Here is a 115,343-nt window from a genome sequence, read left to right as displayed (position 1 = left end):
ATAACGTGCTGGCAGTCCGTATTGACCATAGCCGTTATGCCGATTCACGCTGGTACACCGGTTCCGGAATTTACCGGGATGTGTGGATGATTTCCGCCCCGGATATTCATTTTGCTCAATGGGGAATAGGCTGGCACGCTACTTCGCTGACCGATAAGCAGGCGGTAGTGGCAGTTGATATGGAAGTCGAAAAACATGTGAAGGCTGCTGGTGCATTGGAGGTTTCTGCGGCACTTTATGATGCAGAAGGTGCGTTGGTAGCACAAGGCCGTAAGAAAGTGGCAGATAAAGCTGAGGGTATTGCGAAAGAAACAATATCACTGAAGGTGAAGAAGCCTCGCCGCTGGAATCTGGATGCACCTTATCTGTACACGCTGAAGACAGAGTTGCTTTGTGACGGGAAACGGATAGATGGCAGTTCGACGAATGTAGGTCTCCGTACATTGAAGTTTGATGCCAACAAGGGATTTGCCTTGAACGGAAAGTGGATGAAGGTGAAAGGAGTATGTCTGCATCATGATGCAGGTGTGCTGGGTGCGGTAGTTCCTCCTGAAGTATGGGAGCGTCGTCTGAGAAACCTGAAAGAGATTGGTGTGAATGCCATCCGTATGAGCCATAATCCGCAGGCACCGGTATTGTATGATTTATGTGACCGAATGGGCTTCCTGGTGATGGATGAAGCTTCGGATGAATGGGAATTCCCGAAACGGAAATGGATAAAGGGATGGAATGTCGGTGAACCAAGCTATGACGGAACATTTGATTTCTTTGAGGAATGGATTGAACGCGATGTGACGGATATGGTGCGTCGTGACCGGAATCACCCTTGTATATTCTTGTGGAGCATCGGTAATGAGGTAGACTATCCGAACGATCCTTATTCTCACCCTATTTTGGATGGCACAACCATTAATCAGCCTATGTTCGGTGGATACAAGCCTGATGCCCCGGATGCCATGCGTATCGGTAAGATTGCGAAGCGTCTGGCTGCCTGTGTTCGTGCGGTGGACACTTCACGTCCTGTTACCGGTGCATTGGCCGGAGTGGTGATGTCGAATCAGACAGAGTATCCTGAAGCAGTAGATGTAGTAGGATATAATTATACGGAAAACCGTTATGACGAAGATCATGCTACTTATCCTGACCGTGTGATTTACGGTAGTGAAACCGGTGTGGGAATTGAGGCTTGGCATGCAGTACGCGACAAGGAGTTTATTTTCGGACAGTTCCTCTGGACGGGTACAGACTATTTGGGTGAATCAGGCAGATGGCCTTCCAGAGGTTTGTATACTGGTTTGCTGGACTTTGGCAGCTTCCCTAAACCCCGTGGATACTTCCGTGCTTCGCTTTGGAGTGAAAAACCTGTGACTTATGTTGGTACGTATCCTAAGCACGACTGGGTATCAATGGATGCATGGGATTTGTGGAACTACGAACCGGGTCAGTTGATTCGGGTGGTTTGTTATACCAATGCACCGCAGGCTCGTTTGTTGCTGAACGGAAAAGAAGTGGGTCAGATGAAGCCTTACGATGATAAGAGTGGTATCATTTATTGGGATATTCCTTATCAGGATGGAGAATTGCGTGCAGAAGGTTGTGATGCAACTGGAAAGGTGCTTTCATCTTATGCAATCAAGACCTCAGGACGTCCATACGCCTTGCGGGCTACTGTGGATAAGGAAGTCTTGTCGCCGGATAAGGCTACTGCACATGTGACAATCGAAGTGGTGGATGAACAAGGTACTATCGTAAAATTAGGCGATAACGACGTAACTTGTCAGATTGAAGGTCCGGCACGCTTGTTGGGACTGGAAGGTTCAAATAACGGAGATATGAGTGATTATACAGATAATCACCACCGTGCTTTTCACGGACGTTTGCTGGCTTATATCCAGACTACAGGTGAGAAAGGTGAGATTCGTGTGAAACTGACTTCTCCTCTTTTGAAAGGAACGGAAGTGGTATTGAAGGCTGAGTAATCCTCCTTAAGCAGTACTGCGGTACTTCCTTGAAAGTACTGGAGTACTGCTAGGGAAGTACTACGGTACTGCCTAAGAAGTACTGAAAGCGTGCCGGCAGGCTGTCTGAAAAGCGCCTGCCGGCACGCTTTGTTTTCCGGCATCTGATAAGGTGATAGCCTGTTCGTGTTTCTGGAATAGGTGATGTGGTTTTACAGGGAAGCCGGATAGTTTAAGTTTTCTTCGGTGAGCTGTTCCAGCACCTCATGCAGGAACTTGGCTGCTTCCCATTTGGCCATGGGAAGGTTCATCATCAGATAATTTCCACAGTCTTTTGCACTGGCTCCCGGCACTTCACCTTCATAATCGGCGATGAAGCGGAAAGTTTCTGTCATCAGTGGAGCAATGTCTTTGGATTGCAGGTCACCTTTTACTATCAGGTAGTTTCCGGTCAGGCAACCCATTGGTCCCCAATAGATAATCTTGTCGGCCCATACCGGATGATTGCGCAGGAAAGTAGCTGCCAGGTGTTCAATGGTATGGATGGCTGCAGGACCTAAGGCCGGTTCACGGTTAGGCTCTTTCATACGAATATCGAAGGTAGTGACGATTTCACCTCCAACTTCATCTTTGCGTGACACGAAAATACCGCGTTGCAAACGAATATGGTCTACTGTAAAGCTTGGTATCTTTTTCATAAAGCGATTATAGTTTGTTGGGTAATGCTTTCAGGAAAGTTTCAGTGACGTGGAAAGAACGGTCGGCCATTTCCCCCCAGAAATTCTGGTATTGTTCAAAATGCTTGTCGGCTCCTGGAGTGTCACTAATGATGCGGAAACTGATAAAAGGAACCTGATAGAGGTAGCACACCTGGGCAATGGAAGCCGATTCCATATCTACAGCCAGTCCTTCCGGGAAGTTATGCTTGATTTCGTCCAGTTCGCTGCGGCCGGTAATAAACTTGTCACCTGTACAAATCAGACCTCCGTGGATAGCCGTTTCTGTATCGAGTGAAAGGGCACACTGGAAGAGGGTTTCATTTCCTTGGAAGAAAGTAGGGAGACCCTGAATCTGTCCGTAGGCATTGCCTTCGCCGCACCATACGTCATGGTACACAATCTGCTGGCTGACTACTACGTCCATCACTTTCAGGCAGGTGTCGATTCCTCCGGCTACTCCGGTGCTGATGATGCAGTCGGGCTGGAAGTTGCGGATAAGTTCGACCGTTCCGGCAGCGGCATTCACTTTGCCGATGCCACATTGCATCAGGATGATGGTATTTTGCTTGATGTTTCCTTCAATGTAGGTGAAGGGACCTTCTTTACGTTCAGTCTTGTTCTCGAGTTGATTAGCCAGTTGCTTCTGTTCGGAAGACATGGCCGTAATGATTCCTATTTTCATGCGTTAAAAAAGATTTTCAGTGGCAAATTTACGACTTTTCAGGCAGTATTGTGTTATCTTTGCCTGCCGAAAACATTAATTATGAATAATATGAACTTGTTCAAGAAACTATTACCCGATGTAGTGGTAATCGTGCTTTTTGCCCTTATTTCGTTTGCGTATTTCTATCCTGCGGTAAATGAAGGACGAATTCTGGCTCAGCATGATGCGGTAGCCGGCATCGGTTCTGGACGTGAAATGAGTGAATACCTGGAGAAGACTGGTGAGCGTACGCGCTGGACAAATTCCATTTTTGGAGGAATGCCTACCTACCAGATGTCTCCGAGCTATGATTCTACCGATACGTTAGGCTGGATTCAGCAGGTATATCATCTGTTCCTGCCTACTTACGTGTGGTATGTGTTTGTCATGCTGCTGGGTTTTTACATTCTTTTGCGTGCATTTGATTTTAAAGTGTGGATGTCAGCCTTGGGTGCCATTATCTGGGCGTTCTCGTCTTATTTCTTCATCATCATTGCGGCCGGTCATATCTGGAAGTTTGTAGCACTGGCTTATATTCCTCCTACCATTGCCGGTATGGTGCTGGCTTATCGTGGTAAGCTGTTGGCTGGGGGGATTGTGACGGCCTTGTTTGTGGCCTTGCAGATTGTGGCTAACCATCCGCAGATGAGTTACTATTTCTTGTTTGTCATGCTGTTTATGGCCATTGCGTATGGGGTGATGGCATGGCGGGAAAAGAAGATGCCTCAATTTATCAAAGCCAGTGTGGTACTGGTAATCGCGGGCCTGTTGGGCGTGTGTGTGAACTTGTCAAATTTGTACCATACGTATGAGTATAGTAAGGAGACCATGCGCGGCAAAAGTGAGCTGGTAAAGGAGAACAGTGCAAACCAGACCAATAGCGGATTGGAACGAAGCTACATCACACAGTGGAGCTATGGTATCGGAGAAACTTTCTCGCTGCTGGTTCCGAATGTGAAAGGAGGTGCTTCTGTTCCTTTGGCTCAAAATGAGAAAGCCATGGAGAAGGCCGACCCTAACTATATGGGATTGTATAGTCAGTTGGGACAGTATTGGGGTGAACAGCCGGGTACTTCCGGTCCGGTATATGTAGGTGCTTTTGTCATGTTCCTCTTCATTCTGGGATTGTTTATCGTAAAAGGACCGATGAAGTGGGCATTGGCGGGTGGAACCGTATTCTCCATATTACTTTCCTGGGGACATAACTTTATGGGCCTGACGGATTTCTTTATTGACTATGTGCCCATGTACAGCAAGTTCCGTGCGGTATCTTCTATTTTGGTCATTGCAGAATTTACTATACCGTTGCTGGCCATTATGGCGTTAAAGGAAGTGGTAGAACGTCCGCAGTTGTGGAATGAATCACGTAAGTCTTTCTATATTACTTTTGCTTTGACGGGAGGTCTTTCTTTGCTGTTTGCATTGGCTCCAGGTTTCTTCTTCCCTTCGTATGTGTCTTCTGCCGAAATGAACGCATTGCAGAATGCGATTCCGGCCGATCAGCTGGCTCCGATTTTAATTAACCTGGAAGAGATACGTAAGTCCATCTTTACTTCGGATGCCTGGAGAAGCTTCTTTGTCGTATTGATTGGAGCTGTGTTGTTATGGGGATACTGTGCCGGAAAGCTGAAAGCACAGCTGCTGGTTGGTTTGCTGGCTTTGCTTTGCTTGGTAGATATGTGGACTGTAAACAAACGCTATCTGTATGACGAGCAGTTTGTGGCAAAGGGCACAGAAATGCAGCCTTTCCTGGAACCTTCGGAAACAGACAAGCAGATACTTCAGGACAAGTCGCTGGATTATCGTGTGCTGAATCTGTCGGTCAATACCTTTAATGAGAACAATACAGCTTACTGGCACAAAAGTATTGGAGGGTATCATGCAGCGAAGCTTCGCCGTTATCAGGAAATGATTGATGAGCACATTCAGGGTGAAATTACGGCTCTGTATAAGACTTTACCCTCGGTGGGAGCTGATTTAAGTCAGGTAGGCGATACGTTGACTCCGGTGCTGAATATGCTGAATACACGTTATTTTATCATTCCGTTGCAGCAGGGCAAGACTATTCCGGTGTTTAATCCTCATGCATTAGGCAATGCCTGGTTTGTCAACGAGGTGCAGTATGTGAACAATGCCAATGAAGAAATAGAAGCGTTGCATCAGGTAAATCCGGCCCACGTAGCAGTGGTAGATAAAAAGTTCCAGAACGAAGTGAAAGCTTCTGCAGGTGCAGACAGCTTGAGTACGATTGTATTGACCAGCTATGAACCTAATGCGTTGAAGTATGAGGTAAACTCTCCGAAGGACGGTACGGTAGTCTTTGCTGAGATTTACTATCCGGGATGGCGTTCGTTCATTGATGGAAAAGAGGTATCGCATGGTCGTGCAGATTATATTCTGCGTGCGATGAATGTGCCTGCCGGGAAACATGTGATAGAATTTACTTTCGACCCGAAATCACTCCATGTGACCGAGACTGTTGCTTTCATTGCATTGGGCATATTGGGCCTGGCAATTCTGGCAGCCATTGTATTGGCCATAAAGAAAAGTAAGAAGTAAACAGGCAGAGAAGTTTGTTTGAAGAAATAAAGGCGTTCCAGTGAAGAGGCTCAGGCCACTTAACTGGGACGCTTTTTAGTTTTCAGGGCCCGGATGACAAACCAGGCATGACGCAGCACGGTAGATACTACACCGTAATGCTTGCACATGATGCGGAAACGCTCTTTCAGAGAAGCTTTGTGGTTGCGTGTAGTCATTCCTTCATTCAGGTAGTCGATAAGCACCAGATGAGTGTGGTGAAGTACCTGACTTTTCTTCATGATTCGGATGCACCAGTCAAAGTCTGCTGAAAAACGATAATGAAGGTTGTAGGGCTCTACAAGGTCACGTCGTGCGAAAAAAGCCTGGTGACATACGAGCATGCCTTCCTTGAAGCTTTTCCAGTTCAGGTTTTCTGGAGGAGCCAGGCGGCGCATGTGCAGGAAGTGTCCTTCTTCGTCCACAATGGCTGTGTCACCATACAGCACATCCGGAAGTGTGGGCTCTGTAATGGAGTGCACCATCAACTGGAGAGTATCGTCCTCATGCAGTTCGTCGCCTGCATTCAGGAAGCAGAGGTAATCGCCGGTGGCCAGCTTGATTCCCTTGTTCATGGCATCATACAGTCCTTTATCCGGTTCACTGATTACGGTATGTATATGTTCCTTGTATTGTTCAACGATTTGTAAAGTTCTGTCTTTGGAACCTCCGTCCACGATGATGTATTCCACATTCTTGTAGGTCTGGGTGATGACACTCTGAATAGTGTCTTCCAGTACGGCTCCGGCATTATAAGTAACCGTGATGATGGAAAACTTCGGATGTAAATGATGAATGTTATGCATTTTTTCCGGTGATGTGGTTGTATATTTGAATATATTGGCTGGCTACGGTTGCTTCAGAGTAGGTTGTCACGGCCTTACGGTACGCTTCGGAACTTAATGTTTCGTAGTCTCCTTCTGTCAGTGTCCAGCAAATGCCGTTGGCCAGGTCGTCAGCCGATTTATATTGGGCCACGTAGCCATTGTGCAAATGGTCAATCATTTGCGGAATACCTCCTACATTAAATCCTACACAAGGAATGCCGCAGGCCATTGCTTCGACAATGGTATTCGGCAGGTTATCCTGCAAGGAAGGAGTGACGTAGAGGTCGACGGCATTGTATATATCTACCAGCTCTTTTTCATTGCTCACGTAATTCATGGGATAAATAGGAAAGGGGAAAAGTGATTTGCACTGTTCGGCCTGACTTCCCAGTACTACAACTCCCAGTTGTTTGCTCAACTCAGGTTCTTGCTGGGCCAATAACTTGCAGGCTTCAATCAGGTAGTCTATTCCTTTACGCTTATCTGTAATCTTCATGGACCCGAACAAAAGCAGTTTCTTGTCGGTAGGCAGGTGCAGCTTCTCGCGTGCGAATTTCTTGGCACGTGGCTTGAACAGGTTGGTATTAATTGCATTGGGAATGTTTGTAATGGGGTGTCCTTGCAGCAGGCTGCTTCTGCGTGCCATAGCTTCCAGCCATTGGCTGCAGGCGATAAACGTGATGGGAGCCGTAGTGTAGAGCTTTTGCTTTTTATGGAACGTCTTTTCCGACAAGTCATGATGATGAGGCTTCAGTAGAAGCGGACAGTCATGACATTGTGCGGTATATTTCTCGCATTCCCCGGAATAATGGCAGATGCCGGTGAAAGGCCACATGTCGTGCATGGTCCACACCACTGGCTTTCCGGAAGCAAGAATGCGCTGGATATCTTTCAAGGAAAGCATCCCCTGATTAATCCAATGCAGGTGAATCACATCTGCCTGACGGAATTCTGGTAAGGAGGTAATATCTGTGCCTGTGTTGGCAATATCCACCGCAAAAAGGTTATGCCGTTTGAATCCGTTGGCTGCCCAGATGACAATTCGTTCCCAGGTGAACTGCCAGATTCTGCGCCATGATTTCTTGAGGGCAACCACCGTCACTTGATCGGTTTGCTTGTTACGGACCAGCATCTTAGCTTTTATTCCGTTGTTCTTTAAAGCTTCCATCAGTCGGTTGGCTGCGATGGCAGCTCCTCCGATGCGTTCTGCGGTGTTGATAATCAGTACTCTCATAGCGTATCGTTCAATTTTTCTGCAAAGTTAGGAGTTTTTTGTACTTATGTGCAACAGTCTTTGGGCAATTTCCTTACTGAAAATCTCCAGATTGAATCGTTTTTCTCCCAGCTTTCTGGCATTTTCTCCCATTTCTCTGGCCTTCTCCGGATGGGTGGACAGGTAACGGATGGCTTTTACCCAGCCTTCTACATCTCCATATTCCACGGCGATACCAATTCCTTCTTTGTCTATGTCGATTTCGAAATTGGGGTTCTTAGAGCAAACGACAGGGATTCCTAAAGCATACGCTTCCACTAATGTAGTTAGTCCTACCGTGTAAGGAAAATCCAGACAGCAGATGACGATGGCTTTCTTTCGTGCTACTTTCTTGGCCAGTTCATAAGGAATAACCCCTTCGGTATAGTGAATGCAGATGTTGTCTGTCAGTGTCAGTTTGTCGGCAATCTTTTTGTAGTTGAGGTTACCACATTCTTCTGCAATAAAGACTTCCAGATTCTCATTCGTTTGTGAGAAAGCTTGTAACATGGTTTTCAGGTCACGGTTCTCTTTTCCTGTGGAGATGAAACCTTCACGTGGTTCAGCGGGCAATTCTTTCAATAAGTGGTCGTAAAAAGCTAAATCAGGTCCCCAATGAATGAGTTCCAGCTTGTGCTCCGGGACTTTATGGGTTGCGATGGAGTCTTGAATCAGTTTACGGCTGAAGAGAAACATGTGGTCAATTCCCCGGTAAAAGAAACGGGAAATAGCCTCTTTCAAGCGATTGGGCGATTTACGTAATGCCGTATGATGCCATACGACAATCGGTTTCCGGTATAGCCCTAATGCCCGTAGGAAGATAATCAACTCCAGTCCACGGAAAGATGTACCGTAAAGCACTTCGTATTTCTCTTTGCAGAAAAGTATTTCCTTCGTGGTGTAAAGCATCAGTTTCCATCGGTTTGCATAAGGTTTATACCGATGCATGACAGACTGAATGCCGTGTTTTTCTAATAACGGCAGACCATAAAGAATATGTCCGGGAAACCGGAAATCTTTCCATTCTTCATAACTTTCCCGTGTAAGACGGGTATGGTAGAAGTAAATCTTGAGCTTTGAATTCATTTTATCTCCAAATTAGCGCCATTTGTTGCGTCCTAACCATTTGTTGATACGGTTAATTAATGATTTTCGTATATGCTGGAAGTTGCCATAGCGTAGGTTTAAATAGAGTTCTTCAAAAGAGCGTCCGATTTTTATCCATGGGTGCCCCCATGCCATGATGCGGAACATGCGGTTCTTGTAACCCACATTTTCGATGATATACCGTGGATGTTTCAACGGGAACTCCTGTTCGTAACGCTTCATGGTGAATATACGCCGATACCCTTTGGGCAGTAGGTTATTACTTCCGCCAAAGTGAGTAGAACCGGCTGTGGCTCCCAAATTGTTGATCATGTTTTTGGTGGGGACAATGCTCAAGCCGGAATTGAAGAACATGGCCGCATGGAAAATACTCTCATAATAGGCTTTCCCGCTTTCCCGGTGGTGACGACAAAACTCGATGAATTCCTTCTGGTATTTTCTTTCCTTGATGTATTCTTCCAATTGTTGCAGATTGAACGTATCATCCAGGAAACTATAATGCTCATCCCATTGGTCGATGACACGACGCCAGCTGGCCCATCCCCAAATGGAAAATGCCGTACTGAAGAAATAGTCATAAGGCATGTTTGGGGTAATTTCGTCGTAGTTAATTCCCGAAATCATGCAGATGCGGCTATCGTTTTCATATCGGTCGAGCAGTTCCTTACAGAAAGCAAAAAAGCTGACGGAAGGTACATCATCGTCTTCAAGTACGATGCATTTCTCGACAATAGAAAAAGCCCATTTCTGGGAAAGATATTCAGAAGGGTCACAACCAAAATTCTTTTCCTGGTACCATTGATATACTTCACATTCCCAGTCTATCTCATCTACTACCTTCCGGCAAGCTACAATGCCGGGCATGTCTTTTTCCCCTCTTGCTCCGTCCTGATAAAGAAACAATTTGGAAGGACGTGCTTTTCTGACCTGTTCAAATACGGCAGAAAGAGGCTCAGGCCGGTTGAAGAACAGAATCAATACGGCTACATCAACTTGTGATGGATGGCCGGTATATTGAATCGGAGTGCTGTGTACAGGAATATAATTTTCCATGTTACTATGTAGTTTTAGGAATGAGATTTCGTTTCGTTGTCTTCTGCAAGCGTATTGAATGACAATACTTCAGGATAGTGATCAACTACTTGTGCTTGCTCTTCTTCATTGAAGCGGTGCAGTTTCGGGTAATTGTACCGAAGAAACCCTTCCAGTCCTTGAGGAGCAGCCAGGGTTAATGGACCGAATTTCACCGGTTCCAACTGGTTCAGACTTTCTTCTGTCACATGGTCGGTCTTGGTCATGACATTATTGTAGTAGCGTGTCTTTCGTGTATTGAAAAACGTTTGTGCCCCTGTCAGGAGTCGGAAAATGGTCTTTTTGGGTAAGAGTACGTCGATAAGATAGTTGGCCAGACATCCCATAAATCCCCGGTTGGTCGGGTTTTCTATTTCACAAGGGCGGCAATGCTTCCAAAGCCAGGCTTCTTTTCCAATCAGGCAGCAGTTAAGGAACTTGACCAGCTCATGCTGGACTTTCATCAGCCGGCGATTGTCAGGAATGCGGTCGAAAGGAAAAATATCGACAAAAATACCCTGGTGCATGGGTACATTCTTAAAAAGTCCTTCCACGAAGAGGGTGTGATTCTTCTTAACCTTGGCAAAGTAGTAAGGAGTATGCGGGTCTGTTTCTATCCATGAAAGAAAATAGCGGGAATCCAGTTCCTGAGGAGCAATTTTCAGGAAGCGGTTATAATCCTCCCGTTTCATTCCAATGTCTATGTCGTCATCCCATGGAAGGATGGCTTTGTCATACAGCGCACCAATGGCTGTTCCCCCAATCACGAAAAACGGAATCTGATGCTTCTCGCAGATACGTACGATTTCACCGAGTATCTCGTATAAAGCTTTATGTAGCTGTTCCAACTCTTGCGGGGTATATTTTCTGGAGCATGTATTCATGGAAATCTTTTAATTAAGCAGCATTCACTATCTTTTTGCAAACTTAGTGAATCTCGTTTTTTCAGCCAAGCTTGCATGTTAAAAACTAGGCGAACAGCATATATTTTATTGTTTTAAATCGAAAGTAGAGCAACGGTAGGAGAAGATGAACGGATAAAAAAATCCACGAATCATACCTCGTATTCCTTGTGCTTTTTCCTTTACCGGATAAATTGTCTGGCGGTGTTTCATGCACAGACGGCAAAGCTTCAGCAAGGAAATCACGTCATTCTTTAGCATTAGTGTGGCCATCTGATGTAGCAGCGGGTAGAGTGAGGGGTCGGAATGCTCACGCACAAATGTGTAAAACCGCTTCCAGTTTGGTTTTTGCTGGAGTCTGCGGTAGTTCCTGAATCCATACAGATAAGGCTGGTAAGTCGGCTTTTTTTTGCTTTTGGGAAACAAATCCAGGTTTTGTTTGAGTGCAGCCTCGTTTTCGTGAGAGCGATGCCAGTTAAGCGGTTCGTCTACTTTGACAATGCCCCGATGGTCGTAGAGGTAGGCACTGACGGCAATACTCCAGTCATAGAAAAACTTGTCTACCCAGATTTCTTCTCTTTGAAGGAATTCACGGCGTACAAGCATGGTATGGCCTGCGATACCTGCAAACAATAAAGCTTCTGGCGCATATTGTGAACTGACAATATGAGCCGTTTCCATACGTTCTCCTCGTAAATGGGCGGAAAAACAGAGGTTGTAATCTCCAATAGCCTGCACTTGTTTCTGTATTTTCTCAGGCATCCAGACATCGTCCTGGTCAGAAATAGCTATCAGGTCGGCTGTGGCCCGCATACAGGCGGTCTTGAAGTTAAGATTGAATCCCAGATTATGTGTATTCTCAATGACTTGTATGAAAGGAACTTTGGCCTCATATTCTTGTAAGATGGCCAGGGTTGCATCGGTCGAGCAGTCATCTTGTACAATCAGTTCTTGAATGGGATAAGTCTGTGCCAGAATGGAATCCAGTTGCTGGCGCAGGTATTTTTCTCCATTGTAGGTACACATTACTACGGCTACGGTAGGGGATGTCATTGTTTCGGTCATTTTATGTTAGGATAGTTTCTTTTTAAAGATATAGTTCAGGGCCTCTTTAAAAGTGGCTGAACCACTCAACCACATAACTAAAGGATAAAGAATTCCTGCCAATAAGATTTTTGCAGTAATCAGCAGGTACAGGTTGGTAAGGGAACGTGTCAGGAAATAGACTCCTGCCATGATAATGGCGGCGATGAGACCAAATGAAAACACGTCCTTGATGGCGTGGAAAAGGCTCAGTCTGATTTCACGCCACACAAAGTAGTGCCATGCCAGCAGCCAGCCTACGTTGATGGCAATGTAGACTTTAATCATGCACTGTATGCCGTAAGGATAAAGCAGATACATGACGACGAGTTGGCTGACTCCTTGTGCGATGGTATTCCACATGAACAAGTTGGATTTTCCTTTGCTGATAAGCAAGTTGGTATAGAGGCTGGTTACGGGCAGGAAAGCACCTCCTATGGCCAGCAGTTGCAGGATATTGGCACTGGGAAGCCATTTACTTCCGATAGTCAGTGTAATCATTTCCGGAGCAATAAGTGACAAGCCAAGCATGACCGGAAAAGAAATGAATGCCGTGAAACGAAGCATCTTACGGAAAATGCGGCACTGGCGTTCGCTGTCGTCGGCTACCTGGCGTAATACCGGCAGGGCTACGCTGCTTACCATTCCTGTAATCAGCGAGTGCCCCATCAAATTCCATTTGTTAGCCTGATTGAACTGCCCGACCTCTCGCTCTGAATAATAGCGTCCTAAAATAATGGAAAACAGGTTGTTGTTGATGTGATTGAAAATGTTGGTCAGCAGAAGTTTGCTACTGAAACTGACCATACTTTTCAGCGGTCGGAAATCAAACTGGAGAGTCGGTCGCCAGGGAGAGAAATACAGGTAACACAGATTGATAGCAGATACATATACGATGCTTTGCGTGGCAATACCCCAGTAAGAGTAGCCTAACAAAGCCATTGCTACTCCCGTGCATCCTGATACCACCAGTGCAATGATACTGGATAAAGCTTTCTGCTTCACCATCAGGTTGCGAAATAAGTAAGCACTGTGAGGGATTCCCAGACTGGCAATAAAGAACCCGATAAATGAGTAACGTGCCAGTGGAATCAGTTCGTCGTTACGATAAAAATCCGCAATCAGTGGTGCACATCCGGCCAAGATGAGGTAGAGTGTAAGACTCAGTCCACTACAGAACCAGAACACCGCATTATAATCCTGGTGACTGATTTCCTTTTTGTTGACCAACGCTGCGGTGAAACCGCTTTCTTGTAAAGAACCGGCTATCAGTGAGAAAATGCTCAGCATCCCTACCATTCCGTAATCACTGTCGTTCAGGATACGGGCAGTAATGATGCCGAATGCCAGATTCAGCACCTGCATGGCCCCGTTGTTGATTCCTCCCCAGAGCAATCCTTTGGCCGTTTTTTCTTTTAAAGAGTTTTCGGGCATTCTTGTTTCTTATGGAACAGACGACGCAGACCTCCGTTGTGTATCAACGGAAATCTGCGTGCGTGTGTAAAAATAGAATGAAGGAGAGCAAAGGTTATTTTACCTCGCTTCCTGGTTTTACTTCGTTCAAAGTAGTAGTAACGGACAGTGAACCGTCAAAGTTTTCTGCGCTGAGAATCATACCCTCGCTCACCAGACCGTTCTTGAACTGACGAGGAGCTAAGTTGGCGATAAACAGCACTTGCTTGCCTACCAGGTCTTCCGGTTTGTAATGCTGAGCAATACCACTGACGATGGTACGGTTTTCCAATCCGTCGGCAATCTTGAATTTCAGCAGCTTCTTCATCTTAGGTACGTTTTCGCATTCCAGTACGGTACCTACACGGATGTCGAGTTTCTCAAATTCTTCGAAAGCAATGGTCGGTTTAATCGGATTAGCCTTGTAATTGGCTGCTTCGTTGGCCTTCTTGGTAGCCAGCAATTTATCTACCTGTGCCTGAATGACGTCGTCTTCAATCTTTTCGAACAACAGTTCAGGCTTGTTCAGCTGATGGCCTTCTGCCAGCAAGTCTGTACGTCCCAACTGTTCCCAGTCGAAGCTTTCCATGTTCAGCATCTTGCGCAGTTTTTCAGAACTGAACGGCAGGAACGGTTCAAAAGCAATGGCCAGGTTGGCAACCAACTGCAATGAAATGTTCAGGATGGTAGCCACACGTGCCATGTCGGTCTTAGCCAGTTTCCATGGTTCTGTATCTGCCAGGTATTTGTTTCCGATGCGGGCCAGGTTCATGGCTTCTTTCTGTGCATCGCGGAATTTGAACACGTTCAGCAGTTTTTCTACTTCTTCTTTTACATCAGCAAACTCCTTCAGTGTTTCATGATCGTAGTCGTTCAATTCACCGCAAGCTGGAACCTTCCCATCGAAATATTTGTGAGTCAGTACCAATGCACGGTTTACGAAGTTACCGTATACTGCTACCAGTTCGTTGTTGTTACGAGCCTGGAAATCTTTCCAAGTAAAGTCGTTGTCCTTAGTTTCCGGAGCATTGGCAGTCAGCACGTAGCGCAAAACATCCTGTTTGCCAGGGAAGTCCTGCAGGTACTCGTGCAGCCATACTGCCCAGTTGCGTGAAGTTGAAATCTTGTCACCTTCCAGGTTTAGGAACTCGTTAGAAGGTACGTTGTCTGGAAGGATGTAACTTCCTTCTGCCTTCAACATGGCCGGGAATACGATGCAGTGGAACACGATGTTATCTTTTCCAATGAAATGAATCAGGCGTGTTTCAGGGTCTTTCCACCATTTCTCCCATGAATCGGGCAACAGTTCTTTTGTGTTAGAGATATAGCCGATAGGTGCATCGAACCATACATACAATACTTTTCCTTCTGCACCTTCTACCGGAACCGGAATACCCCAGTCAAGGTCGCGGCTCACGGCACGAGGTTGCAGCCCCATATCCAGCCAACTCTTGCACTGTCCGTATACATTCGGACGCCATTCCTTGTGATCTTCCAGAATCCATTTGCGCAACCAGCCTTCGTGTTTGTCAAGTGGCAAATACCAGTGTTTGGTTTCCTTCATGACAGGCTGGCTTCCGCTGATGGCACTTTTCGGGTTAATCAGTTCTGTAGGAGAAAGTGTACTTCCACATTTCTCGCACTGGTCGCCGTAAGCACCTTCTGCATGGCAGCGAGGGCATTCTCCCGTGATGTAACGGTCAGCTAAGAATGTGTGAGCTTCCTCGTCATAATATTGCATGGAAGTTTTTTCGATGAACTCATGCTTGTCATACAATTTACGGAAAAAGTCAGATGCTAACTGATGGTGAGTGGGTGAAGAGGTACGTCCGTACACATCGAATGAGATACCGAACTCTTTGAAAGAATCCTTGATGAGGGTATGATAACGGTCTACGATATCTTGTGGAGTTACGCCTTCTTTTTTGGCGCGGATAGTGATGGGCACTCCATGCTCATCCGAACCTCCGATAAAGAGCACGTCTTCTTTTTTCAGGCGCAGATAGCGCACGTAAATATCGGCCGGCACATAAACCCCTGCCAGATGGCCGATATGGACCGGACCGTTTGCGTATGGCAGAGCCGATGTAACGGTCGTTCGTTTAAAGTTCTTTTCCATATACGTATATAGTTTATTCTAAGTTGCAACCTTACGATGTGCAAAGATACGATTTATTTGGAAATTATTCTTTTTTGAGGCGTGCGAAGCGAATTTTTCGAGGGTGGTTTGAGATATAATCCGTTTGAGTACTTTTAAATGTAGAATTCAAAGTAAATCTTTGTATGATATTTAGAATAAAACAACTCCTGTCAGTTTGTGAATATTGACAGGAGTTATAAGATAGAGATGTTAAAACGATATTATAAATATATTTCTTCCGTGTAAACTTCTCCAAAACAGTCTGTTACTTCAATCTTTATTTTTTTTGCTGTAATAGAAGGTGTTGCTGAAAAGTAATGATTAGTTCTTGCAGGTTCGTAGTCTGCAACAGCTCTTCTTCCATTTAAATGAGCCAAATAATCAGGATCGTAGGAATAGAATTGTTTCATGTCTCCCATAAATTTCTCATCTTCATACCATCTTATTCGCCAGTTTTTATCCCAGTTCCAGACTTTAGCGACCACAGCATTAGGTCGTTCCATAATACTTCCTTTTGGGTATGTTTTAAATTGCCAGTTACGTTTTTGCCCTGTAGCTTTATAATACCAGGAGATTTTATTTTTGTTTCCTTCAAATACCTGGTATCCGTTAGGTGAACCATCACTACCCGTGTCTCCATTCCACCATGTTCCACAAACAGCCCCTAGATTATGTTCTGTAATACCTGCTCCTAAATCAGTGTTGGAGTTGCGGTGATAATGACCTGAAATAATGGTTGCTTGAAATTTATTCATTACCATTTTTATAAGCTTCTCCCCTCCATCGATGAGTGGATGTTCAGGAGATGGTTTCATGGGAGCGTGCATTGCGATGACTAGTTGCTTATCTTGCTGAAGTACACAGTTAAGCAATAGCTCGAGCCATTTCATCTGATCTTCAAATTCCAATGTCGTCTTATACCGTTTGTTACCAAAGTAATTTATATTATTTAGAATGATATAATACACATCTCCAAGTTGTACTGCATAATATAAAGGGCCGAACTCTGCTTTGTAAATATGAGCAAAATCAGCGTTAGAAGTAATATTCATGTATTTATCAAAATCATGATTTCCTATGACTGGATAAATAGGTATGTTTAATTGTTTTGCGAATTCTTTATAAGACATATTTTGTATATAGACATCCCATGAAATATCTCCTAAGATGATACCTGCAGTCTGAATACCTGAGTATTGAGATAGTGTTTCTTTTATGTCAGGGAGTGTTTCTGAAAAAAAACGTTTGGTATCAGCTTCTGTATCAAGTTGTGTATCGGCCATGGTAATCATGGCAAATCGTTCTGGATCTCCCTGCATTTTTTGTAGGGAGAAATTATACTGTTTCTTGTTTGGATCTATTCGTTGAAAGAATTGTGGAACTCCAGAAGTAAAGTCTGCCACGTATCCTTTAGGCGTTAATAGATATACGAATTCGGCTTTACTATTTAAATCGATAGCATAGTTCCCATTTGAATCTGTGACAGAAAATGAGAAGCCATCAGTGACAATTACTTCTCCTAACGCTTTTCCATCTCCTTTCACTGTTCCTTTGATAATATCTGCTTGTGCAGTAGCACATAGCCAGCAAGCTATTGCGCATAAGATTGTTCTTATTTTCATTTTTCCCACCAAAGTTTTGTATTAATATTATCTTCTCCTCCCTGTCGTTTAATAGCTTCCTGATAATTTGCGGTATTCAGGGCTTGTTCGTCTTCCGGATAGTAAAAACGAGAAGGGACTTCTCCGGGTGCAGATGGATTACGATTGTCAAGAAGTTGATTTTGTACGGGTAACCCTGTGCGTAAGAAATCGAACCATGCTTCATATCCTACCATAAAGAGAGACATCCATTTTTGCTGCATAATTTGTTCCATTGCATTGTCCGAGTTAAATGCAATCCCGGTTTGTTGCAAATAACTTGTTATTGCATCTTTCTTGTTGTAATATTCAAAAGATAATGTGATGCCATCTTCGTAAAGCTGTTTTGCATTTCCTGCAGCATAGCCTTTTATAACTGCTTCAGCTTGTAGAAACTTGACTTCTGAACAATTCATCAATATTGCACTACATCCGTCTGGAGTATCACGATAATAACCTCCTAACATTGAGACATCAGCTTGTGAATAGCCGATGTTAGTTAAGGTAGTAGATGAACATCCAGAAGGAATTCCTGCGTATTCTTTAATTGCCGTATTTGCGCTATTGGTCGTTGGAGAAAACCAAACTGTGACTCTTTCGTCTCCGTATTGTGTCCACATTCGTTCCATTTCATCGCTCATGCGAGTATATTCAAAGTTACCTGCTCGCATATCATAAATAGGACATTTGTTGGGACTTCCGGCAAGAAATGGAAGTAACATGTTGTCATCATTCGTTTCCATTAAAGGTAAAGACATGATAGAATTGATCTCTGCAGGAATATTCAAGTTTGTGTCATCTATGCGATTCGAAATACGAATCAGATAGCGAAGGCGAAGAGAATTGGCAAGTTTTCTCCATTTTAGTCTGTCTCCTCCATATACGATATCGGCCGGGAGCACATCAATATTTTCTTCCAGTAGTTTATCTGCTTGTTTGAGTAAATCAATTATTCCTCCTTCTGCCGTATAGATATCTTTTTGAGTGTCGTATGAAGGGGTTATGTTTTCTGCTCCAAGGGTCGCTTCAAAAAAAGGAACATCGCCCCACATATCAGTAATTTGTGCGATACAAAATGCTTTTAATATATAAGCAATTCCTTTAGAAGACAAGCAATTGTCACGTTCTGATACCCGAATCATTTCTTGGATGCTATTCAAATATAAATAGTATTGATTCCAAATCCCTTCGTTTGTGCCAAATGCATATTGTTCTACTTCGTTGTAATTGGTGCGGGCTATCTGGTGGGCTAGACCTGGACCGTCACTATAGTTAAACTGACTTTGTACGATATTACGCAATAATGGAGTTAGTAATAAGTCGGCTGTGGCGGTGGTAGGATTGTTGGGGTCTGTATTTATGTTGTCAAAATCAGAGGTACATGAGGTTGTACATACTGTAAGGAATACGATAACTCCGGTTTTGAGGGTATATATAAAATGTTTCATGGATTTTTATTTTTAGAATACGACATTTATGTTAAAGCCAAAACTTCTTGTTGAAGGATATGACATCTCTTCTACTCCAGGAGTTGCACTGGCGCCTTCGTAAGTAATTGCTTCCGGATCTACATAATCCTGGTCTTTTGTCCACATGAACAGGTTTCTGGCAACAAATGAGAGTCCTAAATTTTTAATAGGTGTTTTGCTTAGCCATTTACTGGGAAACTGATAGCCAAGTTTTACTTCACGTAACTTTACATAAGTGGCACTGAAGGTAGATTGAGTCTCATGATAGCGTCTGTATAAGTTACGATAGTAATCCCGCGGACTTACTTGAATAGTATTTTTTACATATTCTTCTTTTGTTTCATCCCAAATTACTCCATCTATGACCATATCTTCAGGATTTCTATTTTCTGTTTTATCTAAAACTCCTGATTCCATTCCCATTCCGAAAGTTCTTGATACAAATACTCCACCTTGATGCCAGTCAATCAGAAAATCAAGAGAGAAGTTTTTATAAGTAAATTTATTGTAGAATCCCATGATAAAATCTGGATTATAATTACCAAGTTTGACAAGTGTCGGGTCTGCAATAGGTAAACCGGTTGCATCTACAATAATTTCTCCTTTTTCCGTGCGTTTGAATCCTGTTCCATAAAGATTACCCATAGGTTCTCCTTCTTTGGCAATCGCGTAAACTCGTGCATCTTGGTCTGAATAGATTGCCGCCCATGAGTATACATATTGATCATATTCGTCACTGATTTCTTCAACTTTACTTTTATTCATAGAAAAGTTGATAGAACCATCCCATTGGAAACCTGTTTTGGTTTTGATGGGAGTGTATGATAATGTAGCTTCAAATCCATAATTCCGAATGGCGCCAGCATTTATATAACGTGTATCATAACCGGAGGTTGAAGATATCGGAATTTGTACAATCTGATTTTTATTTAACGTGTTGTAATATGTGAAGTCAATTTCCAGGCGGTTATCAAAAATACGAAAATCTGTTCCAATTTCGTATGAATGCATTCTTTCGGGTTTTAGGTCATTATTCGATAGAGTAGACGGCATAGTGACCCCTGATTGAGAGCCGTAAGGATTGCTATATGAGTAGGTATTCTCTAGACGATATGGCTCCGTGTCACTACCGACCTCTGCGTATCCTCCTCGTAAAGACCAGTAGGTGATAGGCTGAGGTAGTTCGAAAATATCACTAAGCACGGCACTGATAGAAGCGGAGGGGTAGAAATACGAATTGTTCCCGGAACCATCCGACCGTGTAAGAGAACTAGACCAGTCATTACGTGCTGTGATATTTAAGAATAGATAGTCATGATAAGAAAGTTGTCCTGTGAAAAGTATACTATTTATACGTTTTTTAGAGTCCTTCTGAATAACAGATACATTAGATGAGGCATTGCCTAGATTATAAACTCCAGGAATAGAAAGTCCGTTAGCAAAAGCATAGTCATACATATTCTTTTGTATCATTGAATTGGCACCTCCCGTAAGGTCTACTCGCCAAATCTCATTGAATGTTTGATTCCATTGTAAAAGAACATCAGTATTCCATTCGGAGAAGAAGACATTTTCACGTTTATAAGCTCCTGTAGGAAAGTTTTTGGTACTATACGCGCGTTTGCTTTGTCGAAGATCATAAAAAAAGTCGATACCGGAACGAGCTGTTAGTTTCAGGTTTGGTAAGAAATCGTAGCTTAAAGAGATATTTCCGAACATACGGTTTTTGTCGTATCCATTGGTATTTTCATACATGGTGAAAAATGGATTGTCATTCCATCCAGAGTTAAAGTGGAATTGTTTGGTACCTTCATATCCTCTCTGCCAGTAATCACGCAGGCTGTCAATATTTACTTGACGACCAAACCAGGTGAAGGTATACATAGGGTTTTCAGTTCCATATCCCATACTTGGGCGATTACTGCTCGCTGCATTCATGTAGGTCACACTGGTCTTTGCGGAGAATTTATCAGTAAAATGATAGCCAGCATTTATACTTACTGTATTTCTTCGAAGATCCACATTCGGTAAAACTCCTTGACTGTATAGGTTAGTGTAGGAGATTCGGATGTCGCCTTTATCATTGCTGGCACTTAATGCGATGTTGTTGTTGTAGGTAATACCAGTTTCGAAGAAATCTTTTACGTTGTCAGGATGAGCAATAAGTGGAGTTCCTTGAATAGCTGCTCCATTTCGGGCTGCTACATCACCTCCTCTGTAAATTGTTCCATCTGCTCCGATGGAAGGAGAATCAAATTGAGGTACAAGGCTCCCATCAAGCGGACGTCCCCAACTCATGTCTTGGTGATCTTGAGTTCCATGACCGTTATTTCCGTCCCAGTATTCGAATTCACCGTCTAATCCCTGGCTATAACTGTTTTGATATTTGGGTAAACGGGAAACTTGTTCGAAAGTTGTAGTGGAGTTGACCGCTATTTGGAATTTGTTTTTTGTTTTTCCAGATTTTGTGGTAATTAGAACTACTCCATTAGCGGCTCTGGAGCCATATAGAGCTGCGGCATTGGCTCCTTTTAAGACAGAGATACTTTCTATGTCATCTGCATTTAATTCTCCGGCACCATTCCCATAGTCGATTTCTTGGGGGGTTCCTGAAAGATTAGAATAGATATTATTGTTAATGGGTACACCGTCTACTACATATAGTGGCTGGTTATTGTTGGATAGTGAGGATTCACCACGTATGACAACTCGTGTAGATGAACCTGCACCAGAGTTTCCTGATATAATCTGTACACCAGAAACTTTTCCTGCTAGTTTATTAAGAACGTTGGCATCGTTGCCTACATTCATGTTATTACCTTCTACAACTTGCTGGGCATATCCAAGTGATTTTTTCTCTCTTTTAATACCCAATGCTGTTACTACAACTTCATCTAGAGCTTGTACATCTTCATGTAGTACAATTGAGACTGGTTCATTTCCGGTCAGTTTTATCTCTTTGGTATCGTATCCGATGAATGAAACTACCAAAGTACTTTTGGTCGGGTCTGATACATTAATGGTAAAATTTCCATCGATGTCTGTAACTGTCCCATTTGTTGTGTTTTTTTGTAGGATTGTTACCCCAGGTAATCCAAATCCACTGTTATCCAAAACCTTACCGACGACTGTACGGCTGTTCCCTTCTTCTGCAAATGTGGATATGCAACAGATTCCAGCTAGTAGCATACTTGCAATCCTTTTGCTTGTAATTTTACCTTCTTCAAAAAACTTTGTTTCCATTTAGCTTGCTTTAATGTGCTTTTAAATTTTGCAGCAAAGGAATAGAAACAATATTTCATAAATGTAAACTCTATTTTAAGAAGGAATTAAGCAATTATTTCATTTTGGTAAATGTATTTTACATAAATGCATATTCACTAAAAAGCTTTTTATGTTTCTCTTGTGCGGAATATATGGCTTTCGGCTGAGAGCTGTATAGTTCAGGTCTGGAAAACATTTGTTTTCAGGAAAGGATACATAAAAAAGAGACTGAGATTTCTCAGAAAATGTAATATCATCAGAAAGGTGTACCTTAACTTGTTCCGATTCTTATTAATAGATATTTTTAAGACTTAAAAATCAGGCTATAGAAGCGTTGATGAAAAGAAAAATACATATTTTTGTGCTTGAAACTAAAATCCTTAAATAAATAATATGAAAAAAAACTTTCGTTTTATTTGTTCATTGCCTGAACAGCATATGCTTTGCATAAGTTGTATATCTTTTTTGAATGTGGTTGATTTTTGAAATACACACATTTGGTCTTATGAATAGATGGTTTTTTATTTATCTGTGGAGCCTTTTGTTTTTTTCTACAGATTACTTATATGCACAGCATCCGATAAATTTAGTTCCCGCTCCTCTGCTAATAGAGGAAGGAGATGGCTTTTTTCAGGTTACTGAAGAAACTGTCATTTCTGTGGAGAATGAAGCACAAGAGGGAATAGCATCTGATTTTGCTGATTTATTTACTGTTCCGGCTGGATTTACTCCTATGGTAGAAATCGGGGGACAGAATGCAGCGATATCGTTGGTTACTGATAAAGCCTTGAAAAAGGAAGCTTATCGGTTAAAGGTGTCAGAAGATAATATACGGATTTATGCTTCGGACACCAAAGGATTCTTTTATGCTTTCCAGACGTTGAGGTTGTTGTTACCTTCGGATATTGAGGGGCAAACTTTGGCCAATCAAATATGGAAGTTGCCGGTCTTTACTATGACGGATGGACCTCGTTTTGGATATAGAAGTCTGATGTTGGACGTGGCCCGGTGCTTTATTCCCAAAGAAGAAGTGCTGCGTATATTGGACTGTATGGCTCTGTTGAAATTGAACACCCTTCACTTGCATTTGTCGGACGATACGGGCTGGCGATTGGAAATCAAAAAATATCCCCGTTTAACAGAAGTAGGAGCATGGAGAGTGGACAGAGGGCGGTTGCCGTTTTATGCACGTCGTAATCAGGCAGAGGGAGAAAAGACTACGCTGGGAGGTTTCTATACTCAGGACGATATGGAGGAGATTGTGGCTTATGCAGCCGACCGGCAGATTAATGTGATTCCAGAAATTGATGTGCCGGCTCATTCGTGTGCGGCGTTGGCCGCGTATCCCGAACTGGCATGTCCGGTGGTAAAAGAAATGATTACTGTGTTGCCAGGGCTGGGAGGACGTAATCCGGAAATGATTTATTGTGCTGGAAATGAGAAGGTCTTCACTTTTTTACAGGATGTGATTGATGAACTGCTTCAGCTATTTCCTTCTCCTTATATTAATATGGGGGGTGATGAGGCTACAAAAACGTATTGGAAGATATGTCCGTTGTGCCAGAAGCGCATGCAGGAAGAACACTTGAAAGAGGTAGAGGACTTGCAGGGCTATTTCATGGGCAGATTGAACGATTATATACGGAGTAAGGGACGTACGATGATGGGATGGGATGAACTGACCAATAGCAAGTTGCCCGATAAGGCCGTGATTCTTGGCTGGCAAGGATTGGGCAATGCGGCATTGAAAGCGGCAGACCAAGGATTGAACTTTGTGATGACGCCGGCCCGTGTACTTTATTTAATTCGGTATCAAGGTCCCCAGTGGTTTGAACCGCTTACCTACTTTGGGAATAATACCCTGCGTGATGTGTATAATTATGAGCCGGTACAGGCGGACTGGAAACCGGAGTATGAGAAATTGTTGCTAGGAGTACAGGCTTCCATGTGGACGGAGTTCTGTTATAATGCAGACGATGTGATGTATATGCTGTTTCCTCGCCTGGCTGCTTTGGCTGAAGTGGCCTGGTCACAAAAAGAAAAGAAGAACTGGACAGATTTTCAGCAGGGGCTGGATAATTATTTGGCTCATCTGAACAAAAAGGATGTACCTTATGCTTCATCCATGTATAATATTCAGCATACAGTTGTTCCTGAGAAAGGAAAGTTATGTGTGAAGTTAGATTGTGAACGTACAGATGTCGAAATACGATATACCTTAGATGGAAGAGTACCGGATATGTATTCTTCAGTCTATACAATGCCTTTGAAACTGGATGCGGGGACGGTTGTAAAGTGTGCATCGTTCGTAAAAGATATGAGAAAAGGAGAAATTCTGACTCTTCCGCTGTTGAACAATAAAGCGACAGGAAAGCATGTGTTGAGTAAGGCTCCTATGGCTTATTTATTGACAAATGGAGTGCGTGGAAGTTTGCGCCAGTCTGATTTTGAGTGGTGCACGTGGGATAACTTGAATTCTGCTTCATTTACAGTAGACTTACAGCAAACAGAGTCAGTACAGCAAGTTCTGTTGGGATGCTTGACCAATTATGGCATGGCAGTTCATAAACCTAAGAGAGTAATAGTGGAAGTTTCAAAGGATAATCGTACTTTTGTTCAGGTAGGTCAGAAGGAGTTTTCGGAAACGGAAATTTTCAGAGACGGGAACTATGTAGAGGATGTGGAATTTACGTTTAAAGCGCGTAAGGTCCGCTATGTTCGAGTTACTGCTGAAGGATTTGGCTCTTGTCCGGAATCGCATTACATGCGTCCTGGACAACCGGCACGTTATTATTTTGATGAATTACAAATTAGATAATTATATGAACTTTAAATTTGATACAATGAGACATCTGATTCTATGTAGTGTGATGTGGTTGTGTGGGCTGATGATGGCCGTAGGCCAGAATGTACCACAAGTGATTCCTGCCTTGCAGCAGTGGAAATCGGCAAAAGGAAAGCTGGTGCTTCCGGAAACTGGAAAAGTAATCGTTTCTCCGGAGGAAGAAAACGAGCTGAAAGAGGAAGCTGAAATCCTGGCGCAGGACCTGAAGGAAATGTTTGGTTGGGAGTATAGTGTCGTAGTAGGAAAGAAAGAAAAAGGAACTGTTTATCTGACTTTGGGTAAGCCGGACAAAACTTTGGGTGAGGAAGGATACCGGATGAATATTCAGGGTGAGGTTACCATTGAGGCACCTACTTCTAAAGGCGTTTTCTGGGGAACGCGTACGTTGCTCCAGATGATTCATAACCAACCGGAAGGATTGATGAAGGGCCGGGCTACGGACTTTCCTTTGTATCCGAACCGAGGATTCATGATTGATGTAGGCCGTAAGTTTTTTACGATGGATTACTTGCGTGATTATGTCAAGATTCTTTCGTTCTATAAGATGAATGAACTGCAGGTACATTTGAATGATAATGGCTTTGTGGAATTTTTTGACAATGACTGGAACAAGACGTATGCAGCTTTCCGTCTTGAAAGTGAACGTTTCCCGGGGCTGACGGCAAAGGATGGCTCTTATACTAAAGAAGAATTCCGTGATTTTCAGATTATGGCAGCACATTATGGGGTAAATGTGATACCGGAGATTGACGTGCCGGCTCATTCATTGGCTTTCACACATTATAATCCGCGTCTGGCAGCCGATAAGAAAGAGTATGGTATGGACCATTTGGATTTATACAAACCGGAGGTTTACGAATTTGTGGATGCACTGTTTGACGAGTATTTGTCGGGCGAGAATCCGGTGTTTGTAGGGCCGGAAGTTCATATCGGAACAGATGAATACAATCAGAAAGAGGCAGAGCAGTTCCGTCATTTTACAAATCATTATCTTGATTTCGTATCGAAATATGGTAAGACTCCGCGTTTATGGGGAAGCTTGAGCATGATGAAAGGAAATACGCCTGTGGATTTGAAGGGAAAGGTGGTAAGTGCATGGAATCATGGCTGGATGGATGTACAGACTTGTCTGGATGCAGGAGCTAAGGTCGTAAATTTATGCGACGGATTATTGTATATAGTTCCAGCCGTAAATTATTACCATGATTTCCTGGACTATCAGTGGTTGTATGAAAGCTGGATGCCGGAAATGATGCGGAAGGATGACCCGAAGATGACTGTGCGTCATCCCAACTTCCTGGGTGCGATGCTGGCGGTCTGGAACGACCGTGTGGGTAATGGAATCAGCGAACAGGATGTACATCTTCGCACTTTCCCAGGGCTACAAGTAGCGTGTGAAAAGATGTGGAAAGGTGAGAATGCCGATAAAGTGCCTTTTGAACAATTCATGGCGCTTTGTGCGGTTACTCCTGAGGCTCCGGGGGTAAACCTGTTGGCCAAGGTAGACAAACAGACTACGCTGACTGAAACAGGAAAAGAAGTGACTTTGTCAGGTACAGAAGTGGTGGCTACGGAAGTCGATGAAATTGGATATCCCTATGCGGTGGAATTTGAATTGTGTCCGGATGCAACGCCTAATGCTGATGCGATATTATTCAAAGGTCCGCATTCAGAATTCGTGTCCAACTGGCAGAATACCGGTAAGTTTGCTTTCCGTCGCGATGGATATGAGTTTGTGTTCCATGCGTATCGTTTGCCTGCCGGACAATGGACAAAAGTAAGAATTGAAGGAGATGAAAAGGGTACCTCCCTGTTTGTAAATGGACAGCTGCAGGAAAGACTGGAAGGTCGTGTGAAAGAGGTCTTCAATGAAAAGTGGCAGCGAAAAGATAAATTATGGTATCGGGAAACCTTGATTTTCCCCTTGAAACAGCTGGGAGATACCAAAATGGGATTTAAAGGAAAAGTTAGAAATTTAGTATGTATTCCACTTTAATATTGCAAATGCTATGATTAGAATTTATCGTTTTTTGATGGTCTTGGGACTTCTGGTATGGATGGCTCAGAATGTATCTTCGCAAAGCAGATACGATAAAGACAAGCTTTATAATGTATTCCCTGCAAAGGTATCAAATAAGGTACTGGGCTATGATAAGGGTTCGTCTGTGATATTGAAATCCTTGAGTAAGGACGACCAGAAACAGCAGTGGAACATTAACGAGTTATCGGGAAGTTTCCGTTTTGTGAATGTATTCGAAGACAAGGCGCTGAGAGCTGACGTAGACCATAAGGCATTGGCCGTTACAGAGGTGAATGGAAGTGATGAGGCGCAGTTGTGGAGCATACAGGAAACCGCTAACGGGGTGAGACTGGCTCCGGCCAATACTCCATCACTTATGCTGGTATGTCAGAAAGACGGCCGTCTGCAGTTGATGGACAGAAAGAAGGCTGAAACGATGGAAGCTTCTTTGTTCCAGATACGGGTAAGCGCTGTACCTATGCCCGAAGGAGCGGGTATGGCTGCACGCGAAAAAGTGTACTGGGAAGATGAAACTCGCTTTGAAGAAAATAAGGAAGCAGGTCATGCCACGTACATGCCTTATCCTTCAGAGAAAGATATGCTGGCAGACAAGGCTTTCTATGACCGCCCTTGGGAGGAAGTACATAACTCTGCCTATATGCTGCTGAACGGTACATGGGCTTTTCATTGGGTATCAGAACCCTCACAACGTCCGCTAGATTTTTATAAGGAAGATTTCGATGTATCGGGATGGGACCGTATTCCTGTGCCGTCTAACTGGGAAATGCAGGGCTACGACCGTCCGATTTATGCTAATGTAGAATTCCCGCATGCCAACACACCGCCTTATATTCAGGCTCGTAAAGGTTTTAACGATGGCGGAAAGAACTATGGTATCAATCCGGTAGGTTCGTATGTACGTATGTTTAACTTGCCGGAAGGCTGGGATGGAAAACGTACTTTCATTCATTTCGGTGGTATTTACAGTGCAGCTTTTGTGTATCTCAACGGAAAATATGTGGGCTATTCACAAGGAGCAAACAATGTAGCTGAGTTTGATGTGACCAAGTACCTGAAACCGGGCGAAAATCGTCTGGCTGTGCAGGTGTTCCGCTGGTGTGACGGTTCTTATCTGGAATGTCAGGACATGTTCCGCATGAGTGGTATCTTCCGTGATGTGTATTTATATAATGTACCGAAAGTCAGCGTGCGCGACCATTACATTACTTGTCTATTGGATAAGGAGAAGAATTATAGGAGTGGAACCATGAATGTGAAGTTGTCTTTGGATAACCGTGACAAGCTGAAGGGTACCAAGAATTTGCAGGTGCGTCTGTTAGATCCGGAAGGCCGTAAGGTAGCCGAATCGGAAGTGGCTGTGAAATATGCTCCTTCTTCTCCGGTAAGTACGGCTAATGTGTCATTCGATTTGACAGATTTGTCTTTGTGGACTGCTGAAACTCCTACCTTGTATACTGTGCAAGTGATACAGCGTCAGGGAGGAAAAGATGAAATGGCTTTCTCTACGAAGTACGGTTTCCGTGACATAGAGGTGAAAGGCTCATTGCTTTACTTGAATGGCAAACGAGTGTTCTTCAAGGGAACCAACCGTCACGATACGCATCCGGTATATGGTCGTGCGGTGACAACAGAGTCTATGTTGTGGGATGTGCTGACTATGAAACAGAACAATATCAATACGATTCGTACGTCTCATTATCCGAATGCAGCCAAGATGTATGCCATGTTTGACTACTATGGTTTGTACACAATGGATGAGGCTGACCTGGAAGACCATGCCAACCAGTCTATCAGTGACATGCCTTCCTGGATACCTTCATTCGTGGACCGTATTGATCGCATGGTGCTGAGAGACCGCAATCATCCGAGTGTGATTTTCTGGAGCTTGGGTAATGAAGCCGGAGGAGGAGCCAACTTCCGTGATTGTTATGACGCTGCTAAAAAGCTGGATAGCCGTCCGGTACATTATGAAGGTACACGCGATGGTAAGTCGTATGGTGGTAACCGTTTCAGTGATTTCTACTCCAAGATGTATCCGAGCATGGACTGGATGGATGAGCATGTAAGTGCGTTTGAAAAACCACTTTTCGTATGTGAATATGCGCATGCCATGGGAAATGCCATCGGTAACCTGAAAGAATATTGGGAAAGTATTGAAGGTAGTACGGCTACTATCGGTGGAGCTATTTGGGACTGGGTAGACCAGGCTATTTATGAACCGCATGAAATAAAGAAAGGTATTTACCGCCTGCATACAGGATATGACTTCCCTGGCCCGCATCAGGGTAACTTCTGTTCCAACGGTATTGTGCCGGCTACACGTGAGGAATCTCCGAAGCTGAAAGAGGTGAAAGCCATTTATCAGTATGTAGCCTTTAAGTGTGTAGGTACAGATGCTTCTCATAATCTAGTCAATGTGCAGGTACGTAACAAGTATGCGTTCTTGTCATTGAAGGGGTTCGATTTGAAATGGGAAAGCGTGAAGAATGGAGTGATTGTGGGAGCTGACAGCTTGAAACTAGAAAATATCCTTCCGGGGGATTCTGCAGTATTGAATCTGAAACTGTCAGGAGTAAATTTGGCAGATGCCAAGAAGGCTGGTGATGAAGTGATGGTCAATTTGCATGTACGTATGTTAGCACCCGCTGTATGGGCAGAAGCTGGACATGAGGTAGCTGTTTGCCAGTTTGAATTGCAGAAGAGAGCTGATTTGCCGAAATTGACGTTTAAGAAAAAGAAAAATGAATGGACCATTCAGGAAACCGATAAACTGTTGATGCTTTACAACAAGCATCTCCGTGCAGCTTTTGATAAAGCTACCGGACAGATGGTACAGTTGAATATGGCTGGAAAGGAAATCATCAGTCACAATGGCGGCTTTTTGTATGATAATCATCGCTGGATTGAGAATGATTTATTTAAGGACGTGGCTAACGGACTGGATGCAGCTGGTACTTGTGAGGTGAGTGTAGATAAAGGAATCGTACAGGTAAGTACGTCTCGTGGCGGTTCTTTGTGTGCAACCAACATTGTGTACACATTTATGCCGAATGGAGTAATAGACATGGATGTACGTTTCTCTCCTCAGACTGCGAACTTACGTCGCTGTGGATTGGTTTGCCTGCTGGATTCTACTTTGACTCAGGTAGACTATTATGCACATGGTCCTTGGGAAAATTATGTTGACCGCAAGGATGCATGTCCTGTGGGACGTTACACGCTGGATGCAAATGATACCGGCAAGTATGTGAAACCTCAGTCTATGGGTAACCGGGAAGGTTTACGTAGCATGGACTTGAAGGATGCTTCAGGAAAGGGTATTCGTATCCAGACACAAGGTAATGTCTCTTTCTCTGCTTTGCGTTATACAGATGAGGACTTGATGAATACCAAACATACTTGGGAATTGCAACCGCGTCCATACGTGGTACTTCACCTGGATGCCGCTTTGCGTGGAATAGGAAATGCAAGTTGTGGTCCGGAAACCATGCTGAAATACCAGATTCCGCAGAAACCGATGAGCTATAAGCTCCGTATATCTGCGTTGTAAGAATAGAATAACCTAAGTAGACTTATGAATAAATTTTATCCCGTTGCCGGTATGGTTGCTTTATCGGCCGTCACTACAGCCTGTCAGCAGGCCGACAAGCAAGAAAAGAAGCAATACAACATTGTGTACATTATGACCGATGACCATACGGCACAGATGATGAGCTGTTATGATACGCGCTACATGGAAACTCCCAACTTGGATCGCATAGCCAATGAGGGAGTGCGCTTTACGAACAGTTTTGTGGCAAACTCGTTGAGTGGTCCCAGCCGTGCCTGTATGATTACAGGCAAGCATTCTTGTGGCAATAAGTTCTATGATAATACTACTTGTGTATTCGACAGTGCACAGCAAACCTTCCCGAAACTGTTGCAGAAGGCTGGTTATCAGACAGCGATTATCGGAAAGTGGCACCTGGAAAGTCTACCTTCAGGATTTGATTACTGGCAAATTGTGCCGGGACAGGGGGATTACTATAATCCGAACTTCATTACGCAACAGAATGATACCATTCAGAAGCACGGTTACATAACCAACATCATTACCGATGATGCCATCGACTGGATGGAACACAAGCGTGATGACAAGAAGCCGTTCTGCTTGTTCATTCACCACAAGGCTATCCATCGCAACTGGATGGCAGATACTTGTAATCTGGCCTTATATGAAGACAAAACCTTCCCTTTGCCGGATAACTTCTTTGATGACTATAAGGGACGTGAAGCAGCTGCCGCCCAGGAAATGAGTATCGTGAAGGACATGGATATGATTTATGACCTGAAGATGCTTCGCCCGGACAAGAACTCTCGTTTGAAGACATTGTATGAAAGTTTCCTTGGCCGAATGGATACCGCTCAGCGTGCAGCATGGGAGAAGTTCTATGGTCCTATCATCGAAGATTTCTATAAGAAAAATCCTCAAGGAAAGGATTTGGCCAACTGGAAGTTCCAACGTTACATGCGTGACTATATGAAGACGGTGAAGTCGTTGGATGACAATGTGGGTCGCGTATTGGACTATCTGAAGGAAAAAGGATTATTGGAGAATACGCTGGTAGTGTATACTTCTGACCAGGGATTCTATATGGGAGAACATGGTTGGTTCGACAAGCGTTTCATGTATGAAGAATCCATGCGTACTCCGCTGATTATGCGTTTGCCGGATGGGTTCACTCGTCGGGGAGACATTACTGAAATGGTACAGAACATTGACTATGGACCTACCTTCCTGGATTTGGCTGGAGTAGAAATTCCGTCTGATATGCATGGAGTATCTTTGTTGCCGTTGCTGAAAGGTGAGCATCCGAAAGACTGGCGTAAGGCTTTGTACTATCATTTCTATGAATACCCGGCAGAGCACATGGTGAAACGCCATTATGGAGTGCGTACAGACCGTTATAAACTGATTCATTTCTATAATGACATTGATACATGGGAATTGTACGACTTGCAGGCAGACCCGCATGAAATGCACAATCTGTACGGACAGAAGGAGTATGAGGCAGTGGTTGACGAGTTGAAGGCAGAAATGCTGAAACTGCAGGAACAATATGATGACCCCGTACGTTTCTCGCCGGAACGGGATAAGGAATAATTTGTAAGAAGGTAGTTATAAATGAAAAATGTCCGGAAGGCTTTAGTGAGCAGTCCGGACATTTTTTTGTGGTATGCTATAGAAATTTAGCTTCATTCTCAGCAGCTATTTTCTTAATCGCTTGTTGAGAGGCGATGAAGCCGCCTCCGAGTACACGGTTTCCCTCGTAGAACACTGCTGACTGGCCGGGAGTGATAGCAGAAGCTTCTTGCTCAAACCGGACTAATAATTGCCCATTGTCCAGCAGAATTACACGGCAGGGAATTGAGCGGCTGCGATAGCGGATACGTACCGAAAGCTCCTTGCAGTTGAGTAACTCTGCCAGGCTGGCCACGTTATAATCTTCCACTAACATGTAGTAAGTTTTGAGCTGGTCAGCATCCCCTAACATGACCGTATTCTTGGCCGGATTGATTTTCAGCACATACGCCGGTTTGCCCAAAGCAATCTCCAGGCCTTTTCGCTGGCCGATGGTGTAGTAGGCAAACCCCTTGTGCTGTCCCAGTTTCAGGCCTTTGTTGTCCACAAACCATCCCGGACCAATTCTCTCATCAATATCGGGACAATGCTCTTTCAGGAATTCCCTGTAATCTTTTTCGATGAAGCAGATTTCCATGCTTTCTCCTCCGCGTGCTTTGGCTTCAAAACCTTTGGATGCCAGGTAATCGCGTACACTGGCTTTGGTCATTCCTCCTAAGGGAAACATCATGCGTTTCAGAATTTCTTGTGGAAGTTTCCACAGAAAGTACGATTGGTCCTTCAGCGGGTCGTCTCCGGTCAGGATGTAACGATAACCGTTGAGGTCTTTCAGTTGGCAGTAATGCCCTGTAGCAATCCAGGCACAGTTACACTTGTCTGCCCATTCACACAGAATCCGTTCCTTAAATAAAGGGTTGCACATGACACAGGGGTTGGGAGTGCGTCCACGCATATATTCGTCGATGAAATACTGTACGATGACTTGCCGGAACTCCGTACGGACATCGGCCACGTGGTGTTCGATACCTAAACGTGCCGCCAGCTCCTGAGCTTCTATGACTTCATTGGGCTGATCATTTCCGGGAGTGAAATGAGAGGCTACGTCCCAGGTACGCATCGTGACACCTACTACCTCATATCCTTGTTCCTGAAGCATGATGCAGGCAGCCGAACTGTCTATCCCGCCACTCATGCCAACCAGTACCCGTTTTTCTCTTTCTTTCATGTAAACAAGTTTTTATGTTAGAAGAATAATTCCGGCTGACGGCGGGCGCTGAACTTCTCGTGAAGGATGGCAGCAAACGGGGTACTGAACTCGCGGGCTTCGTTCGGGCAGCATTTCACGCAGGCGCAGCATTTGATGCACTTGTGAATATCTGTTTCAATGGAGCTCTGGTCTTCACTGAAATGGATGGCATGTGTGGGGCAGACTTCAATACATTCTCCACAAGCAAAACAACCGTCCGTGCAAGTCGGGCAGGCGGGGGCACCGGGTGTCAGTTGTTTGTAGGGAAAATTTCCTTTTACCGTTAATTCAGTGATGGGGTTTCCAGCTGCCTGCAGTTTTTCCCATTTTTCCAGACTACTTTTTCCAAACTCACGGGCCTGTTGCAAATCATCTGTATCCGGACGTCCGGCAGCAATGGGAAGTTCCGGTGTACTAAAACTATGTTCCCCGATGAACGCACCTGCAGTGAGAGGTACAAAACCGAGTTGTACAGCAGTGTCACGGAGCTCCAGTAAGGCATCCTCGTAATCACGGTTGCCATATACCACGACAAGGATGGCGGGTGAGCCGTTGCCTTTGAGTCGTTGCAGGCGCTGGAGTGCCGTAGCGGCTACACGGCCACCGTATACCGGAACGGCGATGACGCACAGTTCTCCGTTCATCTCGATAGGGGAGGTTTGTTCATCCAGCGTCAGGTCTGTTTCCATTCTTCTTCCCATGCCGATACCTTCTCCGATAGCTCGTGCAATCTTGGCCGAGGTCTGTGTGGGTGAGAAGAATATCAGACGGGTACCATTGAGTTGGGTTGTTGCTGATGTCATAAGCTTATTCTAATAGTTTTTGTAGTAGACAAAAATACAATATATAAACGAAAATCGGGATTCTTCATCGGGGATTCTTCTTTTATTCGTACTTTTGTAGTCATACTTTTAAAGAATTTATGGAAGAACAATTTGACATACGCGATTATAAACCAACCGGAAAAGAGCGTGATTTTGAGAACGCTCTTCGCCCGCTTCAGTTCGAAGATTTCAGCGGACAGGACAAGGTGGTGGATAACCTGCGCATCTTTGTAAAAGCGGCGAGACTTCGTGCAGAAGCGCTTGACCATGTCTTGTTGCATGGCCCTCCCGGATTAGGAAAGACCACACTGAGCAACATTATTGCCAATGAATTAGGGGTGGGATTTAAAGTGACTTCAGGACCGGTGCTCGACAAACCAGGTGATTTGGCCGGAGTACTGACCAGCTTGGAGCCGAATGATGTGCTGTTTATTGATGAGATTCACCGTCTGAGTCCGGTAGTGGAAGAATACCTCTATTCTGCCATGGAAGACTATCGTATCGACATCATGATTGACAAGGGGCCTTCTGCCCGCAGCATACAGATTGACCTGAATCCGTTTACGTTGGTGGGAGCCACTACACGCAGTGGTTTGCTTACAGCCCCGCTTCGTGCCCGCTTTGGCATCAACCTGCACCTGGAGTATTATGATGATTCAGTACTTTCACGCATCATCTTGCGCTCCGCACACATCTTGGATGTGCCGTGTGATGCAGATGCGGCAGGAGAGATAGCTTCCCGTAGCCGTGGTACCCCCCGTATAGCCAATGCCTTGTTGCGACGTGTGCGCGACTTTGCACAGGTGAAAGGTTCGGGAAGAATTGATTTGGAGATTGCCCGTTTTGCATTGGAGGCCCTGAACATTGACCAGTATGGTCTGGATGAGATAGACAACAAGATTCTGTGCACGATTATAGACAAGTTCAAGGGAGGACCTGTGGGACTGACTACCATTGCGACAGCTTTGGGTGAAGACCCTGGTACGCTGGAAGAAGTGTACGAACCCTTCCTGATAAAAGAAGGCTTCCTGAAGCGTACCCCCAGAGGCCGCGAAGTGACAGAACTGGCATATAAACATTTAGGAAAAAGTAAATACAATAGCGAAAGAACGCTGTTTGATTGATAAACATTATGGCCGGAATAAAATCTTTGGCAAAGGATACTGCCATTTATGGACTGAGCAGTATCGTAGGACGTTTTTTGAATTATTTGTTGGTTCCTCTTTACACGGCAGTACTTCCTGCTGCTTCTGGAGGATATGGAGTAGTGTCGAATGTATATGCCTATACGGCACTGATTCTGGTGTTGCTGACCTTTGGTATGGAAACGGGATTTTTCCGTTTTGCCAATAAGTCGGACGAGGATGCGCAAAAGGTATATGCCAATTCTCTGTTATTTGTGGGAGGACTCTCGCTGCTGTTTGTGGTGCTGTGTATGGCTTTTTTGCATCCGCTTTCAGCCTTGTTGGAGTATCCGGACCATCCCGACTATATTGCCATGATGGTGTGTGTGGTGGCCCTCGATTCCTTTCAATGTATACCTTTCGCCTACCTGCGTTATAAGAAACGGCCTGTCAAGTTTGCGGCCATCAAATTGCTGAACATCATAGGAAACATTCTGCTGAATCTTTTCTTTCTGCTGGTTTGTCCGTGGCTCGATGTCTATGCGCACGAAACTGTCAGCTGGTTCTATAACCCCGATTATCTGGTAGGATATATTTTCGTGTCCAACCTGATTATGTCGGCCTTGCAGATGTTCTTCTTCATACCCGAGCTGCGCGGTGTGTCCTACCGTATGGATAAGGTACTGATGAAGCGCATGATCAACTACTCTTTCCCGATTCTGATATTCGGGCTGGTCGGTATCCTCAATCAGACGGTCGACAAGATGATTTATCCCTATCTGTTTGATGACCGTTCGGAGGGACTGGTACAGCTGGGTATTTACAGTGCCACCAGTAAGGTAGCTTTAGTCATGGCCATGTTTACCCAGGCTTTCCGTTATGCCTACGAGCCCTTTGTCTTCGGCAAAAATAAAGATGCTGACAGCAAGAAGATGTATTCTTCTGCCATGAAGTACTTCTTTATCTTTTCTCTTTTGGCATTCTTGGCCGTGATGGGCTACATGGACATCCTGAAGTACATGGTAGCTTCCGACTATTGGGAAGGACTGAGCGTAGTAGCCATCGTGATGCTGGCCGAGATAATCAAAGGTATTTATTTCAACCTTTCTTTCTGGTATAAGCTGACGGATGAAACCTATTGGGGAGCTTACTTCTCTCTTATCGGATGTGTCGTGATTTTAGGCTTGAACATCTGGCTGGTGCCTACTTATGGTTATGTAGCTTCGGCCTGGGCATCTGTAGCCGGATATGGCGTGATTACCCTGTTGTCTTATTTCATCGGACAGAAAAAATACCCTGTGGCTTATCCGTTGAAGCGGATGACTGCCTATCTGATTTTGGCGTTGGTGCTTTATGCCTTGTCACAAGAAACACCTATTGCCAACCTTTGGTTACGTTTAAGTTACCGCACCTTATTAATATTGGTTTTTGTGGCATTTATTATCAAAAAAGATTTACCTTTAAGGAGTCTTCCATTTGTCAACCGTTTCTTTAAATAAGAAATGTGGGGTGGGGCATATAGGCTGAATTGTAATTTATAAATCGGATAAGTATGGAACTAGGGAACAAGAGGAAATTCCTCCTTCGTAAATTCTTCAATGAGTATCTGGACTTGAACCGGAGCAAGGAAGATGAACAGCTGACGGTAGATGCCATCCGCAGTGGGGTAGAGTTTAAAGGGACCAATCTTTGGGTCTTGATTTTTGCTACCTTTATTGCTTCACTGGGACTGAATGTCAATTCTACGGCGGTAATCATCGGTGCCATGTTGATTTCTCCTTTGATGGGACCTATCATGGGAGTGGGACTTTCTATCGGACTGAATGATTTCGAGCTGATGAAGCGTTCACTGAAAAGTTACCTGGTAGCTACGCTGTTCAGTGTGACGACTGCCACGATTTATTTTTCTTTTACTCCGCTGGATGAAGTTCAGTCGGAATTGTTGGCACGTACCTCGCCTACCATTTACGATGTGTTCATAGCCTTAGTGGGTGGTCTGGCTGGCATTGTGGCATTGGCAACGAAGGAAAAGGGAAATGTAATACCGGGTGTGGCCATTGCTACAGCCTTGATGCCGCCGTTGTGTACGGCTGGTTTCGGTATTGCCACGGGGAATCTGCTGTATTTTTTAGGTGCCTTCTATTTGTATTTCATTAACTCCGTTTTTATCAGTCTGGCCACTTACATTGGGGTGCGGGTGATGCACTTCCAGCGCAAGCAGTTTGTAGATAAAGCTCGTGAAAAGTTGGTAAAACGCTATATCATCTGGATAACCATCGGTACGATGTGTCCGGCTGTTTACCTTACTTATAATATTGTGCGGGAAACCTTCTACCAGTCTGCAGCCAATCATTTCATTGCAGAAGAACTGCAGTTCCCTGACTCTCAGATTTTAAGTCGGGAAATTTCCTATGACAAGCGTGAAATAAAGGTTGTGTTTGTCGGAAAGGAAGTCTCAAAAGATCAGATTGCGGCTGCCCAGCATCGTTTGGCGGATTATAATCTGGCAAAAACCAATTTGGTAGTATTTCAAGGAATGGGTGACGGCAGTGCGGTAGACATCAGCAACATTAAGTCGATGGTGATGGAAGATTTCTATCGGAACAGCGAAAAACGCTTGAAGGAGCAGGATGAGGAAATCAATACCCTGCATAAGCAATTGGCTGACTTTTCCGGTTCAGACTGGATGGGTAAGCAGTTAGGGCAGGAGTTAAAAGTCTTGTTCCCCGAAATTAAAACTCTTTCTGTTTCAAAGAGTCTTCGCCTGTCAGTTGACAGTTCCCGGATAGACACCTTGACATACGCCATTATTGATTGTCAGCGGGTGCCTGATTCGAAGAGTCGCGATAAAATCGTGAAATGGCTGAAAGCAAAGACAGGAGATGCTCATTTACAGCTGATTGTGGAGTGATTTAAAACTGTAGTGTACTAAATAAGTTGACACAATTTATTTAGTAACATGCGTAAAAATCGAAAGTTTTCAAAGGCAGAATGCCTGTCTTATCTGGAAGAATATATGTGTTCTTCTCAGAACCACAGTGAATTTGAACGAGAAAAAGGTCTGAAACGCACCACAATTAGCCGCTGGCTTCGTATCTTTGGGCTTGAAGATAAACCAAGTCCCATTATGAGCAAGAAACTAAGTCAGACCGAGCAGGAGCTTCATGACCGTATTCATGAGCTCGAGCGGAAAATCAAGTCCTTGGAAGTAGAGTTGAAGCAGTCCAACATGGCCCGTGACGCCTACGACTACATGATCGACCTTGCGGAAAAGACCTATAACATTCCGGTAAGAAAAAACTCCGGTGCCAAGTAATCCGAGGCCTGTCTCAAGGCGGACGCCGTTACCGCGTGCGTCCGCTTTGCAGATTGCTTGGCATATCAGCACAGGGATACTACAAGCATGACTATGCCTCAAACGAGGCTGACATACTCTCTGCCAGCATTGTATTGTACTGCCTGTACGTCCGCCAGAAGGAATGTCTTCCCAAAGCGGGCTGTCGGGAACTCTACACACTCTGCCGTGAATACTTCAGGGAAAAGTTCACCATAGGACGGGACAGGTTTTACAATGTGCTCCGTTTCAACTCGCTCATGCTCAGGCGGACAAGGTACCGTCCTCGTACCACGGACTCCAGACACGGTTACCGTCTTTACAGGGATCTTGTAAACACTTCTCCCAAGTACACGCCTGCGGGCAATGGCCGGCTTGTGGTGGCGGACATCACCTATATCTATACCAGAGAAGGTTTTGCCTATCTTTCACTGGTGACTGACGCCTACAGCAGATACATAGTCGGATACTGCCTGAGCAGGAGTCTGGATGCAGAGGGACCGCTGAGAGCTATGTACATGGCTCTGGAGACCTACCGTGCCTACGGAATCAGTACGGAGGGCATGATACACCACTCTGACCGTGGCGTGCAGTATGCCTCGAAGCAGTACACGAACCTGCTGCTTTCACAAGGCATCAGAATCAGCATGACCCAGACGGGAGACCCGCTTCACAATGCCCTGGCCGAGAGGATGAACAACACCCTGAAGAACGGGTGGCTCTTCAATGAAGGTGATATGGACTTCAGACAGGCAGAGGAAGCCGTAAGTAAATCCGTAGCGATGTACAACAATGCCAGACCACACAGGGCACTGGGTATGAAGACTCCTATGGAAGTCTTTTCAGGCAGAGGAGGAAACCCTCTTATGGAATATCGGTATAACTGAAAGATGTGCTCGTCGGGGCGGGGACTCCCGCCCCTTGCCGCATGGCGCTCCCCGAGCGATGAGTTTTTAAGGAGTAAATATATCGATATTGATTTTTTGTTGTAGTTTTGCAGAACTGACAACCTTTCTAGGAATATAATGTTTAACCTGTCAACTTTTGTCAGGAATTAATCTTCAAACTGACAACTATTTTCAGTACACTTCAACGCAAGTACATTTTAACTAAAACGCCTAAGCGTTTGATTTAAAACTCTTAGGCGTTTCAATGAAAACGCTTAGGTATTTTAGTTCGAATGCCTAAGCGTTTTTTTAGTTGCTAAAAATTAACTTATTTCACTTTCTGTGTGCAGCGGATGGCAGTGACTTCCTGAGCCTGTGGGTTCGTGGCTTTCCTGGTACAGTAATCGAATTCTGCCGACTTTTCTCCGCTGAAAGAATTCCATTTCAGTTTCAGTTTGACAGTTTCTCCCTGCGTATCGGGCAGTTCATCCAGCTTGAAAGCAACCAGTGCATCTCCCATTTTACCCTCTGTATCACCAAAGGCATTGTGGCGGAATTCTACCTCATAAGAATTGTCCGGATTCTGTGTACTGATCAGGTTGACGAAATGTGATTGTCCGTTACCCCAGCGAGTGGCAAACCGGAGTGTCAGGTATCCATCTTCCGCAATGGTTACCCAGTCATTCAGTATTTCTACTGGGTCGTTTCCATACGTATGATTATTTTCCTCTTCTCCCCAATTAGGAGCCATCGGTTTGGTCAGTATACTGTCTATCCAGTTGATGAATACAGCTTTGTCATACTCCTGAGGAGCTGCGTCAGCCAATTCAATATTGGCCAGTGCTCTTACCTCCTTCTCGCCAAAGGGAGAAGTTGTCATATTTACCGGACGCAAGGTTGTGCTGTCATCCAGTTGCAGATACGGTGTATTGTCTGCACTCTGTTTTACAGTGACAAGTGCATTGGCGTAATAGTGTGAAAGAGAAAGGTTGTTATCGTCATCGTCCAGACATGATTGAATCCCCATAGACAAACACAGAGTTGTCAGGATGAAAAAACCTTTGCGAATGAATGATTGAGCTTTCATAATACATTATTTTTTAAGTTTACTTTCTTCTTGTTGTTTGTACATAAAATGCTTGAAGTGGGTAATTCCTGCATGTAAAATGGTTAAATGGTGTTTCATTTTTTCGCAAAGACATAAAAAAAGCAGTTACGAATTTCGTAACTGCTTTTCGTGGACCAGCCAGGGCTTGAACCTGGGACCTCCAGATTATGAGTCTGTTGCTCTAACCAACTGAGCTACAAGTCCGGTATTCCAAAAGAATTAGTTTGGAAATGCGTTGCAAAAGTAATGGTTTGAGTTGAAATCTGCAATATTTAGCTAGAAAAAAATGATAAAAAAAACTAATGGGACAGATGCTTGCAATATATGTTGTATTTTTGCCGACATTAATAATTAATTATCAGACGTATGTCACACAACACACAAGATTCTCGTTTTAAGGGGTTAACTGATCAAGAAGTTCTTCAAAGTCGTCAAAAATATGGGGTGAATCTGTTGACTCCTCCCAAACGTCCGTCAATCTGGAAACTGTATCTGGAGAAGTTTCAGGACCCGGTTATTAAAGTGCTACTTGTTGCAGCAGCTTTTTCTTTGCTAATTTCAATTATTGAAAGTGAATATGCAGAGACAATCGGTATATTTTTTGCTATTTTTTTGGCTACCGGCATTGGATTCTATTTTGAATATGATGCCAATAAGAAATTTGATTTGTTGAATGCCGTAGGAGAGGAGACTCCGGTAATGGTAATTCGTAATGGTAAAGTACATGAGATTCCTAAAAAAGATATTGTCGTAGGGGATGTGGTGATATTGAATACCGGTGATGAAATTCCGGCAGACGGGGTATTACTGGAAGCAGTGTCATTACAAGTAAATGAATCAAGCCTAACTGGTGAGTTGATGGTGAATAAAACCACGGATGAGGCTCATTTTGATGAAGAAGCTACTTATCCGTCCAATTCCGTAATGCGTGGAACGACAGTAACGGATGGTCACGGAGTGATGTGCGTAGAAAGAGTGGGAGATGCTACCGAAATTGGTAAGGTGGCTCGGCAGGCTACAGAACAAAGCCAGGAACAGACTCCGTTGAATTTACAATTGACTAAATTGGCTAATCTGATAGGAAAGGTTGGTTTTACAATTGCCATATTGACTTTCGTAATCTTTACAGCGAAAGATTTGTATGCGTATTTGAGTGTGACGGCTGTGACCGACTGGCATCAGTGGCTTGAAATAGCACGTATCGTGTTGAAGTATTTTATGATGGCTGTCACCTTGATTGTGGTAGCGGTACCGGAAGGATTGCCTATGAGTGTGACCTTGAGTCTGGCATTGAACATGCGCCGTATGCTGAAAACGAACAATCTGGTTCGTAAGATGCATGCATGCGAAACAATGGGAGCCATTACGGTGATTTGTACAGATAAGACAGGTACACTGACACAGAACCTGATGCAGGTGTATGATGCGCAGTTGGATGAATCTCAGAAGAACCTGATAGCAGAAGGCATAGCGACAAACTCTACCGCTTTCCTGGAAGAGAAAGAAGGAGAAGGTAAGCCGTCCGGAGTAGGAAACCCTACGGAGGTGGCTCTTTTGCTTTGGCTGAATGAACAGGGAGTGGATTACATTTCATTGAGAAATCAGGCAAAGACGGTAAATCAGCTTACTTTTTCTACGGAAAGAAAATACATGGCTACGCTGGTCGAGTCTTCTGTCTTGAACGCACGTGTACTTTATGTGAAGGGGGCTCCTGAGATAGTGATGGGAAAATGTAATCTGGAAGGAAGCCGGATTAAGCAATATAATGAACAGCTTTTGGCTTACCAGAATCAGGCTATGCGTACATTGGGAGTGGCTTATAAGGTGATACCTGAAAATAGCAATACGGATTGTGCGGAACTGGTGAAAGAAGGCGGATTGACATTTATGGGAATTTTCGCTATCAGTGACCCGATTCGTCCGGATGTGCCTGATGCGGTGAAGAAATGTCAGTCGGCTGGTATCCGTGTGAAGATTGTAACGGGAGATACTCCGGGCACAGCAACTGAAATCGCACGACAAATCGGGCTGTGGACATCGGAAGATACGGAACGGAACCGCATTACCGGAGTGGAGTTCGCTGCCTTGAGCGATGAAGAAGCTTTGGAAAGAGTGGTCGATTTGAAGGTGATGAGCCGTGCACGTCCGATGGATAAGCAACGTCTGGTACAGTTGCTTCAGCAAAAAGGTGAAGTAGTAGCAGTGACTGGTGACGGAACAAATGACGCACCGGCATTGAATCATGCACAGGTGGGTTTGTCTATGGGAACAGGTACTTCTGTGGCGAAAGAGGCCAGTGATATTACGTTGTTGGATGACTCCTTCCATAGCATTGCTACTGCAGTGATGTGGGGACGTTCGTTGTATAAGAATATCCAGCGCTTTATTGTGTTCCAGCTGACCATCAATGTAGTAGCTTTGCTGAGCGTGTTGCTGGGTGCCTTTTTAGGTACGGAGCTTCCGCTGACGGTTACTCAAATGCTGTGGGTGAACCTGATTATGGATACATTTGCAGCAATGGCGTTGGCGTCTATTGCACCGAGCATGGATGTAATGAATGAAAAACCTCGCAAGCGTACTGATTTTATCATATCTCCTGCCATGCGGAACAATATATTCGGTGTGGGTGCCGGATTCTTGATTGTACTGATGGGGCTGCTGGCTTTCTTTAAGAACATGCCTGGCGGTATGGATGTGCATCATCTGACTGTCTTCTTTACGATTTTTGTCATGCTGCAGTTCTGGAACCTGTTTAATGCCAGCGTATTTGGTACGAATCATTCTATCTTTAAAGATGCCGGTCATGCGATGGGTATGTTAGGAGTGGCATTGATTATTCTGGTTGGTCAGTTCATTATTGTTACTTTTGGAGGCAAGGTTTTCCGTACAGAGCCTTTGCCTGCATTGGAATGGGCTTATATCATAGCCGGTACTTCTGTGGTACTTTGGATTGGTGAGATTTGGCGAGGAGTTAAACGGATGATGAAAAAATGAACCGGATTAAAAATATTATATTTGATTTAGGCGGTGTGCTCCTTGACTTGGATGTTAACCGTTGTATGGAACGTTTGGAGGAGGTTGGACTGCGTGAAGTGCGTCAGTGGATGACCGGAACGAATGAAAAAGGATTCTTTAAGGAGTATGAGTGCGGCACACTGACTACGGACCAGTTTCGGGATCGTATTTGCAAAGAAGTGGGTCGTGAACTTCCGGGTGAGGAGATAGATCAGATATGGAATGCTATGTTGAAAGATATTCCAGATTATAAGTTCGAATTGTTATTGAAACTTCAAGAGAACTATAAATTGTATTTATTAAGTAATACAAATGATTTGCATTGGGAGCATTGTGCTGATAAGTTCGTTTATAAAGGAATGCAGATGCTTGGTTGCTTTACGCGAGTGTTTCTTTCATATCAGATGCATTTAGCAAAGCCTGATGCTGAAATTTTTCGGACCGTATTGAAAGAGGCAGGGATTAAAGCAGAAGAAACTCTTTTTGTAGATGATTCCAAAGATAATTGTCAGGCAGCTTCTTTATTAGGGATTAAAGTTTTTCACTATGTTCCAGGAGATAATCTGGAAATACAACTTCAAAATTTCATAAGTAAATAAATGGAAATAGTTACAGGTTCTGCAAGTATAAGTCTTCCCCCATGTGTAGCGACGATAGGCTGTTTTGATGGAGTACATAGAGGACATCAATATTTGCTTGAGCAAGTTCATAATATTGCCAAGGCAGAAGGTATCGCTTCTTGTTTGATAACTTTTGCTAATCATCCTCGGCAGGTTTTGGATACCAGTTTTCGTCCTCGGCTGCTCACGTGTCTTTCTCAGAAAATAGAACGTTTTGAACAATCACCGATAGAGTATTGCGTGTTGTTGCCTTTCACAAAGGAGTTGTCGCTGCTATCTGCTCGTGAATTTATGAAGGTTCTGCATGAAGAATATCAAGTGCAGACTCTTTTTGTAGGCTATGATCATCATTTTGGTCATAGTAAGGATGAAGGTTTTCAGGAGTATTGCCAATATGGGAAAGAATTTGGTATGCGAGTGATGCAATCTAAGGCCTTAACGGAAGATGGAGTTTCTGTCAGTTCTACCTTGATTCGTTCTTGCTTGTGTGAGGGAAAGATAGAATTGGCAAATTCTTATCTAGGTTATCATTATTATTTGACCGGAAGGGTGGTTGACGGTCGTAAGGTAGGGCGTACTTTGGGCTTCCCTACAGCCAATATTCAGCCTTTGTGCGCAGATAAACTATTACCTGCATCAGGAGTGTATGCGGTATATGTCTATTTAGGAGGAAAACGGTACGAGGGAATGCTGAACATTGGAAGTTGTCCGACTGTACACGATGGAGACAAGTCAATAACAGTGGAGGTGCATATCCTGGATTTTGAAAAGGATATTTATCAGGAAACCATAAAAGTAGAGTTTATAGACTATATACGTCCTGAAGTAAAATTTGAAAATGTGGAAGAGTTGACGTTGCAATTGCAAAAAGATAAGATTGTTGCAAAAAAACTTTTAGACCAAAAGGAATAAACTATTTGGCAGCATTTGAATTGTCTGTATCTTTGCAGCAAATTAGATATTTGAATTGAATGAAAACATTTGAAGAACTTGGCGTTTCGCAAGAAATACGCAAGGCAATTGAGGAAATGGGATATGAAAATCCCATGCCCGTGCAGGAAGAAGTGATCCCGTATTTGTTGGGAAACGGCAATGATGTAGTGGCTCTGGCACAAACCGGAACCGGAAAAACAGCCGCATTTGGTCTGCCGCTGATTCAGAAGATTGATGTGAAAAATTGTGTGCCGCAGGCATTGGTGCTTTGCCCGACACGTGAACTTTGTCTGCAAATTGCAGGTGACTTGACTGACTACTCTAAGTATATTACAGATTTGAAGATTTTGCCGGTCTATGGCGGGTCTTCCATCGATAGTCAAATCCGTAGTATGAAAAGAGGTGTGCACATTATTGTAGCAACTCCCGGCCGTTTGATTGACTTGATGGAACGTAAAGTAGCCCGTTTGGAAACTGTCCGCGACGTCGTGATGGACGAGGCTGACGAGATGCTGAACATGGGTTTTACGGATAGTATAAATACAATTCTTGAGAATGTCCCGAACGATAGAAATACATTGATGTTTTCCGCAACGATGAGTCCGGAAATTGCTCGTATTGCTAAAACCTATTTGCACGATGCGAAGGAAATTACTATCGGAACGAAGAATGAAGGGAGCAAGAATGTAAATCATGTAGCATATATCGTACATGCGAAGGATAAATATCTGGCTCTGAAGCGTGTGGTTGATTTTTATCCTCAAATTTATGGCATTGTTTTTTGTCGTACACGAAAAGAAACTCAAGAGATTGCTGATAAACTTATACAAGATGGATATAGTGCAGATTCTTTACACGGAGAATTGAGTCAGGCTCAACGTGATTTGGTAATGCAGAAGTTCCGTCAACGCCATTTGCAGCTTCTTGTTGCAACGGATGTGGCAGCCCGTGGGTTGGATGTGGACAGCTTGACTCATGTGATTAATTACGGTTTGCCGGATGATATTGAAAGCTATACGCATCGGAGTGGTCGTACAGGACGTGCCGGAAAAACAGGAATTTCGATTGCCATTATTAATTTGCGCGAAAAGGGTAAAATGCGCGAGATTGAGCGTATTATCAAGAAAAAATTTGAAGTTAGCGAGTTGCCTACCGGAAAGGAAATTTGCGAACAGCAGTTGATAAAGGTTATTGATGATATTGAAAAGGTAAAGGTAAGTGAGGAGGAAATCGAGACTTTCCTTCCAGGAATTTATCGTAAACTTGATTGGCTGAGTAAAGAGGATTTGATTAAACGTGTTGTTTCTTTGGAGTTTAACCGTTTCTTGGATTATTATAAGAATGCACCTGAGATAGAGCAACCTAAGGCTAATGATAAAAAAGCGGAAACGAAAGAATCTCGTAAAGGAGATAAAGAAAAAGTTGGCCGTAAAGCTGAGAAAGGATATACGCGTTTATTCTTGAATTTGGGAAAAACAGATGGATTTTATACGAATCAGATTATAGATTTGGTAAATCGCAACCTGAAAAAAGAACGAATCCAAATTGGTCGTATTGATTTGATGCAGAATTTCTCGTTTTTTGAAGTGATTCAAGAACAAGCTCCTCAGGTGATAAAGGCTTTGAATAAAGTTGTATTGAGCGGGGGACGTAAAGTTTGTGTAGAGATTGCGGGTGAGAATACAGGGAAAAGCGATAAGAGCGGAAAGAAAAAGAAAGTAGCGACTGAAAAGAAAGCAGATAAGCCTTCAAAAGTAGAGAAGGCGAAGAAACCAAGTCGGGAAGAAAGAGGGTATACCAGTCCTCGCGGCCCGAAAAAAAAGGATGACTGGAAACAGTTTTTCCAGCAGGATAATCAACCGCTTCGTGGAGAGGAACCTGATTTCTCAGAAGAAGGTTGGGCTAAACGCAGCAAACGTAAAAAATAAGTAAAAGCGGAAGGGACTCCTTCCGCTTTTACTTATTTGAAAAACTATTTTTATAACAGTCTTTTCATGAAGAGATGGGCAGACAAAAAGTTTTTTGAAGTGGATTATGGGCGTGTAAGCTAGAAAAAGAATGTGATTTATTAGTTTACTCCAACTTTTTTCCTACATTTGCCGTATAAATTCATTAAACAGTTTAATCATTATGGAAAACGAAAACAAAAATCAGCTTCAGATAGAACTAAAAGAAGAAGTGGCACAGGGAACTTATGCGAATCTTGCAATTATTACTCATTCAAGCTCTGAATTTATCCTTGACTTTGTACGTGTGATGCCGGGTTTGCCGAAAGCAGGCGTTCAATCTCGTATTGTAATGACTCCGGAACATGCAAAGCGCCTGATGTTTGCATTGCAGGACAATGTCACTAAGTATGAACAGAATTTTGGTCAGATTCGGATGCCGGAACAACAGGCACAAGGTGGAAAAACTTTCGTCCCGCCGTTGAGCGATTTCAAAGGAGAAGCTTAAAAAAATATAAATAGCGGATTCAAAAGGCTCATTTCCCGTTTTTTTCGGGAAATGAGCTTTTTTCTTTTTAAAAACAGTTTGTCTATTAAAAAGTTATTTGTAATTTTGCAGCCCGAAATGTAGTATTTCGACAAGGATTGTAGAAACAATAAGAAACAAATATATAACAATTAAAAATCAAACAAAATGCCTACTATTCAACAGTTAGTAAGAAAAGGAAGAACGGTTTTGGTTGATAAGAGTAAATCACCGGCATTGGATTCATGTCCTCAGAGACGTGGCGTTTGCGTGCGTGTTTACACTACAACTCCGAAAAAACCGAACTCAGCAATGCGTAAAGTTGCTCGTGTGCGTCTGACAAACTCTAAGGAAGTGAACTCTTACATTCCGGGAGAAGGACATAACTTGCAGGAACACTCAATCGTTTTGGTTCGTGGTGGTCGTGTGAAAGACCTTCCGGGTGTACGTTATCACATCGTTCGTGGTACACTGGATACAGCAGGTGTAGCAGGCCGTACACAGAGACGTTCTAAGTATGGCGCTAAGCGTCCGAAACCAGGACAGGCAGCTCCGGCAGGAAAGGGTAAGAAATAATCCTCGCTGAGTACAATCCTTATTAAGAAAAAACTTTTATAAATTCGTTTTGGTTTGTTGGAAAAGCTTTAAGGTTGAGTAAATGCTTCGGAGGAAGCGTTGAAGTAGACAGAGATGCAGCCCCAAACTAAACATTATTATCAAACAAAATGAGAAAAGCAAAACCAAAAAAACGTGTGATCCTTCCGGATCCAGTATTTAATGATCAGAAGGTTTCTAAGTTCGTAAACCATCTGATGTATGATGGAAAGAAGAATACTTCTTACGAAATCTTCTACAACGCACTGAAAACAGTTGAAACTAAGCTTCCGGGTGAAGAAACTTCAGCATTGGAAGTTTGGAAAAAAGCTCTTGATAACGTAACTCCTCAGTTGGAAGTAAAATCTCGCCGTATTGGTGGTGCTACTTTCCAGGTTCCTACCGAAATTCGTCCGGATCGTAAGGAGTCAATCTCTATGAAGAATCTGATTGCTTTTGCCCGTAAACGTGGTGGAAAGTCAATGGCTGATAAATTGGCTGCAGAAATCCTTGATGCGTATAACGAACAGGGTGGTGCTTTCAAGCGTAAGGAAGATATGCACCGTATGGCTGAAGCTAACCGTGCTTTCGCTCACTTCAGATTTTAATCTAGTTAATAACTTTAAGACGAATTAAAATGGCTAAACATGATTTGCATTTGACCCGTAACATCGGAATCATGGCGCACATCGATGCTGGTAAGACAACTACTTCTGAACGTATCTTGTTTTACACAGGTTTGACTCATAAGATTGGTGAGGTACACGATGGTGCTGCTACCATGGACTGGATGGAACAGGAGCAGGAACGTGGTATTACTATTACTTCAGCTGCTACAACTACTTATTGGAAGTATGCTGGTAACAAGTATAAAATCAACTTGATTGACACTCCGGGACACGTGGACTTTACTGCGGAAGTAGAACGTTCACTCCGTGTATTGGATGGTGCTGTGGCTACTTATTGTGCTGTAGGTGGTGTTGAACCTCAGTCAGAAACAGTATGGCGTCAGGCTGATAAATACAATGTTCCTCGTATCGGTTATGTTAACAAGATGGACCGCTCTGGAGCTGACTTCTTCGAAGTTGTTCGTCAGATGAAGGATGTATTGGGTGCTAATCCATGTCCGGTTGTAATTCCTATCGGTGCAGAAGAATCTTTCAAAGGTGTAGTTGACCTGATTAAGATGAAAGCTATCTTGTGGCACGATGAAACAATGGGTGCTGACTATGATGTAGAAGAAATCCCTGCAAACTTGGTAGACGAAGCTCAGGAATGGAGAGATAAGATGCTCGAAAAAGTAGCTGAGTTTGATGAAGCTTTGATGGAGAAATATTTCGATGATCCTTCTACAATTACAGAGGAAGAAGTAATGCGTGCTTTGCGTGCAGGTACTTTGAAGATGGAAATCGTTCCGATGTTGTGTGGATCTTCATTCAAGAATAAAGGTGTACAGACATTGCTTGATTATGTATGTGCATTCTTGCCTTCTCCGCTGGATACTCCGAACATCGTTGGTACTAACCCGAGCACAGGTGCTGAAGAAGACCGTAAACCGGATGAAGATGAAAAGACTTCAGCTTTGGCATTTAAGATTGCTACTGACCCGTATGTAGGTCGTTTGACTTTCTTCCGTGTGTACTCAGGTAAAGTAGAAGCTGGTTCATATATTTACAACTCTCGTTCAGGAAAGAAGGAACGTGTATCTCGTTTGTTCCAGATGCACTCAAACAAGCAGAATCCTGTGGAAGTAATTAGCGCTGGTGATATTGGTGCTGGTGTAGGTTTCAAGGATATTCGCACTGGTGATACTCTTTGCGATGAAACTGCTCCGATCGTTCTTGAATCAATGGACTTCCCGGAACCGGTTATCGGTATCGCAGTAGAGCCTAAGACTCAGAAAGACCTTGACAAGTTGTCTAACGGTTTGGCTAAGTTGGCTGAAGAAGACCCGACATTTACTGTGAAGACTGATGAACAGACAGGACAGACAGTTATCTCTGGTATGGGTGAGCTTCACTTGGATATCATTATCGACCGTCTGAAACGTGAGTTCAAGGTTGAATGTAATCAGGGTCGTCCTCAGGTTAGCTACAAGGAAGCAATTACTAAGACAGTTGAATTGCGTGAAGTTTACAAGAAACAGTCTGGTGGTCGTGGTAAGTTTGCTGACATCATCGTTTCTGTAGGTCCAGTTGATGAAGACTTCAAACAGGGTGGTCTGCAGTTTATCGATGAAGTGAAGGGTGGTAACGTTCCTAAGGAATTCATTCCTTCAGTTCAGAAAGGTTTCTTGACTGCAATGAAGAACGGTGTATTGGCTGGTTATCCGCTTGATTCTTTGAAGGTCGTTTTGAAGGATGGTTCATTCCACCCGGTTGACTCTGACCAGTTGTCTTTCGAAATCTGTGCTATCCAGGCATACAAGAATGCTTGTGTGAAGGCAGGTCCGGTTCTGATGGAGCCGATCATGAAGCTGGAAGTTGTAACTCCGGAAGAAAACATGGGTGATGTAATCGGTGACTTGAACAGACGTCGTGGTCAGGTAGAAGGTATGGAAACAAGCCGTTCTGGTGCTCGTATCGTAAAAGCAATGGTTCCATTGGCTGAAATGTTCGGTTATGTAACTGCTTTGCGTACTATCACCTCAGGTCGTGCAACTTCTTCAATGACTTACGATCACCACGCTCAGGTTTCTAGCTCAATCGCTAAGACTGTACTGGAAGAAGTTAAAGGTCGCGTAGACTTGGTATAAAAAGAAATAGGATGGAAGTTGATGAGGACTAGCGAATGACTCTTAGTCCTCAAGCTTCCTTCCCAATATAAACAATTAATAATTTAATAAACAAATGAGTCAGAAAATCAGAATTAAACTGAAATCTTACGATCACAACTTGGTAGACAAGTCAGCAGAAAAGATTGTAAGAACTGTGAAGGCTACAGGTGCTATTGTAAGCGGTCCTATTCCATTGCCTACACACAAACGTATTTTTACTGTAAACCGTTCGACTTTCGTTAACAAGAAGTCACGTGAACAGTTTGAATTGTCTTCTTACAAGAGACTGATTGACATCTACAGCTCAACTGCTAAGACAGTAGACGCTTTGATGAAATTGGAATTACCGAGTGGGGTAGAAGTAGAAATTAAAGTTTAATCAATTAAAAATTAACTGAAATGCCAGGATTATTAGGAAAGAAAATCGGAATGACATCCGTTTTCAGTGCTGATGGTAAGAATGTACCATGCACTGTTATCGAAGCTGGTCCTTGTGTAGTTACTCAGATTAAGAGTGTAGAAAAAGATGGCTATGCAGCTGTTCAGGTAGGTTTCCAGGACAAGAAGGAAAAGCACACTACTAAACCGTTGATGGGTCACTTTAAGAAAGCTGGAGTAACTCCAAAGAGACACTTGGCCGAGTTCAAAGATTTCTCAGAAGAATTGAATTTAGGTGACACTATCACTGTAGAATTGTTCAATGACACTGCTTATGTAGATGTAATTGGTACTTCTAAAGGAAAAGGTTTCCAGGGTGTTGTAAAACGTCATGGATTTGGTGGTGTAGGCCAGACTACTCACGGTCAGCACAACCGTGCCCGCAAACCGGGTTCTATCGGTGCTTGTTCTTACCCTGCTAAAGTATTCAAAGGAATGCGTATGGGCGGACAAATGGGTGGTGACAGAGTAACTACTCACAACTTACAGGTATTAAAAGTGATTCCTGAACACAACTTGCTGTTGATTAAAGGTTCTGTTCCGGGTTGCAAAGGTTCAATCGTAATAATTGAGAAATAATGGAAGTTAACGTATTAAATATTAAGGGTGAAGATACCGGCAAAAAGGTTGCTTTGAACGAAGCTATCTTCGGAATCACTCCAAATGATCACGCTATCTATCTGGATGTGAAGCAGTATATGGCTAATCAGCGCCAGGGTACTCACAAGTCTAAGGAAAGAAGCGAAATCAGTGGTTCTACTCGTAAATTAGGTCGTCAGAAAGGTGGCGGCGGTGCACGTCGTGGTGATATCAACTCTCCAGTATTGGTGGGTGGTGCTCGCGTTTTTGGTCCTAAACCTCGCGATTATTGGTTCAAATTGAACAAGAAAGTGAAAGTTTTGGCTCGTAAATCTGCATTGGCATATAAGGCACAGACTAACAACATCGTAGTAGTAGAAGACTTTACTTTTGAAGCTCCTAAGACTAAAGATTTTGTAAATGTTGTGAATAATCTCAAAGTGGCTGGTAAAAAGCTACTTATGGTTTTGCCGGAAGCAAATAAAAACGTATATTTGTCTGCTCGTAACTTAGAGCGTACAAATCTTGCAATTGCTTCTGCGCTGAATACATACTCTGTATTGAACGCAGAAACTCTTGTTGTGACAGAAAGTGCTTTGAAAGCTATCGAGGAAACCTTAGTGAAATAATTAAAGGAGGCTGAAGTAATATGGGAATGATTATTAAACCGTTGGTTACAGAAAAAATGACGGCAATATCTGAAAAGTTCAACCGCTTTGGATTTATTGTTCGTCCTGAAGCTAACAAATTAGAAATTAAGCGTGAAATCGAAGCTATGTATAATGTGACTGTAGTAGACGTAAATACAATTCGCTACGCAGGAAAGAATAAGAGCCGTTATACTAAGTCTGGTCTTATCAATGGACGTACAAATGCTTATAAGAAAGCTATCGTTACATTGAAAGAAGGTGATACTATTGATTTTTATAGCAATATTTAAATAAAAGATGGCAGTACGTAAATTTAAGCCCACAACACCGGGGCAGAGACACAAAATTATTGGTACTTTTGAAGAAATTACTGCATCGGTACCAGAAAAATCTCTTGTATATGGAAAGCGTTCTACTGGTGGTCGTAACCACGTAGGTAAGATGACAATGCGCTATATCGGCGGTGGTCACAAGAGAAAATTCCGTATTATTGATTTCAAGAGAAATAAAGACGGTGTTCCAGCAGTCGTTAAAACAATTGAATATGATCCGAACCGTTCGGCTCGTATCGCTTTGTTGTTTTATGCTGATGGTGAAAAAAGATATATCATTGCTCCTAATGGATTGCAAGTAGGTAGCACTTTGATGTCTGGAGCGAATGCGGCGCCTGAGATTGGTAACGCACTTCCTCTTGAAAACATCCCCGTGGGTACTGTAATTCACAACATTGAATTACGTCCGGGTCAGGGTGCTGCTTTGGTAAGATCGGCTGGTAACTTTGCTCAGTTGACATCTCGTGAAGGTAAATATTGTGTAATCAAATTGCCTTCAGGTGAAGTAAGACAAATCTTGAGTGCTTGTAAAGCTACTATCGGTAGTGTAGGTAACTCAGACCATGCATTGGAATCATCAGGTAAGGCTGGTCGTTCTCGCTGGTTGGGCCGTCGTCCTCACAACCGTGGTGTTGTTATGAACCCTGTTGATCACCCGATGGGTGGTGGTGAAGGACGTCAGTCAGGAGGTCACCCGAGATCACGTACAGGCTTGTATGCTAAGGGCTTGAAGACAAGAGCACCTAAGAAACAGTCTTCTAAGTATATTATTGAAAGAAGAAAGTAATAACAACTGATTAATTGAGTAATTTATGAGTCGTTCATTAAAAAAAGGTCCATATATTAATGTAAAACTGGAAAACAAGGTGCTGGCTATGAATGAAAGCGGCAAGAAATCAGTTGTTAAGACATGGGCTAGAGCTTCAATGATTTCGCCTGATTTCGTAGGGCATACAATTGCAGTTCACAACGGAAACAAATTTATTCCTGTTTACGTTACTGAAAACATGGTTGGTCATAAGTTGGGTGAATTTGCACCAACTCGTACTTTCCGTGGTCATGCAGGTAACAAGAAAAAATAATAACAGGACGCACATTTGAAATAATAAAGTAATAAATAATGGGAGCAAGAAAAAAAATATCGGCTGAAAAGAGAAAAGAAGCCCTTAAAACCATGTATTTTGCAAAATTGCAAAATGTGCCTACTTCTCCGCGTAAAATGCGTCTCGTGGCTGACATGATTCGTGGTATGGAGGTAAATAGAGCACTTGGTGTCTTGAAGTTTTCTTCTAAAGAAGCTTCTGCAAGAGTGGAAAAATTGTTACGCTCTGCTATTGCTAACTGGGAACAGAAAAACGAACGTAAAGCTGAAGACGGCGAATTGTTTGTAACTAAGATTTATGTTGACGGGGGAGCAACCTTGAAAAGAATGAGACCGGCTCCACAGGGTAGAGGTTACAGAATTCGTAAACGTTCAAACCATGTGACTTTGTTCGTTGATTCTAAGAATACTAATGATAAAAATTAAGAGTAGATGGGACAGAAAGTTAATCCGATAAGCAACCGTTTAGGAATTATCAGAGGATGGGATTCTAATTGGTACGGTGGCAAGAATTATGGTGACGCTTTGCTGGAAGACAGCAAAATTCGTAAATATCTGAATGCCAGACTTGCAAAAGCCAGCGTTTCAAGAATCGTTATTGAACGTACTCTGAAATTGGTGACAATTACTGTATGTACTGCTCGTCCGGGTATTATCATTGGTAAAGGTGGTCAGGAAGTTGACAAACTGAAAGAAGAGTTGAAGAAGATCACCGATAAGGATATCCAGATTAATATCTTTGAAGTTAAGAGACCGGAACTTGATGCTGTGATTGTAGCTAACAACATCGCTCGTCAGGTAGAAGGTAAAATTGCTTACCGTCGCGCTATCAAGATGGCTATCGCCAACACAATGCGTATGGGAGCTGAAGGTATCAAAGTGCTGATCTCTGGTCGTTTGAATGGTGCTGAAATGGCTCGTTCAGAAATGTACAAGGAAGGACGTACTCCATTGCATACTTTCCGTGCAGATATCGATTATTGTCATGCTGAAGCTTTGACAAAAGTTGGTTTGCTGGGTATCAAGGTTTGGATTTGCCGTGGAGAAGTGTATGGAAAACGTGAGTTGGCTCCAAACTTCACTCAGAGCAAAGAAAACAACCGTGGAGGAAACGGTAACAATGGTGGAAAGAACTTCCGCAGAAAGAAAAATAACAATCGCTAACGATTTGAATTTTAGGAATTATGTTACAACCGAAAAAAACAAAATTCAGAAGACAGCAGAAAGGTAGCGCTAAAGGTAACGCCCAAAGAGGACATCAGTTGGCTTTTGGTTCTTTTGGCATCAAGTCTCTTCAGACTAAATGGATTACAGGTCGTCAGATAGAGGCAGCTCGTATTGCTGTAACAAGATATATGCAGCGTCAGGGTCAGATTTGGATTCGTATCTTCCCGGACAAACCTATTACTCGTAAGCCAGCCGATGTACGTATGGGTAAAGGTAAAGGTTCTCCAGAAGGTTTCGTAGCACCTGTAACTCCAGGTCGTATTTTGATCGAAGTAGAAGGTGTATCTTTCGATGTAGCAAAAGAAGCTCTGCGTCTTGCTGCACAGAAACTTCCTGTTACAACTAAGTTTATTGTTAGACGTGATTACGACGCAAGTCAAAATGCTTAATTGATATGAAGATTGCAGAAATTAGAGAAATAGCTACCAACGAATTGGCAGAAAGAATTCAGACTGAAGTTGCCAATTACAATCAAATGGTTTTAAATCATTCGATCTCTCCGCTGGAAAATCCTGCACAGATTAAGAAGTTACGCAGAACTATTGCGCGTATGAAAGCAGAATTGCGTCAGAGAGAACTTAACAAATAATAATGGTCCTCATGGAAGCTAGAAATTTAAGAAAAGAAAGAACTGGTGTTGTAGTTAGCAATAAAATGGATAAGACCATTACTGTTGCTGCTAAGTTTAAAGAAAAACACCCTATTTATGGTAAGTTCGTTTCTAAAACGAAAAAATACCATGCTCATGACGAAAAGAATGAATGCCAGATTGGCGATACTGTTCGCATCATGGAAACTCGTCCTTTGAGTAAAACTAAGAGATGGAGATTGATTGAAATTATTGAAAGAGCTAAGTAATTATGATACAAGCAGAATCCAGACTTACAGTATGTGACAACAGTGGTGCGAAAGAAGCTCTTTGTATCCGCGTATTAGGCGGTACAAAGAGACGTTACGCCTCTGTTGGGGATGTTATTGTAGTTTCAATAAAGAGTGTTATCCCCTCAAGTGATATTAAAAAAGGTGCAGTATCTAAGGCCTTGATTGTACGTACAAAGAAAGAAATCCGTCGTGCTGACGGCTCTTACATTCGTTTTGATGACAATGCTTGCGTATTGCTGAATAACGCAGGTGAAATTAGAGGAAGTCGTATTTTTGGCCCGGTTGCGAGAGAATTGCGTAACGCAAACATGAAAGTGGTTTCACTTGCACCTGAAGTACTTTAATTTTGTAAAAGATTTAAGTAATGAGTAAATTACATATTAAAAAAGGCGATACAGTTTACGTAAACTCTGGTGAAGATAAGGGTAAAACTGGCCGCGTATTGAAGGTTCTTGTTAAAGAAGGACGTGCACTGGTAGAAGGTATCAATATGGTATCTAAGAGTACCAAACCTAACGCAAAGAATCCTCAGGGGGGTATTGTGAAGCAGGAAGCTCCTATTCACATCTCTAACCTGAATCCTGTAGACCCGAAAACAGGAAAACCGACTCGTGTGGGTAGAAGAGAAAGTTCTGATGGAAGAACATTTGTTCGTTATGCTAAAAAATCAGGAGAGGAGATTAAATAATGAGTAATACTGCTAGCCTTAAGAAAGAATATGCAGAGCGCATTGCTCCTGCTTTGAAGAATCAATTCCAGTATTCTTCATCAATGCAAATCCCTGTACTTAAGAAGATTGTAATCAATCAAGGCTTGGGTATGGCGGTAGCTGACAAGAAGATTATTGATGTGGCAATCAATGAATTGACTGCTATTACAGGACAGAAAGCTGTGGCTACTGTTTCTCGTAAGGATATCGCTAACTTTAAGTTGCGTAAGAAAATGCCTATCGGTGTGATGGTAACTTTGCGCCGTGAAAGAATGTATGAATTCCTTGAAAAACTGGTTCGCGTTGCATTACCACGTATCCGTGACTTCAAAGGTATTGAAAGCAAATTTGACGGAAGAGGAAACTATACATTGGGTATTCAGGAACAGATTATCTTCCCTGAAATCAACATTGATAGCATCACCAAGATTTTGGGTATGAACATTACTTTTGTAACTTCTGCCCAGACTGACGAAGAAGGTTATGCTTTGTTGAAAGAATTCGGATTACCGTTTAAAAACGCTAAAAAAGATTGATAAGATATGGCAAAAGAATCAATGAAGGCTCGTGAAGTAAGAAGAGCTAAACTTGTTGCTAAATATGCTGAGAAGCGTGCTGCGTTGAAGAAGATTGTAAATTCTGGTGATCCTGTAGAAGCTTTTGAAGCAGCTCAGAAGTTGCAGGCTATCCCTAAGAACGCTAATCCTATTCGTTTACACAATCGTTGTAAACTGACTGGCCGTCCTAAAGGTTATATCCGTCAGTTCGGTATTTCACGTATTCAGTTCCGTGAAATGGCTTCAAACGGTTTGATTCCTGGCGTTAAGAAAGCAAGCTGGTAATTTATTTTTTTATTAAATATTGTCAGGGTAGTCCTGATTAATTTAACAATTAATTTTTATGACAGATCCAATCGCAGATTATCTCACTAGATTGAGAAATGCAATTAGTGCTAAGCACAGAGTGGTGGAAGTACCTGCTTCAAATTTGAAAAAGGAAATTACAAAAATCCTTTTTGATAAAGGTTACATCCTGAACTACAAGTTTGTTGAAGACGGTCCTCAGGGTACTATCAAAGTGGCTCTGAAGTATGATGCAGTTAACAAGGTTAACGCTATCAAGAAACTTGAAAGAGTATCTACTCCAGGTATGCGTAAGTATACTGGATACAAAGACATGCCGAGAGTTATTAATGGATTAGGTATTGCTATTATATCTACTTCCAAAGGTGTTATGACAGACAAAGAAGCTGCTGAACTGAAGATTGGTGGTGAAGTTCTTTGCTATGTATATTAATGTTAGGAGGATAAGCAATGTCAAGAATTGGTAAATTACCCATTAGTATCCCTGCTGGAGTAACAGTTACTCTGAAGGAAAATGTTGTGAACGTAAAAGGACCTAAAGGTGAGTTGAGTCAGTTTGTAAATCCTGCTATCATTGTAGAGGTTGCAGACGGACACGTGGTGTTGAAGGAAAACGAAGAAGCTATGCTTGATAACCTGAAACAGCGTCATGCATTCCATGGTTTGTATCGTGCATTGATTAACAACATGGTTGTAGGTGTTTCTGAAGGTTACAAGAAAGAATTGGAATTAGTCGGTGTAGGTTACCGTGCTTCTAATAACGGTAATATCATTGATTTCGCTTTGGGTTATACTCATAATATCTTTATGCAGTTGCCTCCCGAAATCAAGGTAGAAACTAAATCTGAAAGAAATAAGAACCCTCTTATCATATTGGAATCTTGTGACAAACAGCTGCTTGGTCAGGTTTGTTCAAAAATACGTTCTTTCCGTAAGCCTGAACCTTATAAAGGAAAAGGTATTAAGTTTGTTGGTGAAGAAATTCGTAGAAAGTCTGGTAAGTCAGCTGGCGCTAAATAATTCACATAAAATCGTACAATTATGACAACAAAAATAGAAAGACGTATTAAGATTAAATATAGAGTACGCAATAAGATTTCAGGTACTGCTGAACGTCCGCGTATGAGTGTGTTTAGAAGTAACAAGCAGATTTATGTTCAGGTTATCGACGATTTAAGTGGTAAGACACTGGTTGCTGCTTCATCTTTGGGCATGGAAGCTATGCCTAAGAAAGAACAGGCTGCTAAAGTTGGTGAGCTGATTGCAAAGAAAGCTCAGGAAGCTGGTATTACGACTGTCGTATTCGACCGTAATGGTTACTTGTATCATGGGAGAGTAAAAGAGGTAGCTGATGCTGCTCGTAACGGTGGACTTAAATTTTAATGAATTATGGCAGTTAATAATAGAGTTAAGATCACTAACGATATAGAATTAAAAGATAGATTGGTTGCAATCAACCGCGTTACTAAGGTTACAAAAGGTGGTAGAACTTTTAGTTTTTCTGCAATTGTAGTAGTAGGTAACGAAGATGGTATTATTGGCTGGGGCCTTGGTAAAGCAGGTGAAGTAACAGCTGCAATTGCTAAAGGTGTTGAAGCTGCAAAGAAGAACCTGACTCGTGTTCCTGTATTAAAAGGTACTGTTCCTCACGAACAGTCTGCTAAATTTGGTGGAGCTGAAGTATTTATTAAGCCTGCTTCAACAGGTACAGGAGTGGTAGCAGGTGGTGCTATGCGTGCTGTATTGGAAAGTGTTGGTGTGACAGATGTGTTGGCTAAGTCTAAAGGATCGTCTAACCCTCACAACCTGGTTAAGGCTACTATCTTGGCTTTGAGCGAAATGAGAGATGCTCGCATGGTTGCTCAGAACAGAGGTGTAAGTTTGGATAAAGTATTTAGAGGATAAGGAGGAATCGTATGTCAACTATTAAGATTAAACAAGTAAAGAGTAGAATTGGTGCTCCGGCTGATCAGAAAAGAACTTTGGATGCACTTGGTCTCCGTAAATTGAATCGTGTGGTTGAACACGAAGAGACTCCTTCAATTCTGGGTATGATTGAAAAGGTTAAACACCTGGTAGCAATCGTTAAGTAATATATTGTTAACAATAAAGGATCTTACAATATGAATTTAAATAATTTACGTCCTGCAGAAGGTTCTGTCAAAACTAGAAAAAGAGTTGGTCGTGGTGCTGGTTCAGGTCTAGGCGGTACTTCAACAAGAGGACATAAAGGAGCAAAATCAAGATCTGGCTATTCAAAGAAGATTGGTTTTGAAGGTGGTCAGATGCCGCTTCAACGTCGTGTTCCGAAATTTGGTTTTAAGAATATTAACCGTGTTGAATACAAAGCTATTAATCTTGACACTATTCAGAAATTGGCTGAAGCTAAGAATCTGTCTAAGGTAGGAATTAATGATTTGATTGAAGCTGGTTTCATCTCTTCTAACCAATTAGTGAAAGTTCTTGGTAACGGTAGTTTAACTACTAAGCTTGATGTAGAAGCAAATGCTTTCTCTAAGAGCGCAGTAGCTGCAATCGAAGCCGTTGGTGGTAATGCAGTAAAACTCTGATTCAATGATAAAATCTATTGAAACATTAAAGAATATATGGAATATTGAGGATCTGAGAAAACGGATCCTCATTACTATATTGTTTGTTGCAATTTATCGATTTGGTTCCTATGTCGTATTGCCAGGTATCAATCCTGATATGCTGTCTAAATTGCATGAACAGACGAGTGAAGGTCTTCTTGCCTTGTTGAATATGTTTTCTGGTGGTGCTTTTTCAAATGCTTCTATTTTTGCACTTGGAATTATGCCGTACATCTCTGCATCCATCGTGATTCAGCTGTTGGCTATTGCAGTACCTTATTTCCAGAAATTACAGCGTGAGGGTGAAAGCGGGCGTCGAAAGATTAATCAGTATACTCGTATCCTGACAATCATTATTTTGATTTTCCAAGCTCCATCTTATCTGATCAACTTGAAAATGCAAGCAGGGCCTGCCCTTAATGCTTCATTAGATTGGACTTTCTTTATTATAACTTCGACTATCATTCTGGCAGCAGGTAGTATGTTCGTTCTGTGGCTTGGTGAAAGAATCACTGATAAAGGTATTGGTAATGGTATTTCATTAATCATTATGGTGGGTATCATTGCTCGTCTTCCTCAGTCTTTCTCTGGTGAGTTTGTTTCCAGACTTGCTTCTCCGGGTGCAGGAGGTATCATCATGTTCTTGATTGAACTTGTTTGTTTGCTGGCTGTGATAGCTGCTGCTATTTTGTTGGTTCAGGGTGTGCGTAAGGTACCTGTACAGTATGCAAAACGTATTGTAGGTAATAAACAATATGGTGGTGCAAGACAGTACATTCCTTTGAAGGTGAATGCTGCGAACGTAATGCCTATCATCTTTGCTCAGGCAATTATGTTCATTCCTATCACTATTGTAGGTTTCTCCAATATGGAGGATGCAAGCGGCATCACTCGTGCTTTGATTGACCATACAAGTTTCTGGTACAATTTTGTTTTTGCGGCTTTGATTATACTTTTCACTTATTTCTATACTGCAATTACAATCAATACTAACCAGATGGCAGAAGATATGAAGAGAAATAACGGTTTTATTCCGGGAATAAAGCCGGGTAAGAACACTGCAGAATATTTGGATGTAATTATGTCTCGTATTACACTGCCGGGTTCTATATTCTTGGCTATTATTGCTATTCTGCCTGCTTTTGCCGGTCTTTTCGGGGTTCAAGCTGAATTTGCTCAGTTCTTCGGTGGTACATCTTTGCTGATTCTTGTAGGGGTAGTATTGGATACTCTTCAGCAGGTTGAAAGCCATTTGTTGATGCGTCATTATGACGGACTGTTGAGTTCGGGAAGAATTAAAGGACGTTCCGGTAATGTAGCTGCTTATTAAAAACTACTCGTCTCGAATGATATTTTTAAAGACAGATGATGAAATAGAGTTACTTCGTCAGAGTAATCTCCTTGTCGGGAGAACTCTGGCTGAAGTAGCTAAAATGATACAACCGGGAGTTACTACCAAGCAATTGGATAAGGTTGCAGAAGAATTTATTCGCGATCATGGGGCTATACCTACTTTTAAAGGTTTCCCTAATCCATACGGTTCTCCCTTTCCTGGTACACTATGTACATCGGTTAATGACCAGGTCGTTCATGGGATTCCTAATGATATTCCTTTGAAAGACGGTGATATTGTTTCTGTGGATTGTGGTACTTTCATGAATGGTTTTTGTGGTGATTCAGCTTATACGTTCTGTGTAGGTGAAGTTGATCCTGAAATCGTGAAATTGTTGAAGGTAACTAAAGAATCTCTTTATAAGGGAATTGAAAATGCAGTTCATGGAAAGCGGCTTGGTGATATAGGTTACTCGATTCAAGAATACTGTGAAGCACATTCTTATGGCGTGGTTCGTGAGTTTGTAGGTCATGGTATTGGGAAGGAAATGCATGAAGATCCTCCTGTTCCTAATTATGGTCGGCGTGGCACAGGAACTTTGTTAAAAAAAGGAATGTGTATTGCGATTGAGCCGATGATAACGATGGGCAATCGACAAATTGTGATGGAGGAGGACAGATGGACCATCCGTACAAGAGACCGTAAGTGTGCTGCACATTTTGAACATACGGTAGCTGTGGGAGTAGGAAAGGCTGATATATTATCGTCATTTGAATTTATAGAACAAGTTTTAGGAGATAAAGCAATTTAATATGGCAAAGCAATCCGCAATAGAACAAGATGGAGTTATCGTTGAAGCATTGTCTAATGCAATGTTTCGCGTAGAACTAGAAAACGGACATGAGATTACAGCTCATATTTCTGGTAAAATGAGAATGCATTACATTAAAATATTACCCGGAGATAAGGTAAGGGTCGAGATGTCTCCTTATGACTTATCTAAAGGAAGAATCGTTTTTAGATACAAATAAAAGAAAATATAAGATATGAAAGTAAGAGCATCATTAAAGAAACGTACGCCGGAATGCAAAATCGTTAGACGTAATGGCCGTTTGTATGTTATTAACAAGAAAAATCCTAAGTATAAACAACGTCAAGGATAATTTATTATTTTTGCAAAAAAAATAATTTAGTATATGGCTATAAGAATAGTTGGTGTAGATTTGCCTCAGAATAAAAGAGGTGAGATTGCGTTAACATACGTATATGGTATCGGACGCAGTAGTTCAGCAAAAATTTTGGATAAGGCAGGCGTAGATCGTGACCTGAAAGTAAAGGATTGGACTGATGATCAGGCTGCTAAGATCCGTGAAATCATTGGTGCTGAATACAAGGTTGAAGGTGATCTTCGTTCTGAAATCCAGTTGAACATTAAGCGATTAATGGATATTGGTTGCTACCGTGGTGTTCGTCACCGCTTGGGTCTGCCCGTTAGAGGTCAGAGCACAAAAAACAATGCTCGTACACGTAAGGGAAGAAAGAAAACAGTTGCAAATAAGAAAAAAGCTACTAAATAATTGTTAATATGGCAAAAAAAACAGTCGCAGCTAAAAAAAGAAATGTCAAGGTTGATGCTAATGGACAGTTGCATGTTCATTCTTCATTCAATAACATTATCGTTTCTTTGGCAAACAGCGAAGGCCAGATTATTGCATGGTCTTCTGCAGGTAAGATGGGATTTAGAGGTTCTAAGAAGAACACTCCTTATGCAGCTCAGATGGCTGCCCAGGATTGTGCAAAAGTGGCATACGATCTTGGCCTGAGAAAGGTAAAGGCTTATGTAAAGGGTCCTGGAAACGGACGTGAGTCTGCAATCAGAACTGTACATGGAGCTGGAATTGAAGTTACTGAAATTATTGACGTAACTCCATTGCCTCACAACGGTTGTCGTCCTCCTAAAAGAAGAAGAGTATAATAAAGATAACCTATTTAGATGTAACTTGATTTTGTTAAATAATGGATTGCAATTCCTTTCTGTAATCGCGGCTGCAACAAATTGAGTTCATGAATAACAATTAAATTAAGAAAGAAAATGGCTAGATATACTGGACCAAAAACTAGAATTGCACGTAAATTCGGTGAAGCAATCTTTGGAGCAGATAAAGTTTTGTCTAAGAAAAACTATCCTCCTGGACAACATGGTAACAACCGTCGCAGAAAAACTTCTGAATACGGTGTCATGTTGGCTGAAAAGCAGAAAGCTAAATATACTTACGGTGTGTTGGAGAAACAATTCCGTAACATGTTTGAGAAAGCAGCGGGTATGAACGGTATTACAGGTGAAATCTTGCTGCAGAGCCTTGAATGTCGCTTGGACAACGTAGTGTTCCGTTTGGGTATTGCACCGACTCGTGCTGCTGCTCGTCAGCTTGTAGGTCACAAGCACATTACAGTAGATGGTAAGGTTGTTAACATTCCTTCTTTCTCTGTAAAACCGGGTCAGTTGGTAGGTGTTCGTGAAAAATCTAAGTCTTTGGAAGTTATTGCTAACTCTTTGGCTGGATTTAACCACAGCAAATATCCTTGGTTGGAATGGGATGAAAACTCTAAGATTGGTAAATTGTTGCATGTTCCAGAAAGAGCTGACATTCCTGAAAACATTAAAGAACACTTGATCGTTGAATTGTACTCTAAATAATAATTAATTTCATGGCGATATTAGCATTTCAAAAACCTGATAAAGTATTAATGTTGGAAGCGGATTCCAAATTCGGGAAATTCGAATTCCGTCCGCTTGAACCCGGTTTCGGTATTACCGTAGGTAATGCTTTACGCCGTATTCTTCTTTCTTCGTTGGAAGGTTATGCAATCAACACAATCCGTATTGAGGGTGTGGAACATGAATTTGCTACAATTCCGGGTGTGAAAGAAGATGTCACTAACATTATCTTGAATCTGAAGCAAGTTCGATTCAAGCGAGTAGTTGAGGAATTCGAAAATGAGAAGGTAAGCATTACCGTTGAGAATTCTACTGAATTTAAGGCAGGTGATATTGGTAAGTATTTGACCGGATTTGAAGTGTTAAATCCTGAATTGGTTATTTGCCATTTAGATTCAAAAGCAACTATGCAGATAGACATTACAATCAACAAAGGTCGTGGATATGTTCCGGCTGACGAAAACCGTGAATTCTGCACCGATGTGAATGTAATTCCTATCGATTCTATTTACACTCCGATTCGTAATGTGAAATATGCGGTAGAAAACTATCGTGTAGAACAGAAGACTGACTATGAAAAGTTGGTACTGGAAATTACGACGGACGGTTCCATTCACCCGAAGGAAGCACTGAAAGAAGCTGCAAAAATTTTGATTCACCACTTCATGCTGTTCTCTGATGAAAAGATTACTCTTGAAACATCAGATGCAGAAGGAAATGAAGAATTCGATGAAGAAGTATTGCACATGCGTCAGTTGCTGAAGACCAAATTGGTTGATATGGACTTGTCAGTTCGTGCCTTGAACTGTTTGAAGGCTGCCGATGTAGAAACATTGGGTGACTTGGTTCAGTTCAATAAGACCGACCTGCTGAAGTTCCGTAACTTCGGTAAGAAATCGCTCACTGAGCTTGATGATTTGCTCGAGAGTCTGAATCTTTCGTTTGGAACAGATATTTCTAAGTATAAATTAGACAAAGAATAAACAATGAGACATAATAAAAAATTCAACCATTTAGGTCGTACTGCTTCTCACAGAAATGCAATGCTGTCAAACATGGCATGTTCTTTGATCAAGCACAAAAGAATCACTACGACTGTTGCGAAGGCTAAAGCTTTGAAGAAGTTCGTTGAGCCGCTGATTACTAGATCTAAAGATGACACTACTAACTCACGTCGTGTTGTATTTAGCAATCTTCAGGACAAATATGCTGTAACTGAACTGTTCAAAGAAATCTCTGTAAAAGTTGCTGATCGTCCGGGTGGTTACACTCGTATTATCAAGACTGGTCACCGTTTGGGTGATAACGCTGAAATGTGTTTCATCGAATTGGTTGACTACAACGAGAACATGGCTAAGACAGCTGCCAAGAAAGCTACTCGTACTCGTCGTTCTAAGAAATCAGCTGCAACTGCAGAAGCACCGGCTGCTGAAGCTGCTGCAACTGAAGCTACTACAGAGGAAGCCCCTAAAGCTGAATAATTCTGTAACATGCTATATACTTAAAAGGCTATGCGTTTGCATAGCCTTTTTTTATGCTCTATTGGGGCTGAAAAACATCAAGGTCTTGGAAACATTGTCAATAAAAAAGGCTCGTGAAATCAGATTTAAACCTGCTTCACGAGCCTTTTATGTGATTACCTTGATAATCTTTTGTGAGATTATGCTTCTTGCATTTTGGCTTTGAATGCTAAGGCATACATGCGCATTTGTTTTACCATGGCAAGCAGACCATTACTGCGGGTTGGTGAGAGGTGTTCTTTCAGTCCAATCTTCTCGATGAAGTAAAGGTCAGATTCCAGAATTTCGTCTGGTGTGTGTCCAGATACCACTTGGATAAGTAAAGATATGATACCTTTTACGATTAATGCATCGCTTTCTGCTTGAAATACCACCTTGCCGTCTACCAAATCAGCTTGTAACCAAACGCGGCTCTGACAGCCGTCAATCAGGTTCTGTTCGGTTTTATATTTCGGGTCAAGCGGCTGCTGGTCATTGCCTAAATCAATCAGCAGCTGATATTTGTCCATCCAATCGTCGAAGTCGCTGAATTCTTCGATTACTTCGTCCTGGAGTTCATTGATAGTTTTCATTGCGGTAGTTTTTAATTATTTTTCGTTATAAATTACCCCCATTACCGTTTGTCCTACGGCTTGAAGAGTGGCTTTGTCAATATTCTCTAAGCTGTCGTCCAGTGTGTGCCAGGTCGGGTTAAAGCCAGTGTTGCTTTGCGTATCGTAGTGAATAATATCTACGCAAGGAATCTGGCGGTACTGGTTGACATACACATGGTCGTCGGTAACCTGCCCTCCGTCTTCCTTGATGAAGTAATTGCTGTAACCCAGATGGTCTGCCATTTTCCATATTTTTTTCATGGCATTGTTCGCCGTCTGCTTGGAGAACGCTTCGTAGTAGAATGTGGCATTCTTTCCGCCTACCATATCAAGTAAGATACCAAACCGTGCCTTGTAATCAGGTACATGAGGAATACGGCCCCAGTACTGTGAACCCAAACACCAGGTATCAGGTTTATAGGTACCTTCGTAGAAATCTGGTGTACCGTAATCTTCTGAGTCGAAGAATATCAGATCGATGCCTATTTGTGGTGCCTGTTGCTGAATCTGACGGGCAATTTCGAGCAATACACCTACACCACTGGCGCCGTCGTTAGCTCCATCTATTGGTTTTTGGTAATTAGACTTTTCATCCTGGTCAGCGTATGGACGGCTATCCCAGTGTGCACACAGCATCACCCGCTTTTTATTTTCCGGCTGGTAAGCCCCGATGATGTTACGCGATTTCAGGATGGTACCATTGTAGGCCACCAAATCCGCATGCTGGTTGTACACCTTCGCACCGAATTTCTCCAGTTGTGCGGCCAGGTAATCGCCGCATCTCCGGTGAGCTTCCGTATTAGGAACACGAGGTCCGAATTGCACCTGTGCGGCAATGTAAGCGTATGCACTATCTGCATTGAATGCCGGTGCCTGCACTATAGTCGCTTCAGATTCTTCTATTTGCTGGCTGTTCTTCTGACTGTTTCCGCAAGAGATAAAAGCCCCTCCTGTCATTAAAGCAGTTACTGCCAGCAGATTCTTTATTGAAATCATAATTCACTTGTTTTGATTGTGGTGCAAAGGTAAACTTATTTTTGTACACGCCTTGCAACGGCAATCGGGTTTTAAACTTTATTTGTAGGAGCCATTCTCCTGTACTTGCTGCATGACACGCAAGAAATTACCTCCCCAAATGCGCCGGATGTCTTCCTCGCTGTACCGTTCATGAAGCAACTGACGAGTCAGATTGATCATTTCCGAAGAGTCGTTGCATCCGATAATACCTCCGTCACCGTCAAAGTCACTGCCGATTCCCACATGTTCGATACCCATCACGTTCACCATGTGATTTAGGTGTTCGATGGCATCCAAGATGTGAGCCGGACGCTCCTTACGGAGGAAGCCGCTATACAAGCATACCTGTACCACACCTCCCTTGCGGGCTATGGCACGAAGCTGGTCGTCGGTCAGGTTACGGGGATGGTCACAGAGCGCACGACTGGAAGAATGCGAACAAACCACCGGTTGGCTGCTGATGTCCAGTGTCTCGTAGAATGTCCGTTCCCCACTGTGTGACAAATCCACCATCATTCCCAGGCGGTTCATCTCCTGAATAACCTGCTCCCCAAACGGAGTAACTCCCAAGTTTTCTTCATTGTAGCGTGCAGAACCGCAGATGTCGTTGTTTCCATTGTGGCAGAGCGTCATATACACTACACCCCGTTTCCGGAAATGTGCTACCCGACTTAAATCCTTTCCGATGGCATATCCATTTTCAATGCCTAACATAATGGCCTTCTTTCCTTTCCGTTTCAGACGGTATAAGTCGTTGGGGGAATAAGCGATGTCTACAGCCGTACAGTTCATAGCTACCATCTCCTCAATCTCATTCAGTAGACGGTCTGCCTTGGCCGTTGCAGCCAGCAGCGCTTCATCTGTACGTTCCTTCTGTTCCAGGTAAGCCACCATGATGGTTGCATCCTGCCGTCCCTCCGTCATTTTATGTAGGTCCACTTTAATCTTCGGGTCCCGTGCGTGGAAGCGGATATGCTGGTCGAAGAACATCGGAGTATCACAGTGTGTGTCGAGAATCAGCAGACGCTCGTGCAGCTTCTTGGCTTTCTGGAATGAACCAGCTTCACGAACGAGCCATCCGAACAACGGCATCATGCACTTGTCCTGATTCAGAATGAAACATTCCGGATGCCATTGCACCCCTATAATAGATTTGTATTCTGTGCTTTCTATTGCCTCTATTACTCCATCGGGTGCCGTGGCCGATACACGGAAACCCGGAGCAGCTTCTTTCACGGCCTGATGATGGAAAGAATTTACGGCTACCTCCTTGGTGTTTAAGATACGAGCCAACAGACTGCCTTCTGCTAACTCTACCCTGTGCGATGGGAAACTCCGCTCCAACTCCTGACTGTGTTTAATCGATGGGGTATCCTTCTGTGCATAGATGTCCTGATAGAGTGTGCCTCCTAATGCCGCATTGATGACCTGCATCCCTCGGCAGATACCTAATATCGGAATCTGTCGGTTGGCAGCCAGACGCGTCAGAAGCAGTTCCTGGCGGTCGCGGTACGGATTGATGCTGTGAAGTTCCCGGATAGGATCTTCGTGCAGGAATAACGGATTCAAGTCGCCTCCTCCGGTGAGCAACAGTCCGTCAAGCTGTTCAAGCGTATTGAGCAGCAAGTTTATATCCTCGTAAGGAGGAATGACCACCGGCACCCCTCCGGCCTGAATGATAGACTGATAATACCCCGGAGCCAATGTCAGATTACCGTCGCTGAAGCTCCCGGTAAGTCCGATAAGCGGTGCTTCCTTATGATTGGGGAAGCGGCTGTGAATGCCCTCGTCGAGGGCCTGCATATCGAAAGAAAAATTTGTTTTCATGTGTTCCTTCTTTATTTACCAAGTAAGGCAAATATAGAGAGAACTTGCGAATTATGTGCACAAGAAAAGAAGGAATAAAGTAAATAATTGACAATTGAGATAGAGTCTCATAAAAAAGGGAATACAATATCCTCTGAAAAGAAGCTCGTATTCCCCGTTCGTGTGTATAAGATAACGTTTTATCAGTCGAAATTCTGTATGGTCTCTTTACGGATTTCCTTACCGTGCTGGCTGTACACAATCGTAAATAAAGTTTGGTTGTCAATCTTAGCCGCGTTTATGCAAGGCAAGCTAAGTTTTACACTTTCATACGGTGAAAGCACTTTCACTTGTCCTTCTGCCAGTTTTACTCCATTAACCAGTACGGTCAGGTCTGTTTCTTCAGAGGTGGACAAACCGAAATTCTTCACTTCCAGTTCCAATTGCTTGTCATACGTCATAGGATATGCCGCCGACAAGCATGCCGGATGATAATTGACGTAAGGCAGTCTGGCATATCCGTACAGCAAATCTCCTTTTTTTGTCTTTCCTAGCAGTTTGGGAGCAAATTCATCTTTTCTGATGGTATTGTTTTTACCATCGAATACGATAATCAGGTCCTTGCCCGAAGCGATACGTTTGACAGCCTTGCATCCCTTTCCGTAATTTACGTCCGAGGAGCTTCCGAATCTCAACGATTTCATGTCGAAATCCTTGAAGTCAACCCCTTCCTCTGCTTTTACCAGCACCTTGATTTCCTTGGTCTGGGCGGTAATCGTATCCTCGTTCAGGACAGACAAACGTAATCCTTTGTTCAGAGGGATACATATATTCTTTGAACTGTGCCGGTCATTGGGATGGTCTTCCCATTTGATGGTATCGATAACGGCAAAGTTGGCCTGAATAGGGCGTCCGTATTCATCTTGAAACACTTTCATGCGCTCATACTTAAACCAGTTTTCCTTGTAGCCATCCTTGTGAGCGGCTATTCCCGGAGTATAAGCCTCGCCCTCCTCTGTAATCCAGTGGATACCGTCGATGGAGCGTTGGTAGTAGGCAATTCTTCCCAGCCAGTCGTTGACGATAAGGTGATATTGCAAGCTGTCTTTCCAGATGACCGGGTCCTCAAATTCCCCGTTTACGTCCGGATACACACTTCTGTCGCTTACCTGCTGATAAGGAGAGATACCGTTTTCACTGATCCATACCCCTCCTCCGCGGCATACCATCAGATAAGAACCGTCACTTCTTCTGGCAAAGGTCAGGTTAGACAGCCCCTCAATGATTTTTCTGTTTCTCTTGTCGAAGGTGAAATGACTGTACGTCCACGGCCCATTCAGGCTGTCTGCAATGTAATATCCGTTGATAACGTACACCACGGGACGTCCGTCTTTTAGTATAAATGCTTCTGGATTATGTCCCTTCCCAATTGTGTCGCAGATGGTATAAGGTCCGCTCAAACAGTCACTTGTCGTATGGAATACGGTAGATTTGGGCCATGTCATGTGGCCCTTGGGCGAGTTTTCCGGCCATCCGCAGACAAAGAGATGGTATTTATTGTCCTTGCCTTTAAGAATGTTTCCTCCCCAAAAAGAAAGTTCTGGATTTTCAATTCCGTTGTCAACGTACCGGAGACGTACCGAGTCGGTTCCCCACACATTGTCGCCGGACCTCCCGTCGGGCATAGGCAGGAAGCGGTCTTTAAACCGCCCTCCATCAATAAGGTTTTTCCATTCGGTGGGCAATGTACGTTCTGTGATTTGAGCGTTTACACCCAGGCTGAGCAATAAGGTTAAAAAGCAGAATATATTTTTCATGGTAGGTATTATGTATAATTCTTGACAAAAGTAGGCATATCTCCTTGTACGATTGTAGCATATAATACGTACTTCGTAGGATTTTATCGACAATATGGTGTTGGAAAGTATTGTTTGAATAGAGATTACTTATAATAACTTTATTAAAAGATATTATAACTTGTCGTATAAATATTAGAGTTGCTATAATGAAATTTGAATACTTGTTTTTATAGTTTTATATAAGATACAAGTTTATTTATATTGTAAATATCTTTGAGAATTCATTTCTATTCCTTATATCAATTATTTAAATATGTTAATTATTGGTTTTTGTTTGGATATTATGTAGAAATTGCAGTTATTTGTCATACAAATACTATTTATATATCAAATGGCTAATACTATGGACACTTTACGTATAGTAAAAACGAATATGACTTTGGTTGACCAGGTTGAAGATCGGCTGTTGAATTACTTTAAAGAGAATAACTTACAGATAGGAGATCCAATTCCTAATGAGATGGATTTAGCTGCTTCTTTGGGAGTGGCTAGGAATGTTCTTAGAGAGGCCTTAAGTAGACTAAAAATGATTGGAATGATAGAGTCTCGTCCTCGCAGAGGAATGGTCTTACGTGAACCATCCTTGTTGGGGGGGATGACTCGAATTATAGACCCCCGTATTTTAAGTGAGTCTTCTTTGTTTGATATTCTTGATTTTCGTATTGCTTTAGAAATAGGAATTTGCAGTGATATTTTTAGAAATCTGACAGATGATGATTTAAAAGACTTACAGGCTATAGTGGAGGCTGGAGAAATGATGGGTAATAATGAATATTCTTCTATTAGTGAATATACGTTCCATTCAAAGTTATATGAAATAACAGGTAATAGAACTATATCTGAATTTCAGAGTATTATCCGTCCGGTTATGGAATTTGTCAAGTCTAAGTTTAAAGATTTATTAGCTCCTATCAATGATGAAATTAAAGAAAAGGGAGACTTGGTTACTCACCATGATTTGTTGCGTTTATTGGAAAAGAAGGATGCTGATGGATTTAGAAAAGCGTTGGAAAAGCATTTTATGGTTTATAAAATATTATTGGGGAAAATGAATCGATAACTAATAAAAACCTTAATCTATGAACCGAAAAATATCTTTAATATTATGTCTTTTTATAATTTCATTGAGCCGATTGATGGCTTTAAATGAAACGCATGTTATAGAAGATAAAATTGATTGGGACGCTTCTTTAAGTTTGCCTGCTATTCATGGTAAAGAGAATCCTGGTATTGCTGGAGCTTTTTCTGGTTTTATAGGGGATAATTTAGTGATTGCTGGAGGAGCTAATTTCCCAAATAAGAAACCGTGGGAAGTTGGGAGCGAAAAAGTTTGGTGGAGTACTTTATATTATAGGTCTTCCCAAGATTCGTTATGGCATGTAATAGATAATGCTTTACCTAAAAAAATAGCTTATGGAGTATCTATTATGTTACCTGAAGGTTTACTTTGTATTGGAGGCTGTGATTCTGAACGTTGTTATGATGATGTTTTTTTGTTGACGTTGAAAAACGGAGAAGTTCAAATATCTACAGATTGGCCTACTTTACCGGTTCCTTTAGCAAATGCGACTGGAGCTTTGTTAGATAATAAAATCTTTATAGCTGGTGGACAAGAACAAATGGTTGCTGCAAAGGCAACTTCTCATTTTTTGATGCTTGATTTGGCTTGCAAAGATAAAGGCTGGCAACGTTTGATGTCCTGGCCGGGAGAAGCTAGAGGTTATGCGGTTAGTACCGTACAAAATAATGGAGTGGATAAATGCTTTTATTTATTTAGTGGACGTAATTATGATGCAAAGGGAAATATTAAAATATTGTCGGATGGGTATGTCTATAATCCTCAAATAAATAGCTGGAATAGATTGAAAGGAGATTTCCCAGTAATGGCTGGAACAGCAATGCCACAAGGGGCAAATCATATTTTATTATTAGGGGGATCTGATACTATGCAACCAGCTTCTGTGTCACATCCAGGGTTTGATAGGAAGGTGCGTTTGTTTCATACAATAACCCAGACACTGATTGTTAAGGATGAGTGTCCGTATCCATTAGCTTTAACTACTAATTTAGTTTCTCATAATGGAGTTACATATTTGACTAGTGGCGAGATTCATCCAGGAGTACGTACTCCTTTGGTTTTATCTTTTCGTATTGTGCCATACGAAAAGAGCCTTGGTATCGTCAATTATTTAGTAATTGTATTCTATTTTTTATTGTTAGCTTGGATTGGTTATTATTTCTCGAAACGGCAAAAAAGTACAAATGATTATTTTAAGGGCGGTGGAAGGATTCCTTGGTGGGTTGTTGGCTTAAGTATTTTTGGGACGGCTTTAAGTGCTATTACTTTTATGGCTATTCCTGCAAAAGCTTATGCCTCAGATTGGAGCTATATATTTATAAATGCGGGTATTTTAATGGTTGTACCAGTAATTATATTTTTATTTATTCCATTTTTTAGAAAATTGAATAGTACAACGGCTTATGAATATCTTGAGGTTCGTTTTAATTATGCTATTCGTGTATTTTCAAGTCTTTCTTTCATTTTGTTTCAAATAGGAAGAATGGGCGTGGTTCTTTATCTTCCGGCTATTGCATTGAATATAGCAACAGGAATGGATATTATGTTATGCATTAGCTTGATGGGAATTCTAAGTCTGATTTATACAATGATGGGGGGGATAGAGGCTGTTGTGTGGACTGAGGCTCTTCAGGTAGTAGTTTTGATGGGAGGGGCTATCTTGTGTATTATTTTTATAATTTGTCATGTGGACGGCGGGTTTATGGGAATAATATCAGAAGCTTGTATAGATAATAAGTTTGATTTAGGAAATCTTGATTTTGATTTGCGCCAGCCGGCATTATGGACCGTTCTGATAGCCTCGTTTTTTACTAATTTGACGACTTATGGGACGGATCAAACGATGGTACAGCGATATATGACAACTGAAACAGAAGGGAAAGCACGCAAGAGTGTATTAACAAATGCTTGTTTGACAATTCCTGCATCATTAATCTTCTTTTTTGTGGGAACGGCACTTTATGTTTTTTATAAGTCACATCCTGCAGATTTAAGTATGACTATAGTTGATGGAGATGCAATATTTCCGTGGTATATATTTAGTCAGTTGCCTCAGGGGGTGACAGGGCTTCTTATTTCTGGAATTTTTGCAGCCGCAATGTCCACTTTGAGCAGCAGTATGAATTCTGCTGCTACAGCTTATGTGGTAGATATTCATTCTAGACTCTATAAAAATGCTAGCTTAAAAACAGCAAAAAATACTACCGCTATTTTGGGATGTCTGGGGATTGTTTTTGCTTATATGATGGCAACTTGGGAGATAAGTTCTCTTTGGGATGAATTTAATAGAATATTAGGTTTAATATTAGGAAGTATGGGGGGACTTTTTTTGTTAGGAATGCTTACAGTTAGAGCAAACTCATGGGGAGCTATCTGTGGTATTGTGGGTAGTATTATAGTACAGATATACTTTATTAATTCACAATCTGTTCATTTGTTACTTTATACGACTACGGGTGTAATATCCTGTTTTGTAATTGGTTATGTTTGTAGCTTTTTCTTTAAAGAAAATAGGAAAGATATATTGCATTTAACAATTTATAAACATTAAATTTAAGTTACAATGAAAAATTATGAACGATTAAAGGGTATGATTGCTGCTACTTTCACGCCTATGCATGAAGATGGAAGTCTTCATTTGGAGATGATTGAAAGATATGCAGATTATATTGCAGCAATTGGCGTTTCGGGTGTTTTTGTATGTGGGACCACTGGGGAATCCCTTTCTCTAACAGTAAATGAAAGGAAATTGGTGTTAGAAAAGTGGATACAGTACGCCAAAGGGCGTTTTAGAGTGATAGCTCATGTTGGTTGTAATTCTCAGGTTGAGGCTATGGAGTTAGCAAGACATGCAATGGAATCAGGTGCTTATGCTATTGGTGCTATGGCTCCTAGCTTTTTTAAGCCACAATCTGTAGCTGATCTCGTTGCATTTTTTACACCTATAGCTAAGAGTGCTGAAGATTTACCATTTTATTATTATAATATGCCATCTATGACAGGAGTTTCTCTTTCTGTGGCAGAGTTCCTTATAGAAGGGAAAAAAAATATGCCAAATCTTGTAGGTGTGAAATATACTCATAATAATTTAATGGAAATGGGAGAATGTCTGACGCTTTGTGACGGGACTTTTGAAGTATTACATGGATACGATGAAATTCTTATTTCTGGACTTGCTTTTGGCGCAATTGCAGGGGTGGGTAGTACATATAATTACTTACCACAGGTGTATCAAGGTATTTTTGATGCAATGGAAAAGAATGATTTGGTTACAGCCCGTAAATTGCAACAAAAATCCATAGATATAGTTAAGGTTATTATAAAATATGGTGGAGGTGTGAGAGGAGGAAAAGCTATTATGAGATATGTTGGTGTTGACTGCGGTCCTTGTCGTTTACCTATCCATCCTTTTGGGGAGGAGGAATATGAATGTTTACAGAAAGACCTTGAAGCAAATGATTTTTTTAATAAAAAAGTATGACGCCGATTATAATCTTGGCCGGATTAGTTTCTCATTGTCATACTTTTAACCTTAAAACATACAAATATGAAAAATATATTTCTAAAATCCCATTTAATTTTTTCTTTATTGTTTTTAGGTACCCTTTTTAACATTTTATCAGCTCAAAATACTCGTAATATAAGTGGTATAGTGAAAGATTTAAGAGGTGAACCTGTAATTGGAGCAACTGTAGTGGTTAAAGATTTACAAATTGGAACTACTACTGATTTGGATGGAAAATTTGTTTTGGAAATCCCTCATGAATCTAAGCAAGTACAGATTTCTTATATAGGGATGAAAACAATGTGGTTGCGCCTTAGTAATAAAGAGTTTTATGAAATTACATTAGAAGATGAATCTATTGCATTGGAGGAAGTTGTTGCGGTAGGTTATGGAACTCAGGCGAAGGCTACTGTAACTTCTGGTATTGCATCAGTAAAGAAAGGTGAATTGTTATCGTCGGTATCTGCTTCTCCTTTGAATAATTTGCAAGGAAAGGTTGCTGGTTTGGATATCCGGCAAACGACTGGACAACCAGGTGCTCAGCCAGTGGTTTTGATTCGTGGTGGTTCGACCGATCCCTCAAAGGATACTCCATTGTTTGTAATTGATGGTGTAATTAGAGAGAATATGGATGGTATTAATCAAGAGGATATTGAGTCTATGGAGATTCTTAAGGATGCTGCCTCTTCAGCCATTTATGGAGCCAAGGGTGCCAATGGTATTATTTTAATTACGACTAAAAGTGGAGCATCGAATGCAGGGAAAGCAACAATCTCAGCTTCTTATCGTATGGGAATCGAGAAAATTCGTAAACATTATCCGTTTACTAATGCTCGTGATTATCTATATGCTTCTCGTTTAGCGGGTGCTAGGGGTATTAATGATCCCAATGTAACGGGGCGTTTAGAAGGTGGGGCCTATCCTTATTCAACTGGAAATATTAACTATAAGAATGGTGATTTGATTGGTTATGGCTACTCTCGTTTTACAACTGAATATTTGGATGATTTGATTGCTAATATGGGGCAAGCTTATGTAGATGATTTATTACATAATCAGGGTTATGAAACAATGACTGACCCTTATTCAGGTAAGGAGTTGATTTTTAAAGATAATAATTATCAGAAAGATGTTTTATTTACAACAGCGGTTACACATAATTATGATGTAAGTGCATCGGGTGGTACAGAAAAGGCAAATTATTATGTAAGTTTAGGTTACATTAATGCCGAAGGTATTGTCCTTGGTACGGGCTATGATCGTTTTAGTTTGACGGCAAATGGTAATTATAGTTTAAAAGATAACCTAAAAATTAATTTAGGAATCAAACATTCTACGATTTCCAATAAAGGAACAGACCCAGAGGGAAGTGGAACCAGTACGTTGGATCGTTCTTCTAGATACCCGACTACGTTTAGATTATATTATGATGATGGTACACCAGGTATTGGAGAATCAGGAGGCTCTCCTCGTAATCGTTTACATGAATTATATTATCAGGATATAACGGATAAAAGTTATATTACATCTTTTCAGATGGGGTTGGATTGGGAAATTTTGCCGGGACTTCATTTCAAGCCATCAGCTTCTTATTATATGAAAGAGTATGTTTATCGTTTCTTTGAGAAATACAATGAATTTAATAAGAGTCGTATAACTCGGGAAGATCATAATCAATATAGACAAGTAATGGCTGATGCAGTTTTGACTTATGATAAAAAAATTCGAGAACATTCTATTAGTGCCATGTTAGGTATGAATTATACTGTTAATAATGATTATAAATTACAGGGTACAGGCCGTAATGCTGCTACAGATTATATTCCTACATTGGATCCGAGTAAAGAAGATGATCAGCGCACAACTTCTTCATTATATGAAGAACGATTATTAGGTTATTTTACCCGTATGACTTATGATTATAAACGTCGTTATTTATTATCCGCTTCTTTACGATATGATGGTGCATCACAATTCTCGGAAGATCATAAATATGCTTTATTCCCTGCTGTATCAATGGGTTGGAATATGCATTATGAAGACTGGTTCCCCAAAAATTTTGTGAATCGGTTGAAATTACGAGTTAGTTGGGGAGAAACTGGTAATAATAAACTGTCTTACTCAAATACTCAAGGAGAATATAAAACATTCCTTTATGGGGGAAATCCTGGGGTCTTAAATAGTGTATTAGCTAATAATGCATTAGTGTGGGAAACTACATCTAATATTGATCTTGGCTTTGATGCTGCTTTCTTTGATAATAGATTAGAAGTTTCTTTTACAGGATATAATAAATTGACTACAGATCGTTTGTATGATAAAGCTTTACCTGCTGAAACTGGTTTTGCTTCTATTAAGGCTAATTTAGGAACAGTGCAAAATAAGGGAGTAGAGTTGTCCATAACCGCCCATCCTTTGTCACCTTCCTCTCCTATAGGGTGGGAAATTACGGGAACATTTGCTATGAATAGAACTTATATGAAGAAATTACCTGATAATGGACGTGATAAAAATCGCGTACAAGGAGGTCTGATATGGGATAGTCAGTCTGGTACTTATATTGAAGCTGGTGGCTTGGCCGAAGGTGAAAGAATTGGTGGCCGTTGGGGATATATTTATCAGGGTGTATATGATACAGATGAAGAGGCTGCTCAGGCCCCGGAGGATACAAAGGTTTCAGGCTCCAAGTTAGGTAAAAATAAGGTAGCCGGTGATGCTAAGTGGGCAGATTTGGATAATAATGGAATCATTGATGATAGAGATATTGCTTTTATAGGATGGGCAAATCCTGATAAGAAAGGCGCATTGATTAATGCATTGACCTACAAGAATTTTTCTTTCCGATTTGTCGTAGATTATGCGTTAGGACATTCTATTGCCAATATTTGGCGTGCACGTGCAAATGCAAATGCTCGTAATGCTATTATTACGACAACAGATGTTATTAATGGGAATATTTGGTGGAATCCGGGGGATGCTGCTACCTGTAAATATCCTCGTTATGATAATGCTTCTGATTGGGATAATGGTTATCGTAATCATATGCGTACTATTGCTTATGCGGGAATGAACAGTAATGGAAACGCAGACAATAGTGCTTATTATAGTAAAGGAGATTATTTATGCTTTAGAGAAATAACATTAGGATATGATATGCCTAAAAAAGTATGCACAAAATTAGGGGTTAATAGTATTTCTTTGAGTGCAGGTGTTCATAATTTAGGTTATATAACAGCTTTTGACGGCTTAAATCCTGAGCAATATGATGGACAAGAAACTGGTGAATATTTTATTCCGTTGCAGGTCAATTTTGGCGTAAGATTAACCTTTTAATTTGTATTACATATGAAAAAGTTTATTATATTAGGAATTACATGTTGTTTAAGCTTTGGTAGTTGCGATGTGCTGGATGTCAATCCTGTTTCTACAATTACTTCTGATTCCTTTTGGAATAATTCAAGTGATGCTGAGGCATATTTAATTGGTATTTATAATAAAGTGAGAGAGCTATATAATACTTCATATTACGGTGAAGATAGGGGGGATTCTTTTAAAGCAGGTGAAATAGGCCCCGTCTCTGTAGCTTGGTCTCAGCAATTGTTAGAAAGTAATGCACCTTCTTATATGAAGGCTTATAGTATTATACATCATACTAATCTTCTGTTTTATAAGATTGAAGGATTGGGCATAAGTGATGAAGCTGAGAAGAATCGGATAAAGGCTCAATGCCATTTTTTGAGAGCTTATACTTATTTTCTGCTGCTTAGATCCTGGGGAGAAGTACCCATAGTGAAAGACCCTGTTCTTTCTGATGATATTACACCGACTCCTCGTTCTTCAAAGCAAGAGGTTGTCAATTTAATCTTAGAAGATCTTTCCAATGCCTTATCTTTATTTCCTGAAGATGGTTATAGAGATAAAAATTATGCTTCTAAGCCGGCTGTTTATGCATTAAGAGCCGATGTGTTAATGTGGAAAGCTAAAGTATTGGGAGGAGGAGAAACTGATTTAAACAAAGCTATTGAGGATATTAATATGGTGGAATCAAGTGGAGTAAGATTATTGCCTGAATATGCAGATGTTTTCCGAAATGATAATAAGAAAAATAACGAAATTATTTTTTCATTCTACTTTGAAAGGTATGAAGTTGGGAATTTGTATATAGCTAGTAATGTAACTTCGCGTACAGATAATCTTTCTATGGCGGTTAATTTGGCTGACGCAGCAACCTCACCTAATCAGAGCCGACATGTATATGCTCCAAGTGAAAAGTTGAGGGCGACGTATCTTAAGAATCCGGCTGATAAACGCTATGCTGTTGCCATGATTGATTTGGTAGATGCTGATGGTAATATTATATTGACCCAGCAGAATAAGTTTAGAGGTAAGCAATATCCAGATGATTTATTTTTTGATGATGATTTGATAGCTTATCGTTGGGGCGATTTGGTATTATTACGGGCTGAAGCGAATGCTGCTTTAAATAATATAGATGAGGCGCTTACTGATTTAAATGAAATTCGTCATAGAGCTGGACTTTCTGATTATGAAGGACCAATGGATAAGCTTTCTATCGAAAGAGAATTATGTGATGAGCGTTTTCGTGAATTGTTTTTGGAAGAGAAACGGTGGTTTGATTTAGTACGTTTTCATTTTGGAGGTACAATTAATATTTATGAAGAAGTTCCTAATTTGACTGATAAACCAGGTTACCCATTGTACTTACCAATTAATTATAATGATATGGTACTAAATGAAAAGTTAGTTCAAACTGAAGGATATGAGAGTAATGTAGAACGATAAGGGACAAGCGGTACCTTATCTTATTAGGGTACCGCTTGCAAAAATATTTTTGTTGATTATGAAAAATTTGATAGTCTTTATTTTTTCTGTACTTTTTATAGGAAGTACTAGTGCTCAAAAATGTAATATGCCGTGGGTGGATTTGTCTTCTCATGTAGAAAAACAGATAGTTATAGCGGAGGGAACAGAAGCTATATATAATGGTCATCCTACAACTGTACTTATGGATGATGGAAAAACGATTTTATGTACTTGGTCTTTAGGTCATGGGGGAAAAGCTGCTTTTATTGCAAAAAGTAATGACGGAGGACTTACTTGGCATACAGACAGGGCACCTGAGCATTGGAATGTAATGCGGAACTGTCCAAGTATTTATCGGTTATCTGATAAACAAGGAAAAGAACGCTTATATGTATTTTGTCAGGAACCGCTGATGGGATACAGTTATAGTGAGGATAACGGACAGACTTGGTCGGAGATACAGAGTCTGAAGAAGCCTTGTGTAATGGCTTTTTCTAGTATTGTGAAATTAAGTAATAATGACTATTTAGGAGTTTATCACCGTGGCTGGAACGATCAGGATCGTGCACCTTTGACTTTATGGAGTGCTATTTCTCATGATGGTGGATTGAATTGGACTCCATCTGTAAAAATAGCAGAAGTTGAAGGCCGTTCCCCTTGTGAACCATGTGTTTTTTATTCACCAGATAAAAAGCAATTGGTTTGTATTGCCCGTGAGAATAATCGTGTAGGAAATTCTTTAATGATGTTCTCCAATGATGAAGGGAAAACATGGAGTGCAATGCGTGAGACTCCATGGGGAGTAACAGGTGATAGGCATGTCGCACGATATTTGAAAGATGGCAGACTTCTAATTGCTTTTCGTGATATGGCTCCTGATAGTCCTACCAAAGGACACTTTGTTGCATGGGTTGGAACATATAAAGACTTAATTGAGGGTACTTCAGGACAATATAGGATTAAGCTACTTCATAGCTATGCTGGTTCTGATTGTGGATATCCAGGGTTAGAGGTCTTGCCAGATGGTACAATTGTTGCTATAACTTATGTGAAGTATAAGCCAGGTAAAAAGTTACACTCTATTGTAGAAGTACGTTTCAAATTGGATGAAACGGATAATATGTTGAAGTAAATATAAATTAGGACTATTATGACGAAATGTGGCGTATTGTTATTTATTTTATTGCAAGTAGGAATACTATATGCTGCAGATTTAGAGATTAAATTTTCTCGTGCAGTTTTACCAGTACTTGCAGGTGAGTCTATTAATCATGTAGGATATGTACGGGTAATAAAGAAAGAGTTGAGCGCAAATCAGCGCTTAACAGGTTTATCTTATTCTTTTTCGGGGACAACTTGTTTAAATGAATTAGAATCATTGGCATTATATGAGTGTAATTCAAAAGGGATCATTAATAAGAATAAACTGTTTGCTATATCAGATGTTATAAGTGAGAACGGGTATTTAAGAATCAATATACCAATCCATTCAGATACATGTTATTGGGCTTTTTCTGTGAAAGTAAAGCGTTGTGTATCGTTGTCTTCAAGGATAAACTTTAATTGTACAGAAATGTCATTTAATAATAAGGTTTATTACTTGGGAAAAACTTTTGCAGAAGGTCTGCGGGTAGGAATTCCACTACGAAAAGCAAAGCAAGATGGAGTGAATACAAGTAGGATTCCAGGATTAATTACTTCAACTAAGGGAACACTAATGGCAATATATGATGCTCGTTGGGATTCTGGACGTGATTTGCAAGGTGATATTGATATAGCTTTAAATCGAAGTGAGGATGGAGGACAATCGTGGCAGCCGATGCAACGTGTACTTGATATGAAAGAGTGGGGTAATTTGCCTGAAAAATATAATGGTGTGAGTGATGCGTGTATATTGTGTGATAAAAATACGGGGATAATCTATATTGCAGGATTATGGATGCATGGAGTATTGGATGCTGTGAGTGGTAAATGGGTGGAAGGACTTACACAAGATAGCACAAGATGGATTCATCAGTGGATATCTAAAGGGTCTCAGCCTGGTTTTGGAGTAAAAGAGACTGCTCAATTTTTGATTATAAAAAGTGAGGATGATGGTAAAACTTGGAGTGCCCCAATCAATATAACTTCATTGACGAAGAAAAAAGAGTGGTGGCTTTATGCACCAGCTCCTGGACATGGGATTACATTAGTTGATGGTACTTTGGTTTTTCCGACACAAGGCCGCGATGAAAATGGAATACCTTTTTCAAATATTACTTATAGTAAAGATGGAGGAAAAACTTGGATTGCTAGTGCTCCTGCTTATTCTAATACAACAGAGTGTATGGCAGTACAGTTAGATAATGGTGATATTATGTTGAATATGCGTGATAATCGAAATCGAGGTGTTAAATCTCCTAATGGGCGACGTGTCTGCGTAACTTCGGATTTGGGAAAAACTTGGAGGGAACATACTAGTTCTTATAATGCTCTTATTGAGCCGACTTGCATGGCATCTATTCATAAGCATGTTTATTCAGATGAGCAAGGAAGATTGAAATCCTTATTGGTCTTTTTTAATCCTAATTCATATAATGCCCGTGAAAAGTTGACCTTGAAATTTAGTTTTGATGATGGAAAAACTTGGCCAGAAAAATATTGGGTGATGGTAGATGAGTGGGGAGGAGCTGGTTATTCGTGTATTACATCTATTGATGAGAATACTTTGGGGATTATATATGAGGGGAGTGGAGCGCATCTTGTTTTTCAACAAATAAAATTGAAAGAACTGTTTTAAGGTATAAATTATATGGTCAATGGATTGCTGTTACATACTTAATTGCAAGGCAATCAGCTTTCTGTTGTTATAAATTAGGTCCTGAAAGGAATTTACCATTTGAATATAGGCGATGTATTTGCAATAAAAAGCCCTATCATTACTCTTAAGTGGAGTATGATAGGGCTTTTTTGATATTCATCTCATTGTCTGTGATTTATATAATTATTTAGATTTGATACTTTTTTAAGTATTACAAATTAGTAGTAAAATTCTATATGATGAATAATATCCTATAGCATTAATTAGCATCCCAAATAGATATTTATTCAAATTATTTTCTCATATTTGTTTAAAATCTAATGATATGGAACTGATTCGAACCCTTTCTCAGATGGTCAACTGCCTGCGTTCGCGCGGTATACGACGGAAAGTGGCGGTGGTCTGCCCGAACGATCCGCACACGGAATATGTCATTATCCGTAGCTTGAGAGAGGAGATTGCTGAATATCTGCTGGTCACAGATTCTGCTCACTTGAAAGAAGCGCTCGACTTGCGGGCGGCTTCTCCCGACTTTGTACGCATTTACGAAGCTGGAACACCGGATGAAGCGGCTGCGCTGGCTGTGCAACTGGTACGTACGGGTGAGGCGGAAGTCCTGATGAAGGGACTTATCAATACCGACAATCTGCTGCGTGCGGTCCTGAAAAAAGGAGAGGGGCTGTTACCCGAAGGAGGGGTGCTAAGCCATGTGGCCGTGGCGCAGGTACCTTTGTATCATAAACTGCTGTTTTTTTCGGATGCGGCAGTAATTCCTCGTCCTACTTTGGAACAATACCGTTCAATGATCGCCAACGACCTGGCTTTGTGTCGTACGTTGGGATGCGAAGAACCCCGGGTGGCACTGATACACTGCACGGAGAAAATCAACGAGAAATTTCCCCATACCCTGAGCTACGTGGAACTGAAAAAAGAAGCGCAGGAAGGCCGTTTCGGAAAAGTCTTTATCGACGGCCCGATGGATGCCAAGACCGCCTGCGACAAGCACAGCGGGGAGATAAAAGGACTTTCCTCTCCAGTGGTAGGCAATGCAGATATTCTGATTTTCCCTAATATAGAATCGGGCAATACGTTTTACAAAACCCTGTCTCTGTTTGGCGATGCGAATATGGCAGGTATGCTGACCGGTACCATCGCACCGGTAGTGGTGCCTTCGCGGAGTGACTCCGGAAACTCCAAATACTACAGCCTGGTACTGGCATGTCTGGCAGGGACACGAAAAGAATAAAACTAGACCTTATGAAAATACTTGTCATCAACCCGGGCTCCACTTCTACGAAGCTGGCAGTCTACGAGAATGAGAATCCCATCTGGCGTGAAAGCATTGCGCATCCTTCCAAGGAGTTAGCCGACTTTCACCATATCAATGAACAATATGAGTACCGTCGCAAGTGTGTGCACGATACGCTGGAAAAGGCTGGTATTCCGCTTGCCTTTGATGCCGTGATTGCCCGTGGAGGCTTGTTGAAACCTACTCCCGGTGGAGTGTATCAGATTAACGAGCGAATCAAGCATGATTTATGGCATGCCGATATGGAACACGCATCGAATCTGGCGGCCTGGATTGCCGATGAGATTGCGCATTGTGCCGGTTGTCCTTCTTATTTGGCCGATCCGGTGGTGACTGATGAGTTGCGCGATTTGGCCCGTATCTCCGGTATTCCGGAATTGCCGCGCATCTCCATTTTTCATGCACTGAACAGTCGGGCTGTTTCCCGCAGTTATGCAGCTCGTATCGGACGAAAGTATGAAGAACTAAATCTGATTGTAGCCCATTTGGGAGGAGGCATCTCGGTCAGTGCCCATCATTATGGGAAGGTGGTCGATGTCAATAATGCTTTGAATGGAGAGGGGCCTTTCAGTCCAGAGCGGGCAGGAACGTTGCCGGCCCGGCAGTTGGTAGATATGTGTTTCAGCGGGAAATATACCTATGCCGAAATCCGTAAGATGATAAACGGTCGGGGAGGTCTGGTGGCTCATTTGGGTACTACTGATGTGCAGAGTATTATCCGTTGGGCACATGCCGGAGCCGAAAAGCATAAGCTGGTGCTGGATGCCATGCTTTATACTGTAGCCAAGCAGGTCGGTGCCATGCATATCGCACTTCACGGACAGACTGATGCTGTGATTCTGACTGGAGGTATCGCTTTCAATGACTATTGTATTCAAGGGTTGCGTGAATGGCTGGAAGGCCTGGCTCCGATTGTGGTAATTCCCGGTGAAGATGAAATGGGAGCATTGGCCATGAATGCCTTGGGGGTGTTGCGAGGAGAATTGATTTTGCAGGAGTATGCGCCCGAAGAGGATGTAAAAGAATAAAGAATCTGTTTTATATAGTGCCTGAATATTTTCTCGGAAACTTCAGGCATTTTTTTATGTTTCTCACTCCGAAACCGTATGGTTCCGCTGTGGGAATCGTACGATTTACGACAGGGAACTGTATGTTTCCCGCAGGAGAAACGTAAAAAATGCTTAGAAGTAAAAGTGTTTGCTTCAAGATGTTTTATTATTTAGGTAGAGAAAAATATAGTCTGATAAAGGGCACAAAAAAAGGGATACTATATGAAGTATCCCTTTAAATATTCAAATACTGTATTGATTTACTGCTCATATTCCTTCTTCCGTTTCGGATTCATCGGGAACCAGCCTTTTAGCACGCGTTCGCGCTGTTCGAAGACCTCCTTGATGGTCCAGAAAGAAGAGAATGAGAAAACTCCCAACAGGGTCGACAGCAGAATCTGACTTACCAGCACGGAACCGATAAGGCCGGCGATGCCCAATAGTAGAAAAATCCACCAGCAGCGCGTTCCCCAATAATATTCCGCTTTGACTACAACCGGATGAAACAGACCGATAATCAGGAATGTGCAGATTCCGATAAGGATTCCTTCCCAATGAAGGCTGTCAATCCATTCCATTATTCGTCAGCGTCTTTACGGATGGGAATTTCTTTCTTGATGCTCTGTTCCAGTGAAATCAAGGTTTCCGTAGCGGTTACACCCGGAATTTCCTGAATCTTGGAGTTCAGCAAATCCATCAGATGCTCGTTATCGGTAGAATACAGTTTGGTCAGCATGGTGTACGGACCAGTGGTGAAATGACATTCCACGATTTCCGGAATTTTTTTCAGTTCTGCCACTACGCTCTTGTACATAGAGCCTTTTTCCAGCTTGATTCCTACGTATGTGCAGGTGCTATATCCCAGACTTTTGGGATTTACATGGTAGCCTGAACCAATAATTACGCCAAGGTCAATCAGGCGCTGAACACGTTGATGAATGGCAGCACGCGATACGCCACACTCTGCGGCTACATCTTTGAACGGGATTCTGGCATTCTGTGAAATGATTTCCAGAATCTGTTTGTCAAGTTTATCAATTTTCTCCATACTACTAAATGGTTCTTGTTTTTATCATATTGTAAGCAAATGTAGAAAAACTTTTTTATCTATATGCTATTTTGCCGAAAAAAACGTGATTATTTTTGGCGAAAGAACAAATTGTGGGTAAATTGTGTAAGTGGTTCGGTCCTATTTGACTATCTTTGATTCCTTGAAGATAGGATGCAGTTGGAAGGTAGAATCGAAAAACATGTTTTTCGTTCGTACTTCTCTCACCTTTCACTATCTTTGTAAGACTTATTATTTATTAAACTCAAGAACTATGCATCCATTGGAATTGTTTAAGTTTTGTCCCGTATGTGGTTCTCCTCATTTTGAAATACATAATGAGAAGTCCAAGAAATGTGCGGACTGCGGGTTTGTGTATTATTTTAACTCAAGTGCGGCTACAGTGGCTTTTATCCTGAACGGGAAAGGAGAACTGCTGGTTTGCCGGCGGGGAAAGGAACCTGCCAAGGGCACGCTGGATTTGTCGGGCGGATTTATCGATATGTTCGAGACTGGCGAAGAAGGGGTGGCACGCGAGGTAAAAGAGGAAACGGGTCTGGTGGTGACGGAAGCGAAATATCTGTTTTCCTTGCCCAACACGTATCTGTACTCCGGTTTCCTGGTACATACACTCGACCAGTTCTTCTTGTGTCAGGTGGAAGATGACCATCTGATAAAAGCCATGGACGATGTGGCCGATGCATGGTGGATGCCGCTGGACAAAGTGAATCCGGATGATTTCGGGCTCGACTCTGTACGTAAGGGAGTCGCACGCTTTTTGGAAACCTGTCGGAACAAAAAATAAAAGGGATTATGGGTAAATATAAGAAATATATATGGATGGCGGGGCTGTGTTGTGCCTTGCCGTTGACGGTTTCCGGGCAGCAGGTGGAGCCGCTGACTGGGGCAGACCGTTTGTTCAACGAGGGACGGGAGCTGTTCTTGCGTCAGGATTATGCGGCAGCCCGACAGACCTTGGTGCGCTATACCCGTCAGGCGGGGGAAAAGGCCTGGGCCGATGAAGTGGACTATATGTTGGCTTGTACGGCCTATGAATTGAAAATGCCGGATTGCCGTGAAGTGCTGTCGGATTATCTGGAAGCACATCCGGAGTCGCGTTACCGCAATCGGGTACAGGCACTGATAGGAGCCAGCTATTTTTCGGAAGAGAAATACATGGAAACCATTGCTACGCTGAAAGGTTGTGACATTTCTCTTTTATCCGATGAAGAGCGGGATGCCAGTGCCCTGCGTATAGGTACGTCGTACCTGAAAGTCGGTAAATTGCAGGATGCGGCTTTCTGGTTCGCCGTGTTGAAAGAGACGAGTAAGGACTTCCATAACGATGCGGTGTACAACCTGGCTTATATTGATTACGTGCAGCAGAAATATGATACCGCCTTGCAGGGATTCCGCGAGGTGCAGGATGACCGGAAATTCCAGAAACTGGCACCTTATTATATTGCCGACATTTACCTGATTAAGGGGAATTACGCACAAGCCCGTAAAGTGGCAGATGCTTATCTGGCCTTGTATTCGGAAGAGAAGCATGCGGCTCAGATGAACCGTATCTCCGGTGAGGCGGCTTACGGACAGAAAGACTATGCGGCTGCCATCCAGTCGCTGGAACGCTACCACGAAGCGGAGGAGGTGCCTGCCCGTCTGGCCATGTATAAGCTGGGTATGAGTTATTTTAATACGGGAGTCTATTCCAAGGCGTTGTCGCGTTTGGGTGAGGCTACCGGTGCACAGGATGCGCTGGCTCAGAATGCTTACCTGCACATGGGATTGGCCGGACTGCAACTGAAGGAACGCAATCAGGCACGTATGGCGTTCGAACAGGCTTCGCGCATGGACTTCGACCGTAGCATCCAGGAACAGGCATTGTTCAATTATGCACTCTGCATTCATGAAACGTCTTATTCTCCTTTTGCCGAGTCGGTAACGGTGTTCGAACGCTTCCTGAACGAATATCCCTCGTCGGTATATGCTGAAAAGGTGAACGATTACCTGGTTGAGGTGTATATGAACACCCGCAGTTATGAAGTGGCGTTGCGTTCTATCGAAAAAATCACGCATCCGAGTGCCCGTATTCTGGAAGCGAAACAGAAATTGCTTTTCCGTATGGGAACACAGCTGTTTGCACAGGCCGACTATCGGAATGCCATTGATTATTTTACCCGTTCTTTGCAGTTGGGCCAGTATAATCAGAAGACCAAGGCCGATGCCTATTATTGGCGCGGAGAATCGAAATACCGTCTGGAGCGTTATCCGGAGGCTGCCAATGACATGCGGCTGTATCTGGAGTTTGCTAGCGACAAGAATTCACAGGAGTACGGACTGGCTCTTTATTGCTTGGGATACAGTCTGTTCAAGCAGAAACAATATAATTCCGCACGTGACTGGTTTGTCCGCTGTGTGCAGAACGGACGGACGCAGGAGGCTTCTGTAGCAGGCGACGCGTACAACCGTATCGGTGACTGCTATTTTTATGAGCGCCGTTTTGAAGAAGCCCGCCAGCAATATGCGCAGGCTGTCGTCACTTCTCCTTCGTTGGGAGATTATTCGTTGTTCCAGGAAGGTATTGTGAAAGGACTGCAGCGTGATTATGCCGGAAAGATTCAGGTGCTCAACAAATTGATTACGGATTATCCGTCGTCGGCTTATCTGGACGATGCCCTGTATGAGCAGGGACGTGCCTTTGTGCAGATGGAGGATAGTGAAAATGCCATCAAGCGCTATTCATTGCTGGTGCAGCGTTATCCGGAAAGTGAGCTTTCACGTAAGGCGGCCAATGAAATAGGTCTGCTTTATTATCAGAACGACCGCTACGAAGAAGCCATTGCGGCTTACAAGCAGGTCATTACGAAGTATCCGGGTAGTGCGGAGGCGCGCTTGGCACAGCGTGACTTGAAGTCCATCTATGTGGATTTGAATAAGGTGGATGACTATATGGCGTTTGCGTCTACGGTGCCGGGCGGTGCGACTTTCAACGTGAGCGAACGCGACTCTTTGACGTATACGGCAGCCGAACGTGCTTACATGCGTGGGGATATTGCCGGAGCGAAGACCAGTCTGACCCGCTATCTTCAGTCGTTCCCGCAGGGAGCTTTCAGTGTGGATGCGTCTTATTATTTAGGTTTGATTGATTATAACCAGAAGGATTATGCGGCGGCAGCAGCCCGTCTGGAAGAAGTGTTGCGCTTTTCCGGAAGCAAGTACGAAGGAAAGGCTTTGGCGCTTTGTGCCGATATGGCTTACAACCAGAAGGAATATGCTAAGGCATTGAACCTCTACAAGCGTTTGGCCGATCGCTCGGCTGTGCAGGAAGAGCGTCTGCAGGCTGAAGTGGGTGCTCTGCGAAGCGCTTGTGCCTTGGGCGACCGGGCTGAAACTGTAACGACTGCTTCGGCACTGCTCAAGCAGAGTAAGCTGACCCCGGAGGTACGTAGTGAGGCGTTGTATTTCCGTGCCAAGGCGTTGTTGGCAGAAGGGCAGGAGAAAGCAGCACTGGCCGACTTGACCGAACTGGCTAAGGATACGCGTAATGTGTACGGGGCAGAAGCCAAATACCTGGTGGCACAGACTTACTTCGATGAGGGAGAAACTGCCAAGGCGGAGAAGGAGGTGCTGGAATACATCGAAGTCAGCACACCGCATGCATACTGGCTGGCAAGAAGCTTTGTCCTGCTGTCGGATGTGTACGTGAAGCTGGACCGCAAGATGGAGGCTAAACAGTATTTGTTGTCTTTGCAGCAGAATTATCAGGCCGATGATGACATCGCCGGAATGATTGAAAGTCGCCTGGAAAAACTTAAAAGTGTAAAGTAAGATGAAATACATAAGTACGATATTGGTTTGCGCCGGTCTGTGGCCCGCAGCTACGGTATGTGCGCAGAATGGAGGTGAGAAAGATTCTACACTGAACCGGACGGTGGTAGTGGAAAATCAGTACAACCCCGAGGTGATGGATGCCTTTAAGGTGAATGTCATGCCCGAGGTGGAGGAGCCGGCGGCTCCGAAGCAGGCCATTAACTATGCGACGGATTTGCGTCCGTTGAGAGCCTGGAAAGCCACTCCTATGGAGGCGATGTCCAGAGAACTGGCTCAGAAGGGAGCCGACAGGGGCTATGTCCGTGCGGCTTACGGTACGCTGAACAATGTGGACCTGAAAGGAAGTTATCTGTGGGATATTTCTTCGAAAGACCGTCTGGGAATCATGGCTTCTTTGTACGGGCTGAACGGGGATATTCCGCATTTCATGGAAGGAGAGGAGTGGAAATCGCGTTTTTACCGTACGGATGTGTCACTGGACTACCGGCATGATTTCCGGAAGGTGGCGCTGAAATTAGGAGGTGCCTTTGCTTCGCAGGTATTTAATTATATGCCGTCTATGAATGAAGGGGTGGAGAACTGGCCTACCACACAGCGTTATACATTGGGTGAAGGGTATGTAGGAGTGGTGTCCCGCGACAAGGACTTGCCTATACAGTTTGCTTTCCAGACCGGCTTGCGTAGCTTCAGCCTGCGCTATGATAATTATTACATGGGGTATGGCTCTGAAAATATTTTCCATACCGAAGGCTTCATGGCTGGTAATATCAATGAGGAACAGCAGGTGGGTGTCGGTCTGGAGATGGACAACCTGATTCACGATGTGTCGCAGCAGGACTATACGCTGTTGCAGCTGAATCCGTACTACACCTATCAGGGTGAATCTGTGAAGTTGCGGGTGGGTGCCCATGTGGATTTGCAGACAGCTTATGGCAGCGGACTAAAGGCTGCGCCGGATGTCAAACTGGAATATACGTTCGCTGATACGTATGTGGCTTACCTCAATGTGTTGGGCGGAACACGTCTGAATGACTTTCGCCGGTTGAATGATTTCTCACCTTACTGGACAATTGCACAGCAGATGCGTACGTCCTATACACCGCTGGATGCGAAAATCGGTTTGAAGGCTTCTCCGGGTATCGGATTAGGTTTTGAACTCTACGGAGGTTATCGTATTACCAAGAATGAACTGTTTGCCGTACAGGAAGGATTCTATACGGATGAGCAGAATGTGTTCTATACAGGTATCCTGCAGGATAAGGGAAAAGTCGGTTATGGAGGTGTTTCTGTGAGCTATGCTTACCGTGACTGGGTAGACTTTTCTGTAAACGGTACGTATTATAGCTGGAATGTGATGGAAGGCAACGAAGGCTTGTTGCAGTTGAAGCCCGAATTGAAGGCCGATTTCAGTGTGCGTGCCAAGGTGATCAAGAATTGCCATGCCCTGTTGAACTACAACTACGAACGTCGTCAGAAGATGGGTGATTTTGGGCGTGCGGATGCCATCAATAACCTGTCTGTAGGAGCAGAGTATGAGTTGCTGAACCGCATCAACGTGTTTGGCCGCCTGAATAACCTGCTCAATAAGGTATACGCTACTGAAGCAGGTTATCCGGTGGAAGGTCTTCATTTTATGGCAGGCATCAGCTGCCGTTTCTAAATTTATTCTGCGTGGCGGCAGTGCTGAATCAGTGCGCCGTCACGGAAAAAGAAACGGCTTTCTTGTCCGTGGGGAAGGAGGGGAGCAGGGATGCCGTCGTGCAAGGTCACGCGGGCATGTTCTATGAATGCTTCGTCCCATAGCCCTTGTTCCAGAAAAGCCTGGAGCGTCTGGCTTCCGCCTTCTACCAGTAATGTTTGTATTTTTTGTTCATAAAGCACCTGCATGATTTGCGGGAGAATATTTTGGCCGAAATCCAGTGTCACGTAAGTGAGGTTCTGGGTAGCGGCCTTTTCTTTTTCCGTAAAGACGAGGGTAGGAGTGCTGCCGTCGAACAGGTGCAGATGAGGCGGCAAAGTCAGCTGTCGGTCGATGACCAGCCGGAGCGGGTTCTGTCCGTACCATTCGCGTACCGTGAGCGACGGGTTGTCGAGCTGGGCCGTGCGTCGTCCTACGAGGATGGCTTTCTGTTCGGCCCGCATCTTGTGAACCGCCAAGGTGGAGAGAGGAGTGGAAAGGCGTACCGCGTTTCCGTCTTCACGCCGGATGTCCAGAAAACCGTCGGCCGACTGTGCCCATTTCAGGGTGATGTAAGGACGCTTTTTCAGGTTGAATGTCACGAAGGCACGAATCAGTTCCCGGCATTCTTTTTCCAGTACACCGACTGTCACTTCAATGCCGGCATCCCGCAACTTCTGGATTCCTCTTCCGGCTACCAAAGAAAATGGGTCCACACAGCCTACTACGACTCTCGGAATTCCTTTCCGTATGATTAAGTCGGCACAGGGAGGAGTTTTCCCATAGTGAGAACAGGGTTCTAAGCTCACATAAATGGTAGCATCTTTCAGCAGGCTTTCATCTTTGACCGAGGCGATGGCATTCACTTCGGCATGGCCTTCTCCGCAGCGCACGTGATAACCTTCACCGATGATTTTTCCGTCGCGTACAATGACGGCCCCCACCATGGGGTTGGGAGCAGCATGGCAGATACCGTTTCGGGCCAGTTGTATGCAGCGCCGCATATATTTTTCGTCTATCGTCATATTCTTCGTTTTTTATCGTTACTTTTGCAACTATGCATCCGGTTTATGTACATATCAAAAAAGAGCTGAGTCCTTTTTATGCAGAAGAAGAGGCTTCAGCCATGGCAAAATGGATATCTTCGGATATTCTGCATCTCTCTACTCTTGAACTTTATACAGGCAAAGATATGAATTTTTCCACGAAAGAGTGGGCGGAACTGGAGGATATTCTTCGACGCTTGAAGCAGCGTGAACCCCTTCAGTATATTTTGCAGGAAGCCTCTTTTTGTGGAAGGTCTTTTCATGTGGAACAAGGGGTACTGATTCCTCGTCCGGAAACGGAAGAGCTGGTGGAATGGATTGTCTCCGATTTTCGGGAGGCTGGTCAGGTGCGTATTCTGGATATTGGCACCGGAAGCGGCTGCATTCCCGTATCGCTGGCGCAGCTGTTGCCGGAAGCGCAGGTTTCTTCGTGCGATGTGTCGGCTGAGGCTTTGCGCATTGCGGCTACGAATGTAAAGCGTTATGGAGACAAGGTGACTTTGTTTTGTGCCGATATTCTGAAAGAGGAACTTCCTGAATGTCAGGTAGACGTACTGGTGAGCAACCCTCCTTACATTACGGAAAGCGAACGGACGGATATGGAGGCGAATGTACTCGACTGGGAACCTGAACTGGCATTGTTTGTGCCCGATTCAGACCCGTTGCGGTTCTACCGGAGGATAGCCCGGAAAGGACTTGACTGGCTTTCGGAAGGAGGAGCATTGTATTTTGAAATTAACCGTGCTTACGGGGCTGAGACTATGCGGATGCTGGAGGAACTTGGATACCGTCAGATTGAATTACGGAAAGATTTGTCGGGAAACGACCGGATGATAAAAGCAATCAGACCATGAAAGAATATAGTGAAGCAGAGATAAAGAGTAAAGCCGAAGTGTATTGCTCGTCGGTGGAGCGTTGCCCGTCGGACGTGGAGGAGAAAATTCGCAAGTGGGGGGCTTCGGAAGAAGTGACAGAACGGATTATGGCCCATTTGCAGAAAGAACGCTATTTGGATGCGGCTCGTTTCTGCCGGTTTTATGTGCGCGACAAGTACCGTTTCAATCAGTGGGGGCGGATGAAGATTGCACAGATGCTCCGTATGAAACGCCTGTCGGACGAAGACATCCGTGCCGGACTGGAGGAAATCGATACCGAAGAATACGACGGAATTCTGAAGAAGATGCTGAAGCAGAAAATGAAAGGAATAAAAGCTGCCAATGATTATGAACGGAGCATGAAGCTGATTCGTTTTGCCGTAGGTCGGGGCTTTACGCTGGAAGAAGTACGTCGTTTTGTCAATCAGGTAGAGCCGGATGAATATTTTGACTGACATCCGGGATTTTCTGTTTCCCCGTCTCTGCATGGCTTGCGGACGGAAGTTGCAGGTCTCCGAACAGGCTCTTTGTTGTGATTGTCTGTCACAGCTCCCTCATACGCACTTAGGAAATACACCGGGCAATGAAATGGAAAAGATTTTCTGGGGCCGTTTCCCGATACAGCGGGCGTCGGCTTTGTTTTATTATGCCCGTGGAGGGAAAGTTGCCCATATATTGGCCGGTATGAAATACTATGGCCGTCAGAAAGTCTGCCGGCAGATGGGGGAGATGCTGGCGCATGAACTGCTCCCGACGGGGTTCTTTGAGGGAGTAGATTATTTGTTGCCGGTTCCCTTGCATCCCGACCGTCTGCATACCAGGGGATATAACCAGAGTCGTCTGTTGGCAGAAGGCATTTCTAAGCAGACGGGCATTCTGGTGTGCGACGGGTTGCTCTGTCGGGTGCGAAACAACCAGACCCAGACCCATAAATCCGTGTTGGAGCGGCAGGAAAACACAGTTCATCTTTTTCATCTGGCTGGCGATACCCGTATGCTGCAAGGCAAACATGTGATGCTGGTGGATGATGTGCTGACCACAGGAGCCACGTTGGGTGCCTGTGCAGATGTACTGGCTGATATTGAGGGAATAAGCATCAGCATTGTTACACTGGCGTGGACGAAATAAAACAATCTGACGGGTTTTAGTAAAATTAATGCTCTTAAATTTTCTATTCCCGATGTATTTCTATAATTTTGCAAAAACATTTATCAGAGAATTAAAAAGTTATGAAAGCTTTGGAAAGATTATTTGCAGAAAAGTTGCTGAAGGTGAAGGCTGTGAAGATTCAGCCGGCTAACCCGTTTACTTGGGCATCAGGTTGGAAATCGCCGATTTATTGTGACAATCGTAAGACGTTGTCATATCCTGCACTTCGTAACTTCGTAAAGTTAGAAATTTGTCGTGTTATTCTTGAAAAATTCGGTGAAGTAGACGCCATCGCAGGTGTAGCTACAGGTGCGATTGCACAGGGTGCGCTGGTGGCAGAAGAGTTGAACTTGCCGTTCGTATATGTTCGTTCAAGCCCGAAAGACCATGGCTTGGAAAATTTGATTGAAGGTGAATTGCGTCCGGGTATGAAAGTGGTTGTTGTAGAAGACCTGATTTCAACCGGTGGAAGCAGTTTGAAAGCGGTAGAAGCTATCCGTCGCGACGGTTGTGAAGTAATTGGAATGATTGCTTCTTTCACTTACGGTTTCGATGTATCAGTAGAAGCCTTCAAGAAAGCAAAAGTAGAACTGGTTACACTGACCAACTACAATGCGGTGCTGGAAGCAGCTTTGAAGACCGATTATATCAATGAAGAGGATATCCCTGTGCTGCAGGCATGGAGAGAGGATCCTTCTCACTGGACTGGAAAATAATAGATTCTGTAACTGGGAAAGCAGTCTCGGATTGTAAATAGGAGATGTCATCCTGAGCGAGTCCACTCTGCTCAAGATGACATTTTTTTATGCGATGATGGGAGAATTTTCCTGAAGATTGAAAAAATATGGCTGTACAATTTGAAAGCAATGTGAAGCATGTTCCTTATAGTCAGGAACGAGTATATAACAAACTGTCCGACCTGAATAACCTGGAAGGAGTTCGGGAACGCCTGGACATGGTGAAGGACAAACTGGACGGGAAACTGGAAGATATGTCGTTCGACCGTGATTCCATTACCTTGAAAGTACAGGGTATCAGTCTTACATTGCGCATCATTGAGCGTGAACCTTTGAAGTGCATCAAGTTTGAAGGTGACAAATCGCCCATACCTTTGAATCTGTGGATTCAGATTCTGCCTGTGACACAGGAAGAGGCTAAAATGAAAGTGACTATTCGTGCGGAAGTGAACATGTTCATGAAAGCCATGGTGTCAAAGCCCCTGCAGGAGGGAGTAGAGAAACTGGCTGACATGCTGGCCATGCTTCCTTATTAATTGAAATGACCGGCAGATGCCGGAGATAAAAACTGAAATTATGGCTCAAAAACTTTGGGAAAAAAATGTACAGGTAAATGCGGAAATTGACCGCTTTACCGTGGGACGTGACCGCGAAATGGACATGTATCTGGCAAAGTACGACGTGCTGGGTTCGATGGCACATATCACCATGCTGGAAAGTATTGGCCTGCTGACTTCGGACGAACTGAAGATTTTGCTGGAAGAACTGAAAAACATATACGCTTCCGTAGAACGCGGGGAGTTTGTGATTGAAGACGGAATAGAGGATGTACATTCACAGGTGGAACTGATGCTGACACGCCGCCTGGGGGATGTGGGAAAGAAAATCCACAGTGGACGTTCGCGCAATGATCAGGTGCTGGTCGACTTGAAGCTGTTTATCCGTGCTCAGTTGAAATCGGTGGCAGAAGCTGTAGAACGTTTGTTCCATGTACTTATTTCTCAGAGCAACCGTTACAAGGATGTGCTTATGCCGGGATATACCCATCTGCAGATTGCCATGCCTTCCTCTTTCGGCCTGTGGTTTGGAGCTTATGCAGAAAGCTTGGTGGACGATATGATGTTCCTTCAGGCTGCCTATAAGACTTGTAACCGTAATCCATTGGGCTCGGCAGCAGGTTATGGCTCTTCTTTCCCGTTGGACCGTGAGATGACTACTCGTCTGTTAGGGTTCGATTCAATGAATTACAATGTGGTGTATGCTCAGATGGGCCGTGGCAAGGTGGAACGCAACGTATCGTTTGCGCTGGCTTCCATTGCCGGTACGCTGTCGAAGATGGCGTTCGATGCCTGCATGTTCAGTTGTCAGAACTTCGGCTTTGTGAAGTTGCCCGATGAATGTACCACCGGCTCCAGCATTATGCCGCACAAGAAGAATCCCGATGTGTTTGAGCTGACCCGTGCCAAATGCAACAAGATTCAGGCTCTTCCGCAGCAGATTATGATGATTATGAACAACCTCCCTTCCGGTTATTTCCGTGACCTTCAGATTATCAAGGAAGTGTTCCTTCCTGCCTTTGAGGAGCTGGAAGACTGCTTGCAGATGGCTACTTACATCATGGAGAAAATCAAAATCAACGAACATATTCTGGATGATGACAAATACCTGTATATGTTCAGTGTGGAAGAGGTGAACCGCCTGGCTTCAGAAGGAATGCCGTTCCGTGATGCATATAAGAAAGTAGGGCTGGACATTGAGGCTGGAAACTTCTCACACGATAAGACCGTACATCACACGCATGCCGGAAGTATCGGTAACTTGTGCAATGACAAGATTGAAGAACTGATGCAGCAAGTGGTGAGTGGCTTCAACTTTGAGAAAGTGGTTCAAGCTGAAAACTCACTTTTAGGAAGATAATTGCATAAAATTAAAAAGAAAACGGGTGAAAAGTTTGGAGTATATCGCAAAACTCCCTACATTTGCACCCGTAAACGCGGAAATAGCTCAGTTGGTAGAGCATAACCTTGCCAAGGTTAGGGTCGCGAGTTCGAGTCTCGTTTTCCGCTCTTTCTTTGAAAGGATGCTCGAATGGTGGAATCGGTAGACACGAGGGACTTAAAATCCCTTGGCCATTGCGGCTGTGCGGGTTCAAGTCCCGCTTCGAGTACGAAATTAAGCTCTGTAAATCAATGATTTACGGAGCTTTTTCTTTTTGCGCACTGTATTGGATTTATCCTTATTACATTCAGTTTATGCGTTTCTGGGGCTCACAGTTAAACCGAAAGTTAAACCATGAGCTAAATCCGAATGCTGTATGAATGCTACAGTTAAAGTGAGTATGCAAACTGTCTATTGTTCCAGTTTATAAAAAGAAAAAACGTCTAGTTATATTAGGAAAAGTCAGTTGCTCAGTACTGCTTAGGCAATACTACAGTACTCCCCTGAAAGTACTACAGTACTTCCTTGACAGTACTGCAGTACTTCCACGGAAGTACTGGAAATTATGAAGCTGATATAAATGAAGTTGTTATGGAATTGCTGCTTTATCAGCTGGCAGCGCGCAGCTGGTTGAACAAATCCTTCTGTTTTTCGGTCAGGGAGGTCGGGATATTGATGTGGTACGATACAATCATATCGCCAAACTGGCCGGTCTGTTTGTACACCGGGAATCCTTTTCCTCTCAAACGGACCTTCGTGTCGTTCTGTGTACCCGGTTTTACTTTCAGTTTGACCATTCCGTCCATGGTTTTCACTTGTACTTCTCCACCCAGCACGGCAGTGTACAAGTCGATATTGACGTGGGTATAGAGGTCATCTCCCTTTCGTTCGAAGGTATCATCCTTATCGACGACAAAGGTGATGTACAAATCTCCGTTTTCTCCTCCGTTCATGGCTTTCTGGCCGTAGCCTTTCAGACGGATGGTCTGTCCGTCGGCCACGCCTGCCGGCACAGTGATACGGATATTTTCACCGTTGATGCTGAAAGTCTGCTTGTGGGTGACGTAGGCTTCATTGAGCGACAAGTGCATCTGTGCTTCTATATCCTGTCCCCTCGACATGGTGTGGTATCCTCCTCGTCCACCTCTTCCGTGGCCGAAAAGCTGTTCGAAGAAGTCAGAGAAGCCGCTTGCCCCTGTTCCTCCAAATCCTTCCGTAAATTCACCGTCGTTCATGGAGTACCAGTAGCCGGAGCCACCGTGCTGTTGCTGTGCCCTGCTGTATGCCTCACGTTCCTGCTTAAACTCATCGGCATGTTTCCAGTGTTCGCCATATTCGTCGTATTTCTTACGCTTTTCCGGATCGCTTAATACTTCGTTGGCTTCATTCACTTGCTGGAACTTTCCTTCTGCCGACGGGTCATCCTTGTTCAGGTCAGGATGATATTTCTTGGCCAGCTTCCGGTATGCCTGCTTGATTTCATCCTGAGTGGCATTACGGTCTACTCCCAAAATCTTATAGTAATCAATAAATGCCATATATCAATCGTTTTAAGTTAGTTCCAAAATAAAAACTCTCGCCCACAATGGATGCAGACGAGAGTTTTCCGTTATTTGTGATGATTAATGTATTTCAATCACACGATTAATTTTTGCTTTTTCTTCTTGAGAATACTTTGGCAGCTCAATAGTCAATACACCATTTGCTACATTGGCAGTAATCTTTTCCTTATCGACATTGTCGGGCAAGTAAAGTGACTGTTGGAACTTGGTGTAAGAGAACTCACGTCGTAAGTATTTTTTGTTATCCTTGTCTTCGTTTTCAACTTTCTTTTCCATGGAGATGACCAGTTCGTTTTCATCACCCAAGTGGATATTGAAATCCTCCTTAGTCATTCCCGGAACGGCTACTTCTACTTTGTAATCCTTGTCGCTTTCCACCACATTGATTGCAGGTGCGGTAGCGTTTGCTTTTTCCATCCAGTTGTTATCGAAGAAGTCATTAAAGATACTTGGTAACCAGTTCTGATTGTAATATTTTCTAGTCGGCATCATAGTTGTAATCTCCTATTTTTTTAGTTGTTAATCAATTTTGTTTCTGAACCCTAACCCTTTTGAAGTTCAAGTTCACTTACTCTTTTGCAAACAGTGTACCACAAATCTTGAATGGAGGTTGTTGTAACTTCCATTTTTAATGTAATACCTTTATTTTAAACCTTTTATGCCGATTTTTAAACCTTTGCAAACTATATTAGCTATTTAATGGGATAAGAAGTAGCAAATTGTCATTATCCTTTTGCTCTAGAAAGACAAAAAGTCTTATTTTGTGACATATTGTCATTTACTGTTGCTCATATTCATCGTGATGTAAAATGCTTGGATTTTATGTGGTAGGCACTTTGGGGATGTGACATTGCATGTTTAAATATATTTGTTTGTGATATAGACTTATTGATGTTGTTGGGTTGTTTGTAGGTACGAAAAATATGGAATATTGGTAATGTTCTGCTAATATTTATACTTATGGTTTTCAATGGTGGAGCCTTTATAGTAGTATTAATTTTTATGTTACTCCTGGATTGGTTTATTGTGGTCAACTGGAATTTAAATTAAGGTTTTCAGGTGTGGATTTATTTTAAATTATTCTGTTTCCGCCAAGCAGAAGGTGATGTTCCTTCTTTTAGTTTAAATTGTTTACTAAAATGTGCAAGATCTGCAAAACCAACTAGTTCCGCAATTTCAGCGAGTCCTATATCTGGTTTGTGTAGCATAATCTCTTTCGCCTCATCTATGCGTAGACTATTTATCCATCTATTGAAATTTGTTTGATAACAGTCATTAATGAAGTTCGAAAGGTATGTCTGATTTACTCCAATTTCTTGACTTACTTTCTGGATAGTAAGTTTGGGATGTAAATAAGTTTTTTGGGTTTCCCATATTTCTAATTTCTTTTTGATGACTTCATAGTTTTGTCTTTTCCTGTTTTCTTCTTTTGAAGAAAGCCATTTACTAAATGGACTTATGCTGACATTGATTACTTCTTCTTTTATATTGTCAGCTTTGATATAATGTGAGATGGTTAATCCATATTTATTATATTGTAACGCGAAATAAATATAAGCAAGGGTGTAGATACTTATAAAAATAAGTTGGTTTCTGTGGGTTGGTAAAATATTTGCTATTACGGCATATAGGCCGACGATAGCTAATAAAAAACATAGTGGATATGCTTTTTTTCGGAAATATTTTTTACATTCCGGGTAATGCTCCTCCCAACGTTTTGATATACGTAGATAAGTTCGTATGTAAAAAATGAATAAGAAAGAAAAAAAAGCTAATAGTAAGTTGTAAATCCAGCTTCCAATCTGTCCATTTAATAACCAAAAATAGACCATGTTCCCTATACATAATAAGCAAGTGTAAACAATATGTTTTCTCATGAATCTTTTAAAATTATTGCCAATGTATATAGGATATGCTAATGCGAGCATTAATAATAGAATCTGTAATGGGGCAAATCCTTGGATAAAAAAAGCAACCATTCTTCGATGGTGTTCACCTCCCATTAAAATAAATCCTAAGCTGATACATCCCATTAGGAATGCTGAGATTTCTATGAAGAGGCATGCTCTTTTATTGCGGCGTCCTATTAGTGTGTCAGGAACTGTAAAAGAAAAAAGAAACAGGGAAATCATAAAACAGCTTACTCCAGATATGATTTCTAATAGAAAGAAAATATTGTCTAACATGATTCTTTATTGATTTTTATTCGTGTGCTGATGGTTAATATATCTAATGAATTTTCGTGGCTTTATGTAGTTCGTTTTCTTGGTCTTTTGCTCGTTAAAAATCTTGTCAAATATAAGTATAGAATTCGACAAATATCTATTTTATTAAAAATTATTCTTGTATACAAAAGAACTGAAATAAACTCATATATCATAATTTTTATTACCTTGAATTTGATTAAAATCTATATGAAATAGTTATCCTTGTACCTTGAAAATAGTCAATAATTTTTTAGTATTTATAGGTTTAAAGGATGACGATTAGAATTAAAAGTATTTTAGATGCATGTACATCTAGTGCAACAAGCTTTCTAGAAAAGCAAAAACAGTCTATTTACATCAGTTCAACATTAATTATGGTAATTGGTACTATTATTAATCTTATAGGATTAATGGGGCCAGTTTCTGGAATATTTACATGGCTGAATACGGCAATTCTTAGTATTACTATTATTTTGTATGTATGTTATAGCTGCAAATTACTCTCTTTAAATATTTCTCTTACGATGTTTCTTGTGGCAACTCAACTAGAACTTATAGGGGAAATGGTGTATGCTGCACTTTATCCGACTGAATATCATATTAATTTGATATTAGCGGATTTGATGCTTTCTACTGTTGTTGCGATGTTGGCATTATTGGCTTATCTTCGTTATTTGCCTTGTATTTTAAGTTTTTCGGTTATTGTTACGTGTACTGTATGTACCTTGATGACTGGAGATTCGTCTATGAAGAATTTTATAGGGGTAGTAATATTGGTCTTTCTTATTATTTGTCGTTTAGGTACTTATCTAGTTAGTAATCTTTATTTATTAAATGAGGAAAATAATATATTAAAAAGTGATGAAGCAGAACTTCTACGAATTTTACGGTTAAATAAAGCTGAAATAAAGGCGTATATAGAGTTGTCAAAGCAGAAAAAGTTATCTGCTTCGAGGGTAAATGAATTGTTGTTGTTAATAGGTGAACGTTCGCAACGGAATATTATAGAAACTGTTTCGACTTATATAAAGCAACAAAATACGGAAAAAGAAATTATGAAAGAAGCCTTTCCTGAATTAACTGAATCCGAACGTGAGATATGTAGTTTAATTTTACAAGGAAAGAAACAGGGGGAAATTTGCAGCATATTGAATAAGACTGAAACTAATATTAATAGTCAAAGGGCTCATATTCGTAAAAAACTAAATTTGCAGCCAAAAGATAATCTTTATAAAGAATTGGAGGAGAAAATGAAACTTTATAAATTAAAAAGATAGTCTATCTTCCTTTTTGTCTATGTTTTACTGCTTACTATGTTTTTTGTCTATAAAAAAAAAGTTTATTGTTTTTTTATTACATTTGCAGCAGATATAGTATAAGTATTTGTCTTATAAAAAGATAAAGATATGAGGAAATTTAAAGAACTTTTTTTTAGCTGTTTTGTGTTGTTCCTGATAACAGGGTGTGCTTCACGTAAGAATGTGCTTTATTTACAGGATATGGATAAGGAACTTTCCATTGAACAAAAATACGAAATTTATATTCAAAAGGATGATTTGCTCGGTATATTAGTTAATTGCAAGGAACAAGAGTTGGCTATTCCTTTTAATTTACCGCGTGTTGATTATAATTTGGGTACATCTGAAAACATTTCTTTTAATAGGGCGGTTACATCTACATCTGAGCAGGGCAACTCTTCTCAATTAGGATATACGGTTGATACGAATGGAGATATTGATTTCCCAATTTTAGGGAAATTACATGTTGTAGGGTTGACCCGTCTACAATTAAAGAATTTGATTGAAACTCGTTTGAAAGAAGAAAATTTGATTAAAGATGCTATTGTTACTATTAATTTTTTAAATTTTAAGATCTATATGTTAGGCGAAATAGCATCGCCTGGTATGTATAATATAAAAGGTGAACGTATAACATTGTTAGAAGCTATTAGTATGGCAGGGGATTTGACAATACAGGGACGGCGTGATCGGGTTGTTGTAATCCGTGAAAAAGATGGAATACGTATGAAGTATTATAATGATCTTCGTTCTAAGGATTTATTTAAGTCCCCTTCATTTTATTTGCAACAGAATGATGTGGTGTATGTTGAGCCAAATAAGACAAAAGCTAGTCAAGCCACTTCTCGTAAATCAAACTTCTCATTAGGACTTTCTGTCGTAACTTCACTTATTAGTATAACGACATTGATTCTTTCATTAATTAATTAATTATGGCTGAGAAAAAACAAGCAACAGACTTATTAAAGGGAGAGGATAGTTCTTTTAATATTGGAGAAATTCTCCATATGTTTTTATCTAATTGGTATTGGTTTTTGGTATCTGTAATTCTATGCCTGTTTTTTGGATGGTATACATTACAAAAGGCAATTCCTACATATAAGCGTATGGCTACTGTTCTGATAAAAGATAATAGCAGTGGCAGTATGTCTGAATCTGCGGTTTTTGAGGATATTGCTACAGTTCGTGCAGAACGGAATGTCAGCAATGAAATGCTTGTGTTTAAATCAAATCGTTTAATGCAGATTGTAGCACGTCGGTTACATTTGGATGTTAATTATCTAATAGAAGAAGGGCTACATATGAAAGAATTGTATACGCAGGCTCCTATATCTGTTCGTTTTTTTGATGTAGATGAAGCTGAAACTTTATCTTTAACAGTATTACCTCATTCTGAAAAGGAGGTTACAATTACTGATATTATTACTTCTTCAGGGGAATCTGTTAATAAAAGTTTCTATATTCCATTAAATGATACAGTTTCTACACCTATTGGAAGAATATTAATTTCTCCTACTTTGTATTATGGAAAGGGAGAATTTTCACCACTAATAGTACGTAAAGTAAATTTGAAGAGTATTGCTAATAGTTTTGCAGCGCGATTAACAATAGCGCAAGCTTTAGCTGGTTCTACAATGTTAAACCTTTCGATCATAGATTCTTCTGTTGCACGTGCTGATGATGTGTTGAATACTTTGATTGCAGTATATAATGAAGACTTGATAAATGATAAGAATCAGATAGCAATTAATACGTCTAATTTTATTTCTGAACGCTTAAATATTATTGAAAAGGAACTTGGAAATGTAGATTCTAATATTGAGACATTTAAGCGTCAGAATCGGTTGACTGATGTTAATTCTGAAGCTAGTATGTATTTAGCTAGTTCTAGTAGTTATCAACAAGAAGGAGTTGGCATTGAGAATCAATTGACGTTAGCTAAATATATTAAAAGCTATCTTACTGATCCGAGTAAGAATTTTAATTTGATACCTACTAATACGGGAATCAGTGGAGCTGATGTTAATATTGAATCGTCCATTGCTACTTATAATGCAATGTTGTTGAAACGTGATAAATTAATAGATAGTAGCAGTGATAAGAATCCGGTAGTGGTTAATTTGAATAATTCTTTGAGCGCGCTAAAACAAACGATCATTCGCTCTATTGATAATACCATCGTTGCATTAAATGTGAAATTGAAGAATTTACAAGCACAGGAAGCTCGTACAGCTAGCCGTATTGCTGCGGTTCCTACTCATCAGAAATATATTCTTTCGGTAGAGCGTCAGCAGAAAATAAAAGAGGAATTGTATCTTTATTTGTTGAATAAGCGCGAGGAAAATGCTTTAGCACAGTCTATTACAGAAAGTAATGTTCGAACAATAGATCCAGCTTCGGGCAGTAATACTCCTATAGCTCCTGATAGAATGAGAATCTGGATGATTTCTTTTTTGATTGGTATAGGTATTCCAGCTGTATTTTTAATGCTATTAAAAATGACAGATACAAAAGTTCGTACAAAAAAAGATATAGAAAATAAACTTTCAATTCCATTTCTTGGGGAAATTCCTAAGTATCAGGGAAAGGATGATATTATAATTCATGAAAATGGAAGAGATTCTATTTCTGAGGCCTTTCGTATTATTCGTACCAATATGGATTTTATGAGAATGAAAAAAGATAATATGAAAGTTGTGACTTTCACTTCAATGATGCCTGGTGCGGGGAAAACTTTTGTTTCAATGAATTTGGCTTTGAGTTTTGCTTTGACTGATAAAAAAATTATTTTGATGGATTTGGATATACGTAAAGGTACTTTATCTGCACATTCGAAACGAAAAGAGTTAGGTGTGACTGATTATCTCTCAGGAAAAATTGCAGATTTGAATCAGATTATTGTAAAGGGGAAACTGCATGCTAATTTGGATATGATTTATGCGGGAGCAGTCCCTCCTAATCCAGCAGAATTGCTTTTAAGTGAGCGTCTTGATCAGATGATTGAAGAATTACGTACCCGATACGATTATATTATTGTAGATAATGTACCTGCAGGTATGATTGCTGATGCTGCTATTGTAAATCGTATAGCTGATTGGACACTTTATATTGTTCGTGCAGGGGTTCTTGATCGAAAACAGCTCCCAGATGTTGATGCTCTTTATAAAAGTGGTCAATTTACTAATATGGCTTTAATCTTGAATGGTGTTGATTTTAAACATGCTCATAAATATGGTTATGGCTATGGTTATGGTTATGGCTATGGTGATACGAAGACAAAACATAAGAAAAAATCATGAACATATTCGGGAGGTTATTTACTAGGAAATATTCAATTTCCGACGCTAGGATATTAGAAGGTATGACAGATGTGCATGCTCATTTACTTCCAGGTGTAGATGATGGGGTATCTGATATAGTCTCAGCCAAGAAAGCAATAGCTTATTTAGAGCAATTAGGCGTTTTGAGGATTTTTCTTACACCACATATTATGTCTGATTTGCGGAATAATACATCTGAATTCTTATCTGCATGCTTTAAGGATTTCTCCGATAGACTTTTTTCTTCTATTTCTGTTAGGTTGGGAGCGGAATATATGTTAGACGCTAGTTTTAGGAATCATTTAGAACGAGGTTTGTTGACGTATGACGGGCAACATGTTTTGTTGGAAACTTCGTATATAGCTCCTCCATTGGGGTTGAATGAACTGCTTAAAGAAGTGATGAAAAAAGGATATATTCCAATTATTGCTCATCCAGAACGATATGTTTATATGAATTTCTCTGATTATGATAAGTTGAAAGAAATGGGTTGTCTTTTTCAATTAAATTTGATGTCATTAGGAGGTTGTTATGGTGAACATGCATTGTATTTTTCAGCGTTACTTTTAGAAAAAGGTTTATATACGTATTTAGGATCAGATTTTCATTGTATATCTCCTTATAAAAAGATGTTAAACAGGAAAATCCTGACAAATAAACAAATAGAGATATTAAATGATTTGCTTTGTCATAACGAGATTCTTTGGAATTACGATACAATTAGATAATTATATATGCAGAATATATTTTTAAATATAGCAGGGCATTGGGGATTGCTGGAGATTCCTGAAATCGTATGTTTGTATACATATTTACCCAATTTCCGTTCTTTTCAGTTTAATGCATTGCCAGTTGGTGAAGAATTATTGTTTAGAGTAAAGTGTGAGAAAAATCCTAATCTCTTAATTAAAGAAATAGCGAGTTTTACTTTTGAACAGCAACGCCGTATAACTATACATCATATCGTTAATTCTTTAGATGATTTTTATGTTACTTTTCAATTTGTAAATCAGGAACGACAATATACGATGTGGGTTCGAGATGATTGGCAAACGTTTTCTGTTGATATTCCAGTGTGGGATGAATATGCTTATATAGCTTTGAATGAATTGCTCATGATTGTTTTTATTTATAGTTCAGCTAAGCGAGATACCATTTTTATTCATTCTTCAGCTATAAAGTATGGAAATGAAGCTGTTTCTTTTATTGGACACTCAGGAGTTGGGAAGAGTACTCATTCTCGTTTGTGGTTAACTTATATTGAAAGTAGTGAATTGTTGAATGATGACCAGCCGGCATTGCGTATTCACAAAGGGAAGGTTATGATTTATGGTACACCTTGGAGTGGCAAAACTCCTTGTTACAAAAATGAGTCAGCTGTGTTAAAAGCTTTTTTCTTTATGCAGCAGGCACTTGATAATAAGGCTATTCCGATGGAGCCAATGCAAGCATTTCAGCAATTACTTGCATCATGTTCAATGATTCAGGATGAGCGTGTATCATTTAATCGCATTATTAATACTTTAAGTAAAGTTGTGGCTTTAGTCCCCTCATTTACGTTACAAAATCGACCTGAAGAGGCTGCTGCATTACTATCTTTTAGAACTAGTTTGTTAACTCCTTTAAAATGAATGTATGAAGATATTAGTTACTGGTGCAGCTGGCTTTATTGGCTCACGGTTGATGTTTATGTTGGCATCGCGGAATTATGAGGTGGTAGGCATTGATAATATTAATGATTATTATGATGTACGCTTAAAATATGGGCGTTTAAAAGAATGTGGTTTTGAGTTTATAGAAGATGATTTGTCATGGGGAGTAGCTGTATTTAACAACCGTTTTCCTAATTGTAGATTTATTCGTATGTCTATAGATGACAAGTTTTCTATGGAGGTTCTTTTTCGGAAGGAGCAGTTTGATAAAGTTGTTAATTTGGCTGCACAAGCTGGGGTACGTTATTCTATTACTAATCCTTATGCTTACTTACAGAGCAATTTAACAGGTTTTTTAGTGTTGTTAGAATGTTGCCGTACTTACCATGTTAAGCACCTGATTTTTGCTTCTTCGAGCTCGGTGTATGGATTAAATAAAAAGGTTCCTTATTCTGAAAATGATCAGGTTGATACTCCTGTTAGCTTATATGCTGCCAGTAAGAAAGCAAATGAATTAATGGCACACAGTTATAGTAAACTATATGGAATATCAATGACAGGTTTACGATATTTTACAGTGTATGGTCCATGGGGAAGACCTGACATGGCTCCTATGCTTTTTGCTAAGGCTATTTTTGCGGGTCAACCAATAAACGTGTTTAATCAGGGAGATTTAATGCGAGATTTTACTTATATTGATGATATTGTTGAAGGAACTCTTCGTGTGGTAGAGCATACGCCTAATCTCAATATGGATGGTGTGTCCTATCGGATTTATAATATAGGATGCTCTTCTCCGATTAAGTTGATGGATTTTATTCAAACAATTGAACAAGCCATAGGAAAGACTGCTCAGAAGAATTTTCTGCCTATGCAACCAGGAGATGTATATCAGACTTACGCTGATACAAGTCGTTTAGAAAAAGAATTAAACTATAAACCTTGTGTTAGTTTGCATGAGGGCATTGCTCGTTTTATAAAGTGGTATCTTTCAGAAAAGAATCCTTTGAAATAATATTCTTGTAAGTTTTGGGTAAAGTGTAAGCATCCGATAAAGTTATAGTGTAGATTTATAAAGCAGCGAACTATTCTTATCAATAAGTATAAAGTTGGGACATTCATTAAATAGAATAAAATTATCCAACTAATTCATGTACAATGTGCTGTGAATTAGCGTAAGTATTAACTGAAGTACATATTTCAAATAGAAAAATCAGTCCTGATTCGGAGGCAAATCTGAATGAATCGTACCGACTCGGGACTGATAGCATCAAATTATATCAATTTGGAACAGAGTTGTTATGATTTCGCCCAGTTCCGTGGAAGAAGTTCTGTCATATCCTTTTTATCTCTTTTATAATACGGTATCTTCCTTAATACGTCCTCCATCCATATTCTATAATCAACTTCGGTAGACTTGCAGGTTCCGATTAGGGAATATATAGTGGCCGCTCTGTATGCCGATACATTGTTGCCACAGAACAGATTGTTTTTCCTTCCCAAAGCCAATGGCCTTATTGCATTCTCAATAAGATTGTTGTAATAAAGTTCCTGTGAACTGAACTCTCCCTGAATGCGTATCGTATCTCCTTTTGATGTACGATCTCTATGCTTTTGAATCTGGATAATGATTCTCCTTTAGGTTTATAACAGCTCTGATTGGCAAATGATGGGACAGGAATAAATATACCGCTTTATCTCAGTTTTATAACATCGCCTTTGGAAGTATTGTCGAAGGACTGTTCTGATACTGTTTCAAAAAGTGTGTCTTAAATAGGATAATAAAAAAGTCTACAGATTTTTTAGATTTGTAGCAGCAAGCCAATAAACTTAAAAAAAAGTAGACTTTATGAATTTTACAAAGGAACAACTTTCCGAGCTGATATGCAAATATTCGGAAAAAGAAAATGGCTTACATGATTTGATGGAAATAATGCATGAAAGCCTGATGGTATCAGAGTGCAGGGAATATCTTCATGAAGAGGGTGTTGCAGGAAACAAATGCAACGGCTACCGTCCCGGTCGTACATATGGCATGGACGTACATTGGCTTTCCGTATTCCACGTGACAGGTATGGTAACTTTCATCCCCGTATATTGGCCATACTCCGTGAACAGGAAGAAGAGTGTGAACAGCTTGCTGGGACCTTGTATACCAAAGGTCTGATTCAGGAGCAGGTCGGTGAAGTGTTCAGCGATATCTATGGCGAGCACTACAGCAAAGCCAGTATATCTCGGATGCTTGACTACTTGCACAAGGATGTCACGGACTGGCTGGAACGTTCTTGGGAAAGCTATTATCATGTGGTGTTCATTGACTGCGTCCACATAAAGGTACACCGCAAGCGCAGCGTTGATACAGAAGCCTTCTATGTCGTTTTGGACGTGAAGGAGGACAAGACCAGGGAGGTACTCGGTATCTTCAACAAATCGATAGAAAGTGCTTTGGGCCGGGGTGAGATGCTACATGACTTGTACGAGAGAGGTGTCGGTAAAATCGCTCTTGTATGTGCGGACGGTCTTAAGGGACTTGAAGATGTCATCAGTGAAGTGTTCTCTGGGGCTAAACTTCAAAGATGTACTGCCCACTTAAAGCGCAACATCTTGAGCGATGTCCGTAACGGGAACAAAGGAGATGTGGTAGAGGGTTTGAGGCATATTTCCCGGACAGGGAACAGAAACTATACAGTAAACAGGCCTGGAGTGAATGGCAGCAATTCTGTGTCCAATAGGGCTGGTATTACAGAAGTATCAGGAAATGTGGTGAGGATGCTTCTTACAAGGCGTATTTCACTTACTTGAACTATGACCACCGCATCCAATCTATGATATATACTACGAACTGGATAGAACGGCTACAGAAGGACTTCCGGCGAGCTACGAGGATGCGTGGCGCAATGCCCAACGAGGAGTCTGTCATTCTATTTATGGGAAGAGTGCCATGGACAAGAAGTCTTATCTAAGACAGGTTCCAAGAATTGATCTTGACAAGAATCTGTTTCCAGACGAATAAAAATAATCATCGGCAGGCATACCTGCCGATGATGTATCAAATAAAGTGATATCTTTGCAAAACTAAAAGATCTGAAGATTTATTTCAGACACACTGAATGAAACACTACTTGAATGTCTCTAAAATATAGGAAAGTCTCTTTTTGTATTGAATGACAATTGGAGACTTTTTGTTTTAATGTTTTTTTTGTAATAATGTAATTGAGTCAATAACTCTTTGTATATCTTCATCTGAAAGTGATGATCCAGAGGGTAAACATAAGCCAATTTGGAAGAGGTGTTCTGATACCCCATTTACGTAAGCTGGTGCATTGGTAAAAATAGGCTGAAGATGCATGGGCTTCCATAAAGGACGAGTCTCAATATTTTCTTCTGCTAGATGTAAACGAATATCTTCACAAGTATATCCAGCTATTTTTGAATCCACTAAAATACAAGTCAACCAAAAATTGGATTTTACGTTTACAGATGGATTCTGCATGACTTTTATTCCTGGGATTGTTCTCAGACCTTCACTATAGAGAGCATGAATTTCCCGACGACGTGCGATATGTTTATCAAGAACAGTCATTTGGCCTCGTCCGATTCCTGCGCAAATATTACTCATGCGGTAGTTATATCCGATGTGCTCATGCTGGTAGTAGGGAAAATTTTCTCGAGCTTGGGTGGCAAAGAATTTTGTACGCTTCGCTTCTTCTTCTGTTCTACAGATTAAGGCTCCTCCTCCGGAAGTTGTAATTATCTTGTTCCCGTTAAAAGAAAGTGCCCCGAATTCTCCAAAGGTACCACATTTTTGTCCGTAATATTCTGATCCTAAAGCTTCTGCAGCATCTTCCAATAGTGGAATCTGATAGCGGGTAGCAATTTTATGGATTTCGTTCATCTTGGCTGGCATACCATATAGATGAACTGGAATGATTGCTTTGGGGAGTTTACCGGTCTTTTTTAAACGGTCCTTAATTGTTTCCTCAAGAAGCTCTGGATCCATATTCCATGTATCTGTCTCGCTGTCTACAAATATAGGAGTCGCCCCTTGATAAACGATTGGATTAGCAGAAGCAGAGAAGGTGAATGACTGACATATAACTTCATCACCTTGTCCTACTCCTAATAAAACCAGGCCTAGATGTAGTGCGGCAGTTCCAGCTGAAAGTGCTACTACGTGGCAATTCTGTCCTACGTAGTCAGCTAATTCTTTTTCGAATGCATCTACATTGGGTCCTAAAGGAACAACCCAGTTTGTGTCAAATGCTTCTTTAATAAAGTCCTGCTCACGTCCAGACATGTGAGCAAGCGAAAGCCAGATTCTTTTATTCATTTTCAAATTATTATGTATATTCTTTATATTCTGAAATGTGATTGCAAATGTAAAGATTTAAAATATTTTTTATACTATAATCTTGAGTAATTCCTTAAATGATTTGATTCGATGCATAGGTAGAAATTGTGTTCCTATTGTAAAATCTTGGCAATGAATGTTTCTTCCATCATCGAGTAAACAAATAGTATCCCATCCTAGGGTATTGGGAGTTACAAAATCTTTTTTCACATTATCTCCTACATAGCAATATTTTTTATTTGGATAATGTTGCATGAAATATCCGTAGTTACGCTTTGCCGGTTTTTCTGAACCGAACTCTTCTGAAATAATGATGTTTTTTTGGTTGATAAGGTTGTGTAGACCTAGGGCTTCAATCTTGTTTCTTTGAGTTGTTTTTCTACCGTCAGTCAGTAACCCTAATATACACCCTTCAGTCTGTAAAGTTTCTAATGTTGTTTTTATTTCTCTCATTAAAGATATTCTCGGTTTGTGTGTGCGATACATGTGTAGAAGTTCTTGTTTCTCAATTGTTAGTTCATAGTAATTTATAACTTCCTGAAAAACATCTTGTTTTTGTTGGTAACTTTTTATCATGAAAGATAATACTCCTTGTTTATTAAATTTAGCTTCGATGGTAGAAGCTATATCGCAATAAGCTGACTGTAGGAATTCAATTTCTTTGTATAGTGTGTCATCTAAATCGAAGACAACAATCCATTTATTCTTCATATATTACAACTTCACTATCATAACGTAACATTAGTGTGTTATCTAGCCAGTCTTCAAAATAATCTATGGTGTCTCCTTGTAGATACTCTTGAATAAGGTACTGCTGGAAATTTGCTTTTGCATGATAAGAGAGAGGATAACCTCCTCCAAAACGGGGATTTATTTCTATTCCTACTACATCGTTGTCACTTTCTCGGTAAAATAGCTGAATACAGATACAACCTATTACTCCTGGTAAATATCCCATTCGTTCTTTTAAATAGTTGACTAAATAATTTTTACGAGTAAAACCTTTATTGATTTCTCCAGCTCGTATCTCTAGTCGTTCGCGAGGGACAATACATTTTACCAGATGATCCTTTCCGTAATACATGTCTACAGTAAATTCTTTGTAAACATTTTTATCAATGTACTCCATAAAAATTAGCTTAGGATGCTCCATTATTTCTGGAGTTAGTTCTTCTTTGGAATGAATCACATATAAATCTTTACTAAGTGAACCATCATATGGTTTGGCAAAGAGTGGAAATACGGGATGATACTTGTCGCGCGGCTCGGGAATGCGGATATGCAGACGGTTCATCAGGTTAATTGTGCAACGTTTATCTCGGCAAGATGCTACAAAATCAAGATCAGAAACGATAGTAGTAATACCGTGGGTAGCAAGCATTTTTTTGTGAGAGGCTAGTACAAGTAGCTCTGTATCAATTGTTGGTATAATAAGAGCTATCTGATGTTTTTCACAGATTTGTATTAGTTCATTGATATAATTGGCATCAGTTACACGTGGTACGGCAAAACAACCGTCGGAAACTATTCCGGCAGGTGCCATACTAGGGTTCATATCTGTTGTGTATACTTTGGAGTCAGGAAAAATGGATTTCAGTTCTTTTTGGAACATGCGCACAAGCGTGACTCGTTTGCCTGCAGACGTAATAATGATATTTGTATTTTTCATTTTTATGTTAATTATGTCCATTAAAAAATTCCATAGTGGCTTGACCCTCTTGAGAAATTCCTTCGCGTATAAAAACTTTCTTAATAGTTAAGATGAGAATTTTTAGATCTAACCAGAAAGAACAATGGTCTACATACCATACATCCAACTCAAATTTACGTTCCCAGCTAATTGTGTTTCGACCGTTTACTTGTGCCCATCCGGTAATTCCTGGCCGTACTTCATGCCGTCGGGCTTGTTCTTTGCTATATAGTGGCAGGTACTGAGGTAATAAAGGGCGTGGCCCAATTAATGCCATATCTCCTTTCAAAACATTGATGAGTTGAGGTAATTCATCAATCGATGTGGAGCGTACAAATTTCCCGACTTTGGTCAGACGAACTGCATCAGGAAGAAGATTCCCTTGTGCATCGCGTTCGTCGGTCATAGTCTTGAACTTGATGACTTTAAAAATTTTACCATTTTTCCCTGGTCGATCTTGTGTGAAGAAAACTCCAGCACCTTTATTTGCTAAATATAACCATATTGCTACAAGTATAATTATGATTCCTATTGTAAGTAAGGTTGCTAGAGCAATTGTAAAGTCCAATAATCTTTTTATGCAATGTTTGTACATAAAATTATATAGTTTAAAGCTTGATTTTTGAATAATTGTATATTTATTTTTATCAATAGTTGTTTTAGTCTTAAAAAGATTAACGCTGTAAAGCTACTAAAAAAATAAATACATAGATTCTATTGCGTTAATATCTGTTTGTACTGAGTCAATAATGCATCCCACACTAAATGTTGGTCATAGCGTGCGGCAACTAATTCTCGAGCTTGTGAAGCCATGTGCATGACATCTTCTGGATGGGATAAGAAGTATTCCATGGAGGAATAAAGAGCAGTTTTATTTCTTGGAGGAATGATTATTCCATTTTTATGGGGTATAATAATTTCATTGCAACCATTGATGTCAGTCACGATAGAAGGTAACCCCATTGCTCCAGCTTGAAGTATAACGTTAGGAAATCCTTCTCTATAACTTGGAAAAACGAGTGCATCGGAAGCTGCCAGAAAAGGGCGGACATCAGGCTGGAAGTCCAT

The 115,343-nt window shown here is 41.8% G+C and carries 105 protein-coding genes, 3 tRNA genes and 1 pseudogene (2 of these 109 cut by a window edge); 76 read left to right on the top strand and 33 right to left on the bottom strand.

What is annotated here, in order from left to right:
* Positions 1-1,979 carry the 3' portion of a sugar-binding domain-containing protein gene (locus BACPLE_RS04875; protein WP_007559433.1) on the top strand. It extends 427 nt beyond the left edge of the window, so 1,979 of the gene's 2,406 nt are visible here — the last part of the coding sequence; its start codon lies beyond the left edge, outside the window; the stop codon is at positions 1,977-1,979.
* 191 nt (positions 1,980-2,170) lie between these two features.
* On the opposite strand, the gene BACPLE_RS04870 is transcribed toward BACPLE_RS04875, so the two are convergent.
* A complete protein-coding gene (locus BACPLE_RS04870) occupies positions 2,171-2,656 on the bottom strand; it encodes an S-ribosylhomocysteine lyase (RefSeq protein ID WP_007559432.1) in 486 nt (161 codons plus the stop codon).
* A gap of 7 nt (positions 2,657-2,663) precedes the next feature.
* Complete coding sequence (locus BACPLE_RS04865) at positions 2,664-3,359, bottom strand: 5'-methylthioadenosine/adenosylhomocysteine nucleosidase (RefSeq protein WP_007559430.1); 696 nt, start codon at positions 3,357-3,359, stop codon at positions 2,664-2,666.
* 90 nt (positions 3,360-3,449) lie between these two features.
* Here BACPLE_RS04865 and BACPLE_RS04860 point away from each other — a divergent pair, with 90 nt between their 5' ends.
* Positions 3,450-5,939: a glycosyltransferase family protein gene (locus BACPLE_RS04860; RefSeq protein WP_040312457.1), complete on the top strand. Its 2,490-nt coding sequence runs from the start codon at positions 3,450-3,452 to the stop codon at positions 5,937-5,939.
* A gap of 59 nt (positions 5,940-5,998) precedes the next feature.
* On the opposite strand, the gene BACPLE_RS04855 is transcribed toward BACPLE_RS04860, so the two are convergent.
* From BACPLE_RS04855 to BACPLE_RS04805, 11 genes are all read right to left on the bottom strand, one after another.
* A complete protein-coding gene (locus BACPLE_RS04855; protein WP_007559428.1) occupies positions 5,999-6,763 on the bottom strand; it encodes a glycosyltransferase family 2 protein in 765 nt (254 codons plus the stop codon).
* Positions 6,756-8,018, bottom strand: coding sequence for a glycosyltransferase family 4 protein (locus tag BACPLE_RS04850; protein ID WP_007559427.1), 1,263 nt, complete (start codon positions 8,016-8,018; stop codon positions 6,756-6,758). Before BACPLE_RS04850 ends, BACPLE_RS04855 begins: the two co-directional genes overlap by 8 nt.
* A 27-nt stretch (positions 8,019-8,045) precedes the next feature.
* A complete protein-coding gene (locus BACPLE_RS04845) occupies positions 8,046-9,122 on the bottom strand; it encodes a glycosyltransferase (RefSeq protein WP_007559426.1) in 1,077 nt (358 codons plus the stop codon).
* Positions 9,123-9,134: 12 nt separating this feature from the next.
* A complete protein-coding gene (locus BACPLE_RS04840; protein ID WP_007559425.1) occupies positions 9,135-10,196 on the bottom strand; it encodes a hypothetical protein in 1,062 nt (353 codons plus the stop codon).
* Between the two features lie 14 nt (positions 10,197-10,210).
* A complete protein-coding gene (locus BACPLE_RS04835) occupies positions 10,211-11,098 on the bottom strand; it encodes a LicD family protein (RefSeq protein ID WP_007559424.1) in 888 nt (295 codons plus the stop codon).
* Positions 11,099-11,203: 105 nt separating this feature from the next.
* Positions 11,204-12,169 carry a glycosyltransferase gene (locus BACPLE_RS04830; protein ID WP_235777901.1) on the bottom strand — a complete coding sequence of 322 codons (966 nt, stop codon included), beginning with the start codon at positions 12,167-12,169 and terminating at the stop codon, positions 11,204-11,206.
* Between the two features lie 18 nt (positions 12,170-12,187).
* The gene (locus tag BACPLE_RS04825) at positions 12,188-13,633 is read right to left on the bottom strand and encodes a lipopolysaccharide biosynthesis protein (protein ID WP_007559421.1); all 1,446 of its coding nucleotides are present in this window, start codon (positions 13,631-13,633) and stop codon (positions 12,188-12,190) included.
* A gap of 94 nt (positions 13,634-13,727) precedes the next feature.
* A complete protein-coding gene (metG, locus tag BACPLE_RS04820) occupies positions 13,728-15,770 on the bottom strand; it encodes a methionine--tRNA ligase (protein ID WP_007559420.1) in 2,043 nt (680 codons plus the stop codon).
* A 242-nt stretch (positions 15,771-16,012) separates the two neighbouring features.
* Entirely contained in the window at positions 16,013-17,413 is a 1,401-nt protein-coding gene (locus BACPLE_RS04815) for a calcineurin-like phosphoesterase C-terminal domain-containing protein (protein ID WP_007559419.1), read from the bottom strand.
* Positions 17,410-18,879: a SusD/RagB family nutrient-binding outer membrane lipoprotein gene (locus BACPLE_RS04810; protein ID WP_007559418.1), complete on the bottom strand. Its 1,470-nt coding sequence runs from the start codon at positions 18,877-18,879 to the stop codon at positions 17,410-17,412. Before BACPLE_RS04810 ends, BACPLE_RS04815 begins: the two co-directional genes overlap by 4 nt.
* A 12-nt stretch (positions 18,880-18,891) precedes the next feature.
* Entirely contained in the window at positions 18,892-22,143 is a 3,252-nt protein-coding gene (locus tag BACPLE_RS04805) for a SusC/RagA family TonB-linked outer membrane protein (RefSeq protein WP_007559417.1), read from the bottom strand.
* Positions 22,144-22,669: 526 nt separating this feature from the next.
* Here BACPLE_RS04805 and BACPLE_RS04800 point away from each other — a divergent pair.
* From BACPLE_RS04800 to BACPLE_RS04785, 4 genes are read left to right on the top strand one after another with little or no spacing between them, the layout of a single operon-like run.
* Positions 22,670-24,982, top strand: a complete 2,313-nt coding sequence (locus BACPLE_RS04800; RefSeq protein ID WP_040312454.1) for a glycoside hydrolase family 20 protein — start codon at positions 22,670-22,672, stop codon at positions 24,980-24,982.
* A gap of 25 nt (positions 24,983-25,007) precedes the next feature.
* The gene (locus tag BACPLE_RS04795) at positions 25,008-27,005 is read left to right on the top strand and encodes a family 20 glycosylhydrolase (protein ID WP_040312453.1); all 1,998 of its coding nucleotides are present in this window, start codon (positions 25,008-25,010) and stop codon (positions 27,003-27,005) included.
* A gap of 13 nt (positions 27,006-27,018) precedes the next feature.
* Positions 27,019-30,600 carry a glycoside hydrolase family 2 TIM barrel-domain containing protein gene (locus tag BACPLE_RS04790; protein ID WP_040312421.1) on the top strand — a complete coding sequence of 1,194 codons (3,582 nt, stop codon included), beginning with the start codon at positions 27,019-27,021 and terminating at the stop codon, positions 30,598-30,600.
* Between the two features lie 51 nt (positions 30,601-30,651).
* Entirely contained in the window at positions 30,652-32,193 is a 1,542-nt protein-coding gene (locus tag BACPLE_RS04785; protein WP_235777906.1) for a sulfatase family protein, read from the top strand.
* 76 nt (positions 32,194-32,269) lie between these two features.
* On the opposite strand, the gene mnmA is transcribed toward BACPLE_RS04785, so the two are convergent.
* Both mnmA and BACPLE_RS04775 read right to left on the bottom strand, forming a co-directional pair.
* A complete protein-coding gene (gene mnmA, locus BACPLE_RS04780; protein WP_007559411.1) occupies positions 32,270-33,397 on the bottom strand; it encodes a tRNA 2-thiouridine(34) synthase MnmA in 1,128 nt (375 codons plus the stop codon).
* Between the two features lie 17 nt (positions 33,398-33,414).
* Entirely contained in the window at positions 33,415-34,221 is an 807-nt protein-coding gene (locus tag BACPLE_RS04775; RefSeq protein WP_007559410.1) for a 4Fe-4S binding protein, read from the bottom strand.
* A gap of 119 nt (positions 34,222-34,340) precedes the next feature.
* Here BACPLE_RS04775 and ruvB point away from each other — a divergent pair, with 119 nt between their 5' ends.
* The 5 genes from ruvB to BACPLE_RS04750 are packed head-to-tail and all read left to right on the top strand — an operon-like array spanning position 34,341 to position 39,587.
* Positions 34,341-35,366, top strand: a complete 1,026-nt coding sequence (ruvB, locus tag BACPLE_RS04770; RefSeq protein WP_007559408.1) for a Holliday junction branch migration DNA helicase RuvB — start codon at positions 34,341-34,343, stop codon at positions 35,364-35,366.
* 8 nt (positions 35,367-35,374) lie between these two features.
* Positions 35,375-36,865 carry an oligosaccharide flippase family protein gene (locus BACPLE_RS04765; RefSeq protein ID WP_007559407.1) on the top strand — a complete coding sequence of 497 codons (1,491 nt, stop codon included), beginning with the start codon at positions 35,375-35,377 and terminating at the stop codon, positions 36,863-36,865.
* A gap of 53 nt (positions 36,866-36,918) precedes the next feature.
* Positions 36,919-38,277 carry a TIGR00341 family protein gene (locus BACPLE_RS04760; RefSeq protein ID WP_007559406.1) on the top strand — a complete coding sequence of 453 codons (1,359 nt, stop codon included), beginning with the start codon at positions 36,919-36,921 and terminating at the stop codon, positions 38,275-38,277.
* A 48-nt stretch (positions 38,278-38,325) separates the two neighbouring features.
* Positions 38,326-38,682, top strand: a complete 357-nt coding sequence (locus BACPLE_RS04755; protein ID WP_007559405.1) for a hypothetical protein — start codon at positions 38,326-38,328, stop codon at positions 38,680-38,682.
* Entirely contained in the window at positions 38,682-39,587 is a 906-nt protein-coding gene (locus tag BACPLE_RS04750; RefSeq protein ID WP_148374617.1) for an IS3 family transposase, read from the top strand. Before BACPLE_RS04755 ends, BACPLE_RS04750 begins: the two co-directional genes overlap by 1 nt.
* Before the next feature lie 328 nt (positions 39,588-39,915).
* On the opposite strand, the gene BACPLE_RS04745 is transcribed toward BACPLE_RS04750, so the two are convergent.
* Together BACPLE_RS04745 and BACPLE_RS04740 are read right to left on the bottom strand one after the other, a co-directional pair.
* Positions 39,916-40,674, bottom strand: coding sequence for a NigD1/NigD2 family lipoprotein (locus BACPLE_RS04745; protein WP_007559402.1), 759 nt, complete (start codon positions 40,672-40,674; stop codon positions 39,916-39,918).
* Between the two features lie 151 nt (positions 40,675-40,825).
* Positions 40,826-40,899, bottom strand: a tRNA-Ile gene (locus BACPLE_RS04740).
* Positions 40,900-41,061: 162 nt separating this feature from the next.
* Between BACPLE_RS04740 and BACPLE_RS04735 the strand changes: the two genes are divergently transcribed.
* The 38 genes from BACPLE_RS04735 (at position 41,062) to rplQ (ending at position 66,011) form a co-directional block, all read left to right on the top strand.
* Positions 41,062-43,689, top strand: a complete 2,628-nt coding sequence (locus BACPLE_RS04735; protein ID WP_007559401.1) for a calcium-translocating P-type ATPase, PMCA-type — start codon at positions 41,062-41,064, stop codon at positions 43,687-43,689.
* A complete protein-coding gene (locus BACPLE_RS04730; RefSeq protein WP_007559400.1) occupies positions 43,686-44,309 on the top strand; it encodes an HAD family hydrolase in 624 nt (207 codons plus the stop codon). The genes BACPLE_RS04735 and BACPLE_RS04730 overlap by 4 nt, the downstream gene beginning before the upstream one ends.
* Positions 44,310-45,242 carry a bifunctional riboflavin kinase/FAD synthetase gene (locus BACPLE_RS04725; protein WP_007559398.1) on the top strand — a complete coding sequence of 311 codons (933 nt, stop codon included), beginning with the start codon at positions 44,310-44,312 and terminating at the stop codon, positions 45,240-45,242. It abuts the gene before it with no gap.
* Between the two features lie 59 nt (positions 45,243-45,301).
* A complete protein-coding gene (locus tag BACPLE_RS04720) occupies positions 45,302-47,191 on the top strand; it encodes a DEAD/DEAH box helicase (RefSeq protein ID WP_007559396.1) in 1,890 nt (629 codons plus the stop codon).
* 202 nt (positions 47,192-47,393) lie between these two features.
* On the top strand, positions 47,394-47,717 hold the full coding sequence (locus BACPLE_RS04715; RefSeq protein WP_007559395.1) for a DUF3467 domain-containing protein: 324 nt from the start codon (positions 47,394-47,396) through the stop codon (positions 47,715-47,717).
* Positions 47,718-47,903: 186 nt separating this feature from the next.
* Entirely contained in the window at positions 47,904-48,311 is a 408-nt protein-coding gene (gene rpsL, locus BACPLE_RS04710; protein ID WP_007559394.1) for a 30S ribosomal protein S12, read from the top strand.
* A 149-nt stretch (positions 48,312-48,460) separates the two neighbouring features.
* A complete protein-coding gene (gene rpsG / locus BACPLE_RS04705; RefSeq protein ID WP_007559393.1) occupies positions 48,461-48,937 on the top strand; it encodes a 30S ribosomal protein S7 in 477 nt (158 codons plus the stop codon).
* 29 nt (positions 48,938-48,966) lie between these two features.
* On the top strand, positions 48,967-51,084 hold the full coding sequence (gene fusA / locus BACPLE_RS04700; protein WP_007559392.1) for an elongation factor G: 2,118 nt from the start codon (positions 48,967-48,969) through the stop codon (positions 51,082-51,084).
* 94 nt (positions 51,085-51,178) lie between these two features.
* Positions 51,179-51,484 carry a 30S ribosomal protein S10 gene (gene rpsJ, locus BACPLE_RS04695; protein ID WP_002558075.1) on the top strand — a complete coding sequence of 102 codons (306 nt, stop codon included), beginning with the start codon at positions 51,179-51,181 and terminating at the stop codon, positions 51,482-51,484.
* 20 nt (positions 51,485-51,504) lie between these two features.
* The gene (rplC, locus tag BACPLE_RS04690) at positions 51,505-52,122 is read left to right on the top strand and encodes a 50S ribosomal protein L3 (protein ID WP_007559391.1); all 618 of its coding nucleotides are present in this window, start codon (positions 51,505-51,507) and stop codon (positions 52,120-52,122) included.
* On the top strand, positions 52,122-52,751 hold the full coding sequence (rplD, locus tag BACPLE_RS04685; RefSeq protein ID WP_007559390.1) for a 50S ribosomal protein L4: 630 nt from the start codon (positions 52,122-52,124) through the stop codon (positions 52,749-52,751). The genes rplC and rplD overlap by 1 nt, the downstream gene beginning before the upstream one ends.
* Positions 52,752-52,771: 20 nt before the next feature.
* Positions 52,772-53,062, top strand: coding sequence for a 50S ribosomal protein L23 (gene rplW / locus BACPLE_RS04680; protein ID WP_007559388.1), 291 nt, complete (start codon positions 52,772-52,774; stop codon positions 53,060-53,062).
* A 7-nt stretch (positions 53,063-53,069) separates the two neighbouring features.
* Positions 53,070-53,891: a 50S ribosomal protein L2 gene (rplB, locus tag BACPLE_RS04675; protein ID WP_007559387.1), complete on the top strand. Its 822-nt coding sequence runs from the start codon at positions 53,070-53,072 to the stop codon at positions 53,889-53,891.
* 25 nt (positions 53,892-53,916) lie between these two features.
* Positions 53,917-54,186: a 30S ribosomal protein S19 gene (gene rpsS / locus BACPLE_RS04670; RefSeq protein ID WP_007559385.1), complete on the top strand. Its 270-nt coding sequence runs from the start codon at positions 53,917-53,919 to the stop codon at positions 54,184-54,186.
* Positions 54,187-54,224: 38 nt separating this feature from the next.
* Positions 54,225-54,632: a 50S ribosomal protein L22 gene (gene rplV / locus BACPLE_RS04665; protein WP_007559383.1), complete on the top strand. Its 408-nt coding sequence runs from the start codon at positions 54,225-54,227 to the stop codon at positions 54,630-54,632.
* A gap of 6 nt (positions 54,633-54,638) precedes the next feature.
* Positions 54,639-55,370 (top strand): 30S ribosomal protein S3, encoded by a 732-nt coding sequence (rpsC, locus tag BACPLE_RS04660; RefSeq protein ID WP_007559382.1) that lies wholly within the window; start codon positions 54,639-54,641, stop codon positions 55,368-55,370.
* Positions 55,371-55,390: 20 nt separating this feature from the next.
* Positions 55,391-55,822: a 50S ribosomal protein L16 gene (gene rplP / locus BACPLE_RS04655; RefSeq protein ID WP_007559380.1), complete on the top strand. Its 432-nt coding sequence runs from the start codon at positions 55,391-55,393 to the stop codon at positions 55,820-55,822.
* A gap of 5 nt (positions 55,823-55,827) precedes the next feature.
* Positions 55,828-56,022, top strand: coding sequence for a 50S ribosomal protein L29 (gene rpmC / locus BACPLE_RS04650; RefSeq protein WP_007559379.1), 195 nt, complete (start codon positions 55,828-55,830; stop codon positions 56,020-56,022).
* Between the two features lie 11 nt (positions 56,023-56,033).
* On the top strand, positions 56,034-56,291 hold the full coding sequence (rpsQ, locus tag BACPLE_RS04645) for a 30S ribosomal protein S17 (RefSeq protein ID WP_040312450.1): 258 nt from the start codon (positions 56,034-56,036) through the stop codon (positions 56,289-56,291).
* 2 nt (positions 56,292-56,293) lie between these two features.
* The gene (gene rplN, locus BACPLE_RS04640; protein ID WP_007559377.1) at positions 56,294-56,659 is read left to right on the top strand and encodes a 50S ribosomal protein L14; all 366 of its coding nucleotides are present in this window, start codon (positions 56,294-56,296) and stop codon (positions 56,657-56,659) included.
* A gap of 20 nt (positions 56,660-56,679) precedes the next feature.
* Positions 56,680-57,003, top strand: a complete 324-nt coding sequence (gene rplX / locus BACPLE_RS04635) for a 50S ribosomal protein L24 (RefSeq protein ID WP_007559376.1) — start codon at positions 56,680-56,682, stop codon at positions 57,001-57,003.
* Positions 57,003-57,560 carry a 50S ribosomal protein L5 gene (gene rplE / locus BACPLE_RS04630; protein ID WP_007559375.1) on the top strand — a complete coding sequence of 186 codons (558 nt, stop codon included), beginning with the start codon at positions 57,003-57,005 and terminating at the stop codon, positions 57,558-57,560. The genes rplX and rplE overlap by 1 nt, the downstream gene beginning before the upstream one ends.
* Before the next feature lie 6 nt (positions 57,561-57,566).
* On the top strand, positions 57,567-57,866 hold the full coding sequence (gene rpsN / locus BACPLE_RS04625) for a 30S ribosomal protein S14 (protein ID WP_007559374.1): 300 nt from the start codon (positions 57,567-57,569) through the stop codon (positions 57,864-57,866).
* Between the two features lie 58 nt (positions 57,867-57,924).
* Positions 57,925-58,320 carry a 30S ribosomal protein S8 gene (rpsH, locus tag BACPLE_RS04620; RefSeq protein WP_007559373.1) on the top strand — a complete coding sequence of 132 codons (396 nt, stop codon included), beginning with the start codon at positions 57,925-57,927 and terminating at the stop codon, positions 58,318-58,320.
* Between the two features lie 17 nt (positions 58,321-58,337).
* Complete coding sequence (gene rplF, locus BACPLE_RS04615; protein WP_007559371.1) at positions 58,338-58,907, top strand: 50S ribosomal protein L6; 570 nt, start codon at positions 58,338-58,340, stop codon at positions 58,905-58,907.
* A gap of 21 nt (positions 58,908-58,928) precedes the next feature.
* Positions 58,929-59,270, top strand: a complete 342-nt coding sequence (gene rplR, locus BACPLE_RS04610) for a 50S ribosomal protein L18 (protein WP_007559370.1) — start codon at positions 58,929-58,931, stop codon at positions 59,268-59,270.
* A gap of 6 nt (positions 59,271-59,276) precedes the next feature.
* Complete coding sequence (rpsE, locus tag BACPLE_RS04605; RefSeq protein ID WP_007559369.1) at positions 59,277-59,792, top strand: 30S ribosomal protein S5; 516 nt, start codon at positions 59,277-59,279, stop codon at positions 59,790-59,792.
* An 11-nt stretch (positions 59,793-59,803) separates the two neighbouring features.
* Positions 59,804-59,980 carry a 50S ribosomal protein L30 gene (rpmD, locus tag BACPLE_RS04600; protein ID WP_007559368.1) on the top strand — a complete coding sequence of 59 codons (177 nt, stop codon included), beginning with the start codon at positions 59,804-59,806 and terminating at the stop codon, positions 59,978-59,980.
* A gap of 30 nt (positions 59,981-60,010) precedes the next feature.
* A complete protein-coding gene (gene rplO / locus BACPLE_RS04595) occupies positions 60,011-60,457 on the top strand; it encodes a 50S ribosomal protein L15 (protein ID WP_007559367.1) in 447 nt (148 codons plus the stop codon).
* A 4-nt stretch (positions 60,458-60,461) separates the two neighbouring features.
* Positions 60,462-61,808 (top strand): preprotein translocase subunit SecY, encoded by a 1,347-nt coding sequence (gene secY, locus BACPLE_RS04590; RefSeq protein ID WP_007559366.1) that lies wholly within the window; start codon positions 60,462-60,464, stop codon positions 61,806-61,808.
* A 16-nt stretch (positions 61,809-61,824) separates the two neighbouring features.
* The gene (map, locus tag BACPLE_RS04585) at positions 61,825-62,622 is read left to right on the top strand and encodes a type I methionyl aminopeptidase (RefSeq protein WP_007559364.1); all 798 of its coding nucleotides are present in this window, start codon (positions 61,825-61,827) and stop codon (positions 62,620-62,622) included.
* A gap of 1 nt (position 62,623) precedes the next feature.
* Positions 62,624-62,842, top strand: a complete 219-nt coding sequence (infA, locus tag BACPLE_RS04580; RefSeq protein ID WP_002558052.1) for a translation initiation factor IF-1 — start codon at positions 62,624-62,626, stop codon at positions 62,840-62,842.
* A 15-nt stretch (positions 62,843-62,857) separates the two neighbouring features.
* On the top strand, positions 62,858-62,974 hold the full coding sequence (ykgO, locus tag BACPLE_RS18795) for a type B 50S ribosomal protein L36 (RefSeq protein ID WP_002558051.1): 117 nt from the start codon (positions 62,858-62,860) through the stop codon (positions 62,972-62,974).
* Between the two features lie 33 nt (positions 62,975-63,007).
* A complete protein-coding gene (gene rpsM / locus BACPLE_RS04575) occupies positions 63,008-63,388 on the top strand; it encodes a 30S ribosomal protein S13 (RefSeq protein WP_007559362.1) in 381 nt (126 codons plus the stop codon).
* Positions 63,389-63,396: 8 nt separating this feature from the next.
* The gene (rpsK, locus tag BACPLE_RS04570) at positions 63,397-63,786 is read left to right on the top strand and encodes a 30S ribosomal protein S11 (protein ID WP_007559359.1); all 390 of its coding nucleotides are present in this window, start codon (positions 63,397-63,399) and stop codon (positions 63,784-63,786) included.
* A gap of 117 nt (positions 63,787-63,903) precedes the next feature.
* Positions 63,904-64,509 (top strand): 30S ribosomal protein S4, encoded by a 606-nt coding sequence (rpsD, locus tag BACPLE_RS04565; RefSeq protein ID WP_007559358.1) that lies wholly within the window; start codon positions 63,904-63,906, stop codon positions 64,507-64,509.
* 11 nt (positions 64,510-64,520) lie between these two features.
* Entirely contained in the window at positions 64,521-65,513 is a 993-nt protein-coding gene (locus BACPLE_RS04560; RefSeq protein WP_007559357.1) for a DNA-directed RNA polymerase subunit alpha, read from the top strand.
* A gap of 3 nt (positions 65,514-65,516) precedes the next feature.
* Positions 65,517-66,011, top strand: a complete 495-nt coding sequence (gene rplQ, locus BACPLE_RS04555; RefSeq protein ID WP_007559355.1) for a 50S ribosomal protein L17 — start codon at positions 65,517-65,519, stop codon at positions 66,009-66,011.
* A 179-nt stretch (positions 66,012-66,190) separates the two neighbouring features.
* On the opposite strand, the gene BACPLE_RS04550 is transcribed toward rplQ, so the two are convergent.
* The 4 genes from BACPLE_RS04550 to BACPLE_RS04535 all read right to left on the bottom strand — a co-directional run bounded on the left by BACPLE_RS04550 (position 66,191) and on the right by BACPLE_RS04535 (position 71,283).
* Positions 66,191-66,622 (bottom strand): SufE family protein, encoded by a 432-nt coding sequence (locus BACPLE_RS04550; protein WP_007559352.1) that lies wholly within the window; start codon positions 66,620-66,622, stop codon positions 66,191-66,193.
* Positions 66,623-66,637: 15 nt separating this feature from the next.
* Positions 66,638-67,636 carry a M20 family metallopeptidase gene (locus BACPLE_RS04545; protein ID WP_040312449.1) on the bottom strand — a complete coding sequence of 333 codons (999 nt, stop codon included), beginning with the start codon at positions 67,634-67,636 and terminating at the stop codon, positions 66,638-66,640.
* 81 nt (positions 67,637-67,717) lie between these two features.
* Positions 67,718-69,487, bottom strand: coding sequence for a gamma-glutamyl-gamma-aminobutyrate hydrolase family protein (locus BACPLE_RS04540; protein ID WP_007559349.1), 1,770 nt, complete (start codon positions 69,485-69,487; stop codon positions 67,718-67,720).
* 182 nt (positions 69,488-69,669) lie between these two features.
* Positions 69,670-71,283, bottom strand: a complete 1,614-nt coding sequence (locus BACPLE_RS04535; protein WP_007559348.1) for a glycoside hydrolase family protein — start codon at positions 71,281-71,283, stop codon at positions 69,670-69,672.
* Between the two features lie 385 nt (positions 71,284-71,668).
* Here BACPLE_RS04535 and BACPLE_RS04530 point away from each other — a divergent pair, with 385 nt between their 5' ends.
* From BACPLE_RS04530 to buk, 9 genes are all read left to right on the top strand, one after another.
* The gene (locus BACPLE_RS04530; RefSeq protein ID WP_040312448.1) at positions 71,669-72,385 is read left to right on the top strand and encodes a FadR/GntR family transcriptional regulator; all 717 of its coding nucleotides are present in this window, start codon (positions 71,669-71,671) and stop codon (positions 72,383-72,385) included.
* A 19-nt stretch (positions 72,386-72,404) separates the two neighbouring features.
* Positions 72,405-74,954 carry a sodium:solute symporter family protein gene (locus tag BACPLE_RS04525; protein WP_040312419.1) on the top strand — a complete coding sequence of 850 codons (2,550 nt, stop codon included), beginning with the start codon at positions 72,405-72,407 and terminating at the stop codon, positions 74,952-74,954.
* Positions 74,955-74,966: 12 nt separating this feature from the next.
* Positions 74,967-75,884, top strand: a complete 918-nt coding sequence (locus BACPLE_RS04520) for a dihydrodipicolinate synthase family protein (RefSeq protein WP_007559344.1) — start codon at positions 74,967-74,969, stop codon at positions 75,882-75,884.
* Positions 75,885-75,950: 66 nt separating this feature from the next.
* The gene (locus tag BACPLE_RS04515) at positions 75,951-79,241 is read left to right on the top strand and encodes a SusC/RagA family TonB-linked outer membrane protein (protein WP_007559343.1); all 3,291 of its coding nucleotides are present in this window, start codon (positions 75,951-75,953) and stop codon (positions 79,239-79,241) included.
* Between the two features lie 12 nt (positions 79,242-79,253).
* A complete protein-coding gene (locus BACPLE_RS04510; protein ID WP_007559341.1) occupies positions 79,254-80,711 on the top strand; it encodes a RagB/SusD family nutrient uptake outer membrane protein in 1,458 nt (485 codons plus the stop codon).
* A 58-nt stretch (positions 80,712-80,769) separates the two neighbouring features.
* Positions 80,770-81,864, top strand: a complete 1,095-nt coding sequence (locus tag BACPLE_RS04505; protein WP_007559339.1) for a sialidase family protein — start codon at positions 80,770-80,772, stop codon at positions 81,862-81,864.
* Between the two features lie 18 nt (positions 81,865-81,882).
* Positions 81,883-83,511 (top strand): sialidase family protein, encoded by a 1,629-nt coding sequence (locus BACPLE_RS04500; RefSeq protein WP_007559337.1) that lies wholly within the window; start codon positions 81,883-81,885, stop codon positions 83,509-83,511.
* A 346-nt stretch (positions 83,512-83,857) separates the two neighbouring features.
* Positions 83,858-84,778, top strand: coding sequence for a phosphate acyltransferase (locus BACPLE_RS04495; protein WP_007559335.1), 921 nt, complete (start codon positions 83,858-83,860; stop codon positions 84,776-84,778).
* An 11-nt stretch (positions 84,779-84,789) separates the two neighbouring features.
* The gene (buk, locus tag BACPLE_RS04490) at positions 84,790-85,869 is read left to right on the top strand and encodes a butyrate kinase (RefSeq protein WP_040312418.1); all 1,080 of its coding nucleotides are present in this window, start codon (positions 84,790-84,792) and stop codon (positions 85,867-85,869) included.
* A 281-nt stretch (positions 85,870-86,150) separates the two neighbouring features.
* On the opposite strand, the gene BACPLE_RS04485 is transcribed toward buk, so the two are convergent.
* Entirely contained in the window at positions 86,151-86,468 is a 318-nt protein-coding gene (locus BACPLE_RS04485) for a DUF4491 family protein (protein WP_007559331.1), read from the bottom strand.
* Entirely contained in the window at positions 86,468-86,938 is a 471-nt protein-coding gene (locus BACPLE_RS04480) for an Lrp/AsnC family transcriptional regulator (RefSeq protein ID WP_007559330.1), read from the bottom strand. Before BACPLE_RS04480 ends, BACPLE_RS04485 begins: the two co-directional genes overlap by 1 nt.
* A 274-nt stretch (positions 86,939-87,212) precedes the next feature.
* Here BACPLE_RS04480 and BACPLE_RS04475 point away from each other — a divergent pair, with 274 nt between their 5' ends.
* The 3 genes from BACPLE_RS04475 to BACPLE_RS04465 are packed head-to-tail and all read left to right on the top strand — an operon-like array spanning position 87,213 to position 92,432.
* The gene (locus BACPLE_RS04475; protein WP_007559328.1) at positions 87,213-87,743 is read left to right on the top strand and encodes an NUDIX domain-containing protein; all 531 of its coding nucleotides are present in this window, start codon (positions 87,213-87,215) and stop codon (positions 87,741-87,743) included.
* An 8-nt stretch (positions 87,744-87,751) separates the two neighbouring features.
* Positions 87,752-90,769 (top strand): tetratricopeptide repeat protein, encoded by a 3,018-nt coding sequence (locus BACPLE_RS04470; protein WP_007559327.1) that lies wholly within the window; start codon positions 87,752-87,754, stop codon positions 90,767-90,769.
* 1 nt (position 90,770) lies between these two features.
* A complete protein-coding gene (locus BACPLE_RS04465; RefSeq protein WP_007559326.1) occupies positions 90,771-92,432 on the top strand; it encodes a TonB-dependent receptor in 1,662 nt (553 codons plus the stop codon).
* Positions 92,433-92,434: 2 nt separating this feature from the next.
* Here BACPLE_RS04465 and ribD read toward each other — a convergent pair whose 3' ends face one another.
* Positions 92,435-93,475, bottom strand: coding sequence for a bifunctional diaminohydroxyphosphoribosylaminopyrimidine deaminase/5-amino-6-(5-phosphoribosylamino)uracil reductase RibD (gene ribD / locus BACPLE_RS04460; RefSeq protein ID WP_007559325.1), 1,041 nt, complete (start codon positions 93,473-93,475; stop codon positions 92,435-92,437).
* A 32-nt stretch (positions 93,476-93,507) separates the two neighbouring features.
* Here ribD and prmC point away from each other — a divergent pair, with 32 nt between their 5' ends.
* The 8 genes from prmC to BACPLE_RS04420 all read left to right on the top strand — a co-directional run bounded on the left by prmC (position 93,508) and on the right by BACPLE_RS04420 (position 98,424).
* Positions 93,508-94,350: a peptide chain release factor N(5)-glutamine methyltransferase gene (prmC, locus tag BACPLE_RS04455; RefSeq protein WP_007559324.1), complete on the top strand. Its 843-nt coding sequence runs from the start codon at positions 93,508-93,510 to the stop codon at positions 94,348-94,350.
* A complete protein-coding gene (locus BACPLE_RS04450) occupies positions 94,347-94,826 on the top strand; it encodes a regulatory protein RecX (RefSeq protein WP_007559323.1) in 480 nt (159 codons plus the stop codon). Before prmC ends, BACPLE_RS04450 begins: the two co-directional genes overlap by 4 nt.
* Entirely contained in the window at positions 94,810-95,499 is a 690-nt protein-coding gene (locus BACPLE_RS04445) for a ComF family protein (protein WP_007559322.1), read from the top strand. Before BACPLE_RS04450 ends, BACPLE_RS04445 begins: the two co-directional genes overlap by 17 nt.
* 101 nt (positions 95,500-95,600) lie before the next feature.
* A complete protein-coding gene (gene pyrE / locus BACPLE_RS04440; protein WP_007559320.1) occupies positions 95,601-96,236 on the top strand; it encodes an orotate phosphoribosyltransferase in 636 nt (211 codons plus the stop codon).
* A gap of 128 nt (positions 96,237-96,364) precedes the next feature.
* On the top strand, positions 96,365-96,793 hold the full coding sequence (locus tag BACPLE_RS04435; RefSeq protein WP_007559318.1) for an SRPBCC family protein: 429 nt from the start codon (positions 96,365-96,367) through the stop codon (positions 96,791-96,793).
* A gap of 40 nt (positions 96,794-96,833) precedes the next feature.
* Complete coding sequence (argH, locus tag BACPLE_RS04430) at positions 96,834-98,174, top strand: argininosuccinate lyase (protein ID WP_040312446.1); 1,341 nt, start codon at positions 96,834-96,836, stop codon at positions 98,172-98,174.
* Positions 98,175-98,250: 76 nt separating this feature from the next.
* Positions 98,251-98,323, top strand: a tRNA-Gly gene (locus BACPLE_RS04425).
* 16 nt (positions 98,324-98,339) lie between these two features.
* Positions 98,340-98,424: transfer RNA gene (locus BACPLE_RS04420), tRNA-Leu, on the top strand.
* A 379-nt stretch (positions 98,425-98,803) separates the two neighbouring features.
* On the opposite strand, the gene BACPLE_RS04415 is transcribed toward BACPLE_RS04420, so the two are convergent.
* From BACPLE_RS04415 to BACPLE_RS18790, 3 genes are all read right to left on the bottom strand, one after another.
* On the bottom strand, positions 98,804-99,733 hold the full coding sequence (locus BACPLE_RS04415; RefSeq protein WP_007559314.1) for a DnaJ C-terminal domain-containing protein: 930 nt from the start codon (positions 99,731-99,733) through the stop codon (positions 98,804-98,806).
* A gap of 84 nt (positions 99,734-99,817) precedes the next feature.
* Positions 99,818-100,249 (bottom strand): Hsp20/alpha crystallin family protein, encoded by a 432-nt coding sequence (locus BACPLE_RS04410; RefSeq protein WP_007559313.1) that lies wholly within the window; start codon positions 100,247-100,249, stop codon positions 99,818-99,820.
* A 575-nt stretch (positions 100,250-100,824) separates the two neighbouring features.
* The gene (locus BACPLE_RS18790; protein WP_007559312.1) at positions 100,825-101,943 is read right to left on the bottom strand and encodes a helix-turn-helix domain-containing protein; all 1,119 of its coding nucleotides are present in this window, start codon (positions 101,941-101,943) and stop codon (positions 100,825-100,827) included.
* 293 nt (positions 101,944-102,236) lie between these two features.
* Here BACPLE_RS18790 and BACPLE_RS04390 point away from each other — a divergent pair, with 293 nt between their 5' ends.
* The 6 genes from BACPLE_RS04390 to BACPLE_RS04365 all read left to right on the top strand — a co-directional run bounded on the left by BACPLE_RS04390 (position 102,237) and on the right by BACPLE_RS04365 (position 109,249).
* Positions 102,237-103,241, top strand: a complete 1,005-nt coding sequence (locus BACPLE_RS04390; RefSeq protein ID WP_007559310.1) for a helix-turn-helix transcriptional regulator — start codon at positions 102,237-102,239, stop codon at positions 103,239-103,241.
* 129 nt (positions 103,242-103,370) lie between these two features.
* On the top strand, positions 103,371-104,192 hold the full coding sequence (locus BACPLE_RS04385) for a polysaccharide biosynthesis/export family protein (protein WP_007559309.1): 822 nt from the start codon (positions 103,371-103,373) through the stop codon (positions 104,190-104,192).
* 2 nt (positions 104,193-104,194) lie between these two features.
* Entirely contained in the window at positions 104,195-106,561 is a 2,367-nt protein-coding gene (locus BACPLE_RS04380) for a GumC family protein (protein WP_007559308.1), read from the top strand.
* Between the two features lie 62 nt (positions 106,562-106,623).
* Positions 106,624-107,310: a tyrosine-protein phosphatase gene (locus BACPLE_RS04375; protein ID WP_148374616.1), complete on the top strand. Its 687-nt coding sequence runs from the start codon at positions 106,624-106,626 to the stop codon at positions 107,308-107,310.
* 6 nt (positions 107,311-107,316) lie between these two features.
* Positions 107,317-108,213, top strand: a complete 897-nt coding sequence (locus tag BACPLE_RS18545; RefSeq protein WP_007559304.1) for a hypothetical protein — start codon at positions 107,317-107,319, stop codon at positions 108,211-108,213.
* Between the two features lie 4 nt (positions 108,214-108,217).
* On the top strand, positions 108,218-109,249 hold the full coding sequence (locus tag BACPLE_RS04365; RefSeq protein WP_007559302.1) for an NAD-dependent epimerase/dehydratase family protein: 1,032 nt from the start codon (positions 108,218-108,220) through the stop codon (positions 109,247-109,249).
* Positions 109,250-109,533: 284 nt separating this feature from the next.
* Here BACPLE_RS04365 and BACPLE_RS19265 read toward each other — a convergent pair whose 3' ends face one another.
* Positions 109,534-109,764, bottom strand: a complete 231-nt coding sequence (locus BACPLE_RS19265; protein ID WP_262501088.1) for a transposase domain-containing protein — start codon at positions 109,762-109,764, stop codon at positions 109,534-109,536.
* A 319-nt stretch (positions 109,765-110,083) separates the two neighbouring features.
* Here BACPLE_RS19265 and BACPLE_RS04360 point away from each other — a divergent pair.
* A pseudogene (locus tag BACPLE_RS04360) lies at positions 110,084-111,247 on the top strand (IS256 family transposase).
* A gap of 174 nt (positions 111,248-111,421) precedes the next feature.
* Here BACPLE_RS04360 and BACPLE_RS04355 read toward each other — a convergent pair.
* The 5 genes from BACPLE_RS04355 to BACPLE_RS04335 form a co-directional block, all read right to left on the bottom strand.
* The gene (locus tag BACPLE_RS04355) at positions 111,422-112,564 is read right to left on the bottom strand and encodes a DegT/DnrJ/EryC1/StrS family aminotransferase (protein ID WP_007559297.1); all 1,143 of its coding nucleotides are present in this window, start codon (positions 112,562-112,564) and stop codon (positions 111,422-111,424) included.
* Between the two features lie 69 nt (positions 112,565-112,633).
* Positions 112,634-113,296, bottom strand: coding sequence for an HAD family hydrolase (locus BACPLE_RS04350; RefSeq protein ID WP_007559296.1), 663 nt, complete (start codon positions 113,294-113,296; stop codon positions 112,634-112,636).
* Positions 113,286-114,254, bottom strand: a complete 969-nt coding sequence (locus BACPLE_RS04345) for an ATP-grasp domain-containing protein (RefSeq protein ID WP_040312442.1) — start codon at positions 114,252-114,254, stop codon at positions 113,286-113,288. Before BACPLE_RS04345 ends, BACPLE_RS04350 begins: the two co-directional genes overlap by 11 nt.
* A 7-nt stretch (positions 114,255-114,261) precedes the next feature.
* Entirely contained in the window at positions 114,262-114,870 is a 609-nt protein-coding gene (locus tag BACPLE_RS04340) for a sugar transferase (RefSeq protein WP_007559292.1), read from the bottom strand.
* A 119-nt stretch (positions 114,871-114,989) separates the two neighbouring features.
* A protein-coding gene (locus BACPLE_RS04335; RefSeq protein ID WP_007559290.1) for a glycosyltransferase family 4 protein crosses the window boundary here: on the bottom strand, positions 114,990-115,343 show its 3' end. It continues 816 nt past the right edge of the window; 354 of the gene's 1,170 nt are visible here — the last part of the coding sequence; the start codon falls outside the window, past its right edge — the gene reads right to left on this strand; its stop codon occupies positions 114,990-114,992.

It is taken from the genome of Phocaeicola plebeius DSM 17135, assembly GCF_000187895.1.
In the GTDB taxonomy this organism is placed as follows: domain Bacteria; phylum Bacteroidota; class Bacteroidia; order Bacteroidales; family Bacteroidaceae; genus Phocaeicola; species Phocaeicola plebeius.
Note: the sequence above shows the minus strand (reverse complement) of the source record. Positions and strands in the feature narration are given on the sequence as shown.

What these genes read in the sequence shown, in the direction of transcription:
- BACPLE_RS04870 (WP_007559432.1), bottom strand. Translation starts at nt 2,656, where the DNA reads ATGAAAAAGATACCAAGCTTTACAGTAGACCATATTCGTTTGCAACGC.
- BACPLE_RS04865 (WP_007559430.1), bottom strand. Translation starts at nt 3,359, where the DNA reads ATGAAAATAGGAATCATTACGGCCATGTCTTCCGAACAGAAGCAACTG.
- BACPLE_RS04860 (WP_040312457.1), top strand. Translation starts at nt 3,450, where the DNA reads ATGAACTTGTTCAAGAAACTATTACCCGATGTAGTGGTAATCGTGCTT.
- BACPLE_RS04855 (WP_007559428.1), bottom strand. Translation starts at nt 6,763, where the DNA reads ATGCATAACATTCATCATTTACATCCGAAGTTTTCCATCATCACGGTT.
- BACPLE_RS04850 (WP_007559427.1), bottom strand. Translation starts at nt 8,018, where the DNA reads ATGAGAGTACTGATTATCAACACCGCAGAACGCATCGGAGGAGCTGCC.
- BACPLE_RS04845 (WP_007559426.1), bottom strand. Translation starts at nt 9,122, where the DNA reads ATGAATTCAAAGCTCAAGATTTACTTCTACCATACCCGTCTTACACGG.
- BACPLE_RS04840 (WP_007559425.1), bottom strand. Translation starts at nt 10,196, where the DNA reads ATGGAAAATTATATTCCTGTACACAGCACTCCGATTCAATATACCGGC.
- BACPLE_RS04835 (WP_007559424.1), bottom strand. Translation starts at nt 11,098, where the DNA reads ATGAATACATGCTCCAGAAAATATACCCCGCAAGAGTTGGAACAGCTA.
- BACPLE_RS04830 (WP_235777901.1), bottom strand. Translation starts at nt 12,169, where the DNA reads ATGACATCCCCTACCGTAGCCGTAGTAATGTGTACCTACAATGGAGAA.
- BACPLE_RS04825 (WP_007559421.1), bottom strand. Translation starts at nt 13,633, where the DNA reads ATGCCCGAAAACTCTTTAAAAGAAAAAACGGCCAAAGGATTGCTCTGG.
- metG (WP_007559420.1), bottom strand. Translation starts at nt 15,770, where the DNA reads ATGGAAAAGAACTTTAAACGAACGACCGTTACATCGGCTCTGCCATAC.
- BACPLE_RS04815 (WP_007559419.1), bottom strand. Translation starts at nt 17,413, where the DNA reads ATGAAAATAAGAACAATCTTATGCGCAATAGCTTGCTGGCTATGTGCT.
- BACPLE_RS04810 (WP_007559418.1), bottom strand. Translation starts at nt 18,879, where the DNA reads ATGAAACATTTTATATATACCCTCAAAACCGGAGTTATCGTATTCCTT.
- BACPLE_RS04805 (WP_007559417.1), bottom strand. Translation starts at nt 22,143, where the DNA reads ATGGAAACAAAGTTTTTTGAAGAAGGTAAAATTACAAGCAAAAGGATT.
- BACPLE_RS04800 (WP_040312454.1), top strand. Translation starts at nt 22,670, where the DNA reads ATGAATAGATGGTTTTTTATTTATCTGTGGAGCCTTTTGTTTTTTTCT.
- BACPLE_RS04795 (WP_040312453.1), top strand. Translation starts at nt 25,008, where the DNA reads ATGAGACATCTGATTCTATGTAGTGTGATGTGGTTGTGTGGGCTGATG.
- BACPLE_RS04790 (WP_040312421.1), top strand. Translation starts at nt 27,019, where the DNA reads ATGATTAGAATTTATCGTTTTTTGATGGTCTTGGGACTTCTGGTATGG.
- BACPLE_RS04785 (WP_235777906.1), top strand. Translation starts at nt 30,652, where the DNA reads ATGGTTGCTTTATCGGCCGTCACTACAGCCTGTCAGCAGGCCGACAAG.
- mnmA (WP_007559411.1), bottom strand. Translation starts at nt 33,397, where the DNA reads ATGAAAGAAAGAGAAAAACGGGTACTGGTTGGCATGAGTGGCGGGATA.
- BACPLE_RS04775 (WP_007559410.1), bottom strand. Translation starts at nt 34,221, where the DNA reads ATGACATCAGCAACAACCCAACTCAATGGTACCCGTCTGATATTCTTC.
- ruvB (WP_007559408.1), top strand. Translation starts at nt 34,341, where the DNA reads ATGGAAGAACAATTTGACATACGCGATTATAAACCAACCGGAAAAGAG.
- BACPLE_RS04765 (WP_007559407.1), top strand. Translation starts at nt 35,375, where the DNA reads ATGGCCGGAATAAAATCTTTGGCAAAGGATACTGCCATTTATGGACTG.
- BACPLE_RS04760 (WP_007559406.1), top strand. Translation starts at nt 36,919, where the DNA reads ATGGAACTAGGGAACAAGAGGAAATTCCTCCTTCGTAAATTCTTCAAT.
- BACPLE_RS04755 (WP_007559405.1), top strand. Translation starts at nt 38,326, where the DNA reads ATGCGTAAAAATCGAAAGTTTTCAAAGGCAGAATGCCTGTCTTATCTG.
- BACPLE_RS04745 (WP_007559402.1), bottom strand. Translation starts at nt 40,674, where the DNA reads ATGAAAGCTCAATCATTCATTCGCAAAGGTTTTTTCATCCTGACAACT.
- BACPLE_RS04735 (WP_007559401.1), top strand. Translation starts at nt 41,062, where the DNA reads ATGTCACACAACACACAAGATTCTCGTTTTAAGGGGTTAACTGATCAA.
- BACPLE_RS04730 (WP_007559400.1), top strand. Translation starts at nt 43,686, where the DNA reads ATGAACCGGATTAAAAATATTATATTTGATTTAGGCGGTGTGCTCCTT.
- BACPLE_RS04725 (WP_007559398.1), top strand. Translation starts at nt 44,310, where the DNA reads ATGGAAATAGTTACAGGTTCTGCAAGTATAAGTCTTCCCCCATGTGTA.
- BACPLE_RS04720 (WP_007559396.1), top strand. Translation starts at nt 45,302, where the DNA reads ATGAAAACATTTGAAGAACTTGGCGTTTCGCAAGAAATACGCAAGGCA.
- BACPLE_RS04715 (WP_007559395.1), top strand. Translation starts at nt 47,394, where the DNA reads ATGGAAAACGAAAACAAAAATCAGCTTCAGATAGAACTAAAAGAAGAA.
- rpsL (WP_007559394.1), top strand. Translation starts at nt 47,904, where the DNA reads ATGCCTACTATTCAACAGTTAGTAAGAAAAGGAAGAACGGTTTTGGTT.
- rpsG (WP_007559393.1), top strand. Translation starts at nt 48,461, where the DNA reads ATGAGAAAAGCAAAACCAAAAAAACGTGTGATCCTTCCGGATCCAGTA.
- fusA (WP_007559392.1), top strand. Translation starts at nt 48,967, where the DNA reads ATGGCTAAACATGATTTGCATTTGACCCGTAACATCGGAATCATGGCG.
- rpsJ (WP_002558075.1), top strand. Translation starts at nt 51,179, where the DNA reads ATGAGTCAGAAAATCAGAATTAAACTGAAATCTTACGATCACAACTTG.
- rplC (WP_007559391.1), top strand. Translation starts at nt 51,505, where the DNA reads ATGCCAGGATTATTAGGAAAGAAAATCGGAATGACATCCGTTTTCAGT.
- rplD (WP_007559390.1), top strand. Translation starts at nt 52,122, where the DNA reads ATGGAAGTTAACGTATTAAATATTAAGGGTGAAGATACCGGCAAAAAG.
- rplW (WP_007559388.1), top strand. Translation starts at nt 52,772, where the DNA reads ATGGGAATGATTATTAAACCGTTGGTTACAGAAAAAATGACGGCAATA.
- rplB (WP_007559387.1), top strand. Translation starts at nt 53,070, where the DNA reads ATGGCAGTACGTAAATTTAAGCCCACAACACCGGGGCAGAGACACAAA.
- rpsS (WP_007559385.1), top strand. Translation starts at nt 53,917, where the DNA reads ATGAGTCGTTCATTAAAAAAAGGTCCATATATTAATGTAAAACTGGAA.
- rplV (WP_007559383.1), top strand. Translation starts at nt 54,225, where the DNA reads ATGGGAGCAAGAAAAAAAATATCGGCTGAAAAGAGAAAAGAAGCCCTT.
- rpsC (WP_007559382.1), top strand. Translation starts at nt 54,639, where the DNA reads ATGGGACAGAAAGTTAATCCGATAAGCAACCGTTTAGGAATTATCAGA.
- rplP (WP_007559380.1), top strand. Translation starts at nt 55,391, where the DNA reads ATGTTACAACCGAAAAAAACAAAATTCAGAAGACAGCAGAAAGGTAGC.
- rpmC (WP_007559379.1), top strand. Translation starts at nt 55,828, where the DNA reads ATGAAGATTGCAGAAATTAGAGAAATAGCTACCAACGAATTGGCAGAA.
- rpsQ (WP_040312450.1), top strand. Translation starts at nt 56,034, where the DNA reads ATGGAAGCTAGAAATTTAAGAAAAGAAAGAACTGGTGTTGTAGTTAGC.
- rplN (WP_007559377.1), top strand. Translation starts at nt 56,294, where the DNA reads ATGATACAAGCAGAATCCAGACTTACAGTATGTGACAACAGTGGTGCG.
- rplX (WP_007559376.1), top strand. Translation starts at nt 56,680, where the DNA reads ATGAGTAAATTACATATTAAAAAAGGCGATACAGTTTACGTAAACTCT.
- rplE (WP_007559375.1), top strand. Translation starts at nt 57,003, where the DNA reads ATGAGTAATACTGCTAGCCTTAAGAAAGAATATGCAGAGCGCATTGCT.
- rpsN (WP_007559374.1), top strand. Translation starts at nt 57,567, where the DNA reads ATGGCAAAAGAATCAATGAAGGCTCGTGAAGTAAGAAGAGCTAAACTT.
- rpsH (WP_007559373.1), top strand. Translation starts at nt 57,925, where the DNA reads ATGACAGATCCAATCGCAGATTATCTCACTAGATTGAGAAATGCAATT.
- rplF (WP_007559371.1), top strand. Translation starts at nt 58,338, where the DNA reads ATGTCAAGAATTGGTAAATTACCCATTAGTATCCCTGCTGGAGTAACA.
- rplR (WP_007559370.1), top strand. Translation starts at nt 58,929, where the DNA reads ATGACAACAAAAATAGAAAGACGTATTAAGATTAAATATAGAGTACGC.
- rpsE (WP_007559369.1), top strand. Translation starts at nt 59,277, where the DNA reads ATGGCAGTTAATAATAGAGTTAAGATCACTAACGATATAGAATTAAAA.
- rpmD (WP_007559368.1), top strand. Translation starts at nt 59,804, where the DNA reads ATGTCAACTATTAAGATTAAACAAGTAAAGAGTAGAATTGGTGCTCCG.
- rplO (WP_007559367.1), top strand. Translation starts at nt 60,011, where the DNA reads ATGAATTTAAATAATTTACGTCCTGCAGAAGGTTCTGTCAAAACTAGA.
- secY (WP_007559366.1), top strand. Translation starts at nt 60,462, where the DNA reads ATGATAAAATCTATTGAAACATTAAAGAATATATGGAATATTGAGGAT.
- map (WP_007559364.1), top strand. Translation starts at nt 61,825, where the DNA reads ATGATATTTTTAAAGACAGATGATGAAATAGAGTTACTTCGTCAGAGT.
- infA (WP_002558052.1), top strand. Translation starts at nt 62,624, where the DNA reads ATGGCAAAGCAATCCGCAATAGAACAAGATGGAGTTATCGTTGAAGCA.
- ykgO (WP_002558051.1), top strand. Translation starts at nt 62,858, where the DNA reads ATGAAAGTAAGAGCATCATTAAAGAAACGTACGCCGGAATGCAAAATC.
- rpsM (WP_007559362.1), top strand. Translation starts at nt 63,008, where the DNA reads ATGGCTATAAGAATAGTTGGTGTAGATTTGCCTCAGAATAAAAGAGGT.
- rpsK (WP_007559359.1), top strand. Translation starts at nt 63,397, where the DNA reads ATGGCAAAAAAAACAGTCGCAGCTAAAAAAAGAAATGTCAAGGTTGAT.
- rpsD (WP_007559358.1), top strand. Translation starts at nt 63,904, where the DNA reads ATGGCTAGATATACTGGACCAAAAACTAGAATTGCACGTAAATTCGGT.
- BACPLE_RS04560 (WP_007559357.1), top strand. Translation starts at nt 64,521, where the DNA reads ATGGCGATATTAGCATTTCAAAAACCTGATAAAGTATTAATGTTGGAA.
- rplQ (WP_007559355.1), top strand. Translation starts at nt 65,517, where the DNA reads ATGAGACATAATAAAAAATTCAACCATTTAGGTCGTACTGCTTCTCAC.
- BACPLE_RS04550 (WP_007559352.1), bottom strand. Translation starts at nt 66,622, where the DNA reads ATGAAAACTATCAATGAACTCCAGGACGAAGTAATCGAAGAATTCAGC.
- BACPLE_RS04540 (WP_007559349.1), bottom strand. Translation starts at nt 69,487, where the DNA reads ATGAAAACAAATTTTTCTTTCGATATGCAGGCCCTCGACGAGGGCATT.
- BACPLE_RS04535 (WP_007559348.1), bottom strand. Translation starts at nt 71,283, where the DNA reads ATGAAAAATATATTCTGCTTTTTAACCTTATTGCTCAGCCTGGGTGTA.
- BACPLE_RS04530 (WP_040312448.1), top strand. Translation starts at nt 71,669, where the DNA reads ATGGACACTTTACGTATAGTAAAAACGAATATGACTTTGGTTGACCAG.
- BACPLE_RS04525 (WP_040312419.1), top strand. Translation starts at nt 72,405, where the DNA reads ATGAACCGAAAAATATCTTTAATATTATGTCTTTTTATAATTTCATTG.
- BACPLE_RS04520 (WP_007559344.1), top strand. Translation starts at nt 74,967, where the DNA reads ATGAAAAATTATGAACGATTAAAGGGTATGATTGCTGCTACTTTCACG.
- BACPLE_RS04515 (WP_007559343.1), top strand. Translation starts at nt 75,951, where the DNA reads ATGAAAAATATATTTCTAAAATCCCATTTAATTTTTTCTTTATTGTTT.
- BACPLE_RS04510 (WP_007559341.1), top strand. Translation starts at nt 79,254, where the DNA reads ATGAAAAAGTTTATTATATTAGGAATTACATGTTGTTTAAGCTTTGGT.
- BACPLE_RS04505 (WP_007559339.1), top strand. Translation starts at nt 80,770, where the DNA reads ATGAAAAATTTGATAGTCTTTATTTTTTCTGTACTTTTTATAGGAAGT.
- BACPLE_RS04500 (WP_007559337.1), top strand. Translation starts at nt 81,883, where the DNA reads ATGACGAAATGTGGCGTATTGTTATTTATTTTATTGCAAGTAGGAATA.
- BACPLE_RS04495 (WP_007559335.1), top strand. Translation starts at nt 83,858, where the DNA reads ATGGAACTGATTCGAACCCTTTCTCAGATGGTCAACTGCCTGCGTTCG.
- buk (WP_040312418.1), top strand. Translation starts at nt 84,790, where the DNA reads ATGAAAATACTTGTCATCAACCCGGGCTCCACTTCTACGAAGCTGGCA.
- BACPLE_RS04485 (WP_007559331.1), bottom strand. Translation starts at nt 86,468, where the DNA reads ATGGAATGGATTGACAGCCTTCATTGGGAAGGAATCCTTATCGGAATC.
- BACPLE_RS04480 (WP_007559330.1), bottom strand. Translation starts at nt 86,938, where the DNA reads ATGGAGAAAATTGATAAACTTGACAAACAGATTCTGGAAATCATTTCA.
- BACPLE_RS04475 (WP_007559328.1), top strand. Translation starts at nt 87,213, where the DNA reads ATGCATCCATTGGAATTGTTTAAGTTTTGTCCCGTATGTGGTTCTCCT.
- BACPLE_RS04470 (WP_007559327.1), top strand. Translation starts at nt 87,752, where the DNA reads ATGGGTAAATATAAGAAATATATATGGATGGCGGGGCTGTGTTGTGCC.
- BACPLE_RS04465 (WP_007559326.1), top strand. Translation starts at nt 90,771, where the DNA reads ATGAAATACATAAGTACGATATTGGTTTGCGCCGGTCTGTGGCCCGCA.
- ribD (WP_007559325.1), bottom strand. Translation starts at nt 93,475, where the DNA reads ATGACGATAGACGAAAAATATATGCGGCGCTGCATACAACTGGCCCGA.
- prmC (WP_007559324.1), top strand. Translation starts at nt 93,508, where the DNA reads ATGCATCCGGTTTATGTACATATCAAAAAAGAGCTGAGTCCTTTTTAT.
- BACPLE_RS04450 (WP_007559323.1), top strand. Translation starts at nt 94,347, where the DNA reads ATGAAAGAATATAGTGAAGCAGAGATAAAGAGTAAAGCCGAAGTGTAT.
- BACPLE_RS04445 (WP_007559322.1), top strand. Translation starts at nt 94,810, where the DNA reads ATGAATATTTTGACTGACATCCGGGATTTTCTGTTTCCCCGTCTCTGC.
- pyrE (WP_007559320.1), top strand. Translation starts at nt 95,601, where the DNA reads ATGAAAGCTTTGGAAAGATTATTTGCAGAAAAGTTGCTGAAGGTGAAG.
- BACPLE_RS04435 (WP_007559318.1), top strand. Translation starts at nt 96,365, where the DNA reads ATGGCTGTACAATTTGAAAGCAATGTGAAGCATGTTCCTTATAGTCAG.
- argH (WP_040312446.1), top strand. Translation starts at nt 96,834, where the DNA reads ATGGCTCAAAAACTTTGGGAAAAAAATGTACAGGTAAATGCGGAAATT.
- BACPLE_RS04415 (WP_007559314.1), bottom strand. Translation starts at nt 99,733, where the DNA reads ATGGCATTTATTGATTACTATAAGATTTTGGGAGTAGACCGTAATGCC.
- BACPLE_RS04410 (WP_007559313.1), bottom strand. Translation starts at nt 100,249, where the DNA reads ATGATGCCGACTAGAAAATATTACAATCAGAACTGGTTACCAAGTATC.
- BACPLE_RS18790 (WP_007559312.1), bottom strand. Translation starts at nt 101,943, where the DNA reads ATGTTAGACAATATTTTCTTTCTATTAGAAATCATATCTGGAGTAAGC.
- BACPLE_RS04390 (WP_007559310.1), top strand. Translation starts at nt 102,237, where the DNA reads ATGACGATTAGAATTAAAAGTATTTTAGATGCATGTACATCTAGTGCA.
- BACPLE_RS04385 (WP_007559309.1), top strand. Translation starts at nt 103,371, where the DNA reads ATGAGGAAATTTAAAGAACTTTTTTTTAGCTGTTTTGTGTTGTTCCTG.
- BACPLE_RS04380 (WP_007559308.1), top strand. Translation starts at nt 104,195, where the DNA reads ATGGCTGAGAAAAAACAAGCAACAGACTTATTAAAGGGAGAGGATAGT.
- BACPLE_RS04375 (WP_148374616.1), top strand. Translation starts at nt 106,624, where the DNA reads ATGACAGATGTGCATGCTCATTTACTTCCAGGTGTAGATGATGGGGTA.
- BACPLE_RS18545 (WP_007559304.1), top strand. Translation starts at nt 107,317, where the DNA reads ATGCAGAATATATTTTTAAATATAGCAGGGCATTGGGGATTGCTGGAG.
- BACPLE_RS04365 (WP_007559302.1), top strand. Translation starts at nt 108,218, where the DNA reads ATGAAGATATTAGTTACTGGTGCAGCTGGCTTTATTGGCTCACGGTTG.
- BACPLE_RS04355 (WP_007559297.1), bottom strand. Translation starts at nt 112,564, where the DNA reads ATGAATAAAAGAATCTGGCTTTCGCTTGCTCACATGTCTGGACGTGAG.
- BACPLE_RS04350 (WP_007559296.1), bottom strand. Translation starts at nt 113,296, where the DNA reads ATGAAGAATAAATGGATTGTTGTCTTCGATTTAGATGACACACTATAC.
- BACPLE_RS04345 (WP_040312442.1), bottom strand. Translation starts at nt 114,254, where the DNA reads ATGAAAAATACAAATATCATTATTACGTCTGCAGGCAAACGAGTCACG.
- BACPLE_RS04340 (WP_007559292.1), bottom strand. Translation starts at nt 114,870, where the DNA reads ATGTACAAACATTGCATAAAAAGATTATTGGACTTTACAATTGCTCTA.